Source organism: Thalassospira sp. CH_XMU1448-2 (genome assembly GCF_037027285.1).
Classification (GTDB): domain Bacteria; phylum Pseudomonadota; class Alphaproteobacteria; order Rhodospirillales; family Thalassospiraceae; genus Thalassospira; species Thalassospira profundimaris_C.
The window spans coordinates 114,513-229,855 of the sequence record NZ_JAYMEA010000001.1 but is presented as its reverse complement, the minus strand read 5'-3'; the positions used below and the strand labels follow the sequence as shown (position 1 = coordinate 229,855).

Sequence of the window (115,343 nt, the reverse complement as noted above, 5' to 3'; positions counted from 1 at the left end):
AGGGGTACTTGAGTGCGGGATCGCGGTCAGCGGCTATGAAATCCATATGGGCCAGACCGAGGGACCAGACCGCGTGCGGGGCTGGCTGGCACTTGACGGGCTTGATAGCCCCGATGGCGCGATCAGTGCCGATGGCCGGGTGTTGGGATGCTATTTGCACGGGCTGTTTGGCTGTGACGCGTTCCGTCACGGCTTTCTGGCGGCAATTGGTGGCGATGACGGCCCGCGCCAAAGCAGTTTCGATGCCGGAGTCGACGCCGCCCTTGATGAACTGGCGGACCATCTTGAAACCTGTCTTGACCTTGACGGGTTGCTTGAACTGGCAAAAAGTCGCGGCAAATAGCACCGCCTTCGGATTTCTGACAGCAAGTCTTGTCAAAAGCGTGAAAATCGCACGACATTTGCGTTGAAGGCCTTTACTTCCGTCCTGTTGCGTGGTTTGACAGATTTTGCAATTCCGGTTCTGAAATGAACTGTGTGAATTGCCGTTTTGCCAATATCTGAACACCGCTGGCGGGTCTTTGCAAAACGTTCATCCTTGGTCGGGTATCTTCACGTTTATGCGTCAGTTATATCATTTTTGGCTTTCACCATATTCGCGCAAAGTGCGCCTGGTTCTGGCCGAGAAAAAACTAGATTTCGAATTGAAAGCCGAACCGGTTTGGGAACGGCGCGACGAGTTTCTGTTGCTCAATCCGGCCGGTGAAGTCCCGGTGCTTGAGGATGAGGACGGAACGGTTCTGTGTGACTCGACCGTGATTTGCGAATATCTCGACGAGATTTCTGACGAGGAACCCAAGCTGCTGGGTTCAAACCCCAAGGAACGCGCCGAAATCCGCCGTCTTGTTGCTTGGTTTGACGGTAAGTTTAACCGCGAGGTCACCGATCATCTGCTTGGTGAAAAGCTTCTGAAACGGTTCTTTTCCACCGGCACCCCAGATACCAAGGTGCTGCGTGCCGGTCGGACCAATGCCGCCTATCATCTTGATTATATCGGCTGGTTGTTTGAACGCCGGAACTGGCTTGCCGGGGATCATCTGACCATGGCTGATCTTGCTGCTGCCGCACAGATTTCCGTGATCGACTATATGGGCGATATCAACTGGTCCAAACATCCGCGCGCCAAGGATTGGTATATGCGGATCAAAAGCCGTCCGTCCATGCGTGATATTCTGGCTGATCGTCAGGCCAGCTTCCCGCCATCCAGTCACTATGCGGAACTGGATTTTGAATGACGAATTCATCCAATCTTGATGAATTCTATCCGGTCGGTGGGCTAAATACGGCAAGTTACGATCTTCGCGCTGATCTTGATCGCAAAATTTTCGAAGATCCCATTCCATTCTATACACGCCTTGCCAAAAGCCTTGCGGGATCGCTTGGCGTGCTTGAGCTCGGTTGCGGCACCGGACGGATCAGTGCCGCGATTGCCGATCTTGATATTGCGGTCGAAGGACTGGACCTGTCCCCGGCCATGCTGGATCAGGCACGTGCCAAATATCCCGATCTTGTCTGGCATCCCGGCAATATGTGCGACTTTGATCTGGGCCGGGTATTTGATCTGGTCATCATCCCGTTTCGCGGGCTTCAGGAAATCACCGATGTCCATGATCAGCGCCGTGCCCTTGCACGGGCCTTTGCCCATCTCAAACCCGGCGGGGTCATCGCACTTGATCTGATGGATCCTGATTTGCGTTATTGCCTGCCCGAAGGCGATCCCGATTTTGTCGAATTGCCGATCTTTCCGATGCCCGACGGGGTCGGAAAGCCAGACAGCCAATTGCGGATCACGGCGATGGAGCGCACCAACGATCCCCTGACCCAGCGATTTAGCGAACATTGGCGGTTCGAGGAAGTCGGTCCGGATGGCGTGGTTCTTCGGCGCGAAGACGCCTGGCATCATTTGCGCTGGGTGACGCGCAGCGAAATGCGATTGATGCTGGAACTTTCCGGGTTTGTTTCGATATCGGAATTTTCTGATTTCAAGGGCAGTCCACCCAAATATGCCACCAATCAGGTCTGGATGGCAAAACGGCCGGACTGATGTCCGGCCGCTTGAATTCTGATCCGGCTTCCGACTGATCAGTTGCCAGCAAACTTTTTCGATGCTGCCATTGTTTCAAGGCGTTCTTCATCGGTCAGCGGCACCAGACCGTTATCGACAAGAAGACCTTCTGCGCCAATCACGGTTTCCGAAACATAGGTGGTGATAAAGGCATTGAGCGACCTGACAAGCTGTTCATGGTCGTCCTTGACGTAAAGATACAGCGCACGCGACCCAGGATAACTGCCATCAAGGATGGTTTCGTAATCAGGTCCGATGCCGTTGATCGTGATGCCCTGAAGCTTGTCACGGTTTCGTTCAAGATTGTTAAAGCCCATCACCCCAAAGGATGTCGGGTCTTTTTCAAGCTTGCTGATGACAAGGCGATCATTTTCACCTGCCTCGATATAGGCCCCGTCTTCGCGGATGGTTCGGCACAGCAACCGGAAGCTGTCAGGATCGGATGATTCAAGACTTGCGATATCGGCAAAGGTTGAACAGCCCTTATCGAGCAAAAGCTGCCCCATAAGGTCGCGGGTGCCCGAGGTCGGCGGCGGGCCGTAAACGCGGATTTTCAAATCCGGCAATGACGGATCGACATCAGACCATTTGACATTGGGGTTGGGCACACTGGCGCCATTGACCGGGATGGTACGGGCAAGGGCCAGATAAAGCTGGCGGGCAGTAAGTTCCATGGTCGGCGCTTCGCGCGATCCCAAAAGAACGATGCCGTCATAGCCGATTTTGATTTCGCTGATATTGCGGACCGAATTGGCCGCACAAATTGCGGTTTCCGAACCGGAAATCGGACGCGATGCATCAACGATATCGGGATATTGTTCCCCGATCCCGCCACAAAACAGCTTGAAGCCACCGCCAGAACCGGTGCTTTCAACAACAGGAGCCGGTTGACCGGTGGTTTTGGCAAAATATTCCGCGACCTTGGTGGTTAGCGGAAAGATTGTCGACGAGCCGACGATACGAACCTGATCACGTGCCTGTGCCACAGAGACAGCAGAAACAAGTGCGACAGACGCGGCAAGGGCAGTCAAGGCAAGCGTACGACGCATTACGTCCCCCAAAATGGTGTTCGGTCAAAATCCGGTATGATTCTCTACCGGACATATACAAGGAAACTGACCACAGCAAACCTAGTTTGATCCGGTGTGAACATCCATCTTCTCTATATTCGCTTTTGCCGCATCAGCGACAGGGGTTCCGTTTGAATTTTCTATGACATTTAGCCAGTCACGACGTGCCAGATCGTTTTTCCCGGCAATCCGGTAAAGCTTTCCGCGTTCAAAAAGTGCCTGAACATTCCCCGGTTCAAGATTGAGCGCATTGTCAATGTCGGTCATGGCAAGGTCATAGCTTTCAAGCATCCGCCAGGCCGATGCCCGGTAAATCAGGACATCTGCCTGATCGGGTTGCAGATCAAGCGCCTTGTTCAGATCATCAATGGCATCCCAATATTGCCCGGCAAGCCCAAGCGCCATGGCGCGATCAACCCAAAGTTGCGGGTTGTTGGGCACCAGTTCAAGCGCACGACTTTGATCGCGCCAGGCAAATTCAAGATTGTTTGCCATCATCCATGCCTGTCCGGCCTGTGCCAGCATCCCGGCGACAACCCCCGGCTCGGCGGTGCTGTCCTTGGCCAGCGCATCCAGTCTGGTTGCGGCTTCTTCATATTTGCCAAGCGATATCAGTGCGACCGCAACGCAATGACGTGCGGGTTCACCGCCACCCATGTCGCGCCAGGCGATTGCACTTTCAAAACCGTCTTCGGGTTTAAGCTGGGCCAGCTTGATGCAGTCCTGATATTGCTGCTTTTCCTCAAGCGTCAGGGTGCCGTTGCTGTCCGTCTGGGCATGAAGGTCCGGTGCTGTCCAGATGCCAGCAAACCCCGCCAGCAGAAGAACGCCTGCTGCGCGTGCAAATGTGGATCGGCCGCAAAGATGTGACATGGTTTCAAAAGCTCCGTTTCTGGCAAAACCGGGTCGCCGACAGCATAGGGGATGATGCCCCCGCACCGCCATGCCTGAATGCCCCGATGCCCCAAAAAACAGGATGAAAACGGCAAGATAATGATTGTCTGATCCATTCGGCTGTGCGGTACCGAATTCCGGTGCAGACCAAAAGGTTTTGTATCGCGCCGTCCGCGCCGTTACTGTGCGCATTATGAGATCATGCGTAAGATACAGGTGCCTATATGACCAATAAGCTGTTTTGTTTCGGGTTGGGTTTTTCCGCACGTCTGGTTGCCAATCAATTGCAGGGCGAAGGCTGGAAAATTGCCGGAACCACCCGAAATGCAGACAAGGCCAAACAGCTTGAGGCAGACGGGATCGAGCCGTTTATTTTTGGCGATGATCAACCGGTTGCCGATATCAAAACCGCCCTTCGCGGGGTGACCCATGTCCTGGTTTCTGCCCCGCCCGGCGGGCAAGGGGATCCGGTGATCCATCATCATGGCAATGATCTTGCGGCATTGCCCGAAGGCACATGGATTGGCTATCTGTCGACGACAGGTGTCTATGGGGATCGTGACGGTGCAGAAGTCAGCGAAGAAGACGAACTTTTGCCCAGCGGCAAGCGCGGCCGACGTCGGGTGACTGCGGAAAAGGCATGGTTTGATCTGGGCCGTCGTCATGGATTATGCGTGCAAAGTTTCCGTCTGGCGGGGATTTACGGGCCGGGCCGCAATGCCCTTGAAACCGTTCGTGCCGGTCGTGCGCGCCGGATCATCAAACCCGGTCAGGTTTTTTCGCGTATCCATGTCGAAGACATCGCCCAGACCGTTTTGGCATCAATCAAGCGCCCTGATTGCGGGGCTGCCTATAATGTCTGCGATGATGATGCGGCCCCGCCCCAGGACGTGATTGTTTATGCCTGCGGGATGCTTGGCATTGATCCGCCTGCAGAAGAAGATTTTGCCACCGCCAGGCTCAGCCCGATGGCAGCAAGTTTTTATGAAGACAACAAGCGGGTTTCGAACGCACGTATCAAGGAAGAACTTGGTGTCAAGCTTCGCTATCCCGATTATCGGGCCGGTCTGACGCCACTTTATGATGAAATATTGGCCCGATTGGAATCCCACGAGGAAATTGATTAATCTCGGCGCATTGTTGACCCGTATGACGCGTCGTATATAACCCAAGAGCCTGCGGACACTCATATCGTTCTCTGTTCGGGCACAATATGAATGTCCACAGGATAACATCGACCGGGTGGTCAGGCCTGACTGGCCCGGAAGGCATCTAACGCTGGCATGTCTCGCGGAAGGTCTTCTGCGCATATTGTCATCGGCAAGGAGAAAGCAAGCATGGATCGTCGTATCGTAACCGTTTTCGGTGGCACCGGATTTGTCGGACGTCACATCGTCAAGCGTCTGCTTGAACGTGACTTTATCGTTCGCGTCCCGACCCGCAGCTTCGAGCGCGTCAAAAAGCTCAAACCGATGGGCTATCTCGGTCAGGTCGTTCCGGTCCATTGCGATGTGCGCAACGAAGACAGCATCAAGGGCGCAATCGAAGGGTCCGAGGCCGTCATCAACCTGCTTGGCATTCTGTACGAACGTGGCAGCAACAATTTCCTCAACATCCATGTAAAAGCGGCGAAACGCATCGCCGAAGAAGCCAGGGCATGTGGCGTAAAGACCATGGTGCATATGTCCGCACTTGGTGTGGATAAAAACAGTGCCGCCAATTATGCGACATCGAAACTTGCCGGTGAAAATGCCGTGCGCGAGGTCTTCCCGAATGCGGTGATCTTCCGTCCGTCGGTCATCTTTGGCCCGAATGACAATTTCCTCAACAAATTCGCAACGCTGGCGCGTTTTTCGCCCATTTTGCCGGTGATTGGTGCGCCGGGTCTGCCGAAAGTCGATCTTGGCGAAGGCAAGGTTGATATTCTTGGCGACGGTGGCCCGAAATTCCAGCCGGTCTATGTCGGCGATGTTGCCGATGCGTTTGTCGCAGCTGTTTGTGACCCGTCGCTTGCGGGCAAGACATTTGAACTGGGCGGGCCGGAAACCTATTCCTTCATGGGTCTTCTGCGCGACATGCTGCGTATCACCCGTCAACGCGCCATTCTGATGCCTGTTCCGTTCTGGCTGGCCTCGATCAAGGCGTTCTTCCTGCAATTCCTGCCGGTGCCGCCGATGACACCCGATCAGGTCCGGTTGCTCAAGGTCGATAATGTCGTGTCCGAAGGTGCGGCGGGTTTTGCCGAACTGGGAATTACCCCCAATAGCCTTGAAGCCGTGGCACCGTCCTATCTGAAACGGTTCTGCCCGCCACGCAAATCCGGCGAGTTCCGCCGCTTTGTCTGAGGCAGCCCAGATCTTGAATACGAAAAACCCCGCCAGTTTTCGGCGGGGTTTTGCATTTCGGGGCAGCGTTTGATTTACGCGCGGTCCTTATCGGTCGCCCAGACCCAGTGCGCGTCCCCGTGCATTTTCAAGATGCTGGCGCAGGCAAATTGCGGCCTGTTCAGGATCGCGCTTTTCAAAGGCTGCGATAATGGCAAGGTGATCGTTCATCACATTCTGCAACAGGCTTTCTGTCAGTCGGAAACGTTCCTGTCGGATCAGGCGAATTTTGACGGAATTGACCTTGTAGATCTTTGAAATGATTTCATTATCAAGTGAATCAATGATCGTATCGTGAAGCGACCAATCCACCGCCTGGGCATGCTCAAGCAGTTCCGGGGTGATGCCGTTTTCACGGGCTGACTCCAGAACATCTTCATGGGCCTTACGCAGTTTGGCCAGCATCTTGTCGCTGGCCTGCACTGTGAATAACCGGGCTGCTTCGAGTTCAAGAAAAATACGCAGCTGAAACGCATTGCGCACCAGATCAAGGTCGATATGGGCGACTTGCATACCGCGCTGGGGAACAGTGGTGATCAGACCATCCGCCTCAAGGCGGGGGATCAGTTCACGGATGGCACCAAGCGGCATATCGGTAATTTCGACCAGTTCACGTTGCGAGATAAACTGACCGGGCCGGATGTCACGGGCCAAAAGATGTTCGGTGAAGCTGTTATAGGCTTCGCTTCGCCGACTCTGTCTTGCTGGTTGCCGCTTGTTTTCGCTCATCAATCATTCCTGGTTGCGAACAGGGTATCGTAAGTATTTGTGATCCACTCATACTGTTCCTGTGTCAGTTCGACAAGCGGTGCGCGCACGCGTGACCACTGGGCAGAGTCGGTGATGTGGCCAACAAGCGCCTTTACCGCTGGTGTCACCGGCAATTCGACAAGGGCATTTACAAGCGGTGCCAGACGCTGATCGGGGGTTTCGCCATCCAGAAGCGGGATCAGAAGGTCCGGTGCAAAGTTGGCGACACCACTGATTGCACCCGATCCGCCAAGCGCAATGGCCGCGCCCAGAATGCGTTCATCGCCGATCAGGATGTGACGGTCTGCAAACCGGTCGAGCAGGGTTTTGGCATTTTCCCAGTCACCTGATGAATCCTTGACCCCGGCAATCATGGCAGGGTGGCTTTCAATCAGTGCCGCGATCATGTCGGGGCAGATCGGGGCGGCTGTAACCTGCGGGATATGGTACAGAATGACCTGAAGACGGGTGTCGCTGATGGCATCAAGAAACTGTCTGAACCAGGTGATCTGACCGGCATCACTGGACCCTTTGAAATAATAGGGTGGTGTGACCAGAACATATTTGCTGCCAAAAGAATCGGCCGTTTTTGCGGCGGAAATTGCATCGCCAAGTGCGGATTCGATGATGCCAACAACGATCTGGGCCGGTTCAATACCCGATGCCAGAAGGGCTTTGTGCGCAGCAACTTTTTCATCACGCGAAAGGTGCGGACCCTCACCGGTTGTCCCGCCAAGTGTGAAGGATGAACATCCCTTGGCAATCAATGATTTGGCATGTTTACACAGCAGATCGGTGTCGATCGCACCGGTGCTGGTAAAGGGCGTTGTGATCGCAGCCGAGATGCCGAATTTGTCTGTTTTGGTGACGGGCATGACACATTCCTGTTTCGAGCCATTTGACATGGCGCAGTGTTTATCGGTATTGAAACAGTTGTCTATCACTAACATGTTAGTTATACAATAGGTGTCGTGTCAGTGCAGATGTTGTTGATTCTCATCTGCGGAAAGACCTAAAAACAATAACGACACATCAGAAAAACAGACACTTAATGTCCTTTAGGGAGGATCCAATGACCAAAACACCCATGGCACGCAGTCTGGTAAGAATTGCATCGGCCGCAATTTGCACATTTGCGATTGGCGCAACATCTGCCTTTGCGGCGGACGCGGTCAAGCTGCGCATCTCAACGCCTGCCGTTGAGTCCGACTGGCATGCCAAGATGCTGACCGTCTTCAAGGACGAGCTTGCAAAGACCGCGCCGGGCGAATTCGATGTTGAAATCCATCTCAATGCCAGCCTGTTCAAACAGGGTACAGAGCCCGCAGCAATGCAGCGTGGTAATCTCGATATGGCGATGATTTCAGCACAGGATATCGCCAAGCAGATTCCGGCATGGTCGGTTTTCACCGCCGGTTATCTGATCCGTGATCCGGAACATCAGAAAAAGGTTTTCAACAGCGACATCGGGAAGAAGTTCTATCAGATGGTCGCAGATGACATGGATATCGAGATTCTTGATGTCGGTTATCTTGGCACGCGTGAGCTTAATCTTGCCAATGACAAGAAAATTACCACCCCGGATGACCTCAAAGGCGTGAAACTGCGCATGCCGGGCTCCGATGCATGGTTGTTCCTTGGCAATGCGCTTGGCGCAGACGCAACTCCGCTTGCATTTGGCGAAGTTTACACCGGCCTTCAGACCGGAACGATTGATGGTCAGGACAACCCGCTGCCGACCGTCAAGGCCGTCAAATTCTATGAAGTGACCAAACAGATCGTTCTGACAGATCATCTGGTCGATGCGGTTTTCCTGTCGATGGCTAAAAACACCTATGATGACTTGTCTGCAGATCAGCAGAAAAAGGTAAAGGACGCCGCAGCAGTTGCAACCGCCTATAACAACAAGATGCGTATTGAAGACGAAAAGTCGCTGATTGATTTCTTCAAGAAAGAAGGTCTGTCGATTTACGCGCCTGACGTTGCGGCATTCCGCACCAAAGTCCAGAATGCCTATCTGGAAAGCGAGTTTGCCAAGGATTGGCCGGAAGGCATCGTTGAACAAATCAATGCGGTGAAGTGATTAGATCGTGCGTGATCTGAGCAGACCCTTCAAAAAAGGTGCCGAAATCATCGCGGTGGCATTGTTTATCGCGATGTTCGGGACCTTTCTTCTACAGATTTTTGCGCGTTATGTTCTCAATAGCCCGCTGGGCTGGACGGTCGAGCTATGCATCATCCTGTATATCTGGCTGGTGTTCTGGACGTCTGCTTTCTTGCTGCGTGAACATGACCATGTATCGTTCAATATGCTGTTTCTTGCCGCACCGACACGGGGGCGGCGGGTTATGGCAATTCTTGGTCTTGGATGTATTGCGGCGGCCTTTATCGCCGGATTCCCGGTGATTGTGGATTACGTCATGTTCATGCGGATCGAAAAGGCGCCTGTTACGCGCATCACCCTTGACTATGTCTATGCAATTTTCCCGGTCTTTATCGTCGCGCTGATTATCCGGAGCCTGATTTCCTTGTGGCGTCTGATGCGCGCCAAAAGCTATGGCCAGGAAATTGCGGCAATCGCTGGCGATCCGACACAGCCGGACCAATCGCTTTGTGATCCGTTTGTGACAAAGGAGCCAAAGGCATGAGTATGGCTTTTTTGATCAGCCTTGGCGGCTTCCTGTTGCTTGGTGCGATTGGGATGCCTATTGCAATCGCGGCCTTTGCGGCGTCAATCGGCTATATGTTCATTTCCGGACAGGATGTCGGTCTGGTCGCTGAGCAGGCCTTGAACGGTCTGTTTAACAGTTATGTTTTGCTGGCCGTGCCCCTGTTTATCCTGGCGGCCAACTTCATGAATGCCGGAACGATCAGTGACCGGTTGCTGACATTTTGTATTGCGATTGTCGGACGTTTTCGTGGCGGGCTTGCCCATGTCAATGTGCTTGCCAGTGTCATTTTTTCGGGCATGTCGGGGTCGGCAATTGCCGATGCGGCGGGAATCGGGCGGGTTATCATTGATCTGATGACCCGAAATAACCGTTATCCTGGCGGCTATGCCGCAGCCCTGACGGCGGCATCGAGCGTTATTGGTCCGATCATCCCGCCTTCGATCCCGATGATCCTTTATGCACTGATTTCGGGGTCATCGATCGGTTATCTGTTCCTGGCCGGGATTGTGCCGGGACTGTTTCTGGCCTTGGTCCTGATGATCCTGAATGTCGTGATTGCCCGCAAACGGGATTTCAAACGTGATGATGTCGTACCATTGCGCGAAATTCCGCGCGTGACGATGCGCGCTTTCCCGGCGCTGATGTTGCCGGTGATCCTGCTTTACGGGATTTATGGCGGTATCACCACCCCGACCGAGGCCGCAGCAATTGCAGCAGTTTATGCGCTTATACTTGCCGCACTGTTTTACCGGTCGGTCAGTTGGAAGGATTTCTATCTTCTGGTGCTCGACGGGGCCAAATCGACCTCGGTCGTGGGGCTGATCATCGCGTCGGCTTTGGTGCTGAACTATCTGGTGGCAAGTGAAAACCTGCCTGCCCTTGTCGCGGACGAGCTGGCCGCGACCAACATGTCGCCCCTGGTCTTTATGCTGGTGATCAATGTGATCATTCTGGTACTGGGATGTCTGTTTGATGCGACGACACTGCTTTTGATCGTGGTGCCGCTTTTCCTGCCAACCGCAGAGCTTCTTGGCATTGATCTGGTTTATTTCGGTGTCGTGATCACGATTAACATCATGATCGGTCTCATCACGCCGCCTTATGGCATTTTGCTGTTTGTTCTGAACGGTGTTACGGGCATTCCGTTACGCGACATCATTCGTGAAATATGGGTATTTGTCGCAGCCTTGATCGGGGCATTGATCGTGCTGGTGCTGATCCCTGACATGGTTCTGTGGTTGCCCCGCCTGTTTGGTTATACAGGCTAGAAGGCAGGCCCTGCAAAATCAGCGGCCCCAAATAAAAACCCCTCCGCCGGGCCAGCCGACGGAGGGGTTTTCTTTGTTGAAAAACAGAATTAGCCTGCCCGGACGCGGGCGACAAAGCCGTTTGCTTCTTCCTGAAGACGCTGGGCCTTGGTCAGAAGCTCCTCGGCCGTGCCACGGGCATCGCCCGAAAGTGTCTGAACGGCCTCGGCAGAACGGGAAACTTCGGTCATGTTTGCCGAAACATCGCGAACGCCACGGGCTGCTTCCTCGGAACCACTGGCGATCTCGGCGGTGGCGGAACCCTGTTGACGCATGGCAGCCGCGATAGAGCTTGAAATCGTGTCGACTTCGCCGATCGTGGTTGCGATGGCCGAGATCATCTCGACGGCGGATGCACTGACGGTGCGCATTTCGTCGATCTGGCGGCTGATATCCTCGGTCGCACGCTGGGTCTGGGTTGCAAGGTTTTTGACCTCGTTGGCAACCACGGCAAAGCCCTTGCCGGCATCACCGGCACGTGCAGCCTCGATTGTGGCATTCAGCGCAAGAAGGTTGGTCTGATCGGCAATTGTGTTGATCAGATCAATGACTTCACCGATTTTCTCGGCCGTATCGGAAAGCTGGCGAACGGTAACATCCGAACGGCGGGCTTCCTCGACAGCAGAACGTGAGACTTCCTCGGCTTTGCCAACCTGGCGTTCGATTTCGGCGATTGATGCCGAAAGTTCCTCGGTCGCAGACGAGACCGAGCTGACATTTTCCGACGCATTGTGCGAGGCATTGCTGACATCGGTTGCCCGGACAACGTTTTCACCGGCATTCGATGCCATATGATCGACCGCATTGCGCATTTCGGTGATCTGGGTCAGAAGGTCAGTGACCAGTCCATTGACCGAACTTTCAAAACCGTCAGCCATTTCAAGAAGGGCCGCACGACGTTGCTGTTCGGCACGTTCCTCGTTGGCCTTGTTCTGGGCCCGGAGTTCTTCGGCCTCAAGCGCGTTTTCGCGGAAGGTTTCGACCGCACGGGCCATGGCCGCAATTTCATCTGATCCCTTGTCGGCAACCGGTGTGCGCAGATCGCCATTGGTCAGACGATCCATGGCACTGTTCAGGCCAATCAGCCGGGCCAGAAGGTTGCGCTGGACATAAAGCCAGATGATCAGGATTGAAATGATGATGGCCGCCGCTGCAACAATCAGCATTACGGTTTCGGCAACCGTGATGGTCTTGCTGACATCGGCATTGGCAGCATCAATCTTGCTGCGCATTTCGCCCAGCAACTGATCGGCTGTTTCCCCAATACCATTGGCAATGGTTGTGGTTTGTTCAAGCAGATCGGCAAGGACAACCTGTTGTTCAAGACCGCGCTGACGCAGGGTAAACAGGTTCTTCTCACTGTTGGGATCAAGTCCGGTCGACAGGGTTTTGAAGTTTTCCTCCGAACGGGCCTTAAGGTCATCAACCGGAATTTCGGCAATGCTGGCACCCATCTGCGTGATGATCGGACTGGACCAGAATTTGACGCGATCAAGGCCGTCAATATCAGTAGCTGAACTTGCAATTCGGGCCAGATCGGGGATCTTGAGGGCCAATGCGCGAAGCTCGGCCATGTTCTGTGCGGTCAGGGCGTCTTCATCAATCAGCTGATCGAGAAGATCAAAAATCTCGCCTTCCCTGTCCGCCTTGCCAACCAGACTGTAAAGTTCACCGGCATTGTTGGTCAGCGTCATGTTGGCGTTGGTCGAGAGTTCACGCGAACTGACTTCAATCGCACCAGCAGCACGGATGATCTCATCAAGCATGGACGCAAGTTCGTCCCGATTGGTAAAGACCCCACCCATGGTCTCTTCCAGACGGCGGATATTGACGATCATTTGCCCGGTCTGATCCGAGAATTGCTGCAATATCTCGTTATTCACCCCCAATGCCGCCAAACCGGAAATATGATCATTCATCTGGTTTTCGACAGCATCAAGCGTTGCGGTCGCAGCAACAACTTCGTCATGGCTGGTCGCACTGGCAACCGCGCGTGCAATACGAATGATCGCATCGCTGCTGGCATAAAGCTCCTGCCCGTTGACAAGGGCAGGAATCGCTTCTGCAGTGACGACCCGTTGCTGGGACTCAGTCATACGAAAAGAAAAAACCGCCAGTGCGGCGGCACAAACAGCAAGTAGAGCAATGGGGACAATCGCCGCCATTAGCCTACCGCGCAAACCAACTTTGCCGGTCATGATATTCCCACTCATGGATTGTTTTGATTTATATGAGCCAAGCGCCATTTATGGCCGGTAACTTGTCTCTGACGGTTATTTCCGTCCTTGGGAATATTATTGAATCAAAGTCAGAAGCGGTCTAGTGGTGTTTGTGTTGCAATGTTGCGAAATTAGTTTTCATCAAGAAACTTTTGAACGCTTTTAAGTATAACTTCCCGGGTGTGTGCTTGCGTTACTGGTGCGGCACCCGGCCGTTCAATCATGATCACCGGCAGGCCAAGATTGCGAGCGGCCTCGATTTTGGCAAATGTCGCCGTGCCGCCACTATTCTTGCAGACGATCACATCAATCCCGTGGCGTTCAAGAAGTTCGGTCTCGCTTTCGACGCTGAACGGGCCACGGGCAAAAAGCCATTCCCCGTATGCCAGATCAAACGGATCGCGCGGGGCATCAACCGTTCGTACCAAAAGCCAGGTCTTTTCAAGGCCTTCAAAGGCATGCAGGTTCTTTGCACCACTGGCGATCAGGGCGCGTGTGCCATGGTCGGGCAGAATACGGGCGGCTTCTTCGATGGAACGGACCGGTATCCAGTTGTCTTTGGGCGTCTTTTCCCAGCCGGGGCGGTAAAACTGGATGCAGGGCATCGCGACTGCGTGGCAGGCTTGCGCGATATTGCTTGAAATCCGGGTGGCATAAGGATGGGTCGCATCAATCACCAGATCAATCTGCTCGCCTTTGACATAGGAAATGATGCCTTCCGGTCCGCCAAACCCGCCAATCCGCACCGGAACCCCGTCCGGGAGGCTGGGTGCACTGGTGCGACCGGCAAGGGATAGTTGCAGCCGGATGTCGCGGCCGAATTCATGCATTAGGTCCTCGGCAATGCGATTAGCGTCCCCGGTACCGCCAAAAATCAGAACATGCTTCGGGCGTTTGGCAGGGCGGGAAAGCGACATGGGCAGTGACCTTGTTGTGATATGTTCAGTGTGCGGATGCAGATCAGGCAGATGTGACCGGTTTGAAGCGGTCAAAATCACCAACACCATGACGCGCAATGATCCGGCCTTCGCGGTCGGTTACCAGGATCTCTACGGCACTTGCGCCATCAAGGGTGGCACGTGCCGATTCAGAGGCCTGACGCGCAATGGTGTCTGCAATATCAACGTTTGCGGCCTGACAAAGTTCCAGAACCTGTTTTGCCGTATTGGCGCAGCGGGTCTGATCCTGAAGATCGGAACTGCCACCTGACAGTTTGACGGTCTCTGCAAGCCGGTCAAAATCGACCTGCGACCGGCTGCTATGAAGGTCAAGATGCCCTTGGGCAAGCTTGACGAGTTTGGCAAAGCCACCGGCAATGCTGACAAATTCCACCGGGTTCTTGCGCAGATATTTCAGCATCCCGCCGACGAAGTCGCCCATATCAAGAATGGCTTCTTCGGGAAGGCCATAAAATGCGCGAATGGCGGCCTCGGATGTTTTACCGGTTGCGCCCGCGACATGGATGCGCCCGGTGGCGCGCGCTACATCAATGCCGCGATGGATGGAATGAATCCATGCTGAACAACTGAACGGGATGACAATCCCGGTCGTGCCCAGAACCGATAAACCGCCGACAATACCCAGCCGTCCATTCCATGTTTTGGTGGCAATTTCCTGTCCGCCGGGAATGGAAATCTCGATCTCGACATCAGGGGTGGCGCCGAATTTTTCGTAAAGCTCGGTGATTTGACCAACCATCATTTCGCGTGGCTTGGGATTGATCGCGGCCTCGCCGGGGGGCAGGGGCAAACCCGGTTTGGTGATGGTTCCGACCCCGTCCCCGGCATGAAAACTGATACCGGCCCCGGGTTTTCCGATGCGCAGGGTGGCAACGATTTCAGCCCCATGGGTGACATCGGGATCATCACCCGCATCCTTGATCACGCTTGCACGTGCCCAGCCATCACCCTTTTCGGCTTTGACCAGCGCAAAAGACGGGGTTTCACCGCGCGGCAAGGTAATGGTGACCGGATCGGGAAACGTACCGGATAGCAGGGCCTGCCAGGCAGCACGGGTGGCGGCGGTGGCACAGGCCCCCGTTGTCCATCCCTTGCGCAGCGGTCCTTCCGGTTTTCTGACCATTCCTCGATTTTTTCCTGTCACTCTGGCATTGGTTCCCGGTATTGATGGCGCGAAGTTCCTGCCATCGCGGGAATTTTAATTAAACATATTAAATTGTGTTGTTCTTTTAATAATACGACAAAATATCGGAAATATGTTGGACGTATCGTTTGATTGTTGTTTAACATATCCTCTTGAAACGGTCCTGCACAGATGGACCGAAATTCACGGAACAGAAGTAGCGCGTAATGACGACTCTTGGTCTTGATTTTCCGGTGTTTGAACCGGGTTGGGTATGGCTGGTTGGTGCGGGTCCCGGGGATCCGGGCTTGCTGACACTTCATGCGGTCAATGCCATGCAACAGGCTGATGTCGTTGTTTATGATGCGCTGGTTGATGAACGGATACTCAATCTTCTGCGTGCGGATGCCAAACGTTTATATGCGGGCAAACGTGGCGGACGTCCGTCGTCAAAACAGACCGATATTTCATTGCAACTGGTCGATCTTGCCAAGCAGGGCTTGCGTGTCCTGCGCCTTAAGGGGGGCGATCCGTTTGTCTTTGGGCGCGGCGGTGAAGAGGGCCTGACCCTTGTTGAGCACAATGTACCCTTCCGCGTGGTGCCGGGCATTACCGCCGGGATTGCCGGGGCGGCCTATGCCGGTATTCCGACAACCCATCGCGATTGCAATTCATCGGTGACCTTTGTCACCGGCCATGGATCAAGTGGCGAGGTTCCCGACAACATCAACTGGGCAGCCCTTGCCAAGGGGGCGCCGGTTCTGGTGATGTATATGGCGATGAAGCATTTGCGCCGGATTTCCTCGGAACTGATGGCCAATGGCCGTTCCGGGGATGAGCCGCTTGCGGTTATCAATCAGGCGACCACAGCCGATCAGGGTATATTGATCACCACGCTTGAAAAGGCGGCCGATGATGTTGAACGTGCCGGTGTTGAACCGCCCGCGATCTGCATTCTGGGCAAGGTTGTCGGTTTGCGGGATCGCCTGAACTGGCTGTCGCCGCAAGACGATGTCAAATCGGTTCGCAATGTGCCGTTCGAACAGGTACTTGAACTGATTTCGACCCCGTCTGATCCGCTAAAAGACTAGGTCACTCCCCTTATTAAATCCATTCCAGTGGATTGATATATATCGTTGTCCGTCAGGCGCGTGCTTGTCACAATCGCCGCAATCGAATTGACCCGGATGGATCATGGACGAACAACAGGTATTGATCCGCATCCTTGAAAGCGGCTGGGCACAATGTGCCGAAATCCTGCGCGATGATGGCGGGGTGATTTTGTCTGCGCTGATTGCCGGGCTTGTCGGCAGTGTTACCCACTGTGTCGGCATGTGCGGGCCTTTTGTGATTTCGCAGGTCACCAGCCGGATGGAACAGGTTCCGCTCGAAAAAATGAGCGAGCTGCGTCGTCTGACCGGGGCGGCTCTTTTGCCTTATCAGTTCGGGCGTTTGACCACCTATTGCCTGCTCGGCGTGCTTGCGGGTTTCTTTGCCGATGGTATCTCGGCATTGACCAGTATCTGGTGGATCGGGCCGGTCTTGCTGGTGCTTGCCGGTGCGTTCTTCCTGATTTTCGGGATCATGGGGTTGCTGCCCCATCTGGGTGGTCTGTTGCCGACTTCTGGTGAAACGCGGTGGTGGAACCGCCTGTTTGGTGGCCGCTTGCGACCGCTTTTTGCTGCCCCCTTTGGCATGCGGGGATATGCACTTGGCATCATGCTGGGTTTTATCCCGTGCGGGCTGGTCTATGGTGCGCTGGTTCTGGCTGCGGCGACCGCAAGTGCGCTGAATGGCGGGGTGGTGATGGTGATCTTTGGTCTTGGCACGGTGCCGATGCTGTTTGTCACAGGCTTTATCGGTCAATACGCTGCCCAGCGGTTTCGCAGCTTGATGGTGCCGGTCGGGCGCGGACTGATGATTGTGAACGGGTTGATCCTGTTTGCCCTTGCCGCAAAGGCAATTGCCTGATCAGGACACCGGATATGTTGTGGAAAGTGTCATATTTACAGGATTTTGTAACGTGGTGTGAGCTTTCCCACAGCTGCTGCCCTTGCAGGATTGCACAGGGCATTTATAGTGCCCCGATAGTTTGGAATGCTTAAAGGCCGGTCAAGTGCGGTCAAAAGAAAAGAGGTAGGACGCGTGAGCAAAAAGACGCTTCTGGCAATTCTGGCGATTGCCCTGGTTCTGGGGATTGGTCTGACCTATCGCCTGATGATGATGGGGACAGAAACCCAGTCATCGGGAATTGCATCCATCGGTGGATCGTTCGAGCTCGTCAATCAGGACGGCAAGACCGTGACCGAGAAGGACTTTGCCGGAAAATATATGCTGATCTATTTCGGCTATACTTTTTGCCCGGATGTCTGCCCGACCGAATTGCAGGTCATGGGCAATGCGCTTGACCAGATGCCGGCTGACCTTGCCAATGAAGTGACACCTGTCTTCTTCACCGTCGACCCCGAACGTGACACGGTCGAGGCCATCAAGGCCTATGTGCCGCATTTCCATGACAGAATGGTCGGCCTGACCGGAACCGTCGCCCAGACGTCGGCGGCGGCAAAAACCTTCCGGGTATATTACGCCAAGGCCATTCCCGAAGGTGAACCGGAAAATACCGACGCCTATCTGATGGATCATTCGTCCTTTGTGTATCTGATGGATCGCAATGGTCAGTTCATTCGCCATTTCAACTATGGCACTGCCCCCGAAGAAATGGCCAAGGGCATCACCGAGGCGGTAAAAAAGAACGGCTGATCGATCGACCGGCAATGTTATGATCGGAATGCTATGATTGGCAGGCGGGGTGGATTATTGTCCCCGATATCACCGCCTGCCTGTCCATCCGTGCCGGAGACCCCGCCATATGCCCCGTGAAAAAGCAGACCCCGTTCCGGGCATTCTGATTGCAGCACCATCGTCCAATAGTGGCAAGACCGTTATTACCCTGGCGTTGTTACGCGCCCTGACCCGTCAGGGGCGCAAGATTGCAGCGGCGAAAACCGGCCCTGATTATATCGACCCGGCATTTCAGGCCGCAGCCTGTCGCGGGACCTGTATCAATCTTGATCCCTGGGCAATGGGCCGTAACCAGATCGCATCGCTGGCCGCAGGCCACGCCACCGGAAAATCGTTTGTGATGTGCGAAGGCGTGATGGGCCTGTTTGACGGGGCGGCAAATGGCGAAGGATCAACTGCCGATCTTGCCGCACAAACCGGCTGGCCGGTGGTTCTGGTGGTCGATGTCAAAGGACAGTCTGCCTCCGCTGCGGCACTGATTTCGGGATTTGCCAATTTCCGCAAGGATATCAATGTCGCCGCCGTGATCCTCAATCGGGTCGGAAGCCCCCGCCATGGCAAGATGATCATTGATGCCTGTGCCAGGCATCTACCGGACTTGCCAATCATCGGGGCGGTTCGCCGGTCTGATGAGCTTACCCTTCCCGAACGTCATCTTGGACTGGTGCAGGCCGGTGAACATCCCAAGCTCGATGCATTCCTTGAGCGTGCCGCAGATATCATTGCCGAGGATGTTGATCTTGATGCGCTGACCGGGCTGGCAGAGCAGACAAAGCCATCTGATCCGCAAGACGGTGATGCGGGCAATCTTGATGATGCCCCCCTTATCGCCCCGCTTGGGCAACGGATTGCCGTGGCGCGTGATCAGGCCTTTGCGTTTTGCTATCCCCATATTCTTGATGGCTGGCGGCGTGCCGGGGCATCTGTCACGTTCTTTTCACCGCTCGCGAACGAGGCCCCCGATCCCGAATGCGATGCGATTTATCTGCCCGGCGGGTATCCCGAACTTCATGCCAGCACACTTGCCGCAGCTGATATCTTCAAGGCCGGAATGCATGAGGCGGCTGCGCGGGACGTTCTGATTTACGGGGAATGCGGGGGCTATATGACCCTCGGGACGGATTTGACCGATGCTGACGGGACGACACATCAGATGCTTGGTCTTTTGCCGCTTTCGACAAGCTTTGCCACCCGACGGCTTCATCTTGGTTATCGCGAAGCCAAAATCGGTATTCCGACACCGTTCGGACCGGCGGGCATGACTGTGCGCGGACATGAGTTCCACTATGCGACGACACTTTCCGAAGACGGGATACCGTTCTGTCGCATGCGCACTGCGCTGGGTGGCGATCTTGGTCCGGCGGGTCTGGTTCAGGGGCGGGTATTCGGGTCGTTCTTCCATGTGATCGCGCAGAGTTGAACATTTGCGCCGATGTCGTGAGTTCGTGTGATGCATCGGGCTGTATTACCCTGTATCATGCTTAACAGACGGCCCGCATGAGAGAGACAATGACTGATAACAATCCCGTCACCCTTCCGGCAGACCCATTCTGGGAAACCAAAAAACTTGCAGAAATGACACAGGATGAATGGGAATCCCTGTGTGATGGGTGTGGTAAATGTTGTCTGCACAAGTTGCAGGACGAATATGACGACTTTGTCTATTACACCTCTGTGGCCTGTCGTTTGCTTGATTGTGAAACCTGTCAGTGCAAGGACTATCCCAACCGGACAGTCCATGTTCCCGATTGCGTCCAGCTGTCGAAGGAAAATGTCGAAACACTCAACTGGATGCCGTCAACCTGTGCCTATCGACTGCTGTCGGAGGGTAAAGGTCTTCCTGACTGGCACCCGCTTGTAACGGGAAATCGCGAGTCTACCTTTATTGCCGGTATGTCTGTGCGCGGCATGGTGATTTCCGAAGATGATGCTCATCCCGACCTGACGCGTTATATCGTCAAATGGCCTGCCTGATCCGACCGAGTCAATCAATGGCTTGTCAGAGCGTGTGACTCGTCTGGTTTGAAGCACTTGGCTGATGCCGCAGCAATACCACAGAGCCGGTTGGCCTTCTGATAGCCGTTTGACCAACAGTGTCTGGCAACGTCTCTGAAATAAACAAGTCCCGTCTGGTACTTTTGCAACCGGGCGATAAGTTCCTGCTGATGTTCTGAAATTCCCCATATGTCCTGCTTCCGGTTCCGGGTTGTGTCACCATTCCGGACCGGTATCGGGACAGCTGTTCAAAATCAGTAGTTGAACTATTCAAAAGTATATGTATTTTACGAAGATCAATTATTCATAAAGTGAATGGTTGATCAAAGTGATCGGCCAAAGGAAATTGCTCGTAAAGAAAGCCTGATAGAGAATTATCGAGGCAAGAGCATCGATCACGATGAGGAATCAAGCGGATATCAAACAGAAAATCTAACATAAACAAATAGTTGTGAATGATTTTTGGAAAATGACAGCAATACGGAATATGCATCAGGATGCATATCGTAATCCGCTGTAATTGAGATGATATTCGAAATTCCCAGATGAATCTTACCGTCTTCAAAGCAATGAATTCCGTAATTGCACCATGCAAATGGGACAGTTGTCGAAGTTTCAGGAGCTATACGAAGGTGGTGTTTGTGTTGGTTGACCCCGTTTGAAACGGCCAAGGATGGCTCGGGAACAGCGGAACGGAAGGACATTAAAGTGGGTTTTGGTATCTTCAGGAACGATAAACACGCGCAGGCCGAAACACAGGTCGCCGCAGCGTTGAGTCGTTCGATGGCGCGCATCGAATTCGATGTGAAGGGTAATATTCTGTGGGCAAATGAAAATTTCCAGAAAGCCATGGGCTATTCGCTTGAGGAAGTTGTCGGCAAGCATCACTCCATGTTCGTCCCTGAGGAAATCGTGCATTCGGCCGATTACCAGTCATTCTGGAAAAAGCTTGGCAATGGCGAGTTTGCGTCAGGAGCCTTTCCGCGCAAACGCAAAAACGGCGAACTGGTGTGGCTGGAATCAACCTATAACCCGGTTTTTGATGACAAGGGCAAGTTGATCAAGGTCGTCAAATTTGCAAGCGACATCACCGAGCGTCGTAATGAGCGCGCCCTTCTGCAAAGTGTGTTCGCAGCCATCAGCGCATCGCAGGCGGTGATCGAGTTTGACCTTGAAGGCAAAATTCTGAAGGCAAATGAAAACTTCCTGTCGCTGCTGGGATATCGCCTTGACGAGATCGTCGGCAAGCACCACTCGATGTTTGTCGAACCGCAACATCGCAACTCGTCGGAATACCGGACCTTCTGGCAGAACCTCAATCAGGGGAAATTCCAGGCCGGTCAGTTCAAACGCATTGGCAAGGGCGGCAAGGACATCTGGATCGAGGCAACCTACAACCCGGTTCTGGATGCGGTTGGAAACCCGATCAAGGTGATCAAGTTCGCCATCGATATTACCGAACAGACCAAGCTTTTGCTTAATCTGAAACAGATGATTGATGGCAATTTTGCCGAGATCGAAGGCAATATTTCCAAACTTAACAGCCGTACGGCTCAAAGCGTTGATGTTTCGAACGGGACGATGGAACTCACCAAATCGGTTGCGGTCAGTGCGGAACAGATGGCGGCCTCGATTGCCGAAATTTCGCATAGCATGACCCAGTCCCAGACCGAAACCGAACGTGCCTATGACCAGACCGAAACCGCCAATGCAATGACCGAGCGCATGACCGGGGTTGTTGATCAGATGGGCAGTATCGTCGAGGTTATTCAGAATATCGCAGGGCAGATCAACCTGTTGGCCTTGAACGCAACCATCGAAAGTGCGCGAGCAGGCGAAGCAGGCAAAGGCTTTGCTGTGGTTGCAAACGAGGTCAAAAACCTTGCCAATCAGGCAGCACGCGCGACAGAGGACATTTCAAAAGAGATCACCGGTATTCAGGCGATCTCCAACGAGGTTGCCGAAGCCCTTCAGGTCATCCGCGGGTCGGTCGCAACGGTGCGTAATGATGTGACGAATATTTCGTCGGCTGTGGTGCAACAAACCGCTGTTACAGACAATGTCAGTGCCAATATGCGCAACATGGCAAACACCGTCGAAGAGTTGAGCCGGAATTTGCAAGTGATCCGGACCACAAGTGACGATGTTGCATCCTCGGTTTACAAAACCCGTGAAGCGGCCGAAGTTTTGGCGCGATAAGTATAAAATATCTCTATATTTCAAAATCTTGCGAAAGGCAGAGCCACCCGGTTCTGCCTTTTGCAGTTCTATGACAATTTGCGTATGACCGTTGACCGATTTTCAGAACGTCTTGCTTTGCTGCGTGCAAAATCGCAAGAATAGCCGCCGGATTTTGGCAGGCTGTGTGAGGCAGACAGGCGGGACGGTCAGGTTATGACAAGCGATTACATGCGCATTGATGTTCTGGGTGTGGGCGAGGCGTTCGACCCGAACTTTGCAAATTCGTCTGTTGTGGTCACAGCAGATGACTATCGTTTGCTGATTGATTGCGGGGCAACCATTGCCGGTCAGCTGATGGGGAAGTTTTCCGACCCCGATGCGATTGATGCGATCTATTTTACCCATATGCACCCTGATCATATCTTTGGTCTGATCCCGGTCATGCTGAACTGGCGCGATGATGGCCGGTCAAAGCCGCTTCATATCCTGTGCAGCCCGCAATTGCAGACCCATCTTGAAAAACTGATGGAGCTTGGTTTTACCGGTTTGGGGTCAGCCTGGCCGTTCACCATCATCTGGCATTCGATTCTCGAAACCGACATGATCGGGCCGTTCGAGTGCAAGTTCGCAAGGTCGGATCACAGTGTGCAGAACCACGCCATCTTGCTGCGCTATGCCAATAAGGGATTTGCCTATTCCGGGGACGGAAATGTCACGGCGGATACCGCGGCCCTGTTTACCGGGGCGGATCTTGTGTTCCAGGAAACCTATCTGACCCGTCATGATCCGCAACATGCGGCCCATTGTGATCTGGAAACCGTCCTGCAACTGGCATCCGATATGCCCGGTGCACGGTTCTGGCTTTATCACATCAAGCGTGACGTCCGCGCCGAGATGGCAAGGATCATTCAGGGCAATGATCAGGTCCGCATGGCGGTTCCGGGCGAAGTCATCGAAATCCGCTAGGCCAGCGGCTCGGTTTCAGTCGATTTATGAAGACAATGCAGCACCGCATAGGGAGCTGTCAGATGCGGCAGATGGCCGCGTGCCTCGATAATTTCAAGCACGGCATTGCGCAAATGCGCTTTCAGATAGCTGCCGACCTCAATCGGTACGGCCGGATCATTTTTGGGCTGGATCACCACGGTCGGAACGGAAATCTCGGCAAGCAGATGACGGAAATCCGACTGGAAGATAAAGCGGGCTGTCTGGATCGCGACATCCGCAGGCATATTCAATAGCCCGGCGGTAAATTCCAGAACAAATTCCGGCAGGGGTTCGCCGACAATGATCGGGGCAAACCCGTTTGCCCAGGCCTCATATCCCGAATGCATCGCATCAAACAGACCATTCAGATCATCTTGTGAAAAACCGCCATGATAGCCGTCTTCGTTAAGGTAACGCGGTGATGCGGCAATCATGAAGATGCGCCGAAACAGGTCCGGGCGCATTTGGGCGGCAATCAGCGCGACCATGCCGCTGACCGAATGGGTCAGGATCTGACAGGATGTGATGCCCTGTTCATCAAGCAGTGCAAGAAGATCATCGGCATAGGATGTGATCGATACATGCCGGGTGGCGTCGAAATTACGTCCACCATTCGGGCCTGCCCCGGCAAGGTCATAGACCCCGACATCAAACTGTTTGAGCAATTCGGGCAACAACAGGCGCCAGCTGCGATGATCGGTTCCAAATCCGTGTGACAACACAAGGATCGGCGCATCCGAAAGCCCGGCAGTATTGCGAATAAGCCGCCAGTTATGGAGTTCGGAATACGACTTGGCCGATGACATATCGGATGTGGACGTCATGTTGCGGGAACCAGACCGGTGCAAAAAGAAGGTGCCTGCCAGGGCAGGTGCCTTTGTGATTCATTTGGCAGGAAGATCAGTGAACCGCGCGCGGTTCCATATCGTGTTGTCGGATGGCCGCGTCGGCAACCGCGTGGCTTTCAAACGATGCGATATGGGTGCCATCGGCGGTAAAGACACCAAAAACCATCTCGTCACTGTCTTCTTCGGCATTTGGAACCTGCCGGATATAGGCAAAGTCATGAATGCCCAACATGGCGAAATCAACATTCGACAACAGGCCGGTATCCTGCGCGTCGCGCTGGGTGATCTCGGTATCGTGGTTTGCTGTGCGGTTTGTCATTTGAACCACTCCTTTATTAGGCCTTGCCGTTATTATCTTCGGCAGTACCGTCTTCGTCTTCAACCTTCATGTCGATGGTCCGTGACGGAACCGCTTTCTTCTTGCTTGATCCGATTGCAATTTCGCGCACCACCGGTTCAGGCAATGGTCTGTTCAGGTCGACATGAAGCAGGCCGTTATCGAGATGGGCACCGACAACCTCGATTCCTTCGGCCAGAACAAAGGACCGCTGGAATTGTCGCGATGCGATACCACGATGGATATAGACACGCTCGCTGTCATCATCGGTATGCTTGCCGCGAATGATCAGCTGGTTATCTTCTGTGGTTACGGACAAATCTTCTTCGGCAAATCCGGCAACCGCGACAGTGATGCGCAGTTTGTTTTCGGCAATTTGCTCGATGTTATAGGGTGGATAGCCTTCGGCCTTGGTTTTTGACACCTGATCAAGAACGCGTTCGATCTGATCAAAACCCAGAAGCAACGGGCTGTTAAACATAGAAATTCGCGACATTGGCAGCACCTCCTCGGTCAGAGCGAGTGTGATTAATCTTCAGACCCCACGCATCGTGCGTTTCGGGCATCCGTTTGTCCGACCCGACGTTTTCGGCACCGAACGTATCCATATATTGGAATAAATGTGATTTTCTGCGTGATAGTCAAGACTTCCCTGCTGCATTGCGTTCGCCGCCAGACCCCGAAAAACTTATGCACAGGAAGCCCACAGGCCGCTTTGGCAGGATTGATACGAGTCACTGCTTGACCTGTGTAAGATCGGGCATGGCATCAAGCGCATAATAGGCAACCGACTGATCCTTGCCGCGCAGTGCCACTTCATGCAAAACCGCGTTTTCCGGCAAGGGAATCGGACCAAGATCAAACAGGGATTTTGAAATCACCAACGGCACGCCATGTCCCTTGGTTTCGGCTTCAAGGCGGGCGGTGGTGTTGATGGTATCACCAATCGCACTGATATTTTCGCGACCCGGCGGGCCCATTTCTCCGACAATGGCCTTGCCCATATGCATGCCAATCCCGATGCGCAGCTTGTGCGGAAGTTCGGACGCCAGATGTTCGTTCAATCCCTCGATCCGGCGCAACATTTCAGCCGCCCCTTCGAATGCCTGAAGAATGGTGCCTTCGATGTCATCGGTCTGATGGCCATAAAGCGCCATCAAGCCATCGCCGGTAAACTGCGCGTAATAGCCACCCGTGCTGCGCAATGCCTCGGTCATTTCTGCAAAGAACTGGTTGAGGATGAACAGGACGTCATAGGGCATCTTGCGTTCGCCAAGCTTGGTCGAATCACGCAGATCAATAAACACGCAGACAACCTGTCTTTCGCTGCCCGACAACCCGCCCGGACGCCGGCCATCGCGTGCGGTGGCGTTGGGGGGCATCAAAGGTGCAACTGCCAGATCATTTTGCGGTCTGATCTGACAGGCCAGTCGCATGCCCCGCGGTGCCTGAATGCTTTTCAGGGCAGCGGCCTCGATCTGGCCCGGTGCGGCAAGCTGTTCAAGACCCGACCCGCAATGAAGCCGACAGGTCGTACAACGCCCGTGACCGCCACAAACCGATGCCATTGCAATGCCGGCATCACGCAAGGCTTCAAGTGCCGTGGCACCGGGCGGGACCCGAACCGATCGTCCATTGGGCAGGCTCAGCATCGGTCCGCGCTTGACCCTGTCAATCGTCTGTCTGATCTGACGAATGCCAAACGGGCAAAATGCCAGTGCAAGGGTCAGGATGGAGCACGGGATCAGCGCGTTCTCATAGAAATTGATTGCTGCCTGATTGACGTCGGCCGCTTCAAGCACACCAAACACATATTTACGGCCACCTTCTTCGACCCGGCGAATGATCTCGGCACTTGCAGCGGCATATCCGGCCAGTGCGAGTGTCGGGATCAGGATCGAAACTGTGGCCAGAACATTGCGCCATCTGGGATAGAACGGTTTGACCCGAAGCCAGAAATGAATCCCGATGCAACCATGTGCCCAGACGACAATCACCGTGATGGCCTGAAGGATGCCCTGCATCGGGACAAAAACGGCAAGATCAAGCAGGACACGCTCATAGTTCGATTCAACGTCGAACCCCAGATCAATAATCCTTGTCGCTATCAGGTGGCGGAACATCAAAAACGGAATCGAAAGCCCAAGGATCATCTGGGCCCATTCCGATTTGCGCAGACGCAGGGAACGGCGACCGGTCAGTCGGCTTGCAGCCAGAACAAAATGGGTAATCAGGGCCAGAAACAGCAGGATTTCAAGCGGCGGGAATTGCCAGATTTCGGTACTGAATTCGCTGAACGATTCCATCAGTTCCGGTGAGACAATCCCGGCTATGTGATTAAGCAAATGGGTCAGGACATACGCAAAAAGTGTCAGTCCTGAATACAGTCGCAAATTCTGGATCATCGTGTCTCGCCGGTTTGCTCGAAATCTGTTTACTGCCTTGGTAACAGAATGCATTAGTTGCTTGGTCTGTTTGTAACTCTCGTCCCAGTGTGCTGTGCAATCATAAACACGTTATGTCAGGAACGCGCCCCAAATGTCTCTTTCAATAAATAACAGTTCCAAAAAAGATCAACTTAATGTTGCTGTTGCCCAGATTGCCCCGGTCTGGCTTAACCGTGAAGCCACACTGGCGAAGGTATCGGACGCCATTTCCGATGCAGCTGCGCAAAATGCACAATTGATCGGTTTTGGCGAAACGGTTTTGCCGGGATATCCGTTCTGGATCGAACGCACCGACGGGGCGCGCTTTAACGACCCGGTTCAAAAGGACCTGCATGCGCATTATCTTGATCAGGCTGTTGTGATTGAACGCGGTGATCTTGATACGGTTTGTGCGCAGGCCCGCGACCACGGGATGGCGATCTATCTTGGCATTTATGAACGACCGATGGACCGTGGTGGCCACAGCGGATTTTGCAGTCTGGCCTATATTGATGAAAATGGTGCCATCGGATCGGTTCATCGCAAATTGATGCCAACCTACGAGGAACGCCTGACATGGTCGCCCGGTGATGGCAACGGGTTGCGCACCCATCCACTTGGTGCCTTCCGGGTCGGGGGCCTGAATTGTTGGGAAAACTGGATGCCGCTTGCGCGTACCGCCCTTTATGCCGATGGCGAGGATTTTCACTTTGCCTGCTGGCCGGGGGGAGAGCGCAACACAAGAATCTCACCTTTCCTGGCACAGGAAGGGCGTTCCTACGTGATGTCGGTTTCGGGATTGATGCGGGTTTCCGATTTCCCGGACGATACACCGTATCTTGAACAGATTCTGGCCGGAAACGGAGAGGCTGATATGCTGACCAATGGCGGGTCGTGTCTGGTTGCACCTGATGGCAGTTACGTGATCGAGCCGATCATTGGTATCGAAGTGGTCAAAACCACAACAATTGATCACGCGATGGTACGTCAGGAACGGCAGAATTTTGATCCGGTCGGTCACTATTCACGCCCGGACATTCTGAAACTTGAGGTGGACCGCCGTCGCCAGACAGCGGCCCGTTTCAGGGACGAATAACTTTGAGACCCGATGTTCAGGCTGCTTTGCGTGTGCGCTTGCGGGTCAAGAAATTCACAATCGATCGGGCAAATTCAGGGCTGCTGATCGGTGTCTCAAGCGACGCCATCGCAGCCTTGTGCACATCTTCGGGGATCAGATCATGGCGGGATTCCAGCAAGGCCTGCTCGTAGGGGCGCATGAATTCCGGATGGGGCTGGATCGATGCGGCATTGCTGCCATATTGCAATCCGGCATAGGGGCAGAAGTCCGAGCTTGCCCAAACGGTTGCCCCTTCGGGAAGCTCAACCACCTGATCCTGATGGAAGGCATTGATGCGCAAGGTGTCCGGACTGTCTGACAGCCAGTCTGCATTTGCGTTATCGACATTATATTCGTGAACGCCAACGCCCCAGCCCTTGTCGGATTTGACGACCTTGCCACCAAGGGCGGTTGCAAGGATCTGGTGACCAAAGCAGATGCCAAATACCGGCTGCCCGGCATTGACGGCCTCGCGCAGGAATTCTTGCAGGCGGATCATCCAGGGCGCGTTTTCATAAACGCCATGTTTGGAGCCCATAACCACCCAGCCATCTGCTGCGTTAATTGAATCCGGAAAAACGTCTTCAAGGACCGTCCAGGTTTCAAATTCGAGACCGGGGTCTACATCACCAAGGAGTTTTTCAAACATCTTGGGATAGCTTTTAAACTCGTCGCGAAGTTCTTCCGGGGCGAACCCGGGTTCAAGAATGCCGATCTTCATGCAGAAACCTTTATCGACTTCAAAGTGGCGCTGTTGCTCAGTTATGGGATTTTAGCGCCAAACACAAGCCCGGTGCTGCGAGAATTCGCGCGAATTTTGATCATAAATGCGAAACCGCCCGGCGTTATGCGCGGGCGGTTGCATGCTCTGCGATCAATCAACTGTGGGAGGGCCGCCTGATCGCAGATCGTCCCCGCCCCCAAGGAGCTAACGGGAGCTCTGGGAAGCTATCGCGGGGATTATCGAACTCAGGGGGTTACGCATGAAGCCGCAAGGCCCGTGCGCCTGCCATGCCCGCAAGCATGGTAACCACAAAGATGATGGTATCGGTCTGGCCAAAGGCCAGCGCGCTTAATGCCGGACCCGGGCAATAGCCAACCAGTCCCCAGCCAATCCCGAACAGGGCACCGCCAAGGATCAGTTTGGTGGTGATGTTTTTATTGGTTGGCAAATTCATGCCCCCGCCACAGACCGCATCCGAACGTTTCTTGGCAAACTGGAAGATCGGGGTTGCCACAATCAGACCGCCGCCCATGACAAAGGCAAGGCTCGGATCCCAGCCACCATCGGCAATCGCCCAGATATCAAGGAAGCCAAGAACCTTCTGCGGATCGATCATGCCCGAAATATAAAGCCCGGCCCCGAACAGGGTGCCGCAAATCAGCGATACAAGAATACGCATCATGCTCCTCCCATCAGATGGCGGGTGACAAGAACGGTCAGGAAACCGGCGATCATGAAGGACAGGGTCGCGACCAGCGAGCGCAGCGAAAAGCGCGACAGGCCACAAATACCATGGCCACTGGTGCAGCCGCTGCCGATTGTTGTACCAACACCAACCAGAAGACCGGCTGCAATGATGACCGGAAGCGGGCTGGTGACGACGCTTTGGGCTTCGATTGATGTACCCGTCATCAGGGCAAGCGGGCCAATGATCAGGCCAAGGACAAAGGCCAGGCGTTCAACAAGGGTTTTGTCACCCTTGGCCGGTGCCAGAAGGCCACCGACAATACCGCTGATGCCGGCAATACGACCATTGAGCAAAAGATAAAGCCCGGATGCCAATCCGATGAGTCCACCGCCCAACAGGGCTGAGACAGGCGTAAAGTTTTCCATCAGACTTTCCATAGTGAAATGAATTTACATTACAATATGCGAATGAATTGATTTTATCAATCAGATTCGATTTGTCCGGCCCGTTTCCTTCGTCAAAGGTCGCGGCTTTGCCGGTTAATCTTCCGACCGGATCCGTGCTTTGACCAGACACGGGTCTTTTTGCCGGTCATGCCGGTGACCGGGCAGTTTTGCATGGATTTATTCCCTGTGTGTGCCGTTTGCGCGACGCAGATCACCAATTGCGACGAGGCAAAAGGTATCGTTTAATGTAATTCACTGATTTTGTTTGATTTTATCCCTCTTGCCAAAGTCAGGGATTCAGAAGATACAGCAGTATCTTTGGTTGTGGTTCATGGCGGTTCCGCCAGACCCTTTTCGGATTTCAAAACATAGATGAGCAAGGATCGTCTGTCGGCCAGTCGGCGTCTTGATGTGGCATTGGCACTGGTGGCACAGGGTGACTATGTCGCGGCCATTGATGTGGCCCGTGCGGCTTTGTCTGCGGACATGGAATGGGAAGAAGCCCATTTCACGCTTGGCGATATTTATGAACGCGCCGGTGAAAAAGAAAACGCCATTGAAGCTTACCGTCAGTATCTGATTCTCGATCCGGTCGACCGCATGGGGGCCGAGGTCCGCCTGACCCTGCTTGGGGCTGCGGCGATGCGTGATCGTTTGCCACCTGATTATGTCCGCGCGCTGTTTGATGATTATGCGCCGCGCTTTGAAATCAGTTTGCGCGATCGTCTGGCCTATCGCGGGCCGGAATTGCTTCTCGAAGCGGTGCGTCCGTATCTGCCTGCCTTGTTGCGCCCGCTTGAGGTGCTTGATCTTGGTTGTGGAACCGGTCTGGTGGGCGAAGTTTTTGCCGGTCAGTTTGATGCCATTGACGGCATTGATCTTTCACCGCGCATGATCAACCGGGCGCGCACCAAGGGCATTTATCGTACGCTTGTGGCCGGTGACATTACCGACATGCCCGATGATCTTGGGCAGGAATATGGTCTGGTGATTGCGGCCGATGTTCTGAACTATCTTGGTGATCTGGCCCCGGCTTTGCGTGCGGCACATGCGCGTATGAAGTCTGGTGGCTGCATGGTGCTGACCCTTGAACATGGGGACACCTTCCCGTTCGACCTTGGCCCCGGCCAGCGGTTCCGCCATCATCAGCGCGCGGTCACCGAATGGATGGAAGAATGCGGTTTTGAGATCGTCTCGGATGCGCTTGGCGTTCTGCGTCAGGAAAAGGGCAATCCGGTCGAAGGCCGGATTATCGTCGCCCGGACCATCAGCGAATTTACGATGCTTGCCAGTGATCTGATTGCGCCGGGCGACCCGGATCAGGCATCGGGCCAGACGTTGCATTAACCTGATCCGGCCAGATACGGTTACTTCGGCATATCGCCGCGAATGATATAGGCCAGTGCCTGCACGACCTGTTCAGGTTCGCGCGCGACACCGTTGGCCGCACCATCAACTTCCTTAAGCGCGTGGTCGTGTTCTGCCGGATGCAGGGTGATATATGGAATGCCCATGGCTGCCGCATAGCCTGCATCAAAGGCCGCATTCCATTGCTTGTATCTTTCGCCAAAGCGAATGACGGCAAGGTCCGATCCTGACAACAGGGTTTTGGTCCGCATGGCGTTAAGCTGTGCGCCTTTGCGGTCATGCCAGAACTTGTTTTCTTCCGGCCCGAAAACGGCAACACCGCAATCATCGGAATCTTCATGCATGGTGATCGGTGCAACCAGTTCGACAGGAAGCCCCGCTTCCTGGATGCCAGCGGCAATCCGTTCGCGCCAGTCGCTGTGAATTTCACCCGATAAATAGACGGTCCAGACTTTGGTCATGTTTGTATCCCTGTTTGATCTTGGCGATGGGTCAGATGCCCATACGGACTGTTCGATATCGCATCCTAGTGCAACATCGCCCTGGTCTCTACCGGGTGGGGCAGATTTTGGATCAATTACCGGAAAACGGAGGCTGGTGTGAAAACCACCCCGAAACGACAAAACCCGTCGCCAAAGGCAACGGGTTTTGAATGGTGGAGCTGATCAGGATCGAACTGACGACCTCTACAATGCCATTGTAGCGCTCTCCCAACTGAGCTACAGCCCCACTTTGTCCGCGTCGCAGATTTGCCTGAGCTTTCTCTGCGGCGCGGCGCATATTTAGAAGGTTCACCAAATGTTGGCAAGACCTATTTTCAAAATTTCTTAGCGGTCGTCGTCATCAGATTCGACATGCTCGTAGACTTCGCCAAGATCATCGTCGTCTTCGCCGAGATCAGAGGCATCTTCGAGAATATCGTCATCGAGATCCGCATCGACATCATCGTCAAGATCGGTGACGTCATCGATATCTTCGTCTTCTTCCGGTGCCGGTTTGGCAACCGCGGCTTTCTTGACCTTGGTCACGCCATCAGGTGTTTTGCATTTCGGGCAAACAACCGGGCTACGGTTCAGGTCATAATACTTGGTACCACAGGCGAGGCAGTGACGTTTCTTACCGCGTGCTGACATTACGGCAAATCCTCTTAATTACCGTTATCATCTAAGAAAAAGACTTTCTGTCGCGAAGTGCTGCAACGCAGCGCAAAGCGTAATGTCTGAAAGGCCCAATTGCCATCTTGTTGGCGGCTTGTCAAAAGGAAATTGATCCTTTTGTCCTTTGATCCGTCAATGATGTGAAACAGGCCCGCAATCCGTGCAATCATCCCGTCAAAATTTGGCTTCGATACTGGTGCCTGATAACCGCTTGTGCTAGAGCTTTGGGCGCGCAATCTGAAGACGCCTGAGCGCCTGAAATCACGGCAACACGTCTCGGCTTTTCTGGGTGGCGGCACAAGGGATGATAAAACAATTTACTGACAGGTATGGCTAAATGAGTTCTTCGCAGACCAAACGCCCGCTTTCCTCGGCCAAGACCGGGCCAATTTCGGGCGATATCCGGGTGCCGGGTGACAAATCAATTTCCCATCGTTCCCTGATGTTTGGTGGTCTGGCAATTGGTACGACCAAGGTAACGGGCCTGCTTGAAGGCGAAGACGTTCTGGCGACCGCAGACGCCATGCGCAAACTCGGTGCCACCGTTACCCGGGATGATGACGGGACCTGGCATGTGACCGGTGTTGGTGTCGGTGCGCTTCGTGAACCTGATAGCGTGATTGATATGGGCAATGCCGGGACTGGCATTCGTTTGATGGCGGGAATCGTTGCCACCCATCCGATCACGACGTTCTTTACCGGCGATGCATCGCTGTGCAAACGCCCGATGGGCCGTGTGGCCGATCCGCTTTCGGAATTTGGCGCACAATTCATTACCCGTGACCGGGGCCGCCCGCCGATGGCCGTTATTGGCACGGACGAGGCAAAACCCGTGACCTATACCCTACCGATGGCCTCGGCCCAGGTGAAATCGGCTGTGATGCTGGCAGGTCTGAATACGACTGGCACCACGACCGTGATCGAACCCAAACCGTCGCGTGATCACACCGAACGTATGCTGCGTCACTTTGGTGTCGATGTGGATGTGAAGGTCAATGACGATGGCGGTCGCACCGTCAGCCTGACCGGTCCGGTCGAAATGAAGGCAGCCGACATTGTCGTTCCGACCGACCCAAGCTCGGCAGCATTTCCGATGGTCGCCGCCCTGATCAACCCGGACTCCCACGTGATCATTCGGGACGTTTGCCTGAATCCGTTGCGCACCGGTCTGATCACCACCCTGATCGAAATGGGTGGCGATATCACGATCACCAATGAACGCGAGGAAGCCGGTGAAACCATCGGTGATCTGGTTGTGACCGGCAAAAACCGCCTTAAGGGGATCGTTGTTCCGGCCGAACGCGCGCCGTCAATGATTGACGAATATCCGGTGCTTGCGGTGGCTGCGGCCTATGCAGATGGCGAAACCCGCATGTGTGATCTTGAAGAGTTGCGTGTCAAGGAATCTGATCGTCTGGCTGCGGTGGCAGCTGGCCTTGAAGCCAATGGCGTGATCCACCGGATCGAAGGCGACGATCTGATTGTTACCGGTGGTGTTGTCCCCGGCGGCGGCATGGTCGAAACCCATCTTGATCACCGCATCGCAATGTCGTTCCTGGTTCTTGGTCTTGGCGCGGAAAAACCGGTTTCGGTTGATGATGCCAATCCGATTGCCACAAGCTTCCCGAACTTTGAAAAACTGATGGGCGATATGGGCGCAAAATTTGCGCTACATTCCTGATCGATCTGTCCCAATATATAAAAGTCGATATCAAGCCACCGATGGGCCACCCATAGGCAGGACCCGTTAATACAAGCAGGGAGCGAAGCATATGATCATCGCCATTGATGGGCCGGCAGCGTCCGGCAAGGGGACTTTGGCGCGTCGAGTCGCGGACGCAATGGACTATGCCTACCTTGATACGGGCCTTTTATATCGGGCCACCGGTGCGAAAGTTTTGGCCGCAAATGCCGACCCGGAAGACGAAACTGCCGCAGTTGGCGCGGCCAAAAATCTGAGTGCCGATGATCTGCAGGGCGAAGAGCTCCGCAGCGAGGAAGTCGGCACCGCTGCGTCAAAAGTTGCAGCGATTCCAAGGGTTCGCGAGGTGTTGCTTGATTTCCAGCGCAGCCTTGCAACCACCCCGCCCGGGGGCAAGCACGGGGCGGTTCTTGATGGTCGTGATATTGGAACGGTCGTTTGCCCGGAAGCCCCGATCAAGTTTTATCTGACCGCTTCGGTCGAAGAACGCGCAAACCGTCGGTTCAAACAGTTGCAGGAAAAAAATCCCGCTGCTATATACGAGCGCGTTCTCAAAGAGCTTGAAGAACGGGATGCCCGAGACAGTGCTCGCGATGTCGCACCGCTCACCATGGCAAAAGACGCAATCCATATCGATACGGACCGTCTGAATGCCAATGCAGTGTTCGATGCCGTTATGGCGCATATCCGCACCCATATGGGCGAGGATGACTGATCAAAGGGCGTTTTAACCGTCAGGCGATGAACGATCCCGAGGTGCCGGTCGTAATGACCTGTCCCTAAGGTGAACGACTTGTGCGTTCACCTTTTCGTGTATGGAAGATACGTCTTCTATATATGTCCGGGTTTGGGCAGTGACTGACAATATCGCCGCGATTTTGCGGCAAAGACCACCGGATACAACCGGTTGGCCAGAATATAGTGACGATACTCGAAAGGAAGTCTGGTTTATGACCACCGCTGAAGAAGCACAATTCTCGACTGGCGAAGATTTTGCCGCCCTGCTGGCTGAAACCCTTGGTTCTGAAGACGAAGGTTTTGTTGGCCGCGTAATGACCGGTTCGGTCGTTAAGAAAACTGACGACGATGCAATCGTTGATGTCGGCCTGAAATCCGAAGGCCGCGTTCCGCTTAAAGAATTTGGCGCAGGCGAAGTAAACATTGGCGATACCGTTGATGTTTATGTCGACCGCTATGAAAACAAAGATGGCCTGATCGTTCTGTCGCGCGAAAAAGCGCGCCGCGAAGAAGCTTGGGTTGAGCTGGAAAAACAGTTCTCCGAAGGCAAACGCGTTGACGGCACCATCTTTGGTCGCGTTAAAGGCGGCTTCACCGTTGACCTGTCGGGTGCAGTTGCATTCCTTCCGGGCAGCCAGGTTGATATCCGTCCGGTCCGTGACGTTACCCCGCTGATGAACAACCCGCAGCCGTTCCAGATCCTGAAAATGGATCGTTCGCGCGGTAACATCGTGGTTTCGCGTCGTGCAGTTCTCGAAGAGACCCGTGCAGAACAGCGTGCTGAACTGATCCAGAACCTTCAGGAAGGTCAGGTTCTTGACGGCGTTGTCAAAAACATCACCGATTACGGCGCATTCGTCGATCTCGGCGGCGTTGATGGCCTGCTGCACGTTACCGACATCGCTTGGAAACGTATCAACCATCCGTCCGAAGCGCTCCAGATCGGCCAGACTGTTAAAGTACAGGTCATCCGCTTCAACAGCGAAACCCAGCGTATCTCGCTTGGCATGAAGCAGCTTGAAGCTGATCCGTGGGAAGGTGTTGAAGCCAAATACCCGGTCGGTTCGAAATTCGAAGGTCGTGTCACCAACATCACCGATTACGGCGCATTCGTCGAACTCGAAGCTGGTGTCGAAGGCCTGGTCCACGTTTCCGAAATGTCCTGGACCAAGAAAAACATCCACCCGGGCAAAATCGTTTCGACCTCGCAGGAAGTCGAAGTCATGGTGCTCGACGTCGATGCACAGAAGCGTCGTATCTCGCTTGGTCTCAAGCAGTGCACCTCGAACCCGTGGGATGCCTTCCTTGCAGCTCACCCGGTCGAGTCCGAGATCGAAGGCGAAGTCAAGAACATCACCGAATTCGGTCTGTTCATTGGCCTTCTGGGCGGTATCGACGGTATGGCTCACCTCTCGGACCTGTCATGGGACCGCGCTGGTGAAGAAGTCATCAAAGAATACAAAAAAGGCGACATCGTCAAAGCCAAGGTTCTTGACGTTGACGTTGAAAAAGAACGCATCTCGCTTGGCATCAAACAGCTTGCTGGCGATCCGTTCAAAGAAGCAGTTACCGGTATCAAGCGTGGCGAAACCGTCACCTGCGAGATCACCGAAGTCAATGACGGCGGCATCGAAGTTGCTGTTGGCGACACCGAACTGAAAGGCTTCATCCGTAAAGCTGAACTGGCGCGTGAGCGTTCGGAACAGCGTCCGGAGCGCTTCGCAGTTGGTGAGAAAGTCGACGCACGCGTTACCGCAATCGACGCCAAAACCCGTAAAGTTTCCCTCTCTGTCAAAGCTCTTGAAGTTGCTGACGAGAAGAAAGCAATGGCGGATTACGGCTCTGCTGACAGCGGCGCATCGCTCGGCGATATCCTCGGCGAAGCTCTGCGCAAAAAGCAGGAAGGCGGCGAATAAGCCACCCTCCAAGGAATACAGTCTGCTTTCTGGCGGACTGAAAAGACGGGTCGCACATTGTGCGGCCCGTTTTCTTTTGGCCAATCGGTGTGCCGGAACGGCAAGTGTGACCCGGACTGATGCGCAATCGCGCGGTACCGGCTAGCGCCCGGAATTGTCACGCTAAATCGTATATCATCCGAGTTTTGACCCCGGATTGGTGTTCGGCACCGGATTGTTGGTCATTTTTAGCGAAAATTTTGATTTTAAACGCTTTTTGTCCTTGCCTTCTGCGCCGAGAAAAACCATTTGAAAAGGCAGCTTTAAGGAGACACTCCTTTCTAAGTATTTGATCGAACAATTATAACCGGGACACCCCTGATGGCGCTGGATGCCGATATTCTGCTGGATCGACGTCGCTTGAAGAAATCAGTCTTCCGCTGGCGCGTGGTGGCTGTGATTGCCGTGCTTGCTGTGATCATCATCGGTCTTGCCGGGACCGGTGTGCAGAACAGCGTTCTGGGCGGACTCGGGCCAAGAATTGTCGAGGTCAATATTGAAGGTGTGATTACCGAGGATCCCTATCTTCTTGATGCGCTGGCTGCCATCGAGGAAGACCGCGATGTTGTCGGTGTGATTGTCCATATCAACAGTCCCGGCGGCACCATGGTTGGTGGTGAAACTCTGTTTGAGGCGCTGCGCCGTATCGGGGAGACCCGACCGATCGTTGCCGAAATGGGTACAGTTGCCGCATCGGGTGGCTATATGACTGCGATTGCCGCCGACCATATTGTGGCGCGCCGGGGCACGGTGACCGGATCGATCGGGGTGATTTTCCAGTCGATGAATTTCTCGGGCACTTTGGAAAAGCTGGGTGTCGAGCCGCTGACAGTTAAGAGCGGACCGCTCAAGGCAGCACCGAATCCGTTCGAACCGGTTGATGATGCTGCAAAATCGGCCATGCAGGGCCTGATTTCCGACATGTTTGACGTGTTTGTCGGAATGGTCGCCGAACGACGTGATATGTCGCTTGATACTGTAAAAACCTTGGCGGATGGCCGGGTCTATACCGGACAGCAGGCCCTTGCCAATGGATTGATTGATGAAATAGGAGGCCGTCGTGAAGCCTTGCGCTGGCTTGAAACCCAGGCCGGTGTCACGCCGGAAGCGGACGTTGTGCCGCTTGAAATCGAGTACCCGGAGGACGATTTGATGTCCGCACTGTTTGAGGGAAACCTTGGAAAAGTGCTGTCATCTGAGGGGCTTAAACTTGACGGTTTGCTAGCTGTCTGGCAACCTGAGTGATAGTTACCGATAAAATAATCTAATCCGCGGTTGAGTGATACTGTCAGCACGAACAGGATGGGGCCTGGAAATGACGAAATCTGAACTGATTGCCCGGCTTGCTGAGTTGAATCCGCATCTCTATCAGCGAGACGTCGAACGGATTGTTGCAACGATCTTTGACGAAATCACCGACGCGCTTGCCCGCGGAGACCGGGTCGAGCTTCGCGGTTTTGGTGCCTTTTCTGTCAAACAGCGTGATGCACGTGTCGGTCGCAACCCGCGTACGGGTGATGCGGTCCCTGTCGGCGAGAAAAAGGTTCCCTATTTCAAGACCGGTAAACAGCTCCGCGAGCGTTTGAACTGATTTCCGTTTGCGCGATGATTGATCGGCGATCCGGTCTGGCCGGATGGCTTGTGCAAAACCTGCCATGATGCAGAATTTCTGTGTTGCTGGTGACTTGGCTTTTGCCTGCTGTTTGCGCCATACTGTCGCATCGATCCCCGAACGTGACCTGTTGCCTGATTTCGGGGATGTCCGGTTCGCCGGACATCTGCCGCCATCCCGTCAGGCACAAGGAGCCAAGAATGCGTATCCTTTACTGGATTATTTCTATCCCGCTTGCGGTTCTGATTGCCGTCTTTGCCGTGTCCAACCGTGCGCTTGTGACCCTGTCGCTTTGGCCTTTGCCCTATGAGGTCGACCTGCCGCTGTTTCTGCCGATCATGGTTGCCCTGCTTCTCGGGCTTGGCATCGGCTTTGCCTATGAATGGCTGATCCATGGCAAGCATCGCCGGGCCGTCCGCCGGATGGATAGCGAGCTCAAGCGTATCAAGACCGACGATGCGCCCCCCAAAGCTGATCAAAAGGCACTGGGTCATAGCTGACACCGCAAAGGGCTCCTTTCAGGGGCCCTTTTTATTGATCGTTCCGATCTTGTGTTTGCCTCATGCATGGGCCCATGCGCCGGAAAGGGACTATTTGACATTGGCCTTTGTGGATAAATCGGCTAAGCCATGTCCGGTCCGCGCACCTGATTGTGGGCCATGACCCAATTGCAAGCCGCCGGAGGACATCATGACCCAGACCCTTTCCCCAAAAGACCGTATCTTCTGTGCCATCGATACCACAGACCTTGATCACGCAATTGATCTGGCGTCAAAGCTGTCTGGCGTGATTGGCGGGGCCAAACTGGGCAAGGAATTCTTTGCAGCCCACGGTCCACAGGGTGTGCGCGCGGTTGCCAAGGCTGGCATGCCGATCTTTCTTGATGTCAAATATCACGATATCCCCAACACCGTGGCCGGTGCCATCCGTGCGGTTACCCCGATGGGGCTCAGGATCGTCAATGTCCATGCCACAGGCGGCATCGAGATGATGAAACGTGCGGGCGAAGCGGCACGCGAAGCGGCCGACAAGGCCGGCGGTGAAGTGCCCTGGGTGATTGCGGTGACCATCCTGACCAGCATGGATCAGGGTGATCTTGACGACGTTGGCCTCAAAGGTCCGATTGATGAGCGTGTCGTCAAGCTGGCCGAACTGACCCGCAAGGCCGGACTTGACGGTATTGTATGCTCGGCACAGGAAATTACCCCGGTGCGCAACGCCCTTGGTGCGGATTTCAAGCTGATTACACCGGGTATCCGTCCGGCATGGGCATCAAGTGATGATCAGAAACGGATCGTCACCCCGGCGGATGCGGTTGCCATGGGAAGCGACGTTCTGGTGATCGGTCGTCCGATCACCAAGGCCGATAATCCGGTCGAAGCCGCCAAGCGCATCGTCGCAGAGCTTTCCTGATCTTCAGCCTTCCATCGCGTTATTCAAAGGCCCGACATCGTTCGGGCCTTTTTCATGTTGATCGGGAAATGTCAGCCGTGAATGTTGCGCATGCGGCCATGCGAATTTGGCGATGGTTTCGCGGATCGATTTATCTCAGAATTGAATCGTTTCAAAAATTGGCGCAATATGCCTATCTCGCAGTTGCACAAAATCCGGGTCCAGCAGGCCGACACGGATTTATCTGGATAATTCTGACATGATCGACATCGCCACCACCCGGGGATTTCCCGGAAACTTGCCGATTCTCGCCCTTGCTCTTGCATCCTTTGGCATCGGCACGACCGAATTCGTCATCATGGGCCTGTTGCCCGATGTCGCACTTGATCTGGGTGTCAGCATTCCGGATGCCGGACTTCTGGTGACAGGGTATGCGCTTGGCGTGACCTTTGGCGCGCCTTTCCTGGCCATCGCAACGGCCCGGATGGAGCGCAGACGCGCGCTTTTGCTGCTGATTTCCATCTTTATCCTCGGCAATTTCCTGTGTGCCGTAGCCCCGGATTACTGGACCCTGATGGCGGCCCGCGTCGTCACGGCATTTTGCCATGGTGCTTTCTTTGGTCTTGGCGCGGTTGTGGCATCAAACCTTGTCGCACCCCATAAACGGGTTCAGGCCATTGCGCTTATGTTTTCGGGGCTGACACTGGCCAATGTGCTGGGCGTTCCGTTCGGGACCGCGCTTGGTCAGGAACTCGGATGGCGTTCGACCTTCTGGGCTGTTGTGGCAATTGGCGTCATTGCTGCGGCGGCACTTTATGTTGCCCTGCCGCGCAGGATTGCGGCATCAACCGGAAGCCTGTGGGCCGAAGCCAGATCACTTGGCAAGGTTCAGGTGCTGTTTGCGATGCTGATTTCTGTTCTCGCCTCGGCCAGCTTGTTCAGCGTCTTTACCTATATCACCCCGATGTTGCAGGAAATCACCGGTATCACCCCGCGTCAGGTCACCTATGTCCTGTTGCTGTTCGGGGTTGGTCTGACGGTTGGCAATTATATTGGCGGACGACTGGGTGACTGGCGTCTTATGCCTGCCATCATCATCGCTTTTGTGCTGTTGATCGTGATCCTTGCCATGTTCACTGAAACCCTGACCGAAATGATTCCGGCGGTGATCACGGTGATGCTTTGGGGGGTGGTTGCCTTTGCACTCGTTTCTCCGCTTCAGATGCGGGTGGTGAACGAAGCATCCGAGGCCCCCAACCTGGCCTCGACTCTTAATCAGGGGGCCTTCAATCTCGGCAATGCCGGGGGTGCATGGTTTGGTGGTCTTGCGATCACGCACGGCGTTTCCTATCAGCATATTCCATGGCTTGGTGCCGGGATTGCGGTTCTCGCACTGCTGTTTACGGTCTGGAGCCATTTGCTTGATCGTGGTGATGAAGTCTTTGCCGAAAGCGGTGCCAATGCCTGCTAGGTTCTGAAGTCATCAGACAGAAACACAAAACCCGTCAACCACAAGGCTGACGGGTTTTCTTATGGGCTTGCGGATTTTTCGGTCGGTTTATCCGACCCAATGACGCATCTGATCCCATGTCTGGCTGATGGTCGGGCCATATTGATCAATGATCAGCTTGATCGAAATTGCAATCGATGTGACGACCAGTAGCGGACGGACCAGACGCGCACCGACCTTCATCACCAGATGTGATCCGATCTGTGCGCCGATCAAGGCGCCAACTGCCATCACGGCACCGACGACCCAGACAACCTCGCCACCGGCAATGAACATCACAAGGGACGCAAAGTTCGAAGTGAAGTTCAGTACCTTGGTATGTGCGGTCGCCTTGGTCATGTTGAAGCCAAGCAGGGCAACAAAGGCGATGGAGAAAAATGATCCGGTGCCCGGACCAAAGAACCCGTCATAAAACCCGATGCCAAATCCGGCGGTAAAGGCAAAGGTCGCCTTGCTGATCAGCTGATGGGCGTCTATGTCGCCGACCCGTGGCGAAAACAGGAAATAAAGCGCAATCAGGATCAGAAGACCGGGCAGGATCGTCATCAGAATGCCCGGATCAAGCATCTGCACCAAAATCGTGCCAAGCGACGATCCGGCAAAGGTCAGAACGATGGCCAGAATCATATCGCGCGGATTGACGTGACCCTTGCGAATGAAATTAAGCGACGCGGTAAAGCTGCCAAAGCTTCCTTGCAGCTTGTTGGTCGCCAGTGCCTGCGCCGGGCTTACCCCCGCCCAAAGCAGGGCCGGAATGGTGATCAGTCCGCCACCCCCGGCAATAGCATCAATACAGGCGGCAAGGGCGGCAACGCCAAACAGGATCGCTAGAAGATCAAAACCAAATTCCATGGGGCGGCTTTCGTAAATAGGTCATCGCGCAAAGGGTGGGGCAAGGCGCGATTTGAAATCCCGAACGCTGGTCTGGCACAGGGTGTCAACGACGCCGGGCGTCGCCATCATATGGTTTTGTGGATCGGCGTCCAGTCGAAGATGACCGCCTTGTTGCACCCGTGATACTCTATGGCGATCAGGTCGTGACCGGGGAAGTGATCGGGGGAAAGGGTGATGAAGATCTGGCTTTTCGGATTGGCGTTGATATTGGGCGCGATAAGCCCGGCCAGTGCCCACGAAATCAAGAATTGCAAATGTGACGAGGCCTGCTTCACCGACGAGATTTCCCATCTGGCCTGTGATCGCGACAAGGTGCGATTTTCGGCCAAGGGTCTGCCCGATCCGTCCCATCCTGTCATGACCGGCATTACCGCCAGCAATCAGCAATTCCCCGCCGCCCATGATTTTGAATTCGAAATTCTGCAACATCCCCAACTGGCATCCCGACCAACCATGACCGAGGCCGGGCCAGTTGGGGTTGCCATCAACGGGGTGCCGATTTTTGATCCGTCGACACAAGGTCCGGTCAATCCGCAAACCGGCAAACGTCCATCGGCCTTTACCGAGGGTGAGCTTGATGAATGCGGCGGTCATGCCGGGCGCGGCGATGACTATCATTACCACATCGCGCCAAGATGCCTGATCAATGACCTTGGTCGCCAATGGGTCGATATCGATAAAAAGCCGGTTGGCTATGCCATGGACAGCTTCCCGATTCTTGCCCTTGGCTGGTTTGAACCCGCCAATTCGGTCGAGCCCCTGCTGGATGCCTGTCGTGGCATGAAAGATGACAAGGGATCCTACTTCTATAATGTCAAAACCACGCCGGACTGGAATGTTCTGAATTGTCTTTCGGGCACGCCACGCGGATTTGCCCGGGATCGCTGGACCATGCGCCGCGACCGCACCGGACAGGATATTGTCGGTCTGCCGATTCCCTTTGAAATCAAAACCGCGTCGTCACAGTCGTTTGGCGGGGATGTTTGCCGGGTGATGACCGGGACCTTGCGCGGTGAACAACTTTTGCAAAGTAATGGCACGACCAAACGGATTGATCGTCAGGACGGCGCGCTCTTTTACTGCAATCCCGCCTGCTATGGCCTGTTCTTCGAGGCGGACCGCGCATCTTCCATTCGTGGTCGGGCAATCTATTACGATTATATTGATGATGCCTGCCCGGCGGGTTTTGACCTTGCCTCGCTTGTGATCTTTGAACCCTATCTTGGCTCTGCCCAGTCGCGCAAAGGTCCGGCCGGCACTGGCAAGGCCGGGCCGGGACCAAAACCGCGCCCCGATGGACAACCGGGGAATGGTCCGCCACCACGCAATTGAAATTGGTCCTTATTTTGCGGTGGATTCTGGTCTAGAAAGTGGGACGCTTTCATTTAGACGAGTTCCAGATATGCCCGAATTGCCAGAGGTCGAAACAGTTACCCGTGGCCTGACCCCCGTGATGGAAGGCCATGTCGTCGACCATGTGGTGCAACGTCGTCCCAATTTGCGCTTTCCGTTTCCCGATGGTTTTGTCGACCGGATGGCCGGGCGCAGGATCAATCAGCTGACCCGGCGGGCGAAATACATTCTGGGCTATCTTGATGATGGACAGGTTCTTTTGATCCATCTGGGTATGTCGGGCCGCATGACCATCCATAACGATCCGGCAACAGACGTCCCTGCACCGGGCAAGCATGACCATGTCGATTTCGTCATGCAGAATGGTGCGGTTGTGCGCTTCAATGATCCCAGGCGTTTTGGCGTCATTACGCTGATTGCTGCTGATGAGGTCACCCGTCACAAGATGCTGGCCGATATTGGCCCCGAACCGCTTGGTAATGCCTTTAACAGTTCGGTGCTGGCAGAGGGACTCGCACGTCGCGGCAGTCCGGTCAAAACCGCCCTGCTTGATCAGAAACTGGTCGCGGGTCTTGGCAATATATATGTGTGCGAAGCCCTGTTCCGGTCCGGTATCGCACCGGACCGTCTGGCAAAGGATTTGAAGCCGGGCGAGATTGATCGCCTGTATCGCGAAATCCGTCTGGTTCTTGAAGACGCAATTGCCGCCGGGGGATCAAGCCTTAAGGATCATCGTCAGACCAATGGCGAGCTTGGCTATTTCCAGCATAATTTCCGTGTCTATGGCCGCGAGGGCGAGAGCTGCATTGCGGATGGCTGCGGCAGCACAATCGAGCGGATTGTTCAGGCCGGGCGATCGACCTTTTTCTGTCCGACCTGCCAGAAATAGGGTGGGGTTTGTTCCCGTCCGGTGTTCTTTTGTCGTATCTGGCACCCCCCGATGGTTTGATCCCCGGCATCTTTTGATCCAGATCGCGGATGCTTTTATGCAGGTTCGGTTGCGGCGCGTGACCGAATTCGGTAAAACAGTATCAAAATATGGTTTCAGACGAATCGACCCCCAGAAAACCGGGTTGATCGCGTATAAAGGATCACTGGCATGTCATATGAAAACATCATCGCCGAGAAAAAAGGCAATGTCGGGCTTATCACCCTGAACCGCCCGCAGGCACTTAATGCGCTGTGCGCTGCCCTGATCACGGATATCGGTGCGGCCCTTGATGATTTCGAATCCGATGAAAACATTCGTGCCATCGTCATTACCGGATCGGAACGGGCCTTTGCTGCCGGTGCCGATATCAAGGAAATGGCCGACTACACATATATGGATGTCTATAAGAACGACTTCATCACCAAGGGCTGGACCCGTGTGGCCAGCTGCCGCAAGCCGACCATTGCCGCTGTCGCCGGATTCGCGCTGGGCGGTGGCTGTGAACTGGCGATGATGTGCGACATCTTGATTGCCGCAGATACCGCCAAGTTCGGTCAGCCGGAAATCACCATCGGCACCATCCCCGGTGCCGGCGGGACCCAGCGCCTGACCCGTGCAGTTGGCAAGGCCAAGGCAATGGAAATGTGCCTGACGGGTCGGATGATGGATGCCGAGGAAGCCGAGCGTTCCGGACTGGTCGCGCGAATCGTCCCGGCCGACTCGCTGCTTGAAGAGGCGCTTAAAACAGCTGAAAAGATCGCTTCCTTCTCGGGGCCGGTATCGATGAAGGTCAAGGAATCGGTCAACAAGGCCTATGAAATGACCCTGACCGAAGGTCTGATGTTTGAACGCCGTGAATTCCATTCGACTTTCGCACTCGAAGACCGCGCCGAAGGCATGAAAGCCTTCTCTGAAAAGAGAAAAGCCGATTTCAAGCACCGTTGATTGTGCAGTGATCGCTACAAGTTGACCCCTGATTCCGGTGCTGCATATCTGTGTTGCACATCAACAGAGTCCTAAACCGCAGAAAATAGGGCGTCGACGCGGTATCGGGGGTTGACGAGGGTTTCGGACAGAGCTATAAGCCGCGCTCCGAATTACGTAACATTTGTTTGAAGAGACAGGTTCGCAATGGCTCACCATAAATCGGCCAAGAAGCGCATTCGCCGCAACGCCGCCCGTGCAGAAGTCAACGGTGCACGTATCGGTCGCATTCGTACCTTCGTTAAGAAGGTCGAAGCTGCGCTGAACGTTGGCGACAAAGATGCTGCTCAGGCTGCGATGAAAATCGCCGAGCCGGAAATGGCGCGCGGCGCACAGCTCGGCGTTCTGCACAAGAACACCGTTGCTCGCAAAGTTTCGCGTCTGACCGCTCGTATCAAGGCGCTTTAATTTATCCCTTACGGGATGGCGAGTCGAAGGCCGCACCTCTGGTGCGGCCTTTTCGCTGCCCGGATTCCGGAGAATCACCTTTTGTTCCATGATTCCGCGGGTGGAAGAAACCGCAGAAAATAAGGAACGTTTTGGTGCCGTAATCCTTTTAACGTTCTGTTAAAGATCGCCTTGCCTGATGTGGGTCGCATCAGTACAGTGTTTGGACTTCGCAGGCCGCGCAAAGCGGCCCGAGACGAAGAACCAAAAAAACAAAAGGCGCGAGTACGCTTCCACGATTTTGCGGAAGACCAGCGTGTTGATCACAACCGTGATGAACGCGATCCAGTACCATTTTGTCTTTTGCAGATTTGTTTGTGTGGAATTTTGGGATATCGGGGAAGGTTCAAACAGTGCAGCACGCCGTGAGGGGAACGCAATCGGCACTCGGGCAGTCCGGTGGGGGGATGCAGGGTGACCAGCAGGCAGCACTTGATGATCATACAGTTGCAATTTGGCAGGTCGTTCGCGAAAAGCTGCGCGCCGAGTTCGGCGCAACAGCCTATCGCTACTGGCTTGAGCCGGTTGCCCTGATCGGTGTTGAAGCAGGGGTGGCGCGTCTTGGTGCGCCAACACGCGCCATGCGTGACTGGGTCACCCAGCATTATCTCGACCGTATTCAGGCCTTCTGGCACGCCGAAGATGCCAATGTGCATTTCGTCGAAATCAACATCATTTCCGGTTCCGGCAACAACGCGTCGACTGTAACGGCAGATAGCCCGGTGTCGGCATCGGTTTCCGGTAACACGATGTCGGTCAGTGCACCGGCACCGAAAACGGTTTCCGGTTCCAACACCAATTACCGTACCGAAAGCCAGCCGCCGGCATCGGGCCGCACCGCCATTGCCAGCATGTCTGATGATGGTATTTCGGCGGCCCTTGATCCGCGCTACACGTTCGATAACTTTGTGATCGGCAAACCGAACGAATTTGCCTATGCCGCGGCCCGCCGTCTGGCAGAAGCCGAATCGGTGCCGTTCAACCCGCTGTTCCTGTATGGCGGTGTCGGTCTTGGTAAAACCCACCTGATGCATGCGATTGCCTGGCATATCCGCCGCACCCAGCCGCATCGCACGGTGATTTACCTGTCGGCCGAGAAATTCATGTATCGCTTCATCCGCGCACTGCGTGACAAGAATACGGTCGATTTCAAGGACCAGTTCCGCTCCGTCGATGTGCTGATGGTTGATGATGTCCAGTTCATCTCGGGCAAGGATTCGACCCAGGAAGAATTCTTCCACACCTTTAACGCGCTCGTCGATCAGGGTCGCCAGATCATCGTGTCTGCCGACAAATCGCCGTCTGACCTTGAAGATATCGAAGAACGCCTGCGTTCGCGCCTTGGTTCCGGTCTGGTTGCTGATATTCATGCAACCACCTATGAGCTGCGCCTTGGCATTCTCGAATCCAAGGCAGAACGTCAGGGGGTCGAACTTCCCCAGCGCGTCATGGAATTCCTTGCGCACAAGATCACCGCAAACGTGCGTGAGCTTGAAGGCGCGCTGAACCGCGTGATTGCCCATTCGCAGCTGGTCGGTCGTGAAATCAGCCTCGAGATGGTTCAGGACGTTCTGCATGACGTTCTGCGTGCGTCCGAACGCCGTGTCTCGATCGAGGAAATCCAGAAACGCGTGGCTGAACATTTCAACATCAAGGTCTCGGACATGCATTCTGCCCGCCGTGCGCGCGCAGTTGCCCGTCCGCGTCAGGTTGCGATGTATTTGTCCAAACAGCTGACCACCCATTCCCTGCCGGAAATCGGACGCAAGTTTGGTGGGCGTGACCACACCACGGTCATGCATGCGGTCCGCAAGATCGAAGAACTGCACAGCTCCGATCCGTCGCTTTCCGAAGATATCGATCTTCTGCGCCGGATGCTCGAAGGTTAGGTATTCCTTGCGCCACATCACATTGCTTTTGGTTGTGATGTGGCGGGAAACCGCCCGGTTCTGCGGATGGATTTCCGGGCTGCGATGGTGGCAAATTTCCCCCGAAACACATAAGCGAAACTGCGAGTCGCGCAGTATGCGCCGCTTTGCGCGTTTTAGGCGTAAATTGGCCCGGCGACTCCTTTTATTTGCTTGGGTTTAAGCCGTAAAAATCCTTCGATTTCGTGCCATGCATGTTATAATGCGCTTTCCTTGCCCGGAAGGGTGGGGGTCAGGTGAGAAAACTGATTAAAAATCAATTTGTTAAACTAATACTGACAGACGGATAGGACGGGCATGAAGCTGACCATCGAACGCGCGGCTCTGTTGAAATCGCTGACCCATGTTCAAAGTGTTGTTGAACGACGCAACACCATCCCGATTCTGTCCAATATCTTGCTGCGGGCAGAGAATGATCGTCTTTCCCTGACCGCAACGGATATGGACCTTGAAGTCGTCGAAACCACGACGGCCGAAGTTTCCGAAGCCGGGGCGACAACCACACCGGCGCATACGCTGTATGAAATTGTCCGCAAACTGCCCGAAGGCTCGCAGGTGCAGATCGCGCTTGAGCCCGGTGCCGGTCGTCTGACCCTTGCTGCTGGCCGGTCGAAATTCAATCTGGCTGTTCTGCCGGTTGATGATTTCCCGGTCATGTCGGGTGGTGATCTTCCGGTGACCTTCGGTCTTGCTGCTGCTGAATTGCGTGGCCTGATTGATCGCGCTGAATTCGCGATCTCGACCGAGGAAACCCGTTATTACCTTAACGGTATCTATTTCCATGCCACCGACGCCGAAGGCACCAAGATCCTGCGCGCGGTTGCAACCGACGGGCACCGTCTGGCCCGCGTCGAGGCACCGCTTCCTGATGGCGCTGAAAACATGCCGGGCGTCATCGTGCCGCGCAAAACCGTTGGCGAGCTGCGCAAGCTGATCGAGGAAACCGGCGAGGCGGTCGATATCGCCCTTTCAGATACCAAAATCCGTTTCGGTTTCGGCAATGCGATCCTGACGTCCAAGCTGATTGACGGCACCTTCCCGGACTACGAACGTGTGATCCCGTCAGGCAATGACAAAACCCTTGATATCGAATGCAAGGCCTTTGCCGATGCGGTTGATCGTGTCTCTGCGATCTCGATTGAAAAATCGCGCGCGGTAAAGGTCGTTCTGTCGGGCAATACCCTGACCCTTTCGGCTTCAAGCCCGGAACATGGGACTGCGTCCGAGGAACTTGAAATCAATTATGATGCCGAGGACATCGAGATCGGCTTTAACTCACGCTATCTGCTCGACATTGCCAAGCAGGTTAAGGGCGATACGCTTAACCTGCTGATGTCGGACGGCTCAAGCCCGACCATTCTGCGTGATACCGATGACCTCTCGGCATTGTATGTTCTGATGCCGATGCGTGTTTGACGGTAAGCACGATACGCTGTGGCTGTTCTTGCCAATAACCTCACGCCAAAAGACGGTTCGTCCATGACAAACCGTCTTGCCGTATCCCGTATCCAGCTCAGCGAGTTTCGCTGTTACGAAAGCTTGCGACTGTCGCTAAGCGGGGCACCGGTTGTGCTGACAGGGCCCAATGGGGCGGGCAAGACCAATCTGCTTGAAGCTGTTTCCTTGCTGGCACCGGGCGGCGGATTGCGCCGGGCCAAGCTGGGTGAAATCGCGCGCAGTGTCCCGCCCGCCGACAATGGTGCGACCCGTGCCTGGGCGGTGGCTGCGGATCTTGAAACGCCGGACGGCGTGTTTCAGGTCGGATCGGGCCTTGATCCTGCGGCCCTTGAGCAGGGGCGTGAACGCCGTGCAGTCCGCATCGACGGTGAGGCCCAGCGTGGTCAGGCTGCATTGGGACGGGTTTGTGCTGCTGTCTGGCTGACGCCACAGATGGATCGCCTGTTTCTGGACGGGCCTTCGGCGCGCAGGCGTTTTCTGGATCGGCTGGTTTACGGCCTTGATCCCGATCACAGCAGCCGCGTTGCTGCCTATGAGCATTCCTTGCGCTCGCGCGCCAAGCTGCTCAAGGAAGGCAAGGGCGATGACAAATGGCTGGCCTCGATCGAAGATTCGATGGTCCGTCACGGCATTGCGGTTGCGGTTGCGCGTGCTGAACTTCTTGCCCGTTTGAGCCGGGCCGGAACCATGGCCATCGGGCCCTTTCCCGCCGCGCGTCTGGCGCTGGCGGGCGATCTTGAAGACTGGCTGGAAAAATATCCGGCCATCGAGGTCGAAGACAGAATGCGGGCTGCATTGCGCGACGGACGTGCGCGAGATGCGACCTATGGCGGGGCGATAGTCGGCCCTCAACGCAGTGATTTGCTGGTTTGGCATGATGCCAAGGGACAGTCGGCAGATCAATGTTCCACCGGGGAACAAAAGGCGTTGTTACTGTCGATCATTATGGCCAATACCCGCTTGCAGACAAAGGCACGCGGGGCTGGCCCGCTGCTGTTACTTGACGAGGTGGTTGCGCATCTGGATGCAGAACGCCGCAAACACCTGTTTGACGAAATCGTGGCGCTTGGCGTCCAGGCCTGGATGACAGGCACGGACCGGGCGCTGTTTGAAGGTTTGGACGGTCGTGCGCAATTCTTCCGCGTGGAGAATGCCACATTGTCTTTGGAAACCAATCCGTGAATGCCGAGGTTGTGACGCTATGACCAACGAAACAGAAACTCCGAACATTGCCGAACCGGCACAGGAGTACGGTGCAGAATCGATCAAGGTTCTCAAAGGCCTTGAAGCGGTGCGCAAACGCCCGGGCATGTATATCGGGGATACCGATGACGGAACCGGTTTGCACCACATGATCTATGAGGTCGTCGATAACGCAATCGACGAAGCCCTTGCCGGGCATTGCGACACGGTCTGGGTCCAGCTGAATGGCGACGGATCGGCCACCATTCGCGATAACGGCCGTGGCATTCCGACCGATATGCACAAGGAAGAAGGCGTTTCTGCCGCCGAGGTCATCATGACCCAGCTCCATGCCGGCGGTAAGTTCGACCAGAACTCCTACAAGGTTTCCGGCGGTCTGCACGGGGTGGGTGTTTCGGTGGTGAACGCGCTTTCCACCCTGCTGAAATTGCGCATCTGGCGTAATGGCAAGGAACATTACATGGAATTCTCGGGCGGTGACGCGATCAAGCCGCTTGAAGTGGTTGGTGATGCGCCGCTGACGGCTGACGGGACGCCGCTTTCGGGCACCGAAGTCACCTTCTATCCCGATGGTAACATTTTCACCCAGCTTGAATTCGATCTTGCAACGCTTGAGCATCGCCTGCGTGAACTGGCCTTCCTGAACTCGGGTGTGATCCTCACACTTCGTGATGAACGCCATGGTGAACCGGTCGAAACCAAGCTGCATTACGAAGGTGGTATTCGCGCCTTTGTCGAATATCTTGATCGTAACAAGACACGCCAGATCGAAGAATCCATTGTCATTGAAGGCGAAAAGGACGGCATCACAGTTGAAGTCGCCCTGCAGTGGAATGACAGCTATCACGAAACCACGCTCTGCTTTACCAACAACATTCCGCAGCGTGATGGCGGGACGCATATGGCCGGTTTCCGTGCCGCTTTGACCCGACAGATCAACAACTATGCCCAGGAAAGCGGTATCGCCAAAAAGGAAAAGGTTGCCCTTTCCGGTGATGATGCCCGCGAAGGCCTGTCCTGCGTGATCTCGGTCAAGGTTCCTGATCCGAAATTCTCGTCCCAGACCAAGGACAAGCTGGTTTCGTCTGAAGTCCGCCCGGTTGTTGAAAACATCGTCAATGACAAGCTTCAGCAATGGCTTGAAGAACATCCGCAGGATGCACGCAAGATCGTCACCAAGGTGGTCGAAGCTGCATCTGCCCGCGAAGCAGCCCGCAAGGCCCGCGAACTGACGCGCCGCAAGGGTGCGCTTGATATCTCGTCCCTTCCGGGCAAACTTGCTGATTGTCAGGAACGCGATGCGTCCAAAGCCGAACTGTTCATCGTGGAGGGTGATTCCGCAGGTGGTTCGGCAAAGCAGGGTCGTGAACGTGGCTTCCAGGCGATCCTGCCGCTGCGCGGCAAGATTCTGAACGTTGAACGCGCACGCTTTGACAAGATGCTTTCAAGTCAGGAAATCGGCACCCTGATTACCGCGATGGGTACCGGGATTGGCCGCGATGACTTTAATATCGAAAAGGCCCGCTACCACAAAATCATCATCATGACCGATGCTGACGTCGATGGTGCGCATATCCGGACCCTGCTTCTGACCTTCTTCTATCGCCAGATGCCCGAACTGATCGAGCGCGGCTATCTTTATATCGCCCAGCCGCCGCTTTATCGCGCCAAACGTGGCAACTCGGTCCAGTATCTCAAGGACGACCGCGAGATGGAACAATACCTCACCGCGCAGGGTACCGAAGAAGCGGTTCTGACTCTTGCTGGTGGTGTGCAGGTTGCCGGTCCTGATCTTGTCCGTATTGTTGAACTGGCCCGCAAGGCCAAGGGCCTTCTCGAACCGCTTTCGATCAAACTTCCGATCTCGGTTCTTGAACAGGCAACCCTTGCCGGTGCGCTCAACCCCGCCCTTCTTGATGATGATGGCAAGCGCGCCGATGCAGCACAGATTCTTGCAACGCATCTTGACAGCCTTGAAGAAGATTTTGATCGCGGCTGGCATGGCGAAGCGCCAATGGATGAAATCGTCATCTGGCGGATGTTGCGCGGCGTTGAACAGCGTCACGTGATTGATGGCAATATCCTGCGTTCTGCCGAAGTCCGTGCGATTGCCGGTCTTCTTGGTGAATTGCGCGAAACCTTTGAAAAAGGTGCGGAATTCGTGGCCAAGGACAAGACCTGGAAAATCAATGGTCCGGTCGATCTGGTCAATGCGGTCATGGAATTCGGTCGTCGCGGCATTTCAATCCAGCGCTATAAAGGTCTGGGCGAAATGAACCCCGATCAGCTGTGGGAAACCACGCTCGACCCGAATGTTCGCTCGCTCCTTCAGGTCAAGGTCAACCATGCCGACGAGGCCGAAGAAGTCTTCTCGACCCTGATGGGCGACATCGTCGAACCACGCCGCGACTTCATCCAATCCAACGCACTCAAGGTCGCAAACCTCGACGTTTAAGACCGGCTCTTGTGAATTGACTCATAAATCTGGAACCATGGCTGTGAACTTTTGCAGCCATGGTTTTTTTTGGGATATGGACTGATAACCTGGTCCGAAGAATCACCCTCGAACTCCAAGTCGTCAAAAAAGGTCGCCATGAAGTGGCTTCCTGAATAGTATCTGCTCGTCAGGCGGGGTATTGCCCCGTCGGAAAATATAAAAACAAATACCAATTCGGGAGGCGCGGACAACAGGCCCAAAGGTCGTTGATCCGTGGAAAATAACGCAATGCGTTTGAGGCCAGCGATTTCGTTTCGCGCTGTGGTCCGACTGGTTGCCGGTATCGTGGCATTTGCGACATACGGTAAGGCGGATGCGTGTGAACTGAGCATTCTGACGTCCTATCCGTCGTCATTCTATAAGCCGTTTATTGACCTTTTTGTTCAGCAAACGGGCGCAGAAGGCGTATGCGTTCAGAACAAGAACACTATTGGCCTGATCTCCCATGTACGCGAAAACCGCCGACCGGTTCCCGATATTGTCTGGGCCAGTTCGCCTGTCGCGTTCGAGCTTCTTGACCAGCAAGATGCCTTGGCCAGATTCCCCGAAAAGGTATCAAAACCGATTGGGGGTGGAGGTATTCAGCCAGATGCACCTGACGGATCACGGTTTGGTTTTGCACTTTCGACGATCGGAGTGATGTCTGGGGCGGATCAGCCGTTTGGAAGCACACCAATTGAAATCGCCGATCTGGCGTCACCGGACTATTACGGTCTGCTGGGCATGAGTTCACCATCACGCAGCGGCACCACCCACCTTTTTGTCGAAAGCCTGTTGCAACAATATGGCTGGCAGGATGGATGGGCATTGCTGTCGCAAATTGGCGGGAACTTGGCCACGGTCACTGCGCGCAGTTTCGGGGTCCGCGACGGTGTGGCACGCAAACGGTTCCGGTACGGGATTGGAATTGATTTTCTGGCCCAGTCTGAACCGCAAACAGGCGATGCCTTGTCATTTCAGTCCTTTTCTCCCGGCTGGTATTTTCCAGCCAGTGTGGCGGTGACAGGACTGGGGGCGAAAAATGCGCGGTCCCTTGAATTTGTTGATTTCCTGCGTGGTGATGCTGCCCAGAGATTGCTGTTGCAACCCGAAATCCGGCGTATCCCGATTGATCCGAAATTGTGGTCGCAGGCGGGATTCTCACCGTCTGAAAACAGTCCGGCACAGGGGCTTGACCTGAAACTGGCCGCCCGGCGCATGGCGGTGGTCAATGCGCTTTATGATGACATGATCACGCATCGGTTGCTTGAGCTTCGAAAACTGTGGCAATCGTTGCGCCGGCTGGAAGCCACTCCGGTGATTGCCCAGTCTGATGCGACCAAACCATTGTTAAGTGCCGTACGCGACGCATTGGAAACTGTCCCTGTTGCGGCCTTTATGGCCAATGAACACAGTTTTGAACGGGTGTTCTCCGATGCCATTCCATCGGAAAACTCGGTCGTTGGCAGGCTTCGCGTGCAGGACAGCTGGTCAAACGATTTCAGTCAGCGTTTCAAATCGGCCCGTGAATTGATTGCGCGAATGGACTCGTTTCAAAGCCATCTTGATACGGGCGCAGTGAAATGAAGTGGCGTCCGAACAGTCTCAAATCCAAGCTGACCTTGTCGATTTTTGTCATCGCCAGTGTTTCTGTGATGGCAACCGTGATTTCCAACCTGACACTGGGCGGCGTCAGCCAGACAGTTGCTGATCTGGCATCGGAAAATCTTTCGGTTACCGCGACCAGTGCCCGCTTTGCCGAGATCGGTCAGGAAATCAGGGTTGATACCCCGCGTTTAGGCAGTGCCACGACCCAATATGGTCGACAAGAGGCCCTTAACAATCTGGAAGGCCATTTCAGGGACCTGAAACAGCTCAGCGACGAACTTGCAATCTATGCGCCGGAACTGACTGAAAAGCTGACGGGGTTGCTGGATGCCTTGATGAGCAACGTCGAAAAGCTTGATGCCAATGTTGCGGGCAAATTCACCATGCGCGACGATCTGGGCCGACAGGTGGCAAGGATCAACCGGCTGCATAGTGACTTCTTGCTTGAAGTCGATCCCTTGCTGATTGATGCCAATTTTAACGTGACATCGGCAATTGATCGCAGCTTTGCGACACCGGGACAGGAAATTCAGGCCGATGCAGTCATCAACGAAGTTCGTTTTACCGAGGCACTTGGTCGTTTGCACGCAGCGTGTAATCTGATTGTCGGTTTGATGTTGCGCGCGGTTGGCGAAGATGACTTCGGGGCGATTGAACAACTTCGGCTCCGGCTTCTGGAAAGCATTACAGAGGCCAACGAAAATCTTCCAGCTTTGCAGCAAAACAGCAGTTCCATCACTCTGCTTCAGATTTGGCGTGAAATTGCATCTTATGGGGATAGTCCGCGTGATCTGCTTGAATTGAAGCTGCGTGAAACGGCGTTGCGCCGTCAAAATACCCAGCTTCAGAATGAAAGTGCCATCTTGCTTGAGGCATTGGGCGGGCTTGTTGCCGATACGGTGCGCGAAAGTGGTCAGCGGACAGAAAGTGTATCGCTTCAGATCAAACAGGAAGTGCGAAACGGGCAGTTGTTCGGTGTCCTTGCCGGTGTTGCCACTGTGGTATTGTTGATCCTGTTTTCGGTGTTCTTTATCCGTGGGCAGTTGTTGCAGCGATTGATGCGTGTCTTGTCTTCCATGCAGATCATAGCCGACGGTAATTTTGCGCACCGGGTTCTGGTTGATGGCAAGGATGAGATCGGACAGCTTGCTGATGCGGTGCGATTGTTCCGTCACAAGTCCCAGGAACTTGAAACCCATGCCGAGGTGCTTCAGGAAACCAACAGTGAATTGCGCCACGAAATTGCCTTGCGCCATCAGGCCGAGCAGGATTTGCGCGAAACCCAGGCTGAGCTTTTGCAGGCAGCCAAACTTGCTGCGTTGGGGCAGTTATCTGCAAGTATCGCCCATGAATTCAATCAGCCACTCGCCGCCCTCAGTTCCTATAACCACAATGCCGAACTGTATCTGGAGCGTGGCGAAATCGAAAAATGCCGCGAAAAGCTGGAAGATATCGACAGGCTGGTCAAACGTCTTTCAAAGACATCGAACCATCTGAAAAGCTTTGCCCGCCGACCGCAAGAAGCCGTCACACGCCATAGCGCGGTCGAGGTTTTGGAAAACGCATTGTCGTTGTTTGACGAGCGGGTGACACGGGGCAATATCAAACTTGTTCGTGATTATCCCGAAGGCCCGGTTCATGTGCTGACCGATCCGGCAAAGCTTGAACAGGTCTTGGTCAATCTGATCAGTAACGCGATTGATGCGGTGGAAAATCAGGAAACGCCGACCTTGCATCTGGTGATCAGTGAAACCGACCGTCGGGCGATCATTTCGGTGGCGGATAATGGCACCGGATTTGCACAGGAAGTCAGTGATAAACTGTTTGAACCCTTCTTTACGACCAAGCCACCGGGCAAGGGGCTGGGGCTTGGATTGTCGATTTCATTTAACATCATTCGTGACCTTGGCGGCCGCTTGCAGGTTTTGCCGGGGACCGGTGATCAGGGTGGGACGACCGCAACTGTGGAGCTGTTTAAAACGTGACCGATAACAGTGTAAAACCACCTGTCCTGCTGATTGACGACGAAGCTGAAATTCGCCGCGCCTGGGAAGAAACCCTGCATTTGAATGACTTCACCCCGCATCCGTTCGAAGACGGGGCGGCGGCAATTGCGACCCTGGATGCAGGTTGGCCGGGTGTGGTCCTGACAGATCTGCGAATGCCGGGGATGGACGGGTTTGGCGTGCTGGATGCGGTTAAACGTATTGATCCGAAAATCCCGGTTATTATCGTGACCGGGCATGGTGATATTCCAATGGCAACCAAGGCGGTCAAAGCCGGGGCCTATGATTTCATCGAAAAGCCCGCAGACCCCGACACTTTGCTTGCGGTTATGGCGCGTGCGGCCGAACTCCGCCGGCTGGTTCTGGAGAACCGCCGTCTGAGCAATAGCAGTCCGGACGGTTACAAGATCGAAAACCACATCATGGGCAACCACCCGAAAATCGAGCGACTGCGCGCGCAAATTGCGGTCGTTGCCGGGGCGGATGTCAACACGGTGATCTATGGAGAAACCGGTACCGGTAAGGAGCTGGTTGCCCGCGCATTACATGAATTGGGACCGCGCAAGGATGGGCCGTTCATCGCGATCAATTGTGGTGCCCTGAACGAAAACCTGATTGCCAGCGAGTTATTTGGTCATGAAACCGGGGCGTTTACCGGTGCTGATCGTCGCCGTATCGGCAAGCTCGAACAGGCCAGCGGCGGAACACTTTTCCTTGATGAAATTGAAAGCATGCCGCTTGGCCAGCAAACCCAGCTTTTGCGTGCCTTGCAAGGGCAGGTGATTGAACGGCTCGGCGGCAAATCCCAGATCAAGATTGATGTACGTGTGGTTGCTGCCGCCAAGGAAGACCTCGAACTGGCATCCGAGGAAACACGGTTCCGTGCTGATCTTTACTATCGGTTGGCGGTTGCGTCCTTGACCATTCCGTCCTTGCGAGAACGTGGGGATGATATCGCACTTTTGTTTGTGCACTACGTGACCAAGGCCTGTCGCAAGCACGGTTTGACAATCCCGGAAATCAGCGAGATCAATCTTGACGAGCTACGTGGAAAGTCATGGCCAGGCAATGTGCGTGAACTGGTAAATGCAGCCGAACGCTATGCCTTGCAGCTCGAAAATGCCGGGATGGTATCTGATCCGCTAGATAGCGGGGTTATGTCATTGCCGGATCAGATTGATGCCTTTGAGAAAAAGGTCATTGTATCTGCCTTGCGGCGTTGTGGCGGACGGGTTCAGGAAACCGCTGATTATCTGTCGATCCCGCGCAAGAAACTGTACCTTCGGATGCAGTACCACACGATCGACAAACGCACATTTTCCAGCACCGAATAACGGGTCGTTTGTGACACGTGACTTTTTGAAAATGTGTCAATATTGACCCAAATAGTATTTTGGTGTGCTGGGGGTTATTAAATTTTCCCATATTTTTCAGATATTTATAGCAACATGCGGAAAGTGCGTGTTCTGGCATAGGCGTTGCTCTTGTTTGGTTACCGACATTGTCGGTCAATGAACAACCAAATAGGGAGGAACCAGTGTCTAAAATGGTTCACAAGACTCTGCGCCACCTGGGGACAGGTGTTGCGATCGCGGCAATGCTTGCCACAGCGACGGCCCATGCCGCCGACGACAAGCTTGTCATTGTTACGTCGTTTCCGTCTGACCTGACCGACGTTTTCAAAAATGCCTTCATGAAGGAAAACCCGTCGATTTCCGTCGAGGTCGTCAATAAAAGCACCTCGTCAGGCGTGAAGTACCTGATTGAAACGGCACAGAACAACCAGTCCGATATCTTCTGGGCGTCGGCGCCTGATGCTTTTGAGGTGCTGAAAGAAAACAGCCTTCTGGCGAAGTATGAATCATCTGTCGGCGGCGTTGCCAGCGAACTGAACGGTTACCCGATCAACGATCCGGATGGCTACTATTCCGGTTTTGCCCTGTCGGGTTATGGCTTCATGTGGAACGAACGTTACATGGACGCCTACAAACTTCCGGAGCCGACCGAATGGGAAGATCTGGCAAAACCGGTCTATAACGGTCATGTCGGTATTTCTGCGCCGTCGCGTTCCGGTACCACGCACCTGACGATTGAAACCATTCTTCAGGGCGAAGGGTGGGAAAAAGGATGGCAGACCATCCGCGATATTTCCGGTAATGCCAAAACCATCACCGAGCGCAGCTTTGGCGTGCCGGACGGCGTGAACAGCGGTTCATTCGGCATCGGTATCGTTATCGACTTCTTTGGTTTCTCGTCGATGGCATCGGGCTTCCCGGTTGATTTCCGTTATCCGAGCGTTACCGCACTTGTTCCGGCCAACATTGGTGTGATCAACAACGCCCCGAATAGCGAGCCGGCCAAGAAATTCATCGACTTCCTGATGTCTGAAACCGGTCAGGGCCTGTTGTTCGATCCGAAAATCATGCGTCTTCCGGTCAATAAAAGCGTTTATGCAAACGCACCGAAAGGCCTGCCGAACCCGTTTGACGGCTCGATCAAGTCCGAAGTCAAATTTGACACTGCTGTTTCGCAGGGTCGCTATAACGTTGTGAACTCGCTGTTCGACGTCATGGTGACCTATCGTCTGGAAGACCTGCGTGCAGCAGTTGTTGCCATCCAGGAAGCCGAAGTTGCCCTGGCTGAAAACGGTTCTGCCAATGCCGAGGCAACCAAGCTGATCGCCGAAGCCAAGGCACTTCTTCATACGCTTCCGGTTGACGAAGCAAAGGCAAATGATCCTGAATTTGCTGCGATCTTCAAAACCAAGCGTAAGAAGCAGACAGACAAGGTCGAAGGCCGTCAGGCTGAGATCGAGCAGGAATGGGACAACCAGATTGTTCAGAACTATCAGAAAGCAGCCGAGCTCGCGAATACGGCTCGCTTCATGTTCTAGGCTGTACTGACCTCCCTGGTGTCATGTAGCGCCACCACGCAGCCGCTGGGGGTATGCGCGGGGCCTGCATGATGCTCACCCTCCCTGCCAGAGAATTTCATCACATTGACCTCTCTGGCAGGGGCCTAATTTCCCGACATTGGAGAATACTCATGTCCTCCGCCGCTATTGCGCGACCGGTGCGTTTTTCTTCGCTTGGTCCATACATGGTCGCTGGGATTGTGGTCCTGTTCCTTGGGGCATTCCTTCTGGTGCCGGTCCTGAAAGTTATTCAGGTGGCATTCCAGGACCCGTCCAGCGGTTCGTTCACGATGGTGAACTTCCAGGACTTCTTTAACAGTTCGCTTTTCCGCCAGTCCTTCTTCAACTCGGTCTATGTGTCGGGCATGTCTGTCGTGTTTGCGTCGGCATTTGCGTTGCCACTGGCCTATTTCACGACCCGGTTCAATTTTTCCGGTTCGGTCATTATCCAGACGCTGGCCTTTGTGCCACTCATCATGCCCCCCTTTATTGGTGCTGTGGCCATGCAGTTGCTGTTTGGATCGAATGGCAGTGTAAACCTTTTGATGCGCGACTGGTTCGGGTTCGACATTCCCTTCATGGAAGGTCTGAATGGGGTCATCTTTGTTCAGTCGATCCACTATTTCCCGTTCATCCTGATCAATCTGAGTGCCAGCCTTCAGAACATTGACCGTTCGATGGAAGAAGCAGGCCAGATGCTGGGTTCAAGCGGCTTCCGTCTGTTCCGCCGAATTGTCTTCCCGCTGGCCATGCCAGGCTATATCGCCGGTGCGTCGCTGGTGTTCGTCAAGGTTTTTGACGATCTGGGGACGCCGCTTTTGCTGAACGTCAACACCATGCTGGCCCCGCAGGCTTATCTGCGTATTTCGTCGATCGGTATCTCTGACCCGATGGGATATGTGATTTCCTGTATCCTGATCGTCTTCTCGGTCTTTGCGATGTGGGTGGCGTTCCTTGGCATGCGCGGCAAGGATTATTCGACCACGCAAAAAGGCGGTGGTGGCCTTTCCAAGCGCGATCTGCGCTCACATGAAGCCATCCTTTGCTATGTTGTGATTTTCTCGATCCTGGGGATCGTTCTGGCCCCGCATCTGGGCTTGTTGCTGCTGTCATTCGGCTCTGTCTGGTCCTTTAGTGTCCTGCCCGACAGCTTCACCACCAGCCACTATGGCACGGCATTTACCTCTGCCTGGACCTTTATCAAGAACACACTGATCTATGCCGGTCTTGCCGGGGTTATTGATATCGTTCTTGGAACGGCGATTGCCTATGTGGTGATGCGCACCAATGTGATTGGTCGTAAATGGCTTGATTACCTTGCGGTTTCGGCCCTTGCGGTTCCGGGCGTCGTGCTTGGTATCGGTTATCTGCGTGTGTTCTATGGCGTGAATATGCCATTCACCGATCAGCCAATGGCAACCTGGTGGGGGATTATTGTTATTGCCCTTGCTGTGCGCCGTTTGCCTTATGCGCTTCGTTCTTGCACCGCTGCCTTGCAGCAGGTTTCCCCGTCGCTTGAAGAAGCATCGGAAAACCTTGGTGCATCCAAGTTCCGTACAGTTCGACGCATTGTTGTACCGCTGATGGCAAGCGGCCTTGTCGCTGGCTTTGTCACCAGCTTCTCGACCGCAGCGGTGGAACTTTCCGCAACCATCATGCTTGTTTCGACTGAAAATGACGCACCGCTTGCCTATGGACTTTATCTGTTCATGCAGTCGGCTGCCGGGCGTGGTCCGGGTGCGGCACTGGGTGTCATGGCTGTGATCATTGTTGGTCTGGCGACCTATCTGTCACACCGCATGGTTGACCGTGCGCGTCAACAGCGCAGCAGCATGGAACAAGCCACAGGGGACGTCGCATGACCGTCACAAGCAATCCTTCCAATAATCGTCGCGCGGAGGCCGACACCATGACCACGATGCAAACCTCACCGGTTCAGATCGACATTGAAAATCTTTCCCTGTCATTCGGTAATACCGAAGTTCTCAAAGGGGTCAATCTTGCCATTCGTCCAGGCGAATTCTTTGCTTTTCTCGGGCCGTCGGGTTCGGGTAAATCCACGCTGTTGCGTGCCATTGCCGGATTTGGTCCGACCCCTAAAGGTCAGATCAAACTGGATGGTCAGGATATTGTCGGTTCCGTTCCCTGGCAGCGTAATGTCGGCATGGTGTTCCAAAGCTATGCACTTTGGCCGCATATGACGGTTGCCAAAAACGTTGCCTTTGGCCTTGAAGAACGCAAGGTCCCGGCATCCGAGATTGGCCCGAAAGTCCGTGCTGCGCTGGAACTGGTTGGCATGGGTGATTATGCCGAACGTTTCCCGTCACAGCTTTCGGGCGGACAGCAGCAGCGCGTCGCACTTGCACGTACCATCGTGGTTGAGCCGCGCGTTCTGCTTCTTGACGAACCACTTTCAAATCTTGATGCCAACCTGCGTGTGCAGATGCGTCAGGATTTGCTCAAACTGCAACGTCGTCTTGGCATTACCACCATCTTCGTGACCCATGATCAGGAAGAAGCCAACACCATCTGTGACCGTATTGCGGTAATGGCAGATGGCGTGGTTCAGCAAATCGGTCGCCCCGATGAAGTTTATGACAATCCGGCCAACAGCTTTGTTGCAAAGTTCCTTGGCACGGCAAACATCCTCGAAGGCGAGGTCGTCCCGTCTGCGGATGGCAGAAGCTTCGATTGCGGTGCCGGCCTTCGCATTCCCGTTAGTGCAGACGAAGCAACCGGCAAGGCACGGTTGGTGGTGCGTCCCGAAAGTATCGAGTTTGGCAGCGACAGTACGAAAGACCCCCTGTCGGGCTCGGTTGTATCGGCCGAGTTCCTCGGCGGAATGGTACGTTATGCCGTTGATGTCAATGGTCAGGAACTGTTGGTCGATGAACGCCACACGCGTGGCCAGAAGCGGATGGAAAAGGGGAAACAGGTTATCTTGAAGCTTGATCCTGCTCAGGCGGTTCTGATCCGCGACTGATTTCGAAAAGCCGGGGCACTGAACGTCATGATCGTTCAGTGCCCATTTTTCATGACCCGCTTCACGAAGATTAGAAAATGTCTGAAACCAAACTCCCGACCATTCTGCTTATCCGCCACGGTGAAACCCAGTGGAACATCGAAGGACGCTTGCAAGGTGGGCAGGATACCCCCTTGACCCTGAACGGTTTTCGCCAGATTTGCGCCGTTGCAGAGAACACGCGTGACATTTGGACAAAGTTGTCTGCAACCGGCACGGTCAGTTATATCTCCAGTCCGCTTGGTCGCGCCCGCCAGACAGCCTCGATCCTCGCTGATTCCTGGGGAATCCGGTATTCGGAATTCCAAAGTCATGATGCGATTGCGGAACGTAATTATGGTGCATGGGAAGGCATGACTTTGTCGGAAGTTTCCCGGACCCGTCCAGCAGAGTTTGGCGCCCACCAGCGCGATCTATGGGACTATCAGGTCCCCGGAGGAGAGAGCAAAAGTCAGCTTTGCGCGAGAATTGAACGCTGGCTTGCCCGGCTCTCTACCGATCAACCACATGTGGTCGTTACCCACAGCGGGTGTTTTCGTTTGATTCGCGGGCTTTATGTTAGGGCTTCGAAGACGGAAATGGATGCATACCGTGAACCGCAAACAACGTCGTATTTGCTCAGTGACTCTAATGCTCGTGAATGCGTGATGCCAATAGAGTTAACCAAAAGATTCGACCTGAATTCCAAAGCCCTGACCGTCCAGATTTAAAGTCAGTATCTTTTCGGATGGTTTTCGGATGCCAGAGGTCCGGCGGCATGAACACCGTATATTCACATCATCCTTTGAGCCAAATAGCATGATTGATCGGTGCAGCAGGGAATATTGAGATGATCAAGTACTGCCAGCACCGACCTTTCCCGCGACCATTCTTTCAATCAGGCTGGTTTGTCTTTGCAGGCATTTGTGCAATTCGAACCGGTTTGTGATTGTCTTACGCGCATTTTCGCGCAAATACGCAAGCTGTTCCTGATTCTCAAGGCAATCCGCCATTTTTTCGGCAAGGCTGTCGCTGTCCCAGAAATCGGTCAGAAGGCCGTTTTGCTGATCGCTGATAATGTCGTGACAGGGGCCGGTATCCGATGCGATGAGCAATGCCCCGCACGCCATGGCTTCAAGTGCGGACCATGACAGCACAAACGGATATGTCAGATAGATATGTGCGGCGCTGATCTGATAGACCCGTACAAGCTGGTCATGGCTGATCTGGCCCAGAAAATGGATGCGTGACGGATCAAGACCGGTTTCTGCCATCATGACATCGCGCCATTTCTGCCCGTCGCGGCGCACCTGTCCGTAACTGACGCCATCGCCCCCGGCGACGACGAACTGCACCGACGGATCGCGTTTTGCAAGTCTGGCTGCGGCGCGCATAAAGGTCGGGAACCCGCGATAGGGTTCAAGATCGCGCGCGACATAGGTAATCACCCTGTTCTCGCGCGTAAGAACCCGGCCATCTGGCAATGTGAAGCTGGCCTGTGCATTCGGGCGGCATCGATGGATATCGATCCCGTCATGGCACACGCCGATCTTGTGGTGATAGGCATCTGGAAAGGCCGATTTCTGCCAGTGTGTCGGGCTGATTGCCGCATCAAGATGATCAAGGCTGGCAAGCTGCGCAACATTGCGCAGGCGTAATTGCGTGCGTTTTTGCAGGGGAACCTGATCATTCGGGTCAAACCCGACATCGCGGCCCTTGGCATGATAGTAATGTTCGCAATAACCGATCAGCGGTGTCGCCGGCAGCACATCGCGGGCAAACATCATGCTGCCCCATCCGATATGCCCGTAAACGATATCGGGCGGTCCTTCTTCGCGAACAAGCGCATCAAGGGTGGTCGCTGCCCTGAGACCGACTTCCTGATGATATTGTCCAAATGGTGTTGCCGGTGCCGGTGGCGTGACGCGTTGCCGGAGGATGCGGATGCCAGGCAGTCGAACATTCATTGCTTCGCACAGGAAGGAAACCTGCCATCCGGTATTGGCCAGATGGCAGGCAAGATGAACAAACTGTCCCGGTCCATGACGATGGACGAAGACTATTTTCATCGACGGTTTCGAACCTCGTTTACTTCAATCATGCCATTGATGGGCACACCGCCATATCGAAGTGTCTGGGTCCAGAACTCCTCAAGGCGTCGCAAGGTTCGCAGGGCTGTTTCCATTTCCTGCTGGTCTTCAAGATTGTTGGCCAGCGCGTCGTGATATTCTTCGTGAAATTCATGAAGGGCACGGCACAATTCACGACCCTTTGGGGCAAGCCTGATCCGTGCAGAACGTCTGTCACGTGCCATTACCTGCCGTTCAACATAGCCCGACTCAGCAAGCTGTTTGAGGTTATAGGAAGCGTTCGAACCCATGTAATGGCCGCGATCAAGAAGATCACGAACAGAGAGTTCATCATCGCCAATTGTGAATAACAGCGCCACTTGTGCGGGGCTGATGTCATCTTTACCGAGTCGAATCAGATCAACCCGAAGCAAGTCTGCAAATCGTCGATAAATGCGCTCGACAGTATTTGCCAGTTCAAGATGAGTGACGGTCATGGTGTTCGATCCGTTATCTGGTCCCAAGCGAGATTTGATGCCAAAGCAATATGCCAAGGCACAATTTTCGTTTTGGGGAAGACAACAGGACGTTGTTCTTGAACGATTTTCCGCACGCCCTTACTTCCCACAGTTATGCTCGTATTAAAGAAGTAATTCTAAAGTATTTTTATTTTTGAATTACTTCTGAGTTATTAGTTTTTACATTGTCCAACCATCAACATGAGATCGACATATTTAAATTTATTGTAGATCATCATGTCATCGCAACTATGTGATTAGATTGCGGAAAAACTATGACTTTTGAGTAATTGGATGAAATTCGATGCATTTTGGTCGGAAAAAGCTGGCAAAACCTTTGGAAAACAAGGATGCCAGACCAGCACTCGACGTGCAGTCGGTAATCCGCGAAGCCCGATATACCTTTGTGCGGGGGTTGGGCTGGGCCGGGGTCATGAGCGGCTTTCTCAATGTGCTGCAATTGACCGTGCCGCTTTTCATGCTTCAGGTGCATGATCGCGTTATCAACAGTCAAAGTACCGATACCCTGATCCTGCTTCTGGTGATCGCGATTGCCGCAATCATCCTGTTCGGGATTCTCGACTTTTTACGCGCACTGGTTTTTCAGGAAATGGCAAAATCCCTGCTGCGCCGTGTCAATCTGCCCGCCATTTCTGCGGCAATGCGCGTCGCCCTTGAAAAGGGATCGCTGCATGGCACGCAGGTTTTGCGGGATTTGTCCGATCTTCGAAACTTCATCAATGGTTCGACAATCGGCGCACCGCTGGAAGCCCTGTGGTCGCCGATCTTCCTGTTGGTGATGTTTGCGCTGCATCCCTATTACGGCATTGCCGGGCTGGTCGCGGTTCTGATCCTGATCGGGTTCAGCTTGCTCGGTGATTTGCTGGTCCGGCAGGTCACCAAGGAGGGAACCGATGCCAATCTGCGCAATATTGGCGATATCGGGGCCACTGTTTCCAATGCCGAGGCGATCGAGGCCATGGGCATGATGCCGGCGCTGGCCATGCGCTGGCGGCGTGAACAGATACATGCAAGCGAGCTTCTTGATGTCGGCAATATGCGCAGCAAGGGCATGTATTCCATGACCCGAACGGTGCGATTCGGCATGCAGATCGTCATTCTGGCGATGGGGGCTTATCTGGTGATTATCGGTGAAACCACGCCCGGTGCCATGATCGGGGGGACGGTGATCATGGGGCGGTTGCTTTTGCCCTTTGACAATGTGACGCGCGACTGGCGGGCATGGGTGGGGGCAATTTCGGCCTGGAAACGCATTCGCTCGATGCTCGAAGAAACCCAGTCAGAACGTGAAATCAAACCAACCCCGCGTTCCGAAGGTCCGCTTCTGGTGGATAATCTGGTCTATGCCGTGCCGGGATCAAATGTGCCGGTGTTGCGCGGGGTCAGTTTTGAACTTTTCCCCGGTGAAATCCTTGGCGTGGTTGGCCCGTCTGCGGCGGGTAAATCAACCCTGTCGCGGTTGCTTGTCGGGGCGGCCAAACCGACATCGGGCGGGGTCTATCTGAATGGGCATAACGCCTATTTGTGGGAACGCGGATCGTTTGGCGACATGGTGGGCTATTTGCCGCAATCGGTGTCGCTTTTGAACGGGACAATTCGCGACAATATCAGCCGGATGCGCGATTCGAACCCGCGCAAGGTGATCAATGCCGCACGCGCCGCCGGTGTGCATGAAATGATCGGGCGTCTGCCGCTGGGCTATGACACACCGATTGGGGCGGGTCGCCATACGCTTTCAGGCGGGCAGCAACAGCGCATTGCACTCGCACGTGCCCTTTATGGCTGGCCGCGTCTGCTTGTCCTTGATGAACCCAACGCAAATCTTGATGCCGAAGGCGAGGCATCCCTGATCCGGGCCGTGCGGCAGGCCGCCGATTCCGGGGCGATGGTGGTGCTGATCGCCCATCGTCAGAGCATCATGCAATACGCCCATAAATTGCTGGTGATGCAGGACGGTCGGGTCAAACAGTTTGGCGAACGGACGGACATCATCCGCAACATGTCCAATGAGGGCGACGGGATCAAAAACATTCCCGTCATCGCCCATAAGCAGGAAAGCGGAGGTGCAGCATGAGCCGTGTCATTGATGTTGATAATGAAGGCGCGCTGATCCCGGTCGATGATCCGCAGGTGCCATGGCACCAGATCCTGACCGAAGAACGCGAAGCATCCCGCCAGAGTCTGCGCAAACCGATCCTTGCCGGGATTGCGGTCATTGTTCTGGGCTTTGGCGGTTTTCTGACCTGGGGATTTACAGCCGAGCTTGACAGTGCGGCGGTGGCCAACGGATCGGTGATCGTTGATTCCCGCAAAAAGACCGTCAACCACTATGAAGGCGGTATCCTCAAACAGCTTGTGGTCGAGGAGGGGGATCGGGTCACGGTCGGGCAGACCCTTGCGCTGCTTGATGGTACGCGCAGTGAATCAGAACTCGGTCAGTTGCGCGGCGAACGCTACGGTCTTCTGGCAAAGCTGACCCGGCTGCGCGCCGAGCAGCGGGGCGACAGGGAAGTCATTTTCCCGACCGAACTTACGCAGAATGCCGAAAGCTATGTTGCCGATATTCTCCGCGATGAAAAACGCCTGTTTGCCAAGCGTCAGGAAGTCTATGCCGCCAAGCTTGATGCCCAGGCCAAACAGATCGAACAGTTCGAAGCCGAAGCCCAGGCGCTTGCTTCCCAGATCAAGGCGCGCACCCGGCAGGAAAAGCTTGTCGCAGAACAGCTTCAGGGCATCCGCCAGCTTGCCGAAAAGGGCTTTGCCACCCGCACCCAGCTGGTTGAAATTGAAAATAACTGGTCGGATCTGGTCGGGGATATGGGCGAATTCAAAGCCCAGAAAGCCGCAGCCCAGCAACAAAAGGCCGAAGCCGAGATCAATCTGGCTTCAATCGAGATGGAATGGCAAAGCGATATCGCAACCGAAATTCAGGAAGCCCAGCTGGCGCTGAATGACGTGACCCAGCGTATCCGTGCGAGCCGCGATGTTCTGGATCGTCTTGAAGTCAAGGCACCGCAATCGGGAACCGTTGCCAATATCCAGATCAGGACACCGGGCGGGGTCATCAGCCCGGCCGAGCCGATCATGGATATCATCCCCGAAGACGAACCATTGGTGATCGAGGCGCGCATCAATCGACAGGATATCGACTCGGTCCATGTCGGCTCAAAGGCGCAAATTCGACTGACCGCCTATAGTCAGCGCAAACTGGCCCCGCTGGCCGGTGAAGTTCGCTATGTCGCGGCCGACCAAACCGTTGATGAGCAACGTGATAGCTCATATTACATCGTGCGTGCTGCCATCAATCCTGATGAGTTGGCAAAGCATGAAGACATCAAATTGCGCCCGGGCATGCCGGCCACCATTCTTGTGCTGAAGTCACCGCGCAAGGCGATTGATTATCTCATCGACCCGATTGCCCAGAGCATGGAAAAGGCATTCCGCGAGGAATAAGGCAGCCGAAATCAAACCCTTTGCCATCAAGGTCGTTCCTGAAACTCAACGGGGACGGCCTTTTTACTTAAAGTATTGATCGAAATTTGAAGTAAATAAAAAATAAAATAGAACAAATAATAATCAAATAAGCGAGTTATTTTTGAAGTAAGTCACAATATTGACAAAATAAAAACACGACAATACCCTCCACATACTAAATAAAAAAATATAGGGTTTCTGAGTGGTCGTTCAGGGCGACTTTCAGTTTGCCCTGAGGGAACGGCCATCCTCTCGCGAGGGAAACATCCCCGCGATGTCAATAATGTTGGGACACGAAGGAGGATTACATGGCAACTCTCGAAGGCGGCGCCTTTGATGATGCGCTTCTCGGATCTCGTTTCAGTGACGTCATCTTTGGACGTGGCGGTGACGATACAATCTTCGGTCAAGGCAATGACGACGTTCTGTTTGGCGAAGAAGGCGATGATGCCTTGTTCGGCGGCTCGGGCGATGACATTGCCATTGGCGGCGAAGGAAACGACTTCCTGTTTGGTGGATCGGGAGACGATGCATTGATCGGGGATGCCGGCAGCGACCTTTTGATGGGTGGCTCTGGTGAAGATGTTCTGTCCGGGGGGGCTGATTCCGATGCCCTGCTTGGCGGTTCAGGCAACGACGTGCTCGATGGCGGATCCGGTAGTGATCTGCTGATCGGTGGTGCTGGTGAAGACATCGTACTCGGTGGCGAAGGCGATGATGTCATGCTGGGCGGTTCTGGAGACGATATTCTTCAGGGCGGTGCCGGTGATGACGTCATTCTTGGCGGTTCGGGTGATGATGTCATCGATGGCGGCGCCGGTGACGACATTCTTTCCGGCGGTTCTGGCGGCGACACATTCGTGTTCTCCGGCGGTGGCGGCAACGATGTTGTTCTCGACTTCCACGCTGGCGACGACATGCTTTCCATTAGCAGCAATATCAACGACACCGGCATTGAAACCGCCGATGACGTTGCTGCCCGTGCAACGCAGGTTGGCGCGAACACTGTCATTGACCTTGGTAACGGGGATTCCATCACCCTTAACAATGTCGATGCGGAAGACGTACAGGACGATCCGGACAGCTTCTTTAGCGTCCAGTAATCCGACGAGTTGCGTCCGCAGCCATTGCTGCGGGCGCTTCGTCCCCGACTTCAAGTAAAGCGAAAGATAGTCATGCTTGAATTTGCCTCGTCCGATGCTGTGCGGACGACCGGCGAAGCGCCGGACGTTTGCCTTTTGAACCCTGATACGCTGCTTTTGATCTGGGATACACCGACCCGATTGTGGGAGGTGCCCAAGCTCGAAACCACCGATCACAAAGCAATTTCGCCCCAGGCGACCTTGCGTCTGCCGCTCAATGGTGGCGGGACCCGGTTGCTGCGCGTTATCCGCCGTCCCAAGGATGAGCCGGTGTCGTTTCTTGCTGAATCGGGAACGCTCGGGCGAAAGGACGAAGTCACAATCGAGCCCGATGGCGATTTCGATTTTGTAAATGCCCAGTCCCTGATTGATGACGTCACCCCGGCCGGGCGTCTGTCGCTGGTTGCCGCCCTGTTTGGCATGTGGGCCAGCATGTTCCGGCTGCGCCTGAGCAAAAGCTACAACAGTTTTCTTAACCATCTGGTCGCGGAAATCGTTGAACGTCCGCAGCGCGCCAATGCGCTTGCCAAGCTGACCGATGACAAGATGCTGCTTGCCGCCGGATTGCCCGAAGCCTTTAGCGATCTTGAAGCCGTCTATATCGTGTCCCCGACCGGCTTCCGGCGTCTGGCCCAGACACCCCATGTCAGTGATCGCGGCCAGAACGGCCAGAACCTTGTTTACATGATTGCGGATCGTGCGGGCACCGAAGACGGGGCCTTTGTGGTTGCGACCGGTGTGCGCACCCTTGCCATCCGGAAATTGTCCGGCACCGCAAAGATGCCGTCACTTGCCCGCTGGTGGCAGGCACGCGGCAAGTCCGATGCCGATTTGCGTGAATATATCATCGGGGCACTGGCGCGCTCCGGCCCGACCGCAAGCAAGGCCGCAATTGAATTTCAGATCCGTTGTCCGCTGGCAAGTCAGCGCGTTGCCGGTGGCGGGTCGCTGCCAAGTGGCGAGGTCGACCTTGCCGTGACGACGGCGCGTGGCACGCTGATCGGGGGCTGGTATCGTGATCCGGTCGATATGATTGCCGGCATTGATCTTCTTGATAGCAACGGCATCGCCCATCCGTTCGGCGATGGTTTCTATCGCTATACCGGCAATGTCCAGGACGAGGATCGCACGGTTCCGGCCACCGGATTTGTCGGCTTTTATCAGGATATCCAAAGCCCGGTTCCGATCCTTCAGCCCCGAAGCGTAATGCGCCTGACATCGGGCAATCGCCATCTGATGGTGCCCCCGGCACAGCCGATTGACCCGGCCGAGGCGCGCGCCCGCATCTTGCGCGCTGTTCCGCCGCAACATCTGACCAATGAAATTATCGAAAACTGTCTGGCGCCGGTCATTGGCGATTTGCAGCAAAAGCTTATGAATCTCGCCAAAACCGACCGCGTGATCGAGCTTGGCCCCCAGCATCCAGACCCGCATGCCTCGATCATTGTGCCGCTTTATCGTGTGCTTGGTTTCCTGCGGGCCCAGATCGGGGCTTTTGCCTGTGATCCATGGCTGGTTGCCAATTGCGAGCTGATCTTTGTCCTTGATTCCCCCGAACAGGCCGAAGAATGCGAACATCTGCTGCGCGGGCTTCATATCCTTTACGGCATCCCGATGCGGCTTGTGATCATGTCACGCAATGGCGGTTATGCACGGGCCTGCAATGCCGGTGCGCAGCATGCGCGTGCCCATTTGCTGGCAATGCTGAATTCCGATGTGATCCCGCATATGCCCGGCTGGGTAGAGGGACTGGCATCGAAAATGGGCGGGCCACAGGAAGTCGCCGCCGTCGGGCCAAAGCTTCTGTTTGAAGATGGCTCGATCCAGCATGCCGGGATGTATTTCGCCCCCAATGAAAGCGGCAAGTGGTTGAACTACCACTATCACAAGGGCATGCCCGATCAGTTCCGTGACGCCAATATTGAACGCTCCGTTCCCGGTGTCACCGGTGCCTGCCTGATGATCCATCGGGATGCCTTTGAAGAAGTCGGCGGCTTTACCGAGGATTACGTGATCGGGGATTTCGAGGACAGCGATCTGTGTCTGAAAATCCGCAAGGCCGATTTTGACATCAAATATATCCCCGATGTCAGTCTCTATCACTTCGAACGCAAATCGATCTCGACCCATGTCGATTACATGCGCGGGGTGGCTGCCGAATATAACGGCTGGCTGCATGCGTCACGCTGGCGCGAGATGCTCGAAGACATCCACGCCAATGGCGTTTCGCAAAACAAATCCCCCACCAAAACCAGCCCCAAAACCAGACAAGGAGCCGCGGCATGAGCCAGGTTCTCGCCCTGTCCGAACATCAATATCCGCCCAAAATGCCGGTCGATGAAACCCGTCTGGAATGGCTGTGTCAGCAGGTGATCGCCAACCGGTTCCTGCCGGTCCCGCCCGAGGAAGAAGTCTTTGTCGGCGATGGCGATTACCGCACAATCGGTGCCGAATTCCTTGGTCATTTTGTGCGTCGTGCCGGTTTGTCACCGACCGATGATGTTCTTGATATCGGTTGTGGCATTGGCCGTATTGCCGTGCCCCTGACACAGTTTCTTGATCCCGCGCAGGCGATCTATCGCGGTCTTGATCCGGTGCGTAGCGGCATTGAATGGTGCAAACGCTCGATCACACCGGCTTATCCGAATTTCCGCTTCGAAGCGCTTGATATCCATAACGATCTTTATAACCCCGAAGGGGCGATCAGCGGACGCAGCATGCGGCTGCCTTTTCAGGACGGAACATTCGATTTCACTGCAATGATCTCGGTGGCAACCCATCTGCCGCCACAAGAAATCGAAACCTATTGTTCCGAGGTCTTCCGCGTGCTGCGTCCCGGTGGTCGTCTTTTCATGACGGCCTTCATCATTCGCGATACCGACGATCCGGCAAAACCGGGATGCGATGCCCGCCTGACCAGCTTTGAAAAGGCCGAAGGCCAGCCATCCTGGCATCTGCGCGGGGAAAATCCGATGGCTGCTGTCGGCTTTGACGAGGCCTTTATCGAAGACGTCCTGAACCGTACCGGCCTTGAGCTGGCGACCAGAAGTTTCGGCGCATGGCGCGGGGATGGCGGTGATCACTATCAGGACATTCTTGTTGCCCAAAAACCGCGGAGGTCCGCATGAACCCGCGCGTCATGGTGCTTGCACACAATCACCCCGATCTTCACCCCGGCGGCACAGAGATTTTTGCCCATGATCTGTTCCACGCCTACAAGCGCGCCGAATGCGACGCCCTGTTTGTGGCGGCGACCAACGATGTCCATCGCGAACGTCGGCCGGGCACCAGTTTTCAGGCAATCAATGATGCAGGCGATGAGATGCTGTTCTGGGCGGGTCACTTTGACCGGTTCAACATGTCGCAAACCGATCTTTATGCGGTTGCCCCCGATTTTGCCCGCCTGCTCAAAAGCTGGGATCCCGACATTGTTCACATCCACCATCTGGTGTTGTGGGGGATCGAATTGCCGATGCTGATCCGGCGGGTTTTGCCCCATTGCCGGATCGTCATGACCTTGCATGACTATTATCAGATTTGCCCCAATGACGGGCTGATGGTCCATCGTGACACGCGCAAACGCTATACCAAACCCGATGCCATCGGTCGTCTGTGCGGACTGGACGGATTTACATCCGATCAGCATGTCATGCGCGCGGTCAATATCCGCAATCATCTGCGTGTTGTTGATCAGTTCGTCTCGCCCAGCGCGTTCCTTAAGGACCGCTATGTTGACTGGGGCATTGATCCCGACAGGATTGTTGTGATCAACAACGGTCGGCCACCGGTTGCGCCTGCACCAAGACGCAATATCGGAACCGGCATGCCAAATGTGTTTGGTTATTTCGGCAATCTCAATCCCTGGAAAGGGGCCGATGTCCTGCTTGAAGCCAGCCGGAAGCTGGTTGAGGCGGAAACCGATTTCGCGTTGCGCATTCACGGTGATGTGCTGTTTCAGACTGTCGCTTTCACCGAAAAGATGCACGACCTGTTTGCGAAAAGCAGCCATCACGTTCAGCACATGGGTGCTTATGAACGCGATGAAATCGCCGATCTGATGGCGCGTGTTGACTGGGTCATTGTTCCGTCAATCTGGTGGGAAAACGCCCCGCTGGTCATTCAGGAAGCCTTCCAGCATGGCCGCCCGGTGATTACCAGCGGCATCGGTGGCATGGCCGAAATGGTGCGCGATGGTCACGATGGCATTCATGTCCGCCCCGATGACCCGGCCGAACTTGCGCGCGTCATGAAGGACTGCGCAACCAATCCCAAACTCTGGAAAAAACTTTCGGGGCAGGTCCGCGCGCCCGCCCTGATCGACGACGTCGCGCAGGAACATCTCAAGATGTTCCGCAAGATGGTTCGTCCCGATTTCGTCGCGGCCTGATATCCACCAAGGAGATGATTATGGCACTCGCCGAGAAACAGCCAGCCAAGACAAACGCCCCGAAACCGGGTGCCGGTCACGATGCGTCTGCCAATGACGCACAAGATGCGCTGACGCTCGAAGGGCGGGTCGATGCAATTGATCAAAGCCGTCTGTTCGGATGGGTGTGGTGCCCGCAGCAACCCGATGCCCGCATCGAAGTCATTATCCGCCTGAACGGTCATTCCCTGTTGCGGGTGACGGCGGAAAATGAACGGGTCGATCTGCGCCGCAACGGGATTGGCGATGGCAAACATGCGTTTGAAATCGAATTGCCCGACGCCGCCCTGGCCAGTCCGGATACCATCAGTGTCTGTGCATTGATGCCCGGCTCACGTGATGAAGTTGATCTGCGCATTCCCTCGCAAAGCGAACAGCAAGCCCATACCGCCCTGAATGCGCCGCTTGGTAAAATTCTTGATCGGCTCGACCGTCTTCTGGCCGCCCAGCACATCTTGCAAAACGGTCAGCGCGAAGCTGCCAAACGGCTGATTGGCGCGACCAAACGCATGGATGAACTGGCCTCTGCCGATGACGGCATCGAAGCCGGGGTGAAACTTGTCCGCACCGGACAGGAAGAACTTTCAAGCCGCGTTGACGAGCTTGAAGTCTTTCTTGTGCGTTTCGACAAATCGCTGGGCGGTTTTGACGAACGTCTGTCGGCGCTGACTGCGCGGCACACCAATGATCTCAAAACACCGCTTCTGATCCTGTCATGCCTGATCGGTGTGACGACCGGATTGGCAATCGGCGCGATTGTCTGGTGATCCCATGAAAATGACAGGTAGCACTTTGTTTTCAAAATATGTTTTCAGAATTCATGAGGCCCGCAAATGACGGAAAATCAAGGCATGCCTCTTGATGGCAGAACAGTTGTCGCCGCCCTGATTGACGAAAGCCTTGCCCTTCTGGTCGGGGTGGGGAATGCGCTTCCGGCAACAATTGCCATTTATCTCAACAGTCAGTCTGACGCCAAGGTACAGGCATCCGTGATCAGCTGGCGACGCAATGAAACCGATCCTGAAAATGCCTATGGTTTCGTGGCCCTTGTCCCGATGAAGGATGTGGCACCGCGCCGTTTGAAAACGGCCCTGTTTCAGGGGGCGGGAAAGCCGCGCGAATACCGGATCGAAAACCGTCAGCAACGGGTCGAGGCCATCCTGTCATCAATTGCCGATCAGTCAGGACCGGCATTTGCAACCGTGATTGATGGCGTGATCGAAGCATTGCTTGCCGGCGATCCCGACAAGAAGCGCCTGAAAAAGGTCGCCGCCCTTGTGCAGACCGCAGCGCGCAGCAACGGCTTTATCGAGGTGCTTGGCGGCCTTGAAGAAGGCGACATCTATATTCAGGGCTGGTCAAGCGACTTCCCGGTCGGGCGAACCCGTGTGATTGCAATTGAAGACGTTCCGGTTTTGGCTGAACTGACCAGTGCCGATTTTCAGCGCGATGATCTGGGTGACGAGGCATCGGGTGTAACCGGCCTGATGCTGGGCGACAAGCCGATCAATCCCGGCAAACTCAAACGTGTCTATTTCCGGGGCCGCGAAGGCTGGTACGGGATCGAGGTCTATCAACAGCGTGTTCTGGTCGCACCCTCGGATGTCCCGGCCCATATCCGTTCGGTTCTTGACCGGGTTCGCGCACCGGAAAATATCCTGACCCATCTTCAGATGGCTGCCCATCGTTTTGATGGCCGCGATACGGTTTCCGAACTGGATCGTCCCGTCCGGATCGGCATTGATTTCTCGTTGCTGATCGAAGGCAGCGGTGTGCTGATTTCGGGCTGGATGCTTGATCCTGACCGGGCTGTGGAAAACGTTTTCTTGCGTGTGAATGGCGAGGTGGTCCGCATTGATGATCGCTGGACCAGACAATCGCGTGCCGATGTTACCAGCGCCTTTGCCAATGATCCGATGTTTTCGGGGCTCAATCCGGCGCGCAACAATCACGGTTTTCTGGTGTTCTGTCCGCTTGACGATACGCCGCCCTCCGATCAGCCGGTTTATCTGGAACTGGGGATCAGCGATGCCTTTCCGGCATATTGTCCCCTGAACCCGACCCGTTCATCGGCCCGTCAGGCCCTGTCGCGTGTCCTGCCGTCACTTGATCCGCGTTCGGTGACCGCATCAAACAGTATTGAACGTCAGTTCGGCCCGATGCTTCAGGGCATGACATCGCAAAACCCCTATGCGGTGGATATCCATGATATCGGCGATTTTGACGAAAATTCTCCGGTAACGCTGGTCGTCGGTGTCGATGATACGATCAATGATATTGGTGTCACCATCGCGCTGCTGGGGCTTGATCAGGCAACCCGCAATCTGCCGATTGTCATTGCAGGCCCGGTCGAAAGTTTCGATCAGGTCGGCAGCGACATGTTGCGTCTGGCGGCCTTCTACAAACTCAATACCCGCATCGTCTTTGCCGAAGGCGTCGAGGATTTCTGTGACGCGCTTGAAGTCGGGATTGCCGCAACCAGTTCCGAAACGGTTGGGCTGGTATCTGCCCATATTCTGCCGCGCTATAACGGATGGTTCGATCAGCTTTATGCCGCCTATCGCAAGCGCGGTGGCAAGGCGCTGGTGTCACCCACCATCCTGTTTGAAGACGATTCCGTGCGCTGGGCCGGAACATGGATCGAGGCCGATGCCAAGGGTGATCAGTATTTGTCGGATCGCTATGTCGGCTATCCCTGTGCTGTTCTGGACGGGGCCGAACCCAGCGAAGTCACCGCAGGCACCATTGAATGCTGCATTCTGCCGCGCAAGGCCATCGTCGATATTGGCGGTTTCACGCGCGGCTATATCGGCCCGGCCGAGAAAAATCTCGATCTGGCGCTCAAGCTGCGCATGGCCGGAACCCCGTCATTCTGGATTCCCGAAATCGAAGTCCTGGGCAGCGAGCAATCCATAAGCAACGCGCCCGCCTGGGAAGAACTGTCCCATCGTCTCGACCGCTGGGCATTTGATCGCCGCTGGTCGCTGGTCGTCTCAAACTTGCGGAGTCATAACAATGCCGTCGAATGATTTGCGTGTTCTGGTTATTTCGCATGGTCACCCCAGCATGTCTTTGGGCGGGGCAGAAGTCGCCTCCTACAACCTGCATAAGGGACTCAATGCCATTGACGGGGTCGAAAGTTTCTATCTGGCCCGGGTCGGCAATCCTGTTCCGCGCCATGGCGCATCGGCATTGATGAGCCTGCGTCAAAAGGACAATGAAATCCTTTATCACGCCGAAAACTATGATCACTTCCTGCTGTCAAATGGCAGTACTGATGAAATTGATCGCGATTTCCTGCGCTTCGTAAAGGATTACGAACCCGATGTGGTGCATTTCCATCACTATCTGGGCCTTGGTCTTGAGACGATCTATGCCATCCGTGAAGCACTTCCGGAAACGGCGATCTTCTTTACGTTCCACGAATTCCTGACCATCTGCCACAACCATGGCCAGATGCTCAAAAGCGGCGGGACCAAGCTGTGCAACCGGGCAAGCCCGATTGAATGCAATGGCTGTTTCCCCAACATCTCCCCGGCATCCTTCCTGCGTCGTGAACGCTTCATCAAGGCGATGCTTGAACTGGCCGATCACTATGTGTCGCCCAGCGAATTTCTGGCCAATCGTTTTATCGACTGGGGCATGAAGGCCGAAAAAATGTCGGTGATCGAGAACGGTCTTGATATCGACGAACGGGCAAAAGACCGCCCGCTTTCCAAAACCCAGCCACGGCGGTCGCGCTTTGCCTTTTTCGGGCAACTGACGATGTTCAAGGGGGCCGATATCCTGCTCGATGCGGTGGGGCGTGTGCCCGATGACATCTGGGGGGACGATGCCCGTCTGATGATCTTTGGCGGCAATCTGGACCGCCAGCCTCAGGACTATCAGGACAAGGTCCATGACCTGATCGAAAAGGCCGGTGACCGCGTGCGCTTCTATGGCGCCTATCAGAATACGGAAATGCCCAAACTGATGGAACTCGCCGACTGGACAATCATTCCGTCCATCTGGTGGGAAAACTCGCCCGTCGTCATTCAGGAGGCATTCTTCCACGGTCGACCGATGATTTGCTCGAATATTGGTGGAATGGCCGAAAAAATTACGGACGGCGTCAATGGTCTGCATTTCCGTGTCGGCAGTGCCGAAGACCTGGCCGACCGGCTGATCGAAGTTCTAAGCGACAACAAACTCTGGGATCGGATGCGCGAAGGGATTCCGCGTGTCACGACCTATCAGGAATGCGCAGAGCAACATCTTGCGCAGTATCGGGAGGTTCTGAAAACGCGCCTGCTGTCTGCAAAGGCCGCCTCTGAACAGAGCGTGGCAAGCACGGCCTGAATTCGGAACAAAAACGTGATCAACCAAGGAGACACAATATGGCGCGCGTTCTCGTAATGATCCCGTCGGGCGAAGTCTACGACCACGACTGCGTCCGGTGGTACAACTATCAGGATGTTCAGCGGAGCATCAACCATTACCACAATATCGGTGATGCCTTCGTTTTCGATTCATCGTTGAAACTGATGAACTATGACAAGCTCGGTGTTCTGCCGATTGCCGAACCAAAGATGGAAGATATCGACCGTCTTCGCGAGGAATATGACTATGTGTTCCTGCGCGGGTCGAATTACATCCATTCGGAAATGGATTGGCGCAATACCATTGATGTTCTCAAACGCTTGAAATTGCCGGTTCTGGGCTTTGGCATTGGTGCGCAGGCACCGGTCAAAGGCAAGCTCGAGCTTTCCGAACAGACCAAAACCGTTCTGCGCATGATGGCGGACTCAACGACCTCTATCGGGGTGCGCGGGGCTTATACCGCACAGGTCCTTTGGGATCTGGGGATTACAAATGTCCGTATCGTTGGCTGTCCGACCGCCTTCCGTCAAAACAATCCCGACATGCGCATCAAACTGCCGTCGCTTGATAGTGTGCGCAATGTCGGCATCACACTGCGCCGCGAAGTGTCACCGGCCTATGCGCAGGACATCAAGCGTTACCTGACCTTCCATCGTGATCTGGTCAAGGAGCTTGCTGGCAGGTTTGATGACATCACCCTGATGGCTCAGGGTGAACCCGAAGAGAAAAAACTGGTCTTTGGCAGCAACATGCAGCGCGAAGAAGCGATGCAGGCGCTCAAAAACAATGACTGGGTCAGGAACTGGTATCTCGACGACACGATGGAACGTCTCTATCGCGAAAAGCTGTTCTATTCCGACGTGGTTGCCGATTATGAAAACCTCGTCCGTCAAAAGGACTGCGTGCTGGGCTATCGTCTGCACGGCAATCTGATGGCGTTGTCGAACGGTGTTCCGTCGATCTATTTCACCTATGACAGCCGGACGGTCGAATTCGCCGAAACCTATCAGATCCCGTCCTATGACGTGTTCTCGACCAAGGAATTCGTGCTTGAGGATTACTGGAATCAGGATCTTTTCGACAAGTTCAACCGCGCCTGGTTCCAGACCTATCGCGAGATGGCGACGTTCCTGAGCGAAAACAACATCGATCACAAGATGCTCAATGTCATGAGCAGGGATGCGCAGCCCGAACGAAAGGTTGCGTGACGACACCGGGTATTGCCGCCATGGCGACCCCGGCGCGGGAAGGTCATGGCGGCCGTGCTTGTCCAGTATGTCCAGATCAGAATGGGCAACATCAACAAGGAGACACGGCAATGACTGTACTTGTAACAGGTGGCGCTGGTTATATCGGTAGCCACGCGGCACTCGCACTGCTTGATGGCGGACGCAATGTCGTCGTGCTTGACAATCTCTCTCAGGGGCATCGCTGGGCGGTGCCTGCCGGGGCGGCTTTTGTCGAAGGTGACTGTGGTGACTATGATCTGGTGCGTCGGGTGATCGCCGAACATGAGGTCACGGCAATCATGCATTTTGCCGGTTCGATCATTGTGCCGGATTCCGTGATCTATCCGCTGGAATACTACTATAACAACACTGTCAATTCCCGTGCGCTTGCCCAGGCCGCTGTCGATAGCGGGATCAGGCATTTCATCTTTTCCTCGACCGCGGGCGTTTACGGTGAACCCGAAACCACCCCGATCCTTGAAGACTTTGCGCTCAAGCCGATCTCGCCCTATGGCACATCCAAGATGATGACCGAAAAGATGCTGGCTGATGCTGCGATCGCCCATGATTTGCGCTATGTCGCGTTGCGTTACTTCAATGTTGCCGGTGCTGATCCGGCGGGCCGGTCGGGGCAGACTTCGCGCAAGGCGACCCATCTGATCAAGATCGCCAGTCAGGCTGCAACCGGTGTCCGGCCGAAAATGGCCATCTATGGCGAGGATTACGAAACCCCCGATGGCACCTGTATCCGTGACTATATTCACGTCACCGATCTGGCCAATGCCCATGTGCTTGCGCTTGAATATCTTGAAAAGGGTGGCGAAAGCGATGTGATGAATTGCGGGTATGGGCGCGGTTTCTCGGTTCGCGAGGTCATTGACGCCGTCAAACAGGTCTCGGGCGTTGATTTCACCGTCGATCTGGCCGAACGCCGTGCCGGTGATCCGGCGGCCCTGATTGCCGGGGCCGACCGCATTCGTCAGAAACTTGGCTGGAAGCCGGTTCATGATGATCTTACGGCGATTGTCCGGCACGCCCTTGACTGGGAAGAAAGCCTCAAGGGCCGCGAAGTCAGTGCGGCCTGACAAGCCGCATCCTGCATTCGATACATGCGCAAGCGGTTCGCACAAATGCTGGCAAGTGGCCCGGCGCGATCTGACCCGGTGCGGTATGTTCCGGCCCCAACTGGTGCTCACCGACCCGGCAGGAGATGCCAAAATGACCCGATCCTTCCTGACCGGGACAAGGTCATGCCGTGATGCGCGAAATGTGTCTTGCAAGGAACACAGCATGGCACGCTGTCTGGGCTTCCTCCCGGCCCCGAAAGTCGCAGAGGCGGCGTGACAATGCTGACGTGACGCGTGGCACTGCCCCAGAAGTGCTACGCGTCGCCCTTTTCCTTGTTGTTTTATCACCCTGTCCTTTTATGGCCTGTCAAAGGGGTAAGCTGTGCCCGGATTTCAATATTCCAGATCATCTGTCGCGCTGTCGGCCTTTGTCGCGGGGCTGCTGATTGGCGGTCTTGCCGGCTGGACGCCAGCCGCAGCCGATACCGAAATCACGGTCTCGGGCCCGGAAACCGTGATGTTTGACAGTGATGTCGATGGTTGTGATAACCATCATCTTCCTGACTCACCGGCCCGCGCCTTTCGCAATGATCAGGGCAAAATGGTGCTGTTTGCCCCGAATTTTCAAAACCGGGCCTTTGTCGGTTACGGCTTTGACAGCCTGAAACCCGATTGCGACAGCCGCTTCATGGCCGCAGGCAAGGCCGACCCGGCATTGCTTGATGATCGCACCTGGCTTCAGGCGATCTATACCAGCAACGGGCGCGATGTTTATGCGCTTGGCAGTGCAAGCTTCATCCCCTACCGCCATGACATGCCGTGTGAAGGCCGCACCCAGCGCACCGATTGCTGGATCAACGGTCTGGTGACCCTGAAATCAACCGATGGCGGCAAGAAGTTCAGCTATTTTGGCGATCCGCCCCGTCATGCGCCCTTTCCGCCGCCCCGGCCCTATCGCGATGATCGCAAACGCGCGCCAAGCTATGTGACCGTGACCAATATCGTTCAGTGGCAGAACTACCTTTATGCCATTGTCTGGCGACGTGCCGATAGCTGGGAAAACTCGCGAAACTGTCTGGTGCGCGCCCCGGCCAATGATCCGGGCCGATGGGATATCTGGACCGGATCGGGGTTTGAGCAGGCCGCCACCCTGACCGATCAGGGCTGGTCGGTGCGCCAAACCGACTGCGCGCGCGTCGGGCCCAAGGGGGTGTCATCCATTCGCGGTCTGGTCCGCGATGAAAACTCCAACCGCTTCATCGCGATCTATCAGCACCGCATTCGCCAGAGCAGTAAGAACAATACCGGCAAGGACGATATCGCAGGATTTTTCTATTCGACCTCGACAGATCTGACCCGCTGGTCCGATCCGAAATTGCTCTATCAGCAGCCCCTGCAACCCGATGCCGGACCGGGCGAAAGCTTTTCGGCCTATCCGTCGATCATTGATGATGACAGCACAGACCGCCTGTTTGGCACGGTCGATGATCAGGCCAGCCTGATCTTTGTCCGTCTGGTGCCCAAACCCTTCAAGGACCGCTGGCGCGTGCCGCGTCAACTGATCCGTGTTCCGATCTCGATCAAGGAGTAACGATCAATGCCTGTGGAATTTGATGAATTTGATATCGACGGACCGGCTCTGTTTGTGCCCAACCGCCACCGGGACAAGCGCGGCGTGTTTGCCGAAACCTTTCGCAATGATGATTTCCGCGACGTGATCGGCGAGATCGATCTGGTTCAGGAAAACCAGATCATCAGCACCCCGATCAATACGCTTTGTGGCCTGCATTTTCAGACCAGCCCCTATGCCCAGGGCCGTCTTGTCCGGGTGACACAGGGCGCAATCCTGTATGTTGCCGTCGATATCCGCCCGCGATCAGAAACGTTTGGACGGCATCTGAAGATCGAGCTGAGTGCAGAAAACTGGTATCAGCTCTGGATCCCCGAAGGCTTTGCCCAGGGCTTCAAGACCTTGCGTCCCGAAACCCATGTCACAACCAAGGCCTCGAACTATTACAGCCCCGAACATGATTTCGGCATTGCCTGGAATGATCCCGATCTTGGCATTGACTGGGAATTGTTCGGACAACAGGTCGTCCTTTCGGAGCGCGACCGTCATTTGCCGCGTCTGGCCGATCTGGCCCCCGATATGCTCGGCGCCATGCCCCCGATCAGGGGCTTTGCCGATGGGCAACGCTTTGGCGCGAGCGCGCGCTAGCCAGGCCCGAAAACCTCCCCTGGTCATTGATCACAGCATCGCCGTTCAAAGCGGGGTAGTTTCGGCTGCCCCGCCATTTGTATTCGGGCCTGTCCGCTTTGACGAATATTCGCTGTGAAACCGGCGGTTAAAGTATTTTCTTAACGGCTTGGCGTTTTACTGGTGGGGAACAATATAAAACACGGGCAATGAACGGAATTTCGGCGTGGCAGAAGACGACGACGAACAACAAAGCGGCGGACAATCAGCAGCACAAACAGCGATGAAGCGGATTGCCGAGCGCGAGCTGCGCACCATTCGGCGACGTATCCGGCGGCGCAGAACGTTTCTGATTGCCTTTTTCCTGTCGGTCACCGGCTTTGCCATTCTGGGGATTGGATATTCGATCCAGTCCAGCCTTGATCTGAGCCGCAACATGATCCGAAGCCCCGAAATCCGTATTCTGGGCTATGACGGTGCGCTGCTTGAAACCATCAAGGGCCATTACAGTCAGGATGTCTCGCTGACCACCTTGCCCGAACGGGTGCAAAATGTGTTTGTTGCGGCGGCTGATCCGAATTTCTATGACCATTTCGGGGTGTCAGGATCGGATTTCGCCCGCATTTTCAGTGGCGCGGAAGGCTCCGGCTCGACCATCACCATGAAGGTCGCGCGCAGCTTCTTCAAAACCAAGGCCAACAGTGCGGGTCGCCATTTTCAGGAACTGCTCGTCGCACTCTGGCTGGAATGGAGCTTTAGCAAAAAGACCATCCTGCGCAGCTACCTTGAACGCAGCTATGTCGGGCGCGGCATTTTCGGTATCACGGCGGCATCGCGCATCTGGTATGGCAGCCCGTCCGAACGCATGAGCCTCCATCAGGCAGCCGTTCTGGCTGCGGCGATCAGCGATCCGAAAAAATTCAATCCGCTGTTCAATCCGCATGAAACCGCTGCCGAGGCCAATGAAATTCTGGCCAAGCTCGCCCAATACAAATTCATCGAGGGCAACCGCGTTTCGGCCCTGACCCTTGTCTTGCCCAAGCTCGATGTCCAGATCGAGGAAAATGTCCTGTCGGGCTATGTGGTCGATATGGTGCTCGAAGAAGTCGCCGATCTTGTCGGCTATACCAGCCGCGATATCGATGTCGTCACCAGCATTGATCTCAAGGTGCAAAACCTTGCGCGCGATGTGGTCCGGGAAGTCTCGGAGCTGCGTCTTAAACCGCGCGGAGCCAATCAGGTCGGCCTGCTGTCCATAAGCCCCGAGGGCCGCATTCGTGCGCTCATCGGCGGTTCGGACTATTCCCCGTTTCAGCGCAACCGTGTGACCGAAGTCCGTCATCCGGCCGGACGCATGATCAAGATCGCCACATATTACTACGCGCTCAATGAAAACAGCGACCCGGCGCAATGGGTGCGCGATAACCGTATGGCGGTAGGGGGCTGGCGACCGATCAACCCCGATCACGAATATCAGGGACAAATTTCACTGCGCGAGGCCTTTGTCCGCGATGTGAATACGGTGCCGACCAATCTGGCTGACCATTACGGGCTGCTCAATGTCCGTCAATATGCCCATAATATCGGGATCAAAAGTCCGCTTTCGACCGATATCCGCACCGTGGTCGGTCTTGATCCGGTCACGCTCAGCGACATTACCGCCATTCATGCCTTGCCGCAGAATGCGGGAAAACCGCCGATGATCACCCTGATCAACACGGTTTCCTACACCGATGATCCCAAGGCACAACCGATCTATCAGCGTGTTGATCCCGAACAGGAAAAACGCCTGACCGACGAGGCCATTCAGGGATCCTATGTGCTCTATGCCAGTGTGACCGACCCGCAGGTCCGCCTTGACCGGCCCTTTGCCGGTTATGGCACGGTGGCCGGTGGCGGTACCGATGCATGGTATGTCGGTTTCTCGTCTGATCTGATCACCACGGTCTGGGCGGGCAATGATGAACGTGAACGCATGGATGTCCGCGGTGAGGTAGAACTTGCGTCTTTGTGGCGGTTATTTATGCTTGATGCACATGAAGGATTACCCATCCGCTCGATGATCCGTGCGTCGTCGCAACGTCGCCGTGACAGTGATGGTGTAACCGACCTGTGGAAACAGGGTTTGAACGGCAAAAAATAAAACAACAGTCGCAAAGCGGGGAGACGGGGGACTCCCTCCTCGGTTGGGACATATAACAATACCGGCCTGTCTGATTTCGGACTACCGGTAGAAATAAGAAACGCCGGAATGTCCGGCGCACCCGCAGGGCTGGCAAAGTGGATCAACACTTTCGCCTCAGCGGGTTCGCATGGCATGACCGGTCCAGACCGATAGGTGCATTTGTGGCCCAAAGAGAATTCAAACGACGAACCAGCGTTCGCAAGGGATCGACCGGTTCGAAGCCAAAGAAAAAGCGCGTCAGCAGCGCAGGCAAACGCAAGGGAAGTCTTTTTGCGCGTCTGGGGGATATGATCCCCGGGCCAGAGGCGATTGCAAAATTCATCGTTCTGGGCAGCATCTGGGTCATGGTGCTGGGCGGGGGTGTTGTCGCCTATTACGGCTATGGCCTTCCCGACAAGGTCAGCTTTGATGTTGCCAGCGAACGCAAACCATCGATCCGCGTGATCAGCATTGATGGCGCAACCCTTGCCACCTATGGCAACCGTTATGGCACCCCGGTCGAGGTCCGCAATCTTCCCGATTATGTCGGTCAGGCCTTTGTCTCGATCGAGGACCGCCGGTTCTATGACCATTTCGGCGTGGATATTGTCGGCATCCTGCGCGCGACCTGGGCAAACCTGTCCTCCGGACGTCTGGCCGAAGGTGGCAGCACCATCACCCAGCAGCTGGCAAAGAACCTGTTCCTGTCGCCGGAAAAAAGCTTTGGCCGCAAGATCGAGGAAGTCCTTCTGGCGATCTGGCTGGAATTCAAATTCGACAAACAGCAAATCCTGTCGCTCTATCTTAACCGCATCTATTTCGGCTCGGGCCTTTACGGGATTGATGCCGCATCACGCTATTATTTCGGGACCGATCCGCGTCGTCTGAACCTTTATGACGCGGCTGTGCTTGCCGGTCTGCCAAAGGCGCCAAGTCGCTATAACCCGATGGTCGATCCGGTCAAATCGGCCGAACGGGCCAATATCGTGCTTGATGCAATGGCCTCGACCGGTGCCCTGACCAATGCGCGTGCCGAACGCGCCAAACAGACCCGTGTGCGCACCGCGCGCAAGGCCGATGCCGGGCCGGGTGTGCGCTATTTCTCGGACTGGGTGCTTGATCGGGTGCGCGATTATGTCGGCTATGTCGATCAGGATCTTCTGGTCCATACCACCCTTGATTCCCGTCTTCAGGAAATCGCCGAATTCAATCTTGAACGTGCACTTGAAAGCAACGGGGCCCGGGCCAAAAATGTGACACAGGGTGCCCTTCTGGCAATGACGCCCGATGGGGCGGTGCGCGCCATGGTCGGCGGACGCGACTATTTCGAAAGCCAGTATAACCGTGTGACACAGGCCCGCCGTCAACCGGGTTCGGTCTTCAAGCTGTTTGTCTATCTTGCCGGGCTCGACAAAAGTCTCGGTTCGAACGACTGGATGCGCGATGTGCCGATCACCATCAATGGCTGGGAACCGCGCAACTTTGATCGCCAGCATCATGGCACCATGTCGATCCGCGATGCGGTGGCAACGTCAAACAACTCGATTGCCGTCCAGATGGCGATGGAAGTCGGTCTGGGCACCGTGGTCCAGAAGGCGCGTGACATGGGGGTTTCATCCCCGCTTACCGCTGAACCCAGTCTGGCGCTGGGCACCAGCGAAGTCTCGATGCTTGAGCTGACCGGGGCCTATGCCATTGTTGCCAATGGCGGTTTTGCTGTCTTCCCGCATGCCGTCAGCAAGATTATCGGCAAGGGCGGCGAAGTTCTTTATCAGCGCAGCGATGAATTCCCGGGCCGTCTGATGAACCCGCTCCATGCCGGTGAAATGAACAACATGCTTTCGGCCGTGATTGCCAAGGGCACCGGGCGCAATGCCATCATTGACCGTCCGGCTGCGGGTAAAACCGGCACCACGTCGGATTATCGCGATGCATGGTTCATCGGCTATACCTCCGATCTGGTGGCGGGCGTCTGGGTTGGGAATGACAATGGCAGTCCGATGGACGAAGTCACCGGCGGCGGGTTACCCGCAACGCTCTGGCATGACTTCATGCTCCATGCCCATCAAAACATCCCGGTTCGATCGCTTGGCAAGGCCGCCCTGGCGCGCTCGAAAAAGGTCGGCGAAGATGAAAGCTGGCGTGACTTCACCAAGGGCTTCAGTGCGAGTAGCAAGAAAGAGTAAGTCCGTCGTAAAAGGGCTTCGTGCCCTTATCGTACTGATCTCAAATCACAGGCAGCCCCAAGGTTGCCTGTGACCGCCATTTATCCCTCTGCCTCGTGCCCAATCCACCTCATCCGTTATTCCCGCGAAGGCGGGAACCTATCAAGGACTTAACCCTTTGTGGATTCCGGCCCAGTGACTTGCATTGCCCGGGACGACAATTCAATTGCACGCAACTTAGAGAAAATTAATTTGATTTTCTCTCCCAAAACATAAAACCTGTACTTGCTATCAAGGGTATTTCTACTCTGGATGATTGCTATTTCTAGCACTTGTGGGAAAAGTTTCATGTATATCTACGGGTTCACAACTGAATGTCGTCTTCCTTAGAAAATGATGAAGTAAGGCTCAAAAGTATTTGGAATCAGGGTGCAATTCCAGTGATCTTGCGCCGAGGGGGTAAAGGCCAGCGTCTGCGTTTGCGCTTACCCTTTTCAGTAAGCAATCGGTTATGGCTACAAGATGGGAAAAGTACATCCCCAAATTGGATAGCCGATGGAAAGTACTGGGAAGTACCAAAAGCGTGGTTCAATGATTTGGTAAATCGCGCTCTTGCCGATTATGGCAAGATCTATGTTATCCAACCTTACCGCGAGCAGGAGAAGTGCGCTCCAGCATGTTGGAATGCGCAAGGGCATGAGTGTCAATGCTCGTGTATGGGGGCCAATCATGGCGCCGGTAACTATGGAGGCTGGTTTGTTGTTTCCGATACCTTTGCGACGCGCTGGGGAGATCAACAGTTAGCTTGTCGTCTTATGCTGCGTAACCAATAGATAAAGTTACACCTTAAGCTAGTGATTGAATCTGGGGCTGCCTTCTTTTTTGTAAAAAAAGATTTTTCCCATTTCCTGTACTAGGGAGACAAATTATGGAAAAAATAAAAGTTAATAGTTTCTCTGAGTATGTGTCAGAGGTTGAAAGTCTTACTGACAAATCAGAATTAATTCTCTTCCGCGGGCAGGCGCATCAGGGAAATTTACTCCCAAGCATATCAAGAAAAAATAATGAAAAAGATAGCTCAATTACAGAAAATAAAATACTCCAAGAGCTGAAAAGAATGGGTTCATCCTTAATCTCAGGTTCCAAACATAATGATTGGGACTGGTTAGTAGAAGCTCAGCACTTTGGCCTAAAGACACGACTTCTAGATTGGTCTAGCAATCCATTAACCGCATTGTGGTTTGCCTGCTCAGATCAACTCCCCGGAAATACTTATGTTTACGTTCTTTACGCCGATGAGTTTCTTGCAGATGATGATGAGGTAGAAGACCCATTTACAATCAGAAATACAAGGGTGTTTAGGCCAAATCTAAATAATGCAAGAATAATTGCTCAGCATGGATGGTTTACTTGCCATGGATATTCTAAAAAATCTAAAAAATTTGTTCCTCTCGAAAACAATAGAAATATTAAATCAGCGGTTACAGAAATTGAAATAAAAGAATCACAGCGCGAGAATCTACTGACATCCCTTCATCGCCACGGAATTAATAAACACACATTGTTCCCAGATCTTGAAGGTCTGTGTAATCACTTGAACTGGAGATACGGGATATAACAAAGTAAGGGCAGTTTTTATTGTTCATATCAAAAGTGTACAAAAAAAGACCGGCATCGATGAACGAGCCGGTCTTCAAGTTTGGTTTGCTATTGGTCGGGATCTGTCAAATCCGGGGGGCCGGATCTGGGGGGAGAAGCCCGACCATAAACTGCATCCCTTGGGGAGAGATGCAGTCAGGGAGTTCTCACCTGTCGGTGCGCGACGCTAAGCTGGAGTGGACAGCTTGCTTGCAGCGGCCGAGTGGCGCTGAGGGTGACGCAGCGCCGCGGTGAGGGTATCAGGCCGCGACGGCCTGATCTGTGAGCGCCTCAAGGAAGGAAAGACATTCCTCGAGCTGCGAAATCTCGATAAATTCGTTGGGCGTATGGGCCTGTTTGATGCTGCCCGGACCGCAAATGATTGACGGGATATTGCCCTGTTTTTCAAACACGCCACCTTCGGAGCCATAGGACACCTTGCCCGAAATTTCGGGGATGATGTTGCGCACAAGCTCAAATGCCGGGGCATCAGTGCAATCACCCATCCCCGGATAGGAAAAGATCTTTTCCCATGTAAAGCCGGTCTCGGGGGCTTTGGCCTTCATTTCCGCATCCAGTGTCGCCATCACGGTATCGCGAATTTCGGCAATCACCGCTTCGGCGTCATGTTCGGGCAGATGGCGGATTTCAAAGGTGAATTCACAATAATCCGGGGTGACGTTGGTCGCCGTGCCGCCGCCAATCGTGGTGGTCAGCATGGTGCTGTGCGGCACGGTGAAATCGTGGTCAAACGGGCCGTTTTCTTCGAATTCGCGGGCCTTTTCAGCAATCAGGTTGATCGCACGGGTCGCATATTCGATGGCATTGACATGGTTGGGCGCAAACGAGCTGTGCCCGGCGGTGCCGGTAACGCCGACACGCATCGAATATTTGCCCTTCTGGCCATTGATGACTTTCATGTCGGTCGGTTCGCCAATCACGGCGAGACGCGGCGGGGTATCCATTGCGGCGAGATGATCGACCATCGAGCCAACACCGATGCAGCCGACTTCCTCGTCATAGGACAGGCAAAGATGGAACGGGATTGCCAGATCGCGTTTGACCAGATCGGGGATCAGGGCCAGCACACAGGCCGAAAAGCCCTTCATGTCCGCCGCCCCGCGACCAAACAGCTTGCCGTCACGCTCGGTCAGCTCGAATGCCGGGCTGATCCAGGTGGTCTCAAGGGCAGGCACAACATCGGTATGACCCGAAAGCGCGATGCCCGGAACCCCTTTGGGACCAATGGTCGCCAGCAGGTTGGCTTTCTCGCCGGTTTCATCATGGAACAGGGTCGATTCAATGCCATATTCCGCAAGATAGTCGCGGACAAAATGGATCAGACCGAGATTCGAGTTTTTGCTCGTGGTGTCGAACGCGACCAGCTTGCCAAGCATATCGATGGCACTGTGGAGGCGGGACATATTGGTTTTGGACATTTTAAAATTTCTCGTTTCTCGGATCAGGAAGCGGACGTGGCGTTATTGGCAACGTCACGCTTTTCGCGCCATTTTTTCCATTCGCGGCGAATGGTCAAAACAACGAACAGAACGGTCAGGACAAAGAAGCCCCAGGAAATCCATGACTGGAAGAAGACGCCAAGATCACCGCGCGAAATCGCAAGCGAACGACGCATATTGTCTTCAAACATCGGGCCAAGGATGAAAGCGATCAGGAACGGTGCTGCCGGGATATTGAGCAGCATCATCAAAAAGCCGACCACACCCATCACCAGAAGAACCGTGACATCAAACGGGCTCGCCCCGATGGAATAGATGCCATAGACGCACAGGATCAGGATGCAGGGCAAAAGCAGGGTCTGCGGAATGCGCGAAATCTTGGTAAAGGCATTTGCCGTGACCTTGCCTGCGATGAACAGGAAGACCGAACTGAACAGGATGCCGATAAACAGCGCATAAACCTCGCCGATATTGTTCTGGAACAGAAGCGGGCCGGGGGTCAGGCCATGGATCATGAAGGCACCCAGCATCACACCGGTAATCACATCACCCGGTACACCCAGCGCCATCAGCGGGATCATGGTCGCACCGCACGCACCGTTATTGGCCGATTCCGATGCTGCAACACCTTCAAGCTCACCTTCGCCGAACTTGTCGCCATTCTTTGAAGTCCGGCGGGCCTCGCTATAGGAGAAGAACGCAGCCGTTGACGGACCGATACCGGGAATGGCGCCCAGAACAACACCGATCAGCGACCCGCGGCAGATCGATTTGATTGATCCGCGGAATTCCGAAAGGGTCAGGCGGTTATCACCAAGTTTAAGCGCCGCATTGTTTTCTTCCGGGCGGAAGACAACCATCTTGATCAGTTCGGGCAGGGCAAACAGACCGATCAGAACCGGTACCATGCCAAGACCCGATTTCATGTCTTCAGACAGCGCAAACCGGTAGGATCCGTAAATATCCTCGCCCACGGTTGCCAGCAAAAGACCAAGGCAGGCGGAAATAATCCCGAGAACAAGCGAACGACCGGAAATACTCGCAACAATCGTCAGCGAAAATGCCATCAGCATGAAGAATTCCGGCGGGCCAATGCGCAGCGCAAATGCCGCCAGCGGAATGGCCAGGAAGAACAGCGAAATGTTGGAAATGAAATCGCCAATGCAGCTTGAAATCAGCGCCATGTTCAGCGCCTTGCCACCCTTGCCCGCGCGGGCCAAAGGATAGCCGTCAAGAACCGTACAGGCCGCGGACGCGGTGCCCGGCGTCTTGATCAGGATGGCGGAAATCGACCCGCCATAGGTCGACCCTTTATAGAGCGCAACCAGAAGAAGAATACTGGTGACGGGCGGCAGATAGAACGTAAAGGGCAGCGCAAGGGTCACGGCCATCGTACCGGTCATGCCCGGAATGGCACCAATGATCACGCCAGCCCAGATTCCGGCAAACATCGCCAGAAAGTTCGGAAGGGTCGCGACCGCGTCGAAGGCATAAAGCAATTCATTCCACATAACGATGGGGCTTTCGATCAGATCAGGGTTACGAGGTCAGAAAGGCTGCCGGAAAGACGGCCGGAAAACAGCATGCCTTCGGGGAAGGGCGTATGGGTGACTTCGGTAAACAGCAGATAAAGCAAAACCGGGAAAACAAGGGCCAGCCCGATCATCCAGAATTTGCGGTCAAAATTGCCGGTCATGACAAACAGCACGCCCAGCATCAGAATGGTTGCCGGGACAAAACCGACCATCGGCATGCCAAAGACAAAGGCGGCAAACACGATCAGGACCGCAACGAAGCGCGCAATCAGTGTCTTGTGGCTGATGATCCGGCTGCCAAGGCCGGTGACCTGCTGGCGGCTGGCTTCGCGCATTTTCGGAAAGGTCAGAACAACCGCCAGAATGCCCATGACAAGGCCGATAATGGCCACCACGCGCGGCCACATGTCAGGCGGCGGGGCAAAGCCCGGAATGAAAGACGGAACCTTCACATAGATCGGGATCAGAACGAACAGGACGATGGCAAAGAATGCCGTGGCAAGCAGCCCTGCATAGAAATCGCGATTTTGGTTCATGGTTCCGTCTCGCATTAAAGTCTTGGATCAAAGGACGTTCGAAAACGCCTTACTGGATGTAGCCGAACTTCTTGGCCATGCCGTTGTAAAGCTCGAACTGGCTTTTGACATAAGCAGACGGATCTTCATCGCCAATAACCGAGGTCGAACCGCGTTTCGCAGCAAGATCAAGCCACTGTGCGTCGGTCGCAACTTTGCCGAGGATTTCGGTCCATTTTGCAACGACGTCTGCAGGCAGGTCTTTCGGTGCGTACAGACCGCTCCAGCCGCCAACCTGGCCAGCCTGGGTGTAACCCAGTTCTTTGGCGGTCGGGACATCGGGAAGGGCTGCCATGCGTTTCGGCGAATAAACCATCAGCGGACGCATTTTACCGGCTTCGATATGGGGCATCAGGGAGCCGGCAGCAATTGCGAGGAAGTCAACATGACCGCCAAGAAGGGCAGCGGCCAAAGCAGAGCCGCCTTTGTATGGCACGAGGGTGGAAGCGGTCAGCGGGTCAAGACCAACGTCAGACAGAAGTGCCTGAACAGAGAAGCCGTCAATCGCGGTGGGGCCGGATGCGGCATAGGTGGTCGCGCCATTGCTGTCCTTGATTTTGGCAATCAGGTCATCAATGGTCTTGATGTCGGAATTGGCATTCACAGCCAGAATCATCGGGGTGGATTCAAGAATACCCAGGAAGGTGTAAGCGTCCCAGCCAACCGGGCTGTCAGCATAAACGGCCGGATACAGGGCCATGCCAACGCGCGACAGCAAAAGGGTGTAACCGTCCGGCTTCTGTTCGGTGACAAATTTTGCACCGCTCATGCCGCCGTTGCCGGTTTTGTTAACAACAACAACCGGCTGGCCGTCGGTGTAATTGCGTGCGGTTTCTGCAAGCGCACGGCCGGCTAGATCCGATGCACCACCTGCACCATAAGGCACAACAAGGGTGATGGCTTTTTCAGGATAGGCATCAGCCTGGGCAGTCGAAATCATGGTGGTCGTCGCAAGGATGGCGGCGGCTAGGCCGGCGGCTTTTTTGAGCTGTCGAAACATTTTCATGTCTCCCTGGATAGTGGTGGCAGGATTGCCGGAGCTCTGTCTTTTGTTTTTGTATCCATTATCCATAGACAAACTATAACTGGTGACGCAAAAAATTAATTTCAGTATAACTAATTTACATACTGAAAGCGTCCGGGCAGTTCGCCCCCTTTATGGACGGCGGCTGTATCGGGTGTTCTCCGCCTCAAGCCGCCATTTGTGGTGGGCTTTTGCGGGGGCCGGAATGCTTTCGGGCTTGTCTCAATCGGGAAAAGTTCCGTGGTTCCCGACCCTTAGCCGATGCCTGTGGCATTGTTTGCAGCGGCGTTGTGCTGCCAACCAGATGATCGGAGTTGCGATTATGAACCTGCGTGAACTTGAAAGCTTCAATGCTTTTATGACCTATGGTTCTGTCACCAAGGCAGCCCGGGCGATGAATATCAGTCAGCCGATGGTCAGCCGTTTGCTCAACAATTTTGAAAAATCCGTCGGATTTGTTCTGTTTAACCGCAAGCGCAACCAGTTGACCGCCACGACCGAGGCCCAGCAATTCCATGCGACCGTATTGCGCTCGCTTAATGCCTTTCGCGAAGTCGAAACCCAGGCCCGCGCCATTGCCAATGATCAGTTGGGCTCGATCCGGATTGCGGCCCAGCCGATCTATGTGGACACCTATCTGATCGATGTGGTGGCCAAATTCAAACAGGCCCACCCCAAAGTCTCGATCAGCATCACCGATACCGGTCTTGAAGGGATGCTCGATATGATCTCGACGCGCGAATGCGATCTGGGGATCGGCATCACCCTTGATCTGCAGGACCCTAATGTTCTGGTCACGCCGCTTGCGCAATCACGCGCGGTTTGTCTGATGCCGGTCGATCATCGTCTGGCCGGGTTTGAAACGATTGATATTGATCTTTTGCGCGGCGAAAACTTTGTCGAGCTTTCCATCGGTTCGCCGCTGCGCACCAAGATCGACTATATTTTCCAGATTGCCGGCTGGCCACGCAAGATCGCGGTCGAGGGCCGCACGATCCGCACCGTCTCGCGTCTGGTCGAACGCAATGTCGGCATTGCCGTCAGTGATCCCTTTGCCGCCCTTCTGGTCGATCACGGCAAGGTCGTTGCCCGCACACTCACCCCGGCCATTGAATGGGATGTTGCGCTTTTTACCTCTACCCGTGAGCTCAGTGCAGTGGAAAAAAGCTTCCTTGGTTTCCTGCGCGCCGAACTGCCCCGCCTGCGCGAAAGCGGCTGTGTGGTCTAGGATTGAGGCGCTTTGTCATCGATTGCTTCTACCATCATCGGTTGATGAAGTCGTAGGCCTCTAATGATGTGATTTGTTGTTTCCCGCATTTGATTGCTCAAGGAATGGAAGTAACGCATTACACCAATATATTAGATAAATTTAAATCAAATATAGGTGTTGATACTGTAAATCGTCACCCGCATAGTGTGTGCAGCGGTGAGGATCAGGATGGGGGCAGAGGTGACGGTTGAGACTACTTTATTTGGGACTGTAAAATTGCAGAGGTGTGAAGACGATAGTGTTTACGTTTGCCATATAGAGTCTCTATCAAACGCTCTCAAAGCAGAAATTCGTGCGAAACTCGTTAGTATCTGCCGTGGGTTGGCAAAGGCTGATAAGCAACTTCCTGCCAACAGTTATGATCGCACTCTTAAAGAGTTTTTGCGCCGCTACAATTCAAAGACCGATGATACAAAAAAGGGCATGATCGCCGAACTATTGACTCATGTCTTGATTAGGCACCTCGTGGCCAATTTTTCCCCGGTAAGTCCATTTTTTAATATGGAAGAAAGTTCCATCAAGAAGGCATTCGATATTGTTTTTCATTGTTCGAACACAATGGAGATTTGGCTGACAGAGGTGAAATCGGGTCATAAATCTAAGAATACTGCAAAAGAAAAGAATAATAGTCTATTGCATTTAGCAAAAAGAAGTATCGTATCGCAAATAAATGGGGGTGATTTTCACATATGGGATAATGCAATAAATGGTGCTTTGATTTCAATTCGTGAAAGTAGCGTAAGAGATGAAATAGAAAATATTCTTAGTAATTGTTTTGTTATGGCCCAAGATGGGTTAATTGATTCGAAAAATTTCAATATTATTTTGACATCTGTGTTGTATGGGGGCTCTAATGATAAAATTGATATAAGTGATGTTGAAGAAGTAAAGGTTGGAATTGAATGTGAAAGAATATTTAAGGGGTTAATCGTTTTTTCTATTCAAAAAGAGACTTATGAGGCTGTGGAGCAATTTTTGCGGAGTGAAGCCGCATGAGCGATCTAACTCTTCGGAAGCTTCGTAACTCGAGAAATCTGTTTGAATTATATATAAAATTGGTCAGTAATTCAGAAATGAACCGCAATGAGCGAGAGGCTATTTTGCGGATTGCAGTATTATTTCTGAATGATAGCGATGATGTGATTAAGCGTTTAGGGTATCGCATTGTCTTATTTTATAGCAATAAGTTTAATGACTATAAGCCGTTGTACGACATTGCTATAAATGCTGGATATGCCCCAATTTCAAAAATAATTGAAGAAAAAAAACTTCTATATACAGAAGATGTGGGTGATAGTTTTTTTTCTGTGATTAACTCATCCCTTCTTGAGTTCTACAATGAGAATGGTAATTACTTGACATATTCTCAACAAGAACTTGCAATAAATTTTTCTGAGCATACAAATCAGACTGTTGCTGTCGTCGCGCCAACTTCATACGGGAAATCAGAGCTCTACTCGTCTTTTTGTAGAGATAATCGCGAATATAATATTTGTCTGATTGTGCCGACCAAGGCGCTGTTGGCGCAATCAAAGCAACGACTGTTGAAGGCGTTGTATGCTGACGATGACCGTAGAATTATTACTCATCCCGATATGTATGTTGACGATGGCAGGCCGTTCATTGCGGTGTTGACGCAGGAGCGACTTCTTCGGCTTTTGCAGGGAGATATGCAATTATCCTTCAAGTATGTCTTTGTTGATGAGGCCCATAACCTTCTTGAGAGAGATCAGAGAAGTACGCTGTTGGCTCAAGCAATTATCTTGCTGAATCGCCGTGATGACAGCGTTGCTTATAAGTTTCTGACTCCGTTTTTGGTGAATACGGATAACCTGTCAACTAGGTACATGGAGCAAGAAATTAGGCCGCATGTGGTTGATGAGCGTTTAAAATCTGAAAGATATTATCTCATAGATTTTCGTGAGGCAGATGGAGCATTAAAAAGACTGCGGTACTACGATCAGTTTTTCAATGAATTTTCGGATGTTGAGGGTAGGCTTTACGCAGATAGGTATCAATTTCTGAACAGCCAAAGCGCAAGAAAGAACATAATTTATTTGAACTCTCCCCCGAAGATTGAGCGTTTTATATCTCAGCTAATGCAGCATCGAGAGGACGTTCAAAGCGCCGAATTGGAAGTTATATGTGGAGAGCTTGGGCAGTTCATCCATGAAGATTTTAGGTTAATACAATGCCTTAAAAAGGGGCTTGTTTATCATCACGGATCATTGCCTGATATCGTCAAGCTATATGTCGAACATATATTCTCTGAAGTCGAAGAAGTCAGCCATATCGTAACAAGTTCAACATTGCTCGAAGGTGTAAATATTCCTGCTGAGAAGTTGTTTCTGATTGAGATGAAAAAAGGCAGGGGAAATCTCTCTCCGTCACAGTTTCAGAACTTAGTTGGTCGGGTGTGTCGATTTAGCGAGATTTTCAATTCTAAGAATGGCTCCCCAAGCAAGCTCGAGCCATCTGTATTTGTTGTTGGAAGTCATGATTGTGATCCGAAGGCAAATCTGGAGAACTTCCTGACGACGCGGTCAAAAGTTGACAGGAAAATCAAAGATAACACTGAAAATGTTCTGCTCGAAAATACTGAGTTGAAGGGCGATGCTGATCTGGTTGCTAAGCAAGAAGCAGACCAGGTCTTGGAAAACCTCTCTCCAGGCATAACCGGAGAAAATGTAAGCTATGCGACCAGTCAAATAGGCCGGCTTTGTTTTGTGCACAATGTGACTGAGATTGATATCTTAAGATTCGAACATGAGATGGACCAAAAGGTTAGTGGAATCCCTTTAGGTTCAATTTCGTCAGAACGAGAGCTTCTAAGAAATATAGTATATGTTTTTATCAATCACCTCAAAGATGGTGATAATGAAAAAAAATTAGAGCGCCTCAAAAACCTGCAGGCACAAAATTTCTATTCAATGTACCTCGCGTGGAGGATGCAGAATACTTCATACTCTGAGATGATATCTCATGTATTGCGTCATTGGGATGGCTTGGAGAATCCGACAGTATTTGTTCATAAATGGGGAGATTTTGCGCGAGAAGAAGGAGGGCATAATAATTGGTATGTGAACATTCGGGAAAAAACCCGAGCAGAGCGTGTTAATTTAGCTGTAGTCCGTATTAAAGAAGAACAAGACTTTGTTGATAACCTACTTATCAAGTTCATCGAAGTGTTCCATGACTTGGAATTGGTTGATGAAGATATGTACTTAAAAATTAAGTATGGAACAAATGATAGATTTAAGATTGCACTGATTAACTGCGGGATCAACAATCATCTGGCTAATTTGTTGTTAGATGATTACTCAGAATTTCTGGATGTAGATGTCGAAAAGAGATCAGTGAAAATCGACCCTGCCGTAATAAATAGTATGGTAGATAATGATGAAAGCTCAATTTTGGTGTTTGAGACCCAATTTCATATTCGGGGGTAGATGAAGATGGGGGTGAGAAAATCACTTATATTATCGACAATAGAGTTTAATAGTAAGAGTGATGCAAAATCTTTCTTTAAAGAAATGCTTCAGAGATATGAAGTGGGTGAAAAAGTTTCTAATGCTGATGCAGTTCACTTAGAGGCATTATTGCAATTGCATACAGAGCATAAAGATAAGGTCGGAAGCGGTGTAGACTATTTTCAAGTCATGAAGTCTCAGTATGGAACGCCATGCTTTTGTATAGTTCGTGCTGACGGTAGTTCAGATGATTTCTCTTATGGCCACTGCATAACACCTAAAAAGTAAAGTATCACAAATTTAGAAGAACTGTATAACAGCTCTGTGCGTGATAAAATGTCTTGTGGAAGGCCGCACCATCAGAACCATTTCGCGTCTGGTTGAACGCAATGTCGGCATCGCGGTCAGCGATCCCTTTGCCGCCCTTCTGGTCGATCACGGCAAGGTCGTTGCCCGCACGCTCACCCCGGCCATTGAATGGGATGTTGCGCTTTTTACGGCCACCCGTGAACTCAGTGCGGTGGAAAAAAGCTTCCTTGGTTTCCTGCGCGCCGAACTGCCCCGTCTGCGCGAAAGTGGCTGTGTGGTCTAGCTGTAAAGAAATGTTTACAGCTGTTGGATGACCCTCAACAACGTTGTCAGGAGGTTGTCAGGGGACGGGCCGGGTTATTATTAGTTTCAAACTAATAATGGATCGAATTATTCACTATTTCCTGTCAAAGGCCAGCTTGGCGGCAAGGCCGAGAAACACGCAGCCGGTAAAAATCTGGAAGCCGCGTGCGATCCGGGCAGAGCGTGAAAAAACCTGTCCAAGCTGCCCGGCAAAACTGCCAACCAGACAATTAATGATCGTCCCGCCAATATTGAGGATCAGGCCGAAAATCACGAACTGCACCAATACCGATCCGCGTGACGCATCAACAAATTGCGGAATGAAGGCCAGCACAAACACAATGATTTTCGGGTTCAGCAAATTCACCACAATCCCGTCACGCCATGCCGAAAAGGCGCTGGAACGTTTGGTTTCTGCCGGATCAAGCTGTTGATCCCTTGACCGGAAGGCCCCGATTGCCAGCCACACCAGATAGGCAATCCCCGCCCAGCGCAAAACCTCCAGTGCGACCGGATGGGCCGCGACAAGGGCAGCCAGACCCAATCCGGCCAGAAGGGTATGGATCATCGCCCCGGTGGCAATCCCGAAACTCGCAGCATTCCCGGCCTTTGGCCCGGATTTGATGCCCTGACCCAGACAAAACAGCATGTCATTGCCCGGCGTCATGTTCAGCGCCAGCGCGGTCGGAATGAAAATCGCCAGTGTTTCAATCGGGATCAGCATGGCTGGGGCTCCATAAACTGTGTTGTTGCAGGCCTTTGCGGCGTTTTGGGGTGTTTCAGGCGTCGTAACTTGGCGTCTATTGCAGGTAACAGGTGCGGTCTTGTGCAACCGTCATCTGCGACGGTGATCGGTGATCCGTTTGGCGGCCGGGATGCTGTGTGCCGTGTTCGCAGTGTTCGTCGTGTTTGTCGTGTCTTTCGTGTTCTGCGGGGGCGCCATGTTTGCCGGTAACACCATTGTCCCACACCGCACTCTAGCTGCCCGCGCCATAGCGATGCAGGCCGGAGCCGTTGCGTTTCAGCCAGTGCTGCTGTTTCTTGGACGGGCCATACAGGTCTTCGACCACGGCCCAGAACCGTGCCGAATGGTTCAGTTCCTGAAGATGGGCGACCTCGTGGGCAACCACGTAATCAAGCACATCTTCCGGTGCGAGTACGAGTCGCCAGCTAAAGGACAGCGTACCGTTCGACGAACAGCTGCCCCAGCGGGTGCGGGTGTCCTTAAGCGATATGCGGGTGATTTTCTTGCCGATTTTCTCGGCATAGGCATGGGCACGTGGCGCGATTTCAAGTTTCGCCTGCTTCTTGAGCCAGTCGGTCACGCGCCGGTTGGTATGTTCGGGCAAACCCGATACCCAGATCACTCCGGCCTCGGCCCAGACTCCGCGTTTGGCGTCGGGAACGGTGCGGATGGCATGATCATGACCGAGGAAGGGAATCCACGCACCGGGCGCAAATTGCACCCGTTCGGGCAGGCGCTGAATATGGGCGGTTACCCAGTCGCCATGCTGATTAAGCATGGAAATCGCGGTTTTGCGCGATACGCCATTTGGGACAACGATCTCGACCCCGTCAAAGGCCGGATCAATGCGCAGCTTGAGTCGCGATGCGCGCGCACTCGGGCGCAACCGGACCGGAAGCGGGCCGATTTTGGGCAGGTCGATTTCTGTTTCTTCGGTAGCTTTGAGCATTCGGAGCGGTTTTTTCCAAAAGCGGGGCGAAAATTTACGGGTTTTTGTGCCTTTTTGACATCAACCCCATCTTGGGTCTTGCCCCCTAGTAGTGTTTTCCTATACTCCGCGCTCTGGGTCTAGGGCTCTTTATGCAAGATGTACGACATTTTGCATAAAGAGCCGTCGGAGCGCCCAACAGGCGATTCGGGGCCCGACGCAATCAGTGGATTGCGTCTATGACAGGAAGCGTCGCGAAAATGCGTCCCTTCCTGAACTGTATCGATAAACGAAAGGCGTCACTCCAATGAGCGATCAGGTCAAAAAGGTGGTGCTTGCCTATTCAGGCGGGCTTGATACCTCGATCATCCTGAAATGGCTTCGCGAGCAGTATAACTGCGAAGTCGTGACCTTCACCGCCGATCTCGGCCAGGGCGAAGAGCTGGAACCGGCCCGTAAAAAGGCTGAGATGTTCGGCGTAAAACAGATCTTCATCGAAGATCTGCGCGAAGAATTTGTCCGCGATTACGTCTTCCCGATGTTCCGCGCCAACGCTCTTTATGAAGGCGTTTACCTGCTCGGCACCTCGATCGCGCGTCCGCTGATTGCCAAGCGCCAGATCGAAATCGCCGAGGAAGTCGGTGCTGACGCCGTTTCCCACGGCGCAACCGGCAAAGGCAACGACCAGGTTCGTTTCGAACTTGGCTATTATGCCCTTAAGCCGAATGTAAAGGTCATCGCGCCCTGGCGTGAATGGAACCTGAATTCGCGTACGGCTCTTCTGAACTTTGCCCGCGAACACCAGATTCCGATTTCGGCCGACAAGCTTGGTGGTGACGAGCCGCCCTATTCAACCGATGCCAACCTTCTGCACATCTCGTACGAAGGCAAGGCACTGGAAGATCCGTGGGTCAAGCCGAACGAAGGCATGTTCGAGCGCACCGTTTCCCCGCAGAACGCCCCCGATGCGATCACCACGATCGAAATCGAGTTCGAACAGGGTAACCCGGTTGCGGTCAATGGCGAACGCATGAGCCCGGCAACCCTTCTGACCAAACTGAACGAAGTTGCCGGCAAGAACGGCATCGGTCGTTTGGATCTGGTCGAAAACCGTTATGTCGGCATGAAGTCGCGCGGCGTTTACGAAACCCCGGGCGGCACCATCCTGTCGGTTGCACACCGTGCCATGGAAAGCATCACCCTTGATCGTAACGCCGGTCACCTCAAGGACGAGCTGATGCCGCGTTATGCCGAGATGATCTATAACGGTTACTGGTGGTCGCCGGAACGTCAGGCCCTGCAGCGCCTGATCGACGAAACCCAGCGTACCGTGAACGGCGTTGTTCGCCTTGATCTTTACAAGGGCAACGTCACCGTCACGGGTCGCAAGTCGCCGAACTCGATCTACTCCGAAGAGCATGTCACGTTCGAAGCCGACACCGTCTATAACCAGCGCGATGCAGAAGGCTTCATCAAACTGAACGCCCTTCGTCTGCGTCTTGGTTTTGACCGCGACGGCGTGAAGTAAGTTTTCCGCAAGAGATTGCGGATGGGGAAGCGAGGGGCATTTTTGCCCCTCGTTTTCGTTTCCAAGCCCAGCTATAAAGCAGCCCATGCAGCGCTATAAATGTACCGTCGAATATGACGGCCGCCCTTATCACGGTTGGCAATACCAGGACGAAGTGATTTCGGTTCAGCGGGTTTTCGAGGCCGCAATCGAAAAATTCGCCGGTACGTTCGTGCGCGTTTATGTTTCGGGCCGTACCGATGCCGGGGTGCATGCGCTGGGTCAGGTCGTGCATTTTGACCTGCCAAAATACTATCCGGCTGAAGCGGTGATGAATGCGATCAACCATCACCTCAAACCTGATCCGGTTGCGATCAAGGAATGCGAGGAAGTCACAGAAGACTTCCATGCGCGGTTTTCATCCAAGAAACGTTACTACATGTATCGCATCATCAATCGCCGTGCGCCGCTGACCTTCGAGGCGGGGCTGGCATGGGGGATTTACAAACCTCTTGATATTGATGCGATGAATGAAGCGGCCCGGCATTTGATCGGTACGTTTGATTTCACCACATTCCGGGCCACCGAATGTCAGGCCAAAAGCCCGATCAAGACGCTTGAGAAACTTGAAATCAAACGCAGTGAAGAAAATCCGCTTGAAATCCGGGTCTATACCGAAAGCCGGTCCTTCCTGCATCATCAGGTCCGCAATATGGTCGGGACCCTTGTGCTGGTTGGCAAGGGTGCCTGGAAGCCGATTGACGTCAAAACCGCCCTTGAGGCCTGTGATCGCCGGGCAGGCGGCCCGACCGCACCGGCCGATGGCCTGTATTTCGTCAAGGTCGATTACTGACGGCGGACATATCCGCGACCATTCCCATACATCTTAAAACGCGTGGCCCGGGGGCTGCGACGTTTGTCACGCCTTGCTTGCGTCAAGCTGTCTGCGAGCGGTTTGGGCTGATGGCTGATTGTGGTAAACTATTCAAACGTATAATTATTTATACGTAAAGATTAATTGTGTTATTTTAATTTTTATAAGGATTCAAATCCCGGCGCCAAGACCTTCGAGAAATGTGAACAATAAACCATTCACTGGCATGCCTCATTTTACCGGTGATGGTGAAAAGTGAGAAAGCATGTCCAAAAGTCTTATCCTGAAAGTTGCGCTTGCCGCTGTTCTCATCCTTATGGGCGGGATCATTTTGCTCGGTGTTCTGATCATGCAAAGGGTCGATCAGAAGGTGTCGGCAGACAGTGTGTCATCACAGAAGCTTAATCTGCGGATTGCCGCGATGTTGCTTCAGGATGCAAATCCTGATTTCAGGATGACGATCAGCAAGGATGGTGAAACATCCAATCTGGTGATGAGCGAAATTCCCGATCTGTCATCCCATGAACTGATTGATCGTATCGGGACGGCAACCGGCGAAACCGCCACGGTCTTTGCCTATGTCCCGGCCGAACAGGATTTTGTTCGTGTTTCCACCAATATCATCAAACCCGACGGCAACCGTGCAGTTGGTACCATGCTTGGCAAGGGCAGTGCTGCCTATCAGCCGATCATGTCGGGTAAAACATTTCGCGGTGAGGCCCTTATTCTGGGCACTGAATATATCACGCAATACAGCCCGATCATGACACCGGCGGGCGATGTTCTGGGTATCCTCTATGTCGGCATCAAGAAGGCAGACGTTGCCGCAGTATCAGATGAGATCGTCTTTCGTATCGCTGTGGTCGGACTGATTGTTGCCGTTGCGTCGGCTGGGCTGCTGTTCCTGTTGCTGCGCTGGCAGCTTGGACCGCTTCGGGTGCTGAGCCAGACGATTTCGCGTTTTGTCGACCGTGATTTCAAACAGGAAGTTTCCTTTACCGATCGCAAGGACGAGATCGGCTCGATTGCCAATGGTCTGGTGCGCTGGCGCGAAACAGCAGCCAGAATCGACGAGGCCGAGGAAGCCCGTGCGGTGGCAGAACAACGTGCCGAACAGGAACGTCTTGAACAGCGCAACCGTCTGGCGGTTGAACTTGAACAATCGATTGGCCAGATCGTTAGCTCGGTGCGTGAAGCCACGGGCGGCATGTTGAAATCGACCGCAAGAATGCGGGACTCTGCCAATCATTCGGTCAGTCAGAGCCAGAAGGTTTCCGATGCCGCCAATGATTCGGCGCGCAATGTGCAAACTGTTGCTGCTGCCACCGAAGAACTGTCTGCGTCGATCAGTGCGATTGGCGGGCAGGTCAGTGAGTCAACATCAATTGCCGAAACGGCGGTGGGTGAAGCATCACGGGCCAATGAAATGGTCGGTGGTTTGGCCGAGGCCGCAGAACGCATCGGCGAGGTGGTCAGCCTGATCAATGATATCGCTGCCCAGACCAATCTTCTGGCATTGAACGCAACGATTGAGGCCGCCCGTGCCGGTGAGGCTGGCAAAGGCTTTGCCGTGGTTGCACAAGAGGTCAAAAACCTTGCCAACCAGACGGCCAAGGCGACTGATGAAATTGCCCAGCAGATCGGGGCGATTCAGGACGAGACCAAGGTGACAGTCGAAGCGATCGAGAAAGTGACCCAGACGATCTCGTCGATCAGCGAAATCGCCAATGGCATTTCATCGGCCGTGAACGAGCAAAACTCGGCCGTAAACGAAATTGCCAACAGTGCGACCAGTGCGTCGTCGGGATCGACCGAAGTCGTCGCCAATATCGATGAAATCCACGAAGCAGCCACCGAAAGCGGCGCTGCCGCGGGGGAACTTGATACAACGGTCGCGGCCCTTGCCAAACAGATCGACACCCTTCAAGGCACGGTATCGGACTTCCTGTCGCAACTGCGCGCGGGCTGACCCTGTTCCGGGTGGGGGGAACCTCACCCGGATCTTTTTCTATCCAAACATCCAGTGCCACAGGAACGGGATGGTCAGGGCGGTGGCCATGGTGTTCAGGCCCATGGCAAGGCCGGAAAATGCGCCTGCGGTTTCATTGACCTGAAAGGCGCGTGCGGTTCCGATTCCGTGTGCTGCAACACCCATGGCAAAGCCGCGCGCACGCCAGTCCTTGAGCCGGGCAAGGTTCATCACCGTCGGGCCAAGGGTTGCGCCAACGATGCCGGTTGCAATCACGCAAACGGCGGTCAGGGCAGGTACGCCGCCAATTTCCTCGGCAATGCCCATGGCAACCGGGGTTGTCACCGATTTCGGGGCCAGCGACGCCAGGGTTTCGGGGCTTGCGCCCAGTGCCCATGCCAGAATGACGGTACTTGCACTGGCGACCAGTGATCCGAACAGCACACCGAACGCGATTACCGGCAGGGCACGTTTAAGCGTCGCGGTCTGGCGAAACAGCGGGACGGCCAGTGCTACGGTCGCCGGACCCAGCAGGAAGTGCACGAACTGTGCGCCTTCGAAATAGGCAGCATAGGGCGTGCCGGTCAGATGAAGCACAAGCGCAATCAGGGCAATGGCAATCACCACCGGGTTACATAGCGGGTTACGGTTGCTTTTCTGATAGAGCCAGAAGCCGATGGCATAGGCGACAAGCGTAATGGTCAGGCCAGTCAGCGGCTTGGTCGACAAATAAACCCAAAGCTGGGTGATATCGGTCTCGTTCATTGCACGTCCTCCGCCTTTTCAACCGTTTCCTGTTTGGGGAGCAATTTCGACATCAAAAGTGCGGTCAAAACCATTGCCAGCAAGGTCGAGATGATCAGGGCCGCAGCAATCGGCAACCAGTCGCCTTTCAGACGATCAATCTGGGTGACAACGCCAACACCGGCCGGGACAAACAGCAACGAAAAATGGATCAGAAGGTTATCGGCGGCATCTGTCAGAATCTTTGGCGGTTTTCGTTTGATCAGAAGGCCAAAGAATAACAGAACCAGCCCGATGACCGGGCCGGGAACCGGCAAGTCAAAAAGCTCCGAGACCACCTCGCCAAAAAGCTGGCAGACAAGGATCAGGGCAAATGCAGCAATCATGAACGACCTCCCCACAGGTGTTTTGATTTGATGTTATCTGCAACACATAATGCCTGTGAGGGTGTTCGACTTTTATTAATTACGAAAAACGCCCGTGCCGGACCGGCACAGGCGTTTGAAATTGCGGTGATTTATACTGCGCTCAGGCTTGCCGACATTCAGTGCTTGAGGCCAAACAGGTTCCCGCTTGCGCGGGAACGACGGGGTCGGTCGGCCGTCCTACCCGCAAAGGCGGGCATCCATGCCTCATGCGATCACAGGATTTCCAGTACATTTTCCGGCGGACGGCCCAGAGCCGCCTTGTCGCCATTGATAACAATCGGGCGTTCAATGGCGCGCGGATGGGCGCAAAGGGCTTCGATCAGGGCGGTGCCGGTCAGATCGGCAATGCCTTCTTCGCGAGCTTCTTTCTGGCGCAGGATGTCTTCGGGCTGCAGGCCAAGTTTGGCGAGGATATCGGAAAGTTCCTTTGGGCTTGGCGGGGTATCAAGATAGGTGATGATTTCGGGCGTGATACCCTTTTCCTCGATCAGGGCAAGGGTCTGGCGCGATTTCGAGCAGCGCGGATTGTGATAGATGCGGACCATCTTGGGGGCTCTCCGAATCAAAAACTGAATGTCCCTTGATAGCGGGCATTTGCCGATCAGGCAATTCCGGCGCCGTCAAACCGGGTGCGATCAAATCCCGTCGATCATTGAAAGCAGATCATTAAGCTCATCAAGGTCACTATTGATGATACGGGTTGCGGTGTCATAGCCAAATCCCTGCCGGGCAAGGGCAGCCATGTCCTTTTCCCGCTTTTCCTCGCGGATATCGGGTCTGCGCCATGGGCCAAGACGACGGCGTCTGGCATAGGCAGCGGCGGCGGCAATATTGGGATCGGTGCCGCGGACTTCTTCGTAGGCGGCCTGATAGGCCTCGGCCCGAAGATCGCGGATGGCGTCATCGATCTGATCCGATGCGATGCCGCGTGCGGACAAATCCGCGGCAATGACGCGCATCGCCTTACCCTTGCGCAAGAGCGATCTGGCACGGCCGCGTGCATAGGCGTCATCATTGATGAAACCGGCCTTCTCGCAGGCTGACAGAACGGAATTCATCCACCCGATGGCCTCATCGGGATCGGTGCCATATTCGGCAACAGACAGGCGGATTTTACCGCGCATCAGTTTTTCAAGCCGGGCACGGGACGCGGCAAAGCGTTCAAGATACCAGGTGGCATAATTCATCAGATAGTCACGGGTGACTTTGCGCGGACGTTTGGGGTCGCGCTTTTTGTCTTTGCTATTTTTACCGCCAAAACTGGTAAAACGGGCATTTCCCGCAGGCTTTGTGTCGGTGCCTGGCGCCAGTGTTTCCGGGCTTTGATGCTGTTTATCGACCATATCAGCCAAAATGAATGAATACGCACCCTTGCAAGGAGACCCCCACTCTCCCTATTTTACGCGCAATTGTCTGCATTTTTCCGAAGGAAGTTCTATGAAAGAGTTAGCCCCACGTCAGATGGGCGCGGTCAACTGGCTTGGTCTTTGGACACTCTATGCCAAAGAAGTCCGTCGGTTCCTCAATGTGCATCTGCAAACCGTCGGTGCACCGGTTATCACCAGTTTGCTGTTTCTGGCCGTCTTCCTGCTGGCCCTGGGCCGGGCGGTTGAAACCGTAAACGGTATTCCGTTTGCCACCTTCCTTGCGCCGGGTCTGATCATGATGACCATGGCACAGAACGCTTTTGCCAATACATCGAGCTCGATCATGATCTCGAAGGTACAGGGCAATATCGTCGATGTTCTGATGCCGCCGCTTTCAGCCGGTGAAATGGTGGCTGGCTTTGCCTTTGGTGCGGTGACCCGTGGCATTGTGGTCGGTCTTGCGACTGCGATTGGCATGGCGCTGTTTGTTGATGTCAGCATCCATAATATCTGGGCGATCCTGTATTTCGGGATTTCGGCATCGCTGATGCTGGCTCTTCTGGGGATTGCCGGGGGTGTCTGGGCCGAGAAATTTGACCATATCGCCGTTGTCACCAACTTTGTCGTCACCCCGCTTTCGTTCCTGTCCGGTACTTTTTACAGTGCCGAGAATTTGCCAGAAGCGGGCAAGATTCTGGTTCATTTCAACCCGTTCTTCTACATGATTGACGGGTTCCGTTATGGCTTTACCGGGATTTCGGATGGTACGGTCATGACCGGTGTCATCGTGCTTGCGGTGGTCAATGCGGTGCTTTGGGTGCTGTGCTATCGCATGATCAAAAGCGGCTACAAACTCAAGGCATAATCGCCTGCCAAAGCCGCCATTGGCGCAAAATCACATCAAAAGGACAGCATTCAAAAGTGGATGCTGTCCTTTTTCATTTCCGCTCTCATTCTGTTATCGCCGGTCTAAGGGGTTTTTGGGACGTTGACAGGGTCAAGGAATCTCTTGATACTCCCCGGCTTCCCGGTATTCTGCCGGTGTTGACCAACTGGTCAACAAACCAATTTTTACCCTAATCAAGGAATTAAAGAAGTGATTACTCCCGTCATGCCGACCTATGCGCGGGCCGATTTGGCCTTTGAGAAAGGTGAAGGACCTTATCTCTATGCGCAGGGCGGCCGACGATTCCTTGATTTCGGGTCGGGTGTTGCCGTCAATACCCTTGGCCATTCGCATCCGCATCTGGTTGCCATGCTGACCGAACAGGTTGGCAAGCTTTGGCATACCTCAAACCTGTACCGTATTCCCGGTCAGGAAAAACTGGCCGAGCGTCTGGTTGCCAATACCTTTGCCGATACGGTGTTTTTCTGTAACTCCGGTGCCGAGGCCAACGAGGCGGGCATCAAGATGCTGCGTCGGTATCAGCATGTATCGGGTAATCCGGAAAAGAACCGCATTCTGGTCGCGACCAATGCGTTCCATGGCCGGACCCTTGGCACGCTGACCGCAGGTTACAGCGACAAGTACCGCGAAGGTTTCGGACCAATGCCCGAGGGCTTTGATCGCGTCGCCTATGGCAATCTCAATGAATTGCGCAATGCGATTACGCCCAATACCGGTGGTATCCTTCTGGAGCCGATCCAGGGTGAAGGCGGCATTTGCCGTCCGCCGGAAGGCTATCTTGAAGGGGTGCGCAAGGCAGCTGACGAGTTCGGCATGCTGGTGATGTTTGACGAAGTCCAGACCGGTGTTGGCCGTACCGGCAAGCTTTTTGCCTATGAATGGTCCGAAATGACCCCGGATATCATTTCCTCGGCCAAGGGCCTTGGCGGTGGTTTCCCGGTCGGGGCACTTCTGGCGACGGAAAAGGCCGCTGCGGCCCTTCCGGCGGGCATGCATGGTTCGACTTTTGGTGGCAATCCGCTTGCCATGGCAGCCGCCAATGCGGTGTTGGACGAAGTTTTGAAACCCGGCTTCATGGACCATGTTCTGGACATGAGCCAATTGATCCGCGATGGGCTTGACGCCATTGCCCGGAAACATCCGGGCTTCATCGAGGAAATCCGTGGCATGGGTCTGTTGTTGGGCATGAAGACTGTCCCGACCAATGTCGATGTTGTCGCCAAACTGCGCGAGCTGAACCTTTTGACAGTTCCGGCCGGCGATAATGTGGTGCGTATTCTGCCGCCACTCAACATCACCAAATCCCATGTTGACGAAGCGCTTGCTGCCATTGAAGCAGCAGCCGCAGCTCTGGCGAAATAAGGGCGCAGGAAGGAAGACTTAGCTATGACTGATATCCGCCATTTTCTTGATCTCGACAAACTGCCGTCGGGAACATTGAAAGATATTCTCGCCCTTGGCGATTCGGAGAAGGCCGGTAATGCCCCGTTCGGTGCAAAGCCGCTTGCGGGCAAGACGCTTGCGCTGATTTTTGAAAAACCGTCGACCCGTACACGCGTTTCGTTTGAAGTCGGGATGCGCCAGCTTGGTGGCGATGTGGTTATTCTTGATGCGGAAAGCAGCCAGCTTGGCCGTGGTGAGACCATTGCCGATACGGCACGCGTTCTGTCGCGTTTTGTCGATGCGATCATGATCCGTACGACGGATGAATCGAAGCTTTTCGAAATGGCGAAATATGCGACGGTTCCGGTGATCAACGGTCTGACCGATCAGAGCCACCCGTGCCAGATCATGGCCGATCTGATGACCATCAAGGAACATAAGGGCAAGCTCGAAGGCCTGAAGTTCGCCTGGATCGGCGATGGTAACAATGTGTCGGCATCCTTTATTCATGCGTCGCCGAAATTCGGCTTCTCGCTTGATCTGGCCTGCCCGGCGGGTTATCGCCCCAATCAGGGCCTGATTGAAAGTGCCAATGCCGAAGGTGGCAAGGTGCGCATGACCGATATGGATAGCGCCCTTGAGGGTGCTGACGTGGTTGTGACCGATTGCTGGGTTTCGATGGGTGACGAGGATTATGACGCCCGTATGGAGGCCTTGGCACCTTATCAGATCAATGCAAAGACCATGGCACAGGCCAAGGATGATGCGATCTTCATGCATTGCCTTCCTGCACACCGGAATGAGGAAGTCACCGACGAGGTGATTGATGGTCCGCAATCGGTCGTCTTTGACGAAGCTGAAAACCGTCTGCATGCGCAGAAAGGGGTTCTGCTATACTGCTTTAACGGCTTGCCTTCCTGAGTCTTGCGCCTAAATAAGACGCAACGAAATTGAAAAGGGCGGCTGTTGCCGCCCTTTATTATGGCAGTGGGCAGGGGGTAAAGCACCTCGACTCACGGGGTTGGTATTGTTATACGGCCCCAAACATGCAAAACACCGGAAGCCGAACATGCAGATCGCAGTCGATTTTTGCCAGCCTTTCACGCTGGATCATTCCAATATCCGTGGCCGCTTTGCGCGGCTTGGACCGACGGTGCAGACCATTATCGGCCAGCACAATTACCCGCCGCTTGCCAATCATCTTCTGGGCGAGATTATCGGGCTTGCGGTGCTGCTGTCATCGTCGCTGAAATATGAGGGGCTTTTTACCCTTCAGACGTCGTCAGACGGCCCGATCAGCATGATGGTGGTCGATGTTGACAGCGACGGGAATGTGCGTGCCTGCCTGCGCGTCGATGAGGCCCGCCTGAATGCCATGATCGCCGAGGAAGAAGGCGGCGAGGATGCACTGCGCGGCAAGGTCCTGAAACTGATGGGACGCGGCCATATCGCCTTCACGGTCGATCAGGGTGGCAGTCATGACCGCTATCAGGGCATTGTTTCACTGGAGGGCGAAACGCTTTCGGAATGTGCCGAAGCCTATTTCCGTCAGTCCGAACAGCTTGAAACATCGTTCAAGCTTGAAGTTCATTCTGGCGAAACCACGGCGGATTGGTGGGTTGGCGGCTTGTTCCTGCAGAAAATGCCGGTTAGCGCATCGGGCGATGCCGCAAACCCGGAACAGGCCGAAAAGATTGCCGAAGACTGGAACCGTTCGACCATTCTGATGGCCAGTGCGACTGAAAACGAACTTGTCGATATCTCGCTTTCGGCCCATGACCTGATCTGGCGTCTGTTCCATGATGAGGAGCCGCGTGTTTACGAACAGGCGAACCTTCAGTTCAAATGCCGTTGTTCGCGCGAGAAAATCGAAGGCGCGCTTGCGTCCTATCCGCTTGAGGAACTGCTTTCGATGCGCGAGGAAGATACCGGCGAAGTCGGCGTTTCCTGCCAGTTCTGCAATGCCCATTACGGCTTTAGTGAAGCAGACCTGCGTGCCCTTAAGGCAGAGAACACGCCGTCGGAGTAATCCAAAGGCCCTTGTTAAATTTCAGGCAGTTAGGCCGTCATAGCCTTGCCTTAATCATCTTGCAACGTCACCATGGCTATAAACGCCGTGGTGGCGTTTTGTTTTGGCACTTTATACGTTGTTTTCGGCATCTGAATAAAAGGCAGGGGAGTTTGAAGTCATGAAGCTTTTGTCCATCAATGGTCTGCGTACCGTGGTTGCGGGTGCGGCACTTGCCCTGATGGCAGCCTGCACCAGTGCACCGGTGGCAAATTACCCGGATGTGACATGGCGGCACCTGACGCCGATCGTCTTTGCCGCAGGCCCGATTGAAAAGGTTGCCGCCTGGAGCAATACCGAAGACGGATCGATTGCATCAGACCTGCCATTCAGCCTTGGCAATATGGCGATGAATTGGCCCGATGACCGCATCCAGACTGCGGGCACCAGCGATATGCTGCGCTATTCCGTGACCGAGGCATCCGTGATCTCCAGCGCCCTTAAAACCACCAAGGGAATCAAGGGGGTCTTTACTGATGACCAGTCCGACAAGATCGAGCTGAAAGTCGCTGCCAAGCTTGAACTTCTTGATGCCAATGGCGTTCAGAAGGGCGAAGTACAGGCAATGGCAGCACGGTCTCGCACGCTTTCGGAATCGATGTCGGTCTCGGAACGTGAGCAGGCGATCTATGACGCGACCGCTGCCCTTCTGATGGATCTGGATCGCGAACTTGAACGCCAGATCAACGCCAATCTTGGGCGTTTTATCCTGCATTGATCGGGATCAGAATAATTGTATGACAAAAGCCCGGCAGATGAACTGCCGGGCTTTTTATTTGTCTGATGATTGAAGTTCGCGCTGACCTAGCGGAACATCATCACCGGCACATGGCAGGACCGGACCATTTCGGTGGTGGTGCTGCCAATGATCAGGTTGCGGATCCGCGAATGGCCATAGGCCCCCATAACCAGAAGACCGATGTCATCGGCCTCGATCTTTGCCTTGATCACGTCTTCGGGCTCGCCCGATGCAAAGCCGGCATCAACGCTATAACCTGCATTGCGTAGAATGGCAGCGGCCTGATCAAGCTTTTCCTGCAGGATATCGGTGGCTTTGCCAACCGACAGAAGCGTGCAGGGCAGATCGGCAAACAGTTTGCCCGCTGCAATGTGGCGCACGGCCTTCATCACACTTTCGCCGCCATCAAAGGCAATCAGGAACTTGTTGATCGGCTTGAACGCGCGGGATGCGACCAGAACAGGTTTGGTGGCGGCACGCACCACACGTTCAAGGTTTGATCCCAGATGCAGCTTGGCGAAATCGGCGGCTTCACCGCGTTTACCAACCACAATCAGGTCCGCATCGCCTTCAAATTCGGCAATGGCTTCGACCAGATCACCGTGGCGCAGCTTGGTGCCGACATTGGCAAGACCGGCTTCTGCAAGTCCGGTTTTGGCGTCTTCAAGCAGCAGGCGACCGCGTTTGAGTTCGAGCTTGTTTTTCTGCTCGTCAAGCTCGGCCAGTTCATTGAGCAGGGCGGTACGTGCGCCAAGCTTGAGATTGCCGCTCAGATCAGCGGGTTCCGAGCTGACTGAACGACGACCAAGCACATGCATCAGTTCAACCGATGCATCGGTGCGTTCGGCCACCCAGCGCGTCAGGTCACAGACACTTTGCGAATAGCCCGAGCCGTCAATCAGTGCGATCAGATGTGTCATGGATCGTTTCCCTTTTTCCGGTCAGTGGCCTTAATGGCCCATCAGGCGTTCAAGCGCGCCGGGCTTGTCGTGGATGGCCAGTTTATCGACAATTGTCTCGCTGGCTTCATTGAGACCGATCAATTCGACCTCGGCCCCTTCACGGCGGAATTTGAGCACGACCATATCAAGGGCGGCAACACTTGAAATGTCCCAGATATGCGCGTGGCTGACATCAATCGTCACTTTATCAAGGGCTTCGCGGAAATCGAATGCCTTGGTGAAGTCTTCGACCGAGGCAAAGAAAATCTGGCCACGGACTTCATAGGTGCGATGGGTATTATCAGCTGAAAGCGTGCTGGTGATGCGGAAAATCTGCGCGATCTTCCAGGCAAAGAAAATGCCCGAAAGCAGCACACCGATCAGAACGCCGATGGCAAGGTTGTGCGTGCCGACAACCGTGATCACGGTGGCCAGCATCACGATGGACGAGCTGCGCGGATGTTCGCGCAGGTTTTTGATCGAGGACCAGCTGAATGTGCCGACCGATACCATGATCATGATGGCAACAAGGGCAGCCATCGGAATGATCGCGACCAGATCGCCAAGCACCACAATCAGGATCAACAGGAAGATACCGGCAAGGAAGGTAGACAGACGGCAACGGCCACCGGATTTGACGTTGATTACCGACTGACCGATCATCGCACAACCGGCCATGCCACCGATGAAACCGGTAAAGAAGTTGGCAATCCCCTGACCATAGCATTCGCGTGTGCGGTTGGACGTCGTGTCGGTCAGATCATCAACGATCTGGGCAGTCATCAGACTTTCAAGCAGACCGACCGCCGCGACCGCCGCCGAATAGGGCAGGATGATCAGGAAGGTATCAAGGTTCAGCGGCACGTCCGGCAGATAGATCGCCGGGAAGGCATCAGGCAGGGCGCCCATATCGCCAACAGTGCGCAGACCACCATCAATGAACAGCGAAATGATGGTCAGAACGATGATGCAAACCAGCGGCGACGGGATGATTTTGGTGATGCGCGGGAACAGGTAAATGATGCCAAGGCCGCCCGCGACCATCACATAGGTCATGTTTGACACACCGATCAGTTCGGGCAACTGGGCCATGAAGATCAGGATTGCCAGGGCGTTCACAAAGCCGGTCATCACCGATTTCGAAACAAAACGCATCAGATTGCCGAGCTTGAACGCCCCTGCCAGCATCTGGATCAGACCGGCAAGAATGGTCGCCGCCAACAGATAATCAAGCCCGTGCTCACGTACCAGCGAGCCCATCAGAACCGCGGTCGCCGCCGTTGCCGCCGAAATCATGCCCGGACGCCCACCAAAGATCGCGGTGATGACCGCAATCGAGAAGGAGGCATAAAGCCCGACCTTGGGGTCAACACCGGCGATGATCGAGAAGGCAATGGCTTCCGGGATCAGGGCAAGGGCGACCACAAGGCCCGAAAGCACGTCGCCGCGAATGTTGCCAAGCCACTCAGCCCGCAAACGCGGAAGCAAATCGGTATTCACAGACTCTCTCCAGTCACTATTTCGTTTTGTCACGCCATGCGGCGGACAAGCAATTCATTGGCATTTCAGAAAATTCTTTGGGCGGATTGCTGTTTCATCACTGCCGCGCAGACAACATGGGCACCGAAATTTTTCAGGCTGGTCGCAGGCAGGAATTTATTGAAACAGTTCTTACATCGGCCCGGTGTCCGTCACAG

Annotated in this window: 102 protein-coding genes and 1 tRNA gene (1 of these 103 only partly in view); 71 read left to right on the top strand and 32 right to left on the bottom strand. The window is 54.3% G+C overall.

Annotated features, from left to right (window positions below; genetic code table 11):
- The 3 genes from WA318_RS01060 to WA318_RS01050 all read left to right on the top strand — a co-directional run.
- Nucleotides 1-343, top strand: partial view of a cobyric acid synthase gene (locus WA318_RS01060; RefSeq protein ID WP_336079560.1) — the end only. Its footprint begins 1,226 nt before the window's first position; the window shows 343 of its 1,569 coding nt (coding positions 1,227-1,569); its start codon lies beyond the left edge, outside the window; its stop codon occupies nt 341-343.
- Nucleotides 344-560: 217 nt separating this feature from the next.
- Complete coding sequence (locus WA318_RS01055) at nt 561-1,235, top strand: glutathione S-transferase family protein (RefSeq protein ID WP_114096259.1); 675 nt, start codon at nt 561-563, stop codon at nt 1,233-1,235.
- Nucleotides 1,232-2,044: a class I SAM-dependent methyltransferase gene (locus tag WA318_RS01050; RefSeq protein ID WP_114096258.1), complete on the top strand. Its 813-nt coding sequence runs from the start codon at nt 1,232-1,234 to the stop codon at nt 2,042-2,044. Before WA318_RS01055 ends, WA318_RS01050 begins: the two co-directional genes overlap by 4 nt.
- A 38-nt stretch (nt 2,045-2,082) precedes the next feature.
- Here the strand turns inward: WA318_RS01050 and WA318_RS01045 are convergent, their stop codons facing one another.
- Together WA318_RS01045 and WA318_RS01040 are read right to left on the bottom strand one after the other, a co-directional pair.
- Nucleotides 2,083-3,114, bottom strand: coding sequence for a substrate-binding domain-containing protein (locus tag WA318_RS01045; protein ID WP_114096257.1), 1,032 nt, complete (start codon nt 3,112-3,114; stop codon nt 2,083-2,085).
- A gap of 81 nt (nt 3,115-3,195) precedes the next feature.
- Nucleotides 3,196-4,008, bottom strand: coding sequence for a tetratricopeptide repeat protein (locus WA318_RS01040; protein ID WP_336079556.1), 813 nt, complete (start codon nt 4,006-4,008; stop codon nt 3,196-3,198).
- A 245-nt stretch (nt 4,009-4,253) separates the two neighbouring features.
- Between WA318_RS01040 and WA318_RS01035 the strand changes: the two genes are divergently transcribed.
- On the top strand, nt 4,254-5,156 hold the full coding sequence (locus WA318_RS01035; RefSeq protein WP_336079554.1) for an SDR family oxidoreductase: 903 nt from the start codon (nt 4,254-4,256) through the stop codon (nt 5,154-5,156).
- 210 nt (nt 5,157-5,366) lie between these two features.
- Nucleotides 5,367-6,374, top strand: coding sequence for a complex I NDUFA9 subunit family protein (locus tag WA318_RS01030; protein WP_114096255.1), 1,008 nt, complete (start codon nt 5,367-5,369; stop codon nt 6,372-6,374).
- A gap of 87 nt (nt 6,375-6,461) precedes the next feature.
- On the opposite strand, the gene WA318_RS01025 is transcribed toward WA318_RS01030, so the two are convergent.
- Nucleotides 6,462-7,142, bottom strand: coding sequence for a GntR family transcriptional regulator (locus WA318_RS01025; protein ID WP_114096254.1), 681 nt, complete (start codon nt 7,140-7,142; stop codon nt 6,462-6,464).
- Nucleotides 7,142-8,038, bottom strand: a complete 897-nt coding sequence (locus WA318_RS01020; protein ID WP_336079553.1) for a dihydrodipicolinate synthase family protein — start codon at nt 8,036-8,038, stop codon at nt 7,142-7,144. The genes WA318_RS01025 and WA318_RS01020 overlap by 1 nt, the downstream gene beginning before the upstream one ends.
- 197 nt (nt 8,039-8,235) lie before the next feature.
- Between WA318_RS01020 and WA318_RS01015 the strand changes: the two genes are divergently transcribed.
- From WA318_RS01015 to WA318_RS01005, 3 genes are read left to right on the top strand one after another with little or no spacing between them, the layout of a single operon-like run.
- Nucleotides 8,236-9,246 (top strand): sialic acid TRAP transporter substrate-binding protein SiaP, encoded by a 1,011-nt coding sequence (locus WA318_RS01015; RefSeq protein WP_336079552.1) that lies wholly within the window; start codon nt 8,236-8,238, stop codon nt 9,244-9,246.
- Nucleotides 9,247-9,253: 7 nt separating this feature from the next.
- Complete coding sequence (locus WA318_RS01010) at nt 9,254-9,811, top strand: TRAP transporter small permease (protein WP_114096251.1); 558 nt, start codon at nt 9,254-9,256, stop codon at nt 9,809-9,811.
- A complete protein-coding gene (locus WA318_RS01005) occupies nt 9,808-11,103 on the top strand; it encodes a TRAP transporter large permease (protein ID WP_336079551.1) in 1,296 nt (431 codons plus the stop codon). The genes WA318_RS01010 and WA318_RS01005 overlap by 4 nt, the downstream gene beginning before the upstream one ends.
- A gap of 89 nt (nt 11,104-11,192) precedes the next feature.
- Here the strand turns inward: WA318_RS01005 and WA318_RS01000 are convergent, their stop codons facing one another.
- The 3 genes from WA318_RS01000 to WA318_RS00990 form a co-directional block, all read right to left on the bottom strand.
- Nucleotides 11,193-13,340: a methyl-accepting chemotaxis protein gene (locus WA318_RS01000; protein ID WP_336079550.1), complete on the bottom strand. Its 2,148-nt coding sequence runs from the start codon at nt 13,338-13,340 to the stop codon at nt 11,193-11,195.
- Nucleotides 13,341-13,492: 152 nt separating this feature from the next.
- Nucleotides 13,493-14,278 carry a cobalt-precorrin-6A reductase gene (locus WA318_RS00995; protein WP_336079548.1) on the bottom strand — a complete coding sequence of 262 codons (786 nt, stop codon included), beginning with the start codon at nt 14,276-14,278 and terminating at the stop codon, nt 13,493-13,495.
- Between the two features lie 43 nt (nt 14,279-14,321).
- The gene (locus tag WA318_RS00990) at nt 14,322-15,443 is read right to left on the bottom strand and encodes a cobalt-precorrin-5B (C(1))-methyltransferase (protein ID WP_336079546.1); all 1,122 of its coding nucleotides are present in this window, start codon (nt 15,441-15,443) and stop codon (nt 14,322-14,324) included.
- A gap of 227 nt (nt 15,444-15,670) precedes the next feature.
- On the opposite strand from WA318_RS00990, the gene cobA reads away from it, so the two are divergent.
- From cobA to WA318_RS00955, 7 genes are all read left to right on the top strand, one after another.
- Nucleotides 15,671-16,534, top strand: a complete 864-nt coding sequence (cobA, locus tag WA318_RS00985; RefSeq protein WP_336079544.1) for a uroporphyrinogen-III C-methyltransferase — start codon at nt 15,671-15,673, stop codon at nt 16,532-16,534.
- 103 nt (nt 16,535-16,637) lie between these two features.
- Nucleotides 16,638-17,414 carry a sulfite exporter TauE/SafE family protein gene (locus WA318_RS00980; RefSeq protein ID WP_336079543.1) on the top strand — a complete coding sequence of 259 codons (777 nt, stop codon included), beginning with the start codon at nt 16,638-16,640 and terminating at the stop codon, nt 17,412-17,414.
- A 174-nt stretch (nt 17,415-17,588) separates the two neighbouring features.
- Nucleotides 17,589-18,203: an SCO family protein gene (locus tag WA318_RS00975; protein ID WP_114096833.1), complete on the top strand. Its 615-nt coding sequence runs from the start codon at nt 17,589-17,591 to the stop codon at nt 18,201-18,203.
- 109 nt (nt 18,204-18,312) lie between these two features.
- Nucleotides 18,313-19,665 carry a cobyrinate a,c-diamide synthase gene (locus WA318_RS00970; protein WP_336079540.1) on the top strand — a complete coding sequence of 451 codons (1,353 nt, stop codon included), beginning with the start codon at nt 18,313-18,315 and terminating at the stop codon, nt 19,663-19,665.
- A gap of 89 nt (nt 19,666-19,754) precedes the next feature.
- On the top strand, nt 19,755-20,219 hold the full coding sequence (locus tag WA318_RS00965) for a YcgN family cysteine cluster protein (RefSeq protein WP_114096243.1): 465 nt from the start codon (nt 19,755-19,757) through the stop codon (nt 20,217-20,219).
- Between the two features lie 729 nt (nt 20,220-20,948).
- A complete protein-coding gene (locus WA318_RS00960) occupies nt 20,949-22,439 on the top strand; it encodes a methyl-accepting chemotaxis protein (protein ID WP_336079538.1) in 1,491 nt (496 codons plus the stop codon).
- Nucleotides 22,440-22,634: 195 nt separating this feature from the next.
- Complete coding sequence (locus WA318_RS00955) at nt 22,635-23,387, top strand: MBL fold metallo-hydrolase (protein ID WP_114096242.1); 753 nt, start codon at nt 22,635-22,637, stop codon at nt 23,385-23,387.
- Here WA318_RS00955 and WA318_RS00950 read toward each other — a convergent pair.
- The 4 genes from WA318_RS00950 to WA318_RS00935 all read right to left on the bottom strand — a co-directional run bounded on the left by WA318_RS00950 (nt 23,384) and on the right by WA318_RS00935 (nt 26,998).
- Nucleotides 23,384-24,232, bottom strand: a complete 849-nt coding sequence (locus tag WA318_RS00950; protein ID WP_336079536.1) for an alpha/beta fold hydrolase — start codon at nt 24,230-24,232, stop codon at nt 23,384-23,386. The two genes, WA318_RS00955 and WA318_RS00950, sit on opposite strands and share 4 nt — an antisense overlap.
- 76 nt (nt 24,233-24,308) lie before the next feature.
- Nucleotides 24,309-24,575, bottom strand: a complete 267-nt coding sequence (locus tag WA318_RS00945) for a DUF1150 family protein (RefSeq protein ID WP_114096240.1) — start codon at nt 24,573-24,575, stop codon at nt 24,309-24,311.
- A 16-nt stretch (nt 24,576-24,591) separates the two neighbouring features.
- Nucleotides 24,592-25,089 carry an Hsp20 family protein gene (locus WA318_RS00940; RefSeq protein ID WP_114096239.1) on the bottom strand — a complete coding sequence of 166 codons (498 nt, stop codon included), beginning with the start codon at nt 25,087-25,089 and terminating at the stop codon, nt 24,592-24,594.
- A gap of 238 nt (nt 25,090-25,327) precedes the next feature.
- On the bottom strand, nt 25,328-26,998 hold the full coding sequence (locus tag WA318_RS00935; protein WP_336079534.1) for an adenylate/guanylate cyclase domain-containing protein: 1,671 nt from the start codon (nt 26,996-26,998) through the stop codon (nt 25,328-25,330).
- Nucleotides 26,999-27,131: 133 nt separating this feature from the next.
- Between WA318_RS00935 and WA318_RS00930 the strand changes: the two genes are divergently transcribed.
- Complete coding sequence (locus WA318_RS00930) at nt 27,132-28,115, top strand: carbon-nitrogen hydrolase family protein (protein WP_336079533.1); 984 nt, start codon at nt 27,132-27,134, stop codon at nt 28,113-28,115.
- Nucleotides 28,116-28,131: 16 nt separating this feature from the next.
- Here WA318_RS00930 and WA318_RS00925 read toward each other — a convergent pair whose 3' ends face one another.
- The 3 genes from WA318_RS00925 to WA318_RS00915 all read right to left on the bottom strand — a co-directional run bounded on the left by WA318_RS00925 (nt 28,132) and on the right by WA318_RS00915 (nt 29,973).
- The gene (locus WA318_RS00925) at nt 28,132-28,857 is read right to left on the bottom strand and encodes a glutamine amidotransferase-related protein (protein ID WP_336079532.1); all 726 of its coding nucleotides are present in this window, start codon (nt 28,855-28,857) and stop codon (nt 28,132-28,134) included.
- 256 nt (nt 28,858-29,113) lie between these two features.
- Nucleotides 29,114-29,542 (bottom strand): DUF6691 family protein, encoded by a 429-nt coding sequence (locus WA318_RS00920; RefSeq protein ID WP_336079531.1) that lies wholly within the window; start codon nt 29,540-29,542, stop codon nt 29,114-29,116.
- Nucleotides 29,539-29,973, bottom strand: a complete 435-nt coding sequence (locus WA318_RS00915) for a YeeE/YedE family protein (RefSeq protein ID WP_181850126.1) — start codon at nt 29,971-29,973, stop codon at nt 29,539-29,541. Before WA318_RS00915 ends, WA318_RS00920 begins: the two co-directional genes overlap by 4 nt.
- A 393-nt stretch (nt 29,974-30,366) precedes the next feature.
- On the opposite strand from WA318_RS00915, the gene WA318_RS00910 reads away from it, so the two are divergent.
- Nucleotides 30,367-31,341 (top strand): methyltransferase domain-containing protein, encoded by a 975-nt coding sequence (locus tag WA318_RS00910; protein ID WP_114096234.1) that lies wholly within the window; start codon nt 30,367-30,369, stop codon nt 31,339-31,341.
- A 20-nt stretch (nt 31,342-31,361) separates the two neighbouring features.
- On the opposite strand, the gene WA318_RS00905 is transcribed toward WA318_RS00910, so the two are convergent.
- The 3 genes from WA318_RS00905 to WA318_RS00895 all read right to left on the bottom strand — a co-directional run bounded on the left by WA318_RS00905 (nt 31,362) and on the right by WA318_RS00895 (nt 32,495).
- Entirely contained in the window at nt 31,362-31,823 is a 462-nt protein-coding gene (locus tag WA318_RS00905) for a YtoQ family protein (protein ID WP_336079529.1), read from the bottom strand.
- A gap of 192 nt (nt 31,824-32,015) precedes the next feature.
- Nucleotides 32,016-32,091, bottom strand: a tRNA-Ala gene (locus tag WA318_RS00900).
- Nucleotides 32,092-32,189: 98 nt separating this feature from the next.
- A complete protein-coding gene (locus WA318_RS00895) occupies nt 32,190-32,495 on the bottom strand; it encodes an FYDLN acid domain-containing protein (RefSeq protein WP_114096224.1) in 306 nt (101 codons plus the stop codon).
- Nucleotides 32,496-32,856: 361 nt separating this feature from the next.
- On the opposite strand from WA318_RS00895, the gene aroA reads away from it, so the two are divergent.
- From aroA to WA318_RS00855, 8 genes are all read left to right on the top strand, one after another.
- On the top strand, nt 32,857-34,200 hold the full coding sequence (gene aroA / locus WA318_RS00890; protein WP_336079527.1) for a 3-phosphoshikimate 1-carboxyvinyltransferase: 1,344 nt from the start codon (nt 32,857-32,859) through the stop codon (nt 34,198-34,200).
- A 91-nt stretch (nt 34,201-34,291) separates the two neighbouring features.
- On the top strand, nt 34,292-34,936 hold the full coding sequence (gene cmk, locus WA318_RS00885; RefSeq protein WP_336079526.1) for a (d)CMP kinase: 645 nt from the start codon (nt 34,292-34,294) through the stop codon (nt 34,934-34,936).
- Nucleotides 34,937-35,171: 235 nt separating this feature from the next.
- Complete coding sequence (rpsA, locus tag WA318_RS00880; protein WP_114096220.1) at nt 35,172-36,875, top strand: 30S ribosomal protein S1; 1,704 nt, start codon at nt 35,172-35,174, stop codon at nt 36,873-36,875.
- Between the two features lie 360 nt (nt 36,876-37,235).
- Nucleotides 37,236-38,159 (top strand): signal peptide peptidase SppA, encoded by a 924-nt coding sequence (gene sppA / locus WA318_RS00875; RefSeq protein WP_336079525.1) that lies wholly within the window; start codon nt 37,236-37,238, stop codon nt 38,157-38,159.
- A gap of 70 nt (nt 38,160-38,229) precedes the next feature.
- Nucleotides 38,230-38,505 (top strand): integration host factor subunit beta, encoded by a 276-nt coding sequence (ihfB, locus tag WA318_RS00870; RefSeq protein ID WP_101246842.1) that lies wholly within the window; start codon nt 38,230-38,232, stop codon nt 38,503-38,505.
- 221 nt (nt 38,506-38,726) lie between these two features.
- Nucleotides 38,727-39,026, top strand: coding sequence for a LapA family protein (locus tag WA318_RS00865; RefSeq protein ID WP_114096218.1), 300 nt, complete (start codon nt 38,727-38,729; stop codon nt 39,024-39,026).
- Nucleotides 39,027-39,216: 190 nt separating this feature from the next.
- On the top strand, nt 39,217-39,939 hold the full coding sequence (gene pyrF / locus WA318_RS00860; protein ID WP_336079524.1) for an orotidine-5'-phosphate decarboxylase: 723 nt from the start codon (nt 39,217-39,219) through the stop codon (nt 39,937-39,939).
- A gap of 238 nt (nt 39,940-40,177) precedes the next feature.
- Nucleotides 40,178-41,389, top strand: coding sequence for an MFS transporter (locus WA318_RS00855; protein ID WP_336079523.1), 1,212 nt, complete (start codon nt 40,178-40,180; stop codon nt 41,387-41,389).
- Nucleotides 41,390-41,476: 87 nt separating this feature from the next.
- Here WA318_RS00855 and WA318_RS00850 read toward each other — a convergent pair whose 3' ends face one another.
- Entirely contained in the window at nt 41,477-42,280 is an 804-nt protein-coding gene (locus WA318_RS00850; protein ID WP_114096215.1) for a TSUP family transporter, read from the bottom strand.
- Nucleotides 42,281-42,496: 216 nt separating this feature from the next.
- Between WA318_RS00850 and WA318_RS00845 the strand changes: the two genes are divergently transcribed.
- The 15 genes from WA318_RS00845 (at nt 42,497) to WA318_RS00775 (ending at nt 63,362) form a co-directional block, all read left to right on the top strand.
- Nucleotides 42,497-43,654 (top strand): YHYH protein, encoded by a 1,158-nt coding sequence (locus WA318_RS00845; RefSeq protein ID WP_336079522.1) that lies wholly within the window; start codon nt 42,497-42,499, stop codon nt 43,652-43,654.
- Nucleotides 43,655-43,724: 70 nt separating this feature from the next.
- A complete protein-coding gene (gene mutM / locus WA318_RS00840; RefSeq protein ID WP_336079521.1) occupies nt 43,725-44,564 on the top strand; it encodes a bifunctional DNA-formamidopyrimidine glycosylase/DNA-(apurinic or apyrimidinic site) lyase in 840 nt (279 codons plus the stop codon).
- Between the two features lie 210 nt (nt 44,565-44,774).
- Nucleotides 44,775-45,551, top strand: a complete 777-nt coding sequence (locus tag WA318_RS00835) for an enoyl-CoA hydratase (RefSeq protein ID WP_114096212.1) — start codon at nt 44,775-44,777, stop codon at nt 45,549-45,551.
- A gap of 186 nt (nt 45,552-45,737) precedes the next feature.
- The gene (gene rpsT, locus WA318_RS00830) at nt 45,738-45,998 is read left to right on the top strand and encodes a 30S ribosomal protein S20 (RefSeq protein ID WP_101246850.1); all 261 of its coding nucleotides are present in this window, start codon (nt 45,738-45,740) and stop codon (nt 45,996-45,998) included.
- A 392-nt stretch (nt 45,999-46,390) separates the two neighbouring features.
- The gene (gene dnaA / locus WA318_RS00825) at nt 46,391-47,926 is read left to right on the top strand and encodes a chromosomal replication initiator protein DnaA (protein ID WP_443082629.1); all 1,536 of its coding nucleotides are present in this window, start codon (nt 46,391-46,393) and stop codon (nt 47,924-47,926) included.
- A 336-nt stretch (nt 47,927-48,262) separates the two neighbouring features.
- Entirely contained in the window at nt 48,263-49,381 is a 1,119-nt protein-coding gene (dnaN, locus tag WA318_RS00820; RefSeq protein WP_114096210.1) for a DNA polymerase III subunit beta, read from the top strand.
- Between the two features lie 63 nt (nt 49,382-49,444).
- Nucleotides 49,445-50,605, top strand: coding sequence for a DNA replication/repair protein RecF (gene recF, locus WA318_RS00815; RefSeq protein ID WP_336079520.1), 1,161 nt, complete (start codon nt 49,445-49,447; stop codon nt 50,603-50,605).
- A gap of 19 nt (nt 50,606-50,624) precedes the next feature.
- Entirely contained in the window at nt 50,625-53,081 is a 2,457-nt protein-coding gene (gyrB, locus tag WA318_RS00810; protein WP_114096209.1) for a DNA topoisomerase (ATP-hydrolyzing) subunit B, read from the top strand.
- Nucleotides 53,082-53,351: 270 nt separating this feature from the next.
- A complete protein-coding gene (locus WA318_RS00805; RefSeq protein WP_336079519.1) occupies nt 53,352-54,689 on the top strand; it encodes an ABC transporter substrate-binding protein in 1,338 nt (445 codons plus the stop codon).
- A complete protein-coding gene (locus WA318_RS00800; protein ID WP_336079518.1) occupies nt 54,686-56,695 on the top strand; it encodes an ATP-binding protein in 2,010 nt (669 codons plus the stop codon). Before WA318_RS00805 ends, WA318_RS00800 begins: the two co-directional genes overlap by 4 nt.
- Nucleotides 56,692-58,050 carry a sigma-54-dependent transcriptional regulator gene (locus WA318_RS00795; protein ID WP_114096206.1) on the top strand — a complete coding sequence of 453 codons (1,359 nt, stop codon included), beginning with the start codon at nt 56,692-56,694 and terminating at the stop codon, nt 58,048-58,050. The genes WA318_RS00800 and WA318_RS00795 overlap by 4 nt, the downstream gene beginning before the upstream one ends.
- 212 nt (nt 58,051-58,262) lie before the next feature.
- Nucleotides 58,263-59,609, top strand: a complete 1,347-nt coding sequence (locus WA318_RS00790; protein WP_114096205.1) for an extracellular solute-binding protein — start codon at nt 58,263-58,265, stop codon at nt 59,607-59,609.
- A gap of 152 nt (nt 59,610-59,761) precedes the next feature.
- Nucleotides 59,762-61,492: an ABC transporter permease gene (locus WA318_RS00785; protein ID WP_114096204.1), complete on the top strand. Its 1,731-nt coding sequence runs from the start codon at nt 59,762-59,764 to the stop codon at nt 61,490-61,492.
- Complete coding sequence (locus WA318_RS00780) at nt 61,489-62,613, top strand: ABC transporter ATP-binding protein (protein WP_220150259.1); 1,125 nt, start codon at nt 61,489-61,491, stop codon at nt 62,611-62,613. Before WA318_RS00785 ends, WA318_RS00780 begins: the two co-directional genes overlap by 4 nt.
- Before the next feature lie 77 nt (nt 62,614-62,690).
- Complete coding sequence (locus WA318_RS00775) at nt 62,691-63,362, top strand: histidine phosphatase family protein (protein ID WP_336079517.1); 672 nt, start codon at nt 62,691-62,693, stop codon at nt 63,360-63,362.
- Between the two features lie 123 nt (nt 63,363-63,485).
- On the opposite strand, the gene WA318_RS00770 is transcribed toward WA318_RS00775, so the two are convergent.
- Both WA318_RS00770 and WA318_RS00765 read right to left on the bottom strand, forming a co-directional pair.
- The gene (locus tag WA318_RS00770) at nt 63,486-64,700 is read right to left on the bottom strand and encodes a glycosyltransferase (RefSeq protein WP_336079516.1); all 1,215 of its coding nucleotides are present in this window, start codon (nt 64,698-64,700) and stop codon (nt 63,486-63,488) included.
- Nucleotides 64,697-65,197 (bottom strand): MarR family winged helix-turn-helix transcriptional regulator, encoded by a 501-nt coding sequence (locus WA318_RS00765; RefSeq protein WP_114096201.1) that lies wholly within the window; start codon nt 65,195-65,197, stop codon nt 64,697-64,699. Before WA318_RS00765 ends, WA318_RS00770 begins: the two co-directional genes overlap by 4 nt.
- A gap of 325 nt (nt 65,198-65,522) precedes the next feature.
- Here WA318_RS00765 and WA318_RS00760 point away from each other — a divergent pair, with 325 nt between their 5' ends.
- The 18 genes from WA318_RS00760 (at nt 65,523) to WA318_RS00675 (ending at nt 89,080) form a co-directional block, all read left to right on the top strand.
- Nucleotides 65,523-67,313 (top strand): type I secretion system permease/ATPase, encoded by a 1,791-nt coding sequence (locus tag WA318_RS00760; protein ID WP_336079515.1) that lies wholly within the window; start codon nt 65,523-65,525, stop codon nt 67,311-67,313.
- Nucleotides 67,310-68,692 carry an HlyD family type I secretion periplasmic adaptor subunit gene (locus tag WA318_RS00755; protein WP_114096199.1) on the top strand — a complete coding sequence of 461 codons (1,383 nt, stop codon included), beginning with the start codon at nt 67,310-67,312 and terminating at the stop codon, nt 68,690-68,692. Before WA318_RS00760 ends, WA318_RS00755 begins: the two co-directional genes overlap by 4 nt.
- A 329-nt stretch (nt 68,693-69,021) precedes the next feature.
- On the top strand, nt 69,022-69,816 hold the full coding sequence (locus tag WA318_RS00750; RefSeq protein ID WP_336079514.1) for a calcium-binding protein: 795 nt from the start codon (nt 69,022-69,024) through the stop codon (nt 69,814-69,816).
- Between the two features lie 72 nt (nt 69,817-69,888).
- A complete protein-coding gene (locus WA318_RS00745) occupies nt 69,889-72,141 on the top strand; it encodes a glycosyltransferase (RefSeq protein ID WP_336079512.1) in 2,253 nt (750 codons plus the stop codon).
- Nucleotides 72,138-72,983: a class I SAM-dependent methyltransferase gene (locus WA318_RS00740; RefSeq protein WP_336079511.1), complete on the top strand. Its 846-nt coding sequence runs from the start codon at nt 72,138-72,140 to the stop codon at nt 72,981-72,983. The genes WA318_RS00745 and WA318_RS00740 overlap by 4 nt, the downstream gene beginning before the upstream one ends.
- A complete protein-coding gene (locus WA318_RS00735) occupies nt 72,980-74,242 on the top strand; it encodes a glycosyltransferase family 4 protein (protein ID WP_114096195.1) in 1,263 nt (420 codons plus the stop codon). The genes WA318_RS00740 and WA318_RS00735 overlap by 4 nt, the downstream gene beginning before the upstream one ends.
- A 20-nt stretch (nt 74,243-74,262) precedes the next feature.
- Nucleotides 74,263-75,048 (top strand): hypothetical protein, encoded by a 786-nt coding sequence (locus tag WA318_RS00730; protein WP_114096828.1) that lies wholly within the window; start codon nt 74,263-74,265, stop codon nt 75,046-75,048.
- A 66-nt stretch (nt 75,049-75,114) separates the two neighbouring features.
- On the top strand, nt 75,115-77,310 hold the full coding sequence (locus WA318_RS00725) for a hypothetical protein (protein ID WP_114096194.1): 2,196 nt from the start codon (nt 75,115-75,117) through the stop codon (nt 77,308-77,310).
- Nucleotides 77,297-78,619, top strand: coding sequence for a glycosyltransferase family 4 protein (locus WA318_RS00720; RefSeq protein WP_336079507.1), 1,323 nt, complete (start codon nt 77,297-77,299; stop codon nt 78,617-78,619). The genes WA318_RS00725 and WA318_RS00720 overlap by 14 nt, the downstream gene beginning before the upstream one ends.
- Before the next feature lie 38 nt (nt 78,620-78,657).
- Nucleotides 78,658-79,848 (top strand): polysaccharide pyruvyl transferase family protein, encoded by a 1,191-nt coding sequence (locus WA318_RS00715; RefSeq protein WP_114096192.1) that lies wholly within the window; start codon nt 78,658-78,660, stop codon nt 79,846-79,848.
- Between the two features lie 110 nt (nt 79,849-79,958).
- Nucleotides 79,959-80,954, top strand: coding sequence for a UDP-glucose 4-epimerase GalE (gene galE, locus WA318_RS00710; RefSeq protein ID WP_114096191.1), 996 nt, complete (start codon nt 79,959-79,961; stop codon nt 80,952-80,954).
- A 133-nt stretch (nt 80,955-81,087) separates the two neighbouring features.
- A complete protein-coding gene (locus WA318_RS00705; RefSeq protein WP_336079505.1) occupies nt 81,088-81,213 on the top strand; it encodes a hypothetical protein in 126 nt (41 codons plus the stop codon).
- A gap of 105 nt (nt 81,214-81,318) precedes the next feature.
- The gene (locus WA318_RS00700) at nt 81,319-82,527 is read left to right on the top strand and encodes a hypothetical protein (RefSeq protein ID WP_336079503.1); all 1,209 of its coding nucleotides are present in this window, start codon (nt 81,319-81,321) and stop codon (nt 82,525-82,527) included.
- Between the two features lie 6 nt (nt 82,528-82,533).
- Nucleotides 82,534-83,154, top strand: coding sequence for a dTDP-4-dehydrorhamnose 3,5-epimerase (gene rfbC, locus WA318_RS00695; protein WP_336079502.1), 621 nt, complete (start codon nt 82,534-82,536; stop codon nt 83,152-83,154).
- A gap of 205 nt (nt 83,155-83,359) precedes the next feature.
- Nucleotides 83,360-85,276, top strand: coding sequence for a transglycosylase domain-containing protein (locus WA318_RS00690; protein WP_114096188.1), 1,917 nt, complete (start codon nt 83,360-83,362; stop codon nt 85,274-85,276).
- A 203-nt stretch (nt 85,277-85,479) separates the two neighbouring features.
- Complete coding sequence (locus tag WA318_RS00685) at nt 85,480-87,483, top strand: transglycosylase domain-containing protein (RefSeq protein WP_114096187.1); 2,004 nt, start codon at nt 85,480-85,482, stop codon at nt 87,481-87,483.
- Nucleotides 87,484-87,836: 353 nt separating this feature from the next.
- Nucleotides 87,837-88,295, top strand: coding sequence for a hypothetical protein (locus WA318_RS00680; protein ID WP_336079500.1), 459 nt, complete (start codon nt 87,837-87,839; stop codon nt 88,293-88,295).
- A 95-nt stretch (nt 88,296-88,390) separates the two neighbouring features.
- Nucleotides 88,391-89,080, top strand: a complete 690-nt coding sequence (locus WA318_RS00675; RefSeq protein WP_336079498.1) for an FRG domain-containing protein — start codon at nt 88,391-88,393, stop codon at nt 89,078-89,080.
- A 280-nt stretch (nt 89,081-89,360) separates the two neighbouring features.
- On the opposite strand, the gene argE is transcribed toward WA318_RS00675, so the two are convergent.
- Genes argE through WA318_RS00655 form a run of 4 tightly spaced genes read right to left on the bottom strand, consistent with a single transcriptional unit; the run spans nt 89,361 to nt 93,670 of the window.
- Nucleotides 89,361-90,539 (bottom strand): acetylornithine deacetylase, encoded by a 1,179-nt coding sequence (gene argE / locus WA318_RS00670; protein ID WP_114096185.1) that lies wholly within the window; start codon nt 90,537-90,539, stop codon nt 89,361-89,363.
- Between the two features lie 23 nt (nt 90,540-90,562).
- Nucleotides 90,563-92,071, bottom strand: coding sequence for a tripartite tricarboxylate transporter permease (locus WA318_RS00665; protein WP_114096184.1), 1,509 nt, complete (start codon nt 92,069-92,071; stop codon nt 90,563-90,565).
- A 17-nt stretch (nt 92,072-92,088) separates the two neighbouring features.
- Entirely contained in the window at nt 92,089-92,631 is a 543-nt protein-coding gene (locus tag WA318_RS00660) for a tripartite tricarboxylate transporter TctB family protein (protein WP_114096183.1), read from the bottom strand.
- A 49-nt stretch (nt 92,632-92,680) separates the two neighbouring features.
- Entirely contained in the window at nt 92,681-93,670 is a 990-nt protein-coding gene (locus WA318_RS00655; RefSeq protein WP_114096827.1) for a Bug family tripartite tricarboxylate transporter substrate binding protein, read from the bottom strand.
- A gap of 346 nt (nt 93,671-94,016) precedes the next feature.
- On the opposite strand from WA318_RS00655, the gene WA318_RS00650 reads away from it, so the two are divergent.
- From WA318_RS00650 to WA318_RS00630, 5 genes are all read left to right on the top strand, one after another.
- Complete coding sequence (locus tag WA318_RS00650) at nt 94,017-94,922, top strand: LysR family transcriptional regulator (protein WP_114096826.1); 906 nt, start codon at nt 94,017-94,019, stop codon at nt 94,920-94,922.
- A 222-nt stretch (nt 94,923-95,144) separates the two neighbouring features.
- Entirely contained in the window at nt 95,145-95,960 is an 816-nt protein-coding gene (locus tag WA318_RS00645; RefSeq protein ID WP_336079492.1) for a hypothetical protein, read from the top strand.
- A complete protein-coding gene (locus tag WA318_RS00640; protein WP_336079491.1) occupies nt 95,957-98,413 on the top strand; it encodes a DEAD/DEAH box helicase in 2,457 nt (818 codons plus the stop codon). Before WA318_RS00645 ends, WA318_RS00640 begins: the two co-directional genes overlap by 4 nt.
- Before the next feature lie 12 nt (nt 98,414-98,425).
- Entirely contained in the window at nt 98,426-98,722 is a 297-nt protein-coding gene (locus WA318_RS00635; RefSeq protein ID WP_336079489.1) for a DCL family protein, read from the top strand.
- A 40-nt stretch (nt 98,723-98,762) separates the two neighbouring features.
- A complete protein-coding gene (locus tag WA318_RS00630) occupies nt 98,763-99,026 on the top strand; it encodes a hypothetical protein (RefSeq protein WP_336079488.1) in 264 nt (87 codons plus the stop codon).
- Between the two features lie 114 nt (nt 99,027-99,140).
- Here WA318_RS00630 and WA318_RS00625 read toward each other — a convergent pair whose 3' ends face one another.
- Nucleotides 99,141-99,770, bottom strand: a complete 630-nt coding sequence (locus WA318_RS00625; RefSeq protein WP_336079486.1) for a LysE family translocator — start codon at nt 99,768-99,770, stop codon at nt 99,141-99,143.
- A 253-nt stretch (nt 99,771-100,023) separates the two neighbouring features.
- Nucleotides 100,024-100,740 (bottom strand): M48 family metallopeptidase, encoded by a 717-nt coding sequence (locus tag WA318_RS00620; RefSeq protein WP_336079484.1) that lies wholly within the window; start codon nt 100,738-100,740, stop codon nt 100,024-100,026.
- Between the two features lie 286 nt (nt 100,741-101,026).
- On the opposite strand from WA318_RS00620, the gene WA318_RS00615 reads away from it, so the two are divergent.
- The 3 genes from WA318_RS00615 (at nt 101,027) to WA318_RS00605 (ending at nt 105,069) form a co-directional block, all read left to right on the top strand.
- Nucleotides 101,027-102,247: an argininosuccinate synthase gene (locus tag WA318_RS00615; RefSeq protein ID WP_114096180.1), complete on the top strand. Its 1,221-nt coding sequence runs from the start codon at nt 101,027-101,029 to the stop codon at nt 102,245-102,247.
- A gap of 85 nt (nt 102,248-102,332) precedes the next feature.
- Nucleotides 102,333-103,079, top strand: coding sequence for a tRNA pseudouridine(38-40) synthase TruA (gene truA, locus WA318_RS00610; protein WP_114096179.1), 747 nt, complete (start codon nt 102,333-102,335; stop codon nt 103,077-103,079).
- Between the two features lie 286 nt (nt 103,080-103,365).
- A complete protein-coding gene (locus WA318_RS00605; protein WP_114096178.1) occupies nt 103,366-105,069 on the top strand; it encodes a methyl-accepting chemotaxis protein in 1,704 nt (567 codons plus the stop codon).
- A gap of 39 nt (nt 105,070-105,108) precedes the next feature.
- Here the strand turns inward: WA318_RS00605 and WA318_RS00600 are convergent, their stop codons facing one another.
- From WA318_RS00600 to WA318_RS00585, 4 genes are all read right to left on the bottom strand, one after another.
- Nucleotides 105,109-105,834, bottom strand: coding sequence for an LrgB family protein (locus WA318_RS00600; protein ID WP_114096176.1), 726 nt, complete (start codon nt 105,832-105,834; stop codon nt 105,109-105,111).
- Nucleotides 105,831-106,199 (bottom strand): CidA/LrgA family protein, encoded by a 369-nt coding sequence (locus tag WA318_RS00595; protein ID WP_336079481.1) that lies wholly within the window; start codon nt 106,197-106,199, stop codon nt 105,831-105,833. The genes WA318_RS00600 and WA318_RS00595 overlap by 4 nt, the downstream gene beginning before the upstream one ends.
- A gap of 254 nt (nt 106,200-106,453) precedes the next feature.
- A complete protein-coding gene (arsC, locus tag WA318_RS00590; protein ID WP_336079480.1) occupies nt 106,454-106,786 on the bottom strand; it encodes an arsenate reductase (glutaredoxin) in 333 nt (110 codons plus the stop codon).
- Nucleotides 106,787-106,876: 90 nt separating this feature from the next.
- A complete protein-coding gene (locus tag WA318_RS00585; protein ID WP_336079479.1) occupies nt 106,877-107,584 on the bottom strand; it encodes a regulatory protein RecX in 708 nt (235 codons plus the stop codon).
- Between the two features lie 94 nt (nt 107,585-107,678).
- Between WA318_RS00585 and WA318_RS00580 the strand changes: the two genes are divergently transcribed.
- From WA318_RS00580 to WA318_RS00560, 5 genes are all read left to right on the top strand, one after another.
- Nucleotides 107,679-108,473: an ABC transporter permease gene (locus tag WA318_RS00580; protein ID WP_114096172.1), complete on the top strand. Its 795-nt coding sequence runs from the start codon at nt 107,679-107,681 to the stop codon at nt 108,471-108,473.
- A gap of 246 nt (nt 108,474-108,719) precedes the next feature.
- A complete protein-coding gene (locus WA318_RS00575; RefSeq protein WP_336080432.1) occupies nt 108,720-109,877 on the top strand; it encodes an aspartate aminotransferase family protein in 1,158 nt (385 codons plus the stop codon).
- A gap of 24 nt (nt 109,878-109,901) precedes the next feature.
- The gene (gene argF / locus WA318_RS00570) at nt 109,902-110,819 is read left to right on the top strand and encodes an ornithine carbamoyltransferase (RefSeq protein WP_114096170.1); all 918 of its coding nucleotides are present in this window, start codon (nt 109,902-109,904) and stop codon (nt 110,817-110,819) included.
- Between the two features lie 148 nt (nt 110,820-110,967).
- Entirely contained in the window at nt 110,968-111,927 is a 960-nt protein-coding gene (gene hslO / locus WA318_RS00565) for an Hsp33 family molecular chaperone HslO (RefSeq protein ID WP_114096169.1), read from the top strand.
- A 160-nt stretch (nt 111,928-112,087) separates the two neighbouring features.
- Nucleotides 112,088-112,684: a hypothetical protein gene (locus tag WA318_RS00560; protein ID WP_336079475.1), complete on the top strand. Its 597-nt coding sequence runs from the start codon at nt 112,088-112,090 to the stop codon at nt 112,682-112,684.
- 86 nt (nt 112,685-112,770) lie between these two features.
- Here the strand turns inward: WA318_RS00560 and WA318_RS00555 are convergent, their stop codons facing one another.
- Together WA318_RS00555 and WA318_RS00550 are read right to left on the bottom strand one after the other, a co-directional pair.
- Nucleotides 112,771-113,625 carry a universal stress protein gene (locus tag WA318_RS00555; protein WP_336079473.1) on the bottom strand — a complete coding sequence of 285 codons (855 nt, stop codon included), beginning with the start codon at nt 113,623-113,625 and terminating at the stop codon, nt 112,771-112,773.
- Between the two features lie 30 nt (nt 113,626-113,655).
- Nucleotides 113,656-115,146: a SulP family inorganic anion transporter gene (locus tag WA318_RS00550; protein WP_336079471.1), complete on the bottom strand. Its 1,491-nt coding sequence runs from the start codon at nt 115,144-115,146 to the stop codon at nt 113,656-113,658.
- Nucleotides 115,147-115,343: the final 197 nt, after the last annotated feature.

Bases quoted from the DNA above. Each gene is read 5' to 3' on its own strand.
- WA318_RS00730 (WP_114096828.1), top strand. From the start codon at position 74,263: ATGGCACTCGCCGAGAAACAGCCAGCCAAGACAAACGCCCCGAAACCG.
- WA318_RS00765 (WP_114096201.1), bottom strand. From the start codon at position 65,197: ATGACCGTCACTCATCTTGAACTGGCAAATACTGTCGAGCGCATTTAT.
- WA318_RS01030 (WP_114096255.1), top strand. From the start codon at position 5,367: ATGGATCGTCGTATCGTAACCGTTTTCGGTGGCACCGGATTTGTCGGA.
- WA318_RS00655 (WP_114096827.1), bottom strand. From the start codon at position 93,670: ATGTTTCGACAGCTCAAAAAAGCCGCCGGCCTAGCCGCCGCCATCCTT.
- WA318_RS00850 (WP_114096215.1), bottom strand. From the start codon at position 42,280: ATGGAATTTGGTTTTGATCTTCTAGCGATCCTGTTTGGCGTTGCCGCC.
- aroA (WP_336079527.1), top strand. From the start codon at position 32,857: ATGAGTTCTTCGCAGACCAAACGCCCGCTTTCCTCGGCCAAGACCGGG.
- WA318_RS00930 (WP_336079533.1), top strand. From the start codon at position 27,132: ATGTCTCTTTCAATAAATAACAGTTCCAAAAAAGATCAACTTAATGTT.
- WA318_RS00560 (WP_336079475.1), top strand. From the start codon at position 112,088: ATGAAGCTTTTGTCCATCAATGGTCTGCGTACCGTGGTTGCGGGTGCG.
- cobA (WP_336079544.1), top strand. From the start codon at position 15,671: ATGACGACTCTTGGTCTTGATTTTCCGGTGTTTGAACCGGGTTGGGTA.
- WA318_RS00855 (WP_336079523.1), top strand. From the start codon at position 40,178: ATGATCGACATCGCCACCACCCGGGGATTTCCCGGAAACTTGCCGATT.
- WA318_RS00615 (WP_114096180.1), top strand. From the start codon at position 101,027: ATGAGCGATCAGGTCAAAAAGGTGGTGCTTGCCTATTCAGGCGGGCTT.
- WA318_RS00920 (WP_336079531.1), bottom strand. From the start codon at position 29,542: ATGATGCGTATTCTTGTATCGCTGATTTGCGGCACCCTGTTCGGGGCC.
- WA318_RS00945 (WP_114096240.1), bottom strand. From the start codon at position 24,575: ATGACAAACCGCACAGCAAACCACGATACCGAGATCACCCAGCGCGAC.
- WA318_RS00720 (WP_336079507.1), top strand. From the start codon at position 77,297: ATGCCGTCGAATGATTTGCGTGTTCTGGTTATTTCGCATGGTCACCCC.
- WA318_RS00740 (WP_336079511.1), top strand. From the start codon at position 72,138: ATGAGCCAGGTTCTCGCCCTGTCCGAACATCAATATCCGCCCAAAATG.
- gyrB (WP_114096209.1), top strand. From the start codon at position 50,625: ATGACCAACGAAACAGAAACTCCGAACATTGCCGAACCGGCACAGGAG.
- argF (WP_114096170.1), top strand. From the start codon at position 109,902: ATGACTGATATCCGCCATTTTCTTGATCTCGACAAACTGCCGTCGGGA.
- WA318_RS00940 (WP_114096239.1), bottom strand. From the start codon at position 25,089: ATGTCGCGAATTTCTATGTTTAACAGCCCGTTGCTTCTGGGTTTTGAT.
- WA318_RS01035 (WP_336079554.1), top strand. From the start codon at position 4,254: ATGACCAATAAGCTGTTTTGTTTCGGGTTGGGTTTTTCCGCACGTCTG.
- rpsA (WP_114096220.1), top strand. From the start codon at position 35,172: ATGACCACCGCTGAAGAAGCACAATTCTCGACTGGCGAAGATTTTGCC.
- WA318_RS01025 (WP_114096254.1), bottom strand. From the start codon at position 7,142: ATGAGCGAAAACAAGCGGCAACCAGCAAGACAGAGTCGGCGAAGCGAA.
- WA318_RS00790 (WP_114096205.1), top strand. From the start codon at position 58,263: ATGGTTCACAAGACTCTGCGCCACCTGGGGACAGGTGTTGCGATCGCG.
- WA318_RS00895 (WP_114096224.1), bottom strand. From the start codon at position 32,495: ATGTCAGCACGCGGTAAGAAACGTCACTGCCTCGCCTGTGGTACCAAG.
- WA318_RS01040 (WP_336079556.1), bottom strand. From the start codon at position 4,008: ATGTCACATCTTTGCGGCCGATCCACATTTGCACGCGCAGCAGGCGTT.
- argE (WP_114096185.1), bottom strand. From the start codon at position 90,539: ATGTCCAAAACCAATATGTCCCGCCTCCACAGTGCCATCGATATGCTT.
- WA318_RS00935 (WP_336079534.1), bottom strand. From the start codon at position 26,998: ATGATCCAGAATTTGCGACTGTATTCAGGACTGACACTTTTTGCGTAT.
- dnaN (WP_114096210.1), top strand. From the start codon at position 48,263: ATGAAGCTGACCATCGAACGCGCGGCTCTGTTGAAATCGCTGACCCAT.
- WA318_RS00955 (WP_114096242.1), top strand. From the start codon at position 22,635: ATGACAAGCGATTACATGCGCATTGATGTTCTGGGTGTGGGCGAGGCG.
- WA318_RS00735 (WP_114096195.1), top strand. From the start codon at position 72,980: ATGAACCCGCGCGTCATGGTGCTTGCACACAATCACCCCGATCTTCAC.
- WA318_RS00925 (WP_336079532.1), bottom strand. From the start codon at position 28,857: ATGAAGATCGGCATTCTTGAACCCGGGTTCGCCCCGGAAGAACTTCGC.
- rfbC (WP_336079502.1), top strand. From the start codon at position 82,534: ATGCCTGTGGAATTTGATGAATTTGATATCGACGGACCGGCTCTGTTT.
- ihfB (WP_101246842.1), top strand. From the start codon at position 38,230: ATGACGAAATCTGAACTGATTGCCCGGCTTGCTGAGTTGAATCCGCAT.
- WA318_RS00970 (WP_336079540.1), top strand. From the start codon at position 18,313: ATGCCCCGTGAAAAAGCAGACCCCGTTCCGGGCATTCTGATTGCAGCA.
- hslO (WP_114096169.1), top strand. From the start codon at position 110,968: ATGCAGATCGCAGTCGATTTTTGCCAGCCTTTCACGCTGGATCATTCC.
- WA318_RS00600 (WP_114096176.1), bottom strand. From the start codon at position 105,834: ATGAACGAGACCGATATCACCCAGCTTTGGGTTTATTTGTCGACCAAG.
- WA318_RS00665 (WP_114096184.1), bottom strand. From the start codon at position 92,071: ATGTGGAATGAATTGCTTTATGCCTTCGACGCGGTCGCGACCCTTCCG.
- recF (WP_336079520.1), top strand. From the start codon at position 49,445: ATGACAAACCGTCTTGCCGTATCCCGTATCCAGCTCAGCGAGTTTCGC.
- WA318_RS00785 (WP_114096204.1), top strand. From the start codon at position 59,762: ATGTCCTCCGCCGCTATTGCGCGACCGGTGCGTTTTTCTTCGCTTGGT.
- WA318_RS00725 (WP_114096194.1), top strand. From the start codon at position 75,115: ATGACGGAAAATCAAGGCATGCCTCTTGATGGCAGAACAGTTGTCGCC.
- WA318_RS00585 (WP_336079479.1), bottom strand. From the start codon at position 107,584: ATGGTCGATAAACAGCATCAAAGCCCGGAAACACTGGCGCCAGGCACC.
- rpsT (WP_101246850.1), top strand. From the start codon at position 45,738: ATGGCTCACCATAAATCGGCCAAGAAGCGCATTCGCCGCAACGCCGCC.
- WA318_RS01055 (WP_114096259.1), top strand. From the start codon at position 561: ATGCGTCAGTTATATCATTTTTGGCTTTCACCATATTCGCGCAAAGTG.
- WA318_RS00980 (WP_336079543.1), top strand. From the start codon at position 16,638: ATGGACGAACAACAGGTATTGATCCGCATCCTTGAAAGCGGCTGGGCA.
- WA318_RS00910 (WP_114096234.1), top strand. From the start codon at position 30,367: ATGAGCAAGGATCGTCTGTCGGCCAGTCGGCGTCTTGATGTGGCATTG.
- WA318_RS00990 (WP_336079546.1), bottom strand. From the start codon at position 15,443: ATGGTCAGAAAACCGGAAGGACCGCTGCGCAAGGGATGGACAACGGGG.
- WA318_RS00835 (WP_114096212.1), top strand. From the start codon at position 44,775: ATGTCATATGAAAACATCATCGCCGAGAAAAAAGGCAATGTCGGGCTT.
- WA318_RS00575 (WP_336080432.1), top strand. From the start codon at position 108,720: ATGCCGACCTATGCGCGGGCCGATTTGGCCTTTGAGAAAGGTGAAGGA.
- WA318_RS00555 (WP_336079473.1), bottom strand. From the start codon at position 113,625: ATGACACATCTGATCGCACTGATTGACGGCTCGGGCTATTCGCAAAGT.
- WA318_RS00915 (WP_181850126.1), bottom strand. From the start codon at position 29,973: ATGGAAAACTTTACGCCTGTCTCAGCCCTGTTGGGCGGTGGACTCATC.
- WA318_RS00705 (WP_336079505.1), top strand. From the start codon at position 81,088: ATGACCCGATCCTTCCTGACCGGGACAAGGTCATGCCGTGATGCGCGA.
- WA318_RS00805 (WP_336079519.1), top strand. From the start codon at position 53,352: ATGCGTTTGAGGCCAGCGATTTCGTTTCGCGCTGTGGTCCGACTGGTT.
- WA318_RS00680 (WP_336079500.1), top strand. From the start codon at position 87,837: ATGTCGTCTTCCTTAGAAAATGATGAAGTAAGGCTCAAAAGTATTTGG.
- WA318_RS00755 (WP_114096199.1), top strand. From the start codon at position 67,310: ATGAGCCGTGTCATTGATGTTGATAATGAAGGCGCGCTGATCCCGGTC.
- truA (WP_114096179.1), top strand. From the start codon at position 102,333: ATGCAGCGCTATAAATGTACCGTCGAATATGACGGCCGCCCTTATCAC.
- WA318_RS00580 (WP_114096172.1), top strand. From the start codon at position 107,679: ATGAAAGAGTTAGCCCCACGTCAGATGGGCGCGGTCAACTGGCTTGGT.
- WA318_RS00965 (WP_114096243.1), top strand. From the start codon at position 19,755: ATGACTGATAACAATCCCGTCACCCTTCCGGCAGACCCATTCTGGGAA.
- WA318_RS00715 (WP_114096192.1), top strand. From the start codon at position 78,658: ATGGCGCGCGTTCTCGTAATGATCCCGTCGGGCGAAGTCTACGACCAC.
- arsC (WP_336079480.1), bottom strand. From the start codon at position 106,786: ATGGTCCGCATCTATCACAATCCGCGCTGCTCGAAATCGCGCCAGACC.
- galE (WP_114096191.1), top strand. From the start codon at position 79,959: ATGACTGTACTTGTAACAGGTGGCGCTGGTTATATCGGTAGCCACGCG.
- mutM (WP_336079521.1), top strand. From the start codon at position 43,725: ATGCCCGAATTGCCAGAGGTCGAAACAGTTACCCGTGGCCTGACCCCC.
- WA318_RS00660 (WP_114096183.1), bottom strand. From the start codon at position 92,631: ATGAACCAAAATCGCGATTTCTATGCAGGGCTGCTTGCCACGGCATTC.
- WA318_RS00770 (WP_336079516.1), bottom strand. From the start codon at position 64,700: ATGAAAATAGTCTTCGTCCATCGTCATGGACCGGGACAGTTTGTTCAT.
- WA318_RS01000 (WP_336079550.1), bottom strand. From the start codon at position 13,340: ATGACCGGCAAAGTTGGTTTGCGCGGTAGGCTAATGGCGGCGATTGTC.
- WA318_RS00745 (WP_336079512.1), top strand. From the start codon at position 69,889: ATGCTTGAATTTGCCTCGTCCGATGCTGTGCGGACGACCGGCGAAGCG.
- WA318_RS00620 (WP_336079484.1), bottom strand. From the start codon at position 100,740: ATGCTCAAAGCTACCGAAGAAACAGAAATCGACCTGCCCAAAATCGGC.
- WA318_RS00640 (WP_336079491.1), top strand. From the start codon at position 95,957: ATGAGCGATCTAACTCTTCGGAAGCTTCGTAACTCGAGAAATCTGTTT.
- WA318_RS01005 (WP_336079551.1), top strand. From the start codon at position 9,808: ATGAGTATGGCTTTTTTGATCAGCCTTGGCGGCTTCCTGTTGCTTGGT.
- WA318_RS00775 (WP_336079517.1), top strand. From the start codon at position 62,691: ATGTCTGAAACCAAACTCCCGACCATTCTGCTTATCCGCCACGGTGAA.
- WA318_RS00650 (WP_114096826.1), top strand. From the start codon at position 94,017: ATGAACCTGCGTGAACTTGAAAGCTTCAATGCTTTTATGACCTATGGT.
- WA318_RS00605 (WP_114096178.1), top strand. From the start codon at position 103,366: ATGTCCAAAAGTCTTATCCTGAAAGTTGCGCTTGCCGCTGTTCTCATC.
- WA318_RS00595 (WP_336079481.1), bottom strand. From the start codon at position 106,199: ATGATTGCTGCATTTGCCCTGATCCTTGTCTGCCAGCTTTTTGGCGAG.
- WA318_RS00800 (WP_336079518.1), top strand. From the start codon at position 54,686: ATGAAGTGGCGTCCGAACAGTCTCAAATCCAAGCTGACCTTGTCGATT.
- WA318_RS00905 (WP_336079529.1), bottom strand. From the start codon at position 31,823: ATGACCAAAGTCTGGACCGTCTATTTATCGGGTGAAATTCACAGCGAC.
- WA318_RS01015 (WP_336079552.1), top strand. From the start codon at position 8,236: ATGACCAAAACACCCATGGCACGCAGTCTGGTAAGAATTGCATCGGCC.
- WA318_RS00760 (WP_336079515.1), top strand. From the start codon at position 65,523: ATGCATTTTGGTCGGAAAAAGCTGGCAAAACCTTTGGAAAACAAGGAT.
- WA318_RS00750 (WP_336079514.1), top strand. From the start codon at position 69,022: ATGGCAACTCTCGAAGGCGGCGCCTTTGATGATGCGCTTCTCGGATCT.
- WA318_RS00865 (WP_114096218.1), top strand. From the start codon at position 38,727: ATGCGTATCCTTTACTGGATTATTTCTATCCCGCTTGCGGTTCTGATT.
- WA318_RS00950 (WP_336079536.1), bottom strand. From the start codon at position 24,232: ATGACGTCCACATCCGATATGTCATCGGCCAAGTCGTATTCCGAACTC.
- WA318_RS00780 (WP_220150259.1), top strand. From the start codon at position 61,489: ATGACCGTCACAAGCAATCCTTCCAATAATCGTCGCGCGGAGGCCGAC.
- WA318_RS00675 (WP_336079498.1), top strand. From the start codon at position 88,391: ATGGAAAAAATAAAAGTTAATAGTTTCTCTGAGTATGTGTCAGAGGTT.
- WA318_RS01020 (WP_336079553.1), bottom strand. From the start codon at position 8,038: ATGCCCGTCACCAAAACAGACAAATTCGGCATCTCGGCTGCGATCACA.
- WA318_RS00845 (WP_336079522.1), top strand. From the start codon at position 42,497: ATGAAGATCTGGCTTTTCGGATTGGCGTTGATATTGGGCGCGATAAGC.
- WA318_RS01050 (WP_114096258.1), top strand. From the start codon at position 1,232: ATGACGAATTCATCCAATCTTGATGAATTCTATCCGGTCGGTGGGCTA.
- pyrF (WP_336079524.1), top strand. From the start codon at position 39,217: ATGACCCAGACCCTTTCCCCAAAAGACCGTATCTTCTGTGCCATCGAT.
- WA318_RS00625 (WP_336079486.1), bottom strand. From the start codon at position 99,770: ATGCTGATCCCGATTGAAACACTGGCGATTTTCATTCCGACCGCGCTG.
- WA318_RS01045 (WP_114096257.1), bottom strand. From the start codon at position 3,114: ATGCGTCGTACGCTTGCCTTGACTGCCCTTGCCGCGTCTGTCGCACTT.
- cmk (WP_336079526.1), top strand. From the start codon at position 34,292: ATGATCATCGCCATTGATGGGCCGGCAGCGTCCGGCAAGGGGACTTTG.
- WA318_RS00995 (WP_336079548.1), bottom strand. From the start codon at position 14,278: ATGTCGCTTTCCCGCCCTGCCAAACGCCCGAAGCATGTTCTGATTTTT.
- sppA (WP_336079525.1), top strand. From the start codon at position 37,236: ATGGCGCTGGATGCCGATATTCTGCTGGATCGACGTCGCTTGAAGAAA.